The sequence below is a fragment of the Paraplanobispora takensis genome (assembly GCF_016863195.1).
GTDB lineage: Bacteria > Actinomycetota > Actinomycetes > Streptosporangiales > Streptosporangiaceae > Planobispora > Planobispora takensis.
The window spans coordinates 1-115,343 of sequence record NZ_BOOK01000020.1 but is presented as its reverse complement, the minus strand read 5'-3'; the positions used below and the strand labels follow the sequence as shown (position 1 = coordinate 115,343).

At 72.1% G+C, this 115,343-nt stretch carries 95 protein-coding genes, 1 other RNA gene and 1 pseudogene; 42 read left to right on the top strand and 55 right to left on the bottom strand.

Annotated elements, in window-relative coordinates:
- Nucleotides 1–157: 157 nt before the first annotated feature.
- The 3 genes from Pta02_RS14895 (at nt 158) to Pta02_RS14885 (ending at nt 3,485) form a co-directional block, all read left to right on the top strand.
- On the top strand, nt 158–1,639 hold the full coding sequence (locus tag Pta02_RS14895) for an AMP-binding protein (RefSeq protein WP_203875396.1): 1,482 nt from the start codon (nt 158–160) through the stop codon (nt 1,637–1,639).
- 19 nt (nt 1,640–1,658) lie between these two features.
- Nucleotides 1,659–2,732, top strand: a complete 1,074-nt coding sequence (locus tag Pta02_RS14890; protein WP_203875395.1) for a S1C family serine protease — start codon at nt 1,659–1,661, stop codon at nt 2,730–2,732.
- 69 nt (nt 2,733–2,801) lie between these two features.
- Nucleotides 2,802–3,485: an aquaporin gene (locus Pta02_RS14885; RefSeq protein ID WP_203875394.1), complete on the top strand. Its 684-nt coding sequence runs from the start codon at nt 2,802–2,804 to the stop codon at nt 3,483–3,485.
- 9 nt (nt 3,486–3,494) lie between these two features.
- On the opposite strand, the gene Pta02_RS14880 is transcribed toward Pta02_RS14885, so the two are convergent.
- The 3 genes from Pta02_RS14880 to Pta02_RS14870 form a co-directional block, all read right to left on the bottom strand.
- Nucleotides 3,495–4,628, bottom strand: coding sequence for a C45 family peptidase (locus tag Pta02_RS14880; protein WP_203875393.1), 1,134 nt, complete (start codon nt 4,626–4,628; stop codon nt 3,495–3,497).
- A 118-nt stretch (nt 4,629–4,746) separates the two neighbouring features.
- Nucleotides 4,747–5,583: an isocitrate lyase/PEP mutase family protein gene (locus Pta02_RS14875; RefSeq protein ID WP_203875392.1), complete on the bottom strand. Its 837-nt coding sequence runs from the start codon at nt 5,581–5,583 to the stop codon at nt 4,747–4,749.
- Between the two features lie 134 nt (nt 5,584–5,717).
- Entirely contained in the window at nt 5,718–8,348 is a 2,631-nt protein-coding gene (locus Pta02_RS14870) for a CHAT domain-containing protein (protein ID WP_203875391.1), read from the bottom strand.
- Between the two features lie 116 nt (nt 8,349–8,464).
- Between Pta02_RS14870 and Pta02_RS14865 the strand changes: the two genes are divergently transcribed.
- From Pta02_RS14865 to Pta02_RS14855, 3 genes are all read left to right on the top strand, one after another.
- The gene (locus Pta02_RS14865; RefSeq protein WP_203875390.1) at nt 8,465–9,697 is read left to right on the top strand and encodes a S8 family peptidase; all 1,233 of its coding nucleotides are present in this window, start codon (nt 8,465–8,467) and stop codon (nt 9,695–9,697) included.
- 91 nt (nt 9,698–9,788) lie between these two features.
- Complete coding sequence (locus Pta02_RS14860; RefSeq protein WP_203875389.1) at nt 9,789–10,379, top strand: RNA polymerase sigma factor; 591 nt, start codon at nt 9,789–9,791, stop codon at nt 10,377–10,379.
- Nucleotides 10,372–10,827 carry a hypothetical protein gene (locus Pta02_RS14855; RefSeq protein ID WP_203875388.1) on the top strand — a complete coding sequence of 152 codons (456 nt, stop codon included), beginning with the start codon at nt 10,372–10,374 and terminating at the stop codon, nt 10,825–10,827. Before Pta02_RS14860 ends, Pta02_RS14855 begins: the two co-directional genes overlap by 8 nt.
- 177 nt (nt 10,828–11,004) lie before the next feature.
- Here Pta02_RS14855 and ssrA read toward each other — a convergent pair.
- The 5 genes from ssrA to ftsE all read right to left on the bottom strand — a co-directional run bounded on the left by ssrA (nt 11,005) and on the right by ftsE (nt 15,786).
- Nucleotides 11,005–11,389, bottom strand: a transfer-messenger RNA (tmRNA) gene (gene ssrA / locus Pta02_RS14850).
- A gap of 391 nt (nt 11,390–11,780) precedes the next feature.
- Entirely contained in the window at nt 11,781–13,661 is a 1,881-nt protein-coding gene (locus Pta02_RS14845) for a penicillin-binding transpeptidase domain-containing protein (RefSeq protein ID WP_239130568.1), read from the bottom strand.
- 5 nt (nt 13,662–13,666) lie between these two features.
- Nucleotides 13,667–14,134 (bottom strand): SsrA-binding protein SmpB, encoded by a 468-nt coding sequence (gene smpB, locus Pta02_RS14840; RefSeq protein ID WP_203875386.1) that lies wholly within the window; start codon nt 14,132–14,134, stop codon nt 13,667–13,669.
- Nucleotides 14,135–14,157: 23 nt separating this feature from the next.
- Nucleotides 14,158–15,066: a permease-like cell division protein FtsX gene (gene ftsX / locus Pta02_RS14835; protein WP_203875385.1), complete on the bottom strand. Its 909-nt coding sequence runs from the start codon at nt 15,064–15,066 to the stop codon at nt 14,158–14,160.
- Nucleotides 15,067–15,096: 30 nt separating this feature from the next.
- Entirely contained in the window at nt 15,097–15,786 is a 690-nt protein-coding gene (gene ftsE / locus Pta02_RS14830) for a cell division ATP-binding protein FtsE (protein ID WP_043620538.1), read from the bottom strand.
- 234 nt (nt 15,787–16,020) lie between these two features.
- Here ftsE and Pta02_RS14825 point away from each other — a divergent pair, with 234 nt between their 5' ends.
- The gene (locus tag Pta02_RS14825) at nt 16,021–16,212 is read left to right on the top strand and encodes a hypothetical protein (protein ID WP_203875384.1); all 192 of its coding nucleotides are present in this window, start codon (nt 16,021–16,023) and stop codon (nt 16,210–16,212) included.
- 75 nt (nt 16,213–16,287) lie between these two features.
- Here Pta02_RS14825 and prfB read toward each other — a convergent pair whose 3' ends face one another.
- Complete coding sequence (gene prfB, locus Pta02_RS14820; RefSeq protein WP_203875383.1) at nt 16,288–17,406, bottom strand: peptide chain release factor 2; 1,119 nt, start codon at nt 17,404–17,406, stop codon at nt 16,288–16,290.
- Between the two features lie 56 nt (nt 17,407–17,462).
- On the opposite strand from prfB, the gene Pta02_RS14815 reads away from it, so the two are divergent.
- Nucleotides 17,463–18,566 carry a DUF8094 domain-containing protein gene (locus Pta02_RS14815; RefSeq protein ID WP_203875382.1) on the top strand — a complete coding sequence of 368 codons (1,104 nt, stop codon included), beginning with the start codon at nt 17,463–17,465 and terminating at the stop codon, nt 18,564–18,566.
- A 218-nt stretch (nt 18,567–18,784) separates the two neighbouring features.
- On the top strand, nt 18,785–20,278 hold the full coding sequence (gene arfA, locus Pta02_RS14810) for an arabinosylfuranosidase ArfA (RefSeq protein ID WP_203875381.1): 1,494 nt from the start codon (nt 18,785–18,787) through the stop codon (nt 20,276–20,278).
- A 71-nt stretch (nt 20,279–20,349) separates the two neighbouring features.
- Here the strand turns inward: arfA and Pta02_RS14805 are convergent, their stop codons facing one another.
- The 7 genes from Pta02_RS14805 to Pta02_RS14775 form a co-directional block, all read right to left on the bottom strand.
- Entirely contained in the window at nt 20,350–23,055 is a 2,706-nt protein-coding gene (locus Pta02_RS14805; RefSeq protein ID WP_239130566.1) for an exo-rhamnogalacturonan lyase family protein, read from the bottom strand.
- Nucleotides 23,052–23,927 (bottom strand): carbohydrate ABC transporter permease, encoded by an 876-nt coding sequence (locus tag Pta02_RS14800; protein ID WP_203875380.1) that lies wholly within the window; start codon nt 23,925–23,927, stop codon nt 23,052–23,054. The genes Pta02_RS14805 and Pta02_RS14800 overlap by 4 nt, the downstream gene beginning before the upstream one ends.
- A gap of 12 nt (nt 23,928–23,939) precedes the next feature.
- Entirely contained in the window at nt 23,940–24,911 is a 972-nt protein-coding gene (locus Pta02_RS14795) for an ABC transporter permease (protein ID WP_203875379.1), read from the bottom strand.
- A 57-nt stretch (nt 24,912–24,968) separates the two neighbouring features.
- Nucleotides 24,969–26,522, bottom strand: a complete 1,554-nt coding sequence (locus Pta02_RS14790) for an extracellular solute-binding protein (protein WP_239130565.1) — start codon at nt 26,520–26,522, stop codon at nt 24,969–24,971.
- A complete protein-coding gene (locus Pta02_RS14785; protein WP_203875378.1) occupies nt 26,522–27,142 on the bottom strand; it encodes a YesL family protein in 621 nt (206 codons plus the stop codon). The genes Pta02_RS14790 and Pta02_RS14785 overlap by 1 nt, the downstream gene beginning before the upstream one ends.
- Nucleotides 27,139–27,777 (bottom strand): DUF1961 family protein, encoded by a 639-nt coding sequence (locus Pta02_RS14780; RefSeq protein WP_203875377.1) that lies wholly within the window; start codon nt 27,775–27,777, stop codon nt 27,139–27,141. The genes Pta02_RS14785 and Pta02_RS14780 overlap by 4 nt, the downstream gene beginning before the upstream one ends.
- Nucleotides 27,778–28,216: 439 nt before the next feature.
- Entirely contained in the window at nt 28,217–29,260 is a 1,044-nt protein-coding gene (locus tag Pta02_RS14775) for a Gfo/Idh/MocA family protein (protein WP_203875376.1), read from the bottom strand.
- Nucleotides 29,261–29,394: 134 nt separating this feature from the next.
- Between Pta02_RS14775 and Pta02_RS14770 the strand changes: the two genes are divergently transcribed.
- Entirely contained in the window at nt 29,395–30,396 is a 1,002-nt protein-coding gene (locus Pta02_RS14770; RefSeq protein WP_203875375.1) for a LacI family DNA-binding transcriptional regulator, read from the top strand.
- A 98-nt stretch (nt 30,397–30,494) separates the two neighbouring features.
- Here the strand turns inward: Pta02_RS14770 and Pta02_RS14765 are convergent, their stop codons facing one another.
- Entirely contained in the window at nt 30,495–35,405 is a 4,911-nt protein-coding gene (locus Pta02_RS14765; RefSeq protein ID WP_203875374.1) for an NAD-glutamate dehydrogenase, read from the bottom strand.
- A gap of 880 nt (nt 35,406–36,285) precedes the next feature.
- Here Pta02_RS14765 and Pta02_RS14760 point away from each other — a divergent pair.
- The 7 genes and pseudogenes from Pta02_RS14760 to Pta02_RS14730 all read left to right on the top strand — a co-directional run.
- Nucleotides 36,286–37,797, top strand: a complete 1,512-nt coding sequence (locus Pta02_RS14760) for a sugar transferase (protein WP_203875373.1) — start codon at nt 36,286–36,288, stop codon at nt 37,795–37,797.
- Nucleotides 37,787–39,115, top strand: a complete 1,329-nt coding sequence (locus tag Pta02_RS14755; protein WP_203875372.1) for an O-antigen ligase family protein — start codon at nt 37,787–37,789, stop codon at nt 39,113–39,115. Before Pta02_RS14760 ends, Pta02_RS14755 begins: the two co-directional genes overlap by 11 nt.
- A complete protein-coding gene (gene murJ, locus Pta02_RS14750) occupies nt 39,112–40,686 on the top strand; it encodes a murein biosynthesis integral membrane protein MurJ (protein ID WP_203875371.1) in 1,575 nt (524 codons plus the stop codon). Before Pta02_RS14755 ends, murJ begins: the two co-directional genes overlap by 4 nt.
- Complete coding sequence (locus Pta02_RS14745; protein ID WP_239130562.1) at nt 40,683–41,402, top strand: polysaccharide deacetylase family protein; 720 nt, start codon at nt 40,683–40,685, stop codon at nt 41,400–41,402. The genes murJ and Pta02_RS14745 overlap by 4 nt, the downstream gene beginning before the upstream one ends.
- On the top strand, nt 41,399–42,526 hold the full coding sequence (locus tag Pta02_RS14740) for a glycosyltransferase (protein WP_203875370.1): 1,128 nt from the start codon (nt 41,399–41,401) through the stop codon (nt 42,524–42,526). Before Pta02_RS14745 ends, Pta02_RS14740 begins: the two co-directional genes overlap by 4 nt.
- Nucleotides 42,523–43,143: a YveK family protein gene (locus Pta02_RS14735; protein WP_203875369.1), complete on the top strand. Its 621-nt coding sequence runs from the start codon at nt 42,523–42,525 to the stop codon at nt 43,141–43,143. The genes Pta02_RS14740 and Pta02_RS14735 overlap by 4 nt, the downstream gene beginning before the upstream one ends.
- Nucleotides 43,144–43,148: 5 nt before the next feature.
- Nucleotides 43,149–44,288 (top strand): annotated as a pseudogene (locus tag Pta02_RS14730) (glycosyltransferase); the annotation flags it as partial.
- 23 nt (nt 44,289–44,311) lie between these two features.
- On the opposite strand, the gene Pta02_RS41195 reads toward Pta02_RS14730, so the two are convergent.
- Nucleotides 44,312–45,601, bottom strand: coding sequence for a glycoside hydrolase family 26 protein (locus Pta02_RS41195; RefSeq protein WP_239130560.1), 1,290 nt, complete (start codon nt 45,599–45,601; stop codon nt 44,312–44,314).
- A 286-nt stretch (nt 45,602–45,887) separates the two neighbouring features.
- Between Pta02_RS41195 and Pta02_RS14725 the strand changes: the two genes are divergently transcribed.
- The 5 genes from Pta02_RS14725 to Pta02_RS14705 all read left to right on the top strand — a co-directional run bounded on the left by Pta02_RS14725 (nt 45,888) and on the right by Pta02_RS14705 (nt 53,160).
- Nucleotides 45,888–47,171, top strand: coding sequence for a carboxylate--amine ligase (locus Pta02_RS14725; RefSeq protein ID WP_203875367.1), 1,284 nt, complete (start codon nt 45,888–45,890; stop codon nt 47,169–47,171).
- A gap of 84 nt (nt 47,172–47,255) precedes the next feature.
- Nucleotides 47,256–48,518, top strand: a complete 1,263-nt coding sequence (locus Pta02_RS14720) for an NAD(P)-binding domain-containing protein (RefSeq protein WP_203875366.1) — start codon at nt 47,256–47,258, stop codon at nt 48,516–48,518.
- A 94-nt stretch (nt 48,519–48,612) separates the two neighbouring features.
- Complete coding sequence (locus Pta02_RS14715; RefSeq protein ID WP_203875365.1) at nt 48,613–50,136, top strand: FAD-binding oxidoreductase; 1,524 nt, start codon at nt 48,613–48,615, stop codon at nt 50,134–50,136.
- A 133-nt stretch (nt 50,137–50,269) separates the two neighbouring features.
- Nucleotides 50,270–52,525 (top strand): sensor histidine kinase, encoded by a 2,256-nt coding sequence (locus Pta02_RS14710; RefSeq protein ID WP_203875364.1) that lies wholly within the window; start codon nt 50,270–50,272, stop codon nt 52,523–52,525.
- On the top strand, nt 52,522–53,160 hold the full coding sequence (locus Pta02_RS14705; RefSeq protein WP_203875363.1) for a response regulator: 639 nt from the start codon (nt 52,522–52,524) through the stop codon (nt 53,158–53,160). The genes Pta02_RS14710 and Pta02_RS14705 overlap by 4 nt, the downstream gene beginning before the upstream one ends.
- On the opposite strand, the gene Pta02_RS14700 is transcribed toward Pta02_RS14705, so the two are convergent.
- Nucleotides 53,132–53,806: a hypothetical protein gene (locus tag Pta02_RS14700; protein WP_203875362.1), complete on the bottom strand. Its 675-nt coding sequence runs from the start codon at nt 53,804–53,806 to the stop codon at nt 53,132–53,134. The two genes, Pta02_RS14705 and Pta02_RS14700, sit on opposite strands and share 29 nt — an antisense overlap.
- 232 nt (nt 53,807–54,038) lie before the next feature.
- Here Pta02_RS14700 and Pta02_RS14695 point away from each other — a divergent pair, with 232 nt between their 5' ends.
- Nucleotides 54,039–54,686: a GNAT family N-acetyltransferase gene (locus Pta02_RS14695; protein ID WP_203875361.1), complete on the top strand. Its 648-nt coding sequence runs from the start codon at nt 54,039–54,041 to the stop codon at nt 54,684–54,686.
- Between the two features lie 59 nt (nt 54,687–54,745).
- On the opposite strand, the gene Pta02_RS14690 is transcribed toward Pta02_RS14695, so the two are convergent.
- Nucleotides 54,746–55,735 carry an NAD(P)H-binding protein gene (locus Pta02_RS14690; RefSeq protein ID WP_203875360.1) on the bottom strand — a complete coding sequence of 330 codons (990 nt, stop codon included), beginning with the start codon at nt 55,733–55,735 and terminating at the stop codon, nt 54,746–54,748.
- A gap of 86 nt (nt 55,736–55,821) precedes the next feature.
- On the opposite strand from Pta02_RS14690, the gene Pta02_RS14685 reads away from it, so the two are divergent.
- Nucleotides 55,822–56,178 carry a winged helix-turn-helix transcriptional regulator gene (locus Pta02_RS14685; RefSeq protein WP_203875359.1) on the top strand — a complete coding sequence of 119 codons (357 nt, stop codon included), beginning with the start codon at nt 55,822–55,824 and terminating at the stop codon, nt 56,176–56,178.
- 35 nt (nt 56,179–56,213) lie between these two features.
- Here the strand turns inward: Pta02_RS14685 and Pta02_RS14680 are convergent, their stop codons facing one another.
- The 4 genes from Pta02_RS14680 to Pta02_RS14665 all read right to left on the bottom strand — a co-directional run bounded on the left by Pta02_RS14680 (nt 56,214) and on the right by Pta02_RS14665 (nt 61,702).
- On the bottom strand, nt 56,214–57,677 hold the full coding sequence (locus Pta02_RS14680; protein ID WP_239130559.1) for an AAA family ATPase: 1,464 nt from the start codon (nt 57,675–57,677) through the stop codon (nt 56,214–56,216).
- A gap of 65 nt (nt 57,678–57,742) precedes the next feature.
- On the bottom strand, nt 57,743–59,770 hold the full coding sequence (locus tag Pta02_RS14675) for an acetoacetate--CoA ligase (RefSeq protein ID WP_203875358.1): 2,028 nt from the start codon (nt 59,768–59,770) through the stop codon (nt 57,743–57,745).
- Nucleotides 59,771–59,876: 106 nt separating this feature from the next.
- Complete coding sequence (locus tag Pta02_RS14670; protein WP_203875357.1) at nt 59,877–60,785, bottom strand: serine hydrolase; 909 nt, start codon at nt 60,783–60,785, stop codon at nt 59,877–59,879.
- Nucleotides 60,782–61,702 (bottom strand): LysR family transcriptional regulator, encoded by a 921-nt coding sequence (locus Pta02_RS14665; protein ID WP_203875356.1) that lies wholly within the window; start codon nt 61,700–61,702, stop codon nt 60,782–60,784. Before Pta02_RS14665 ends, Pta02_RS14670 begins: the two co-directional genes overlap by 4 nt.
- 134 nt (nt 61,703–61,836) lie before the next feature.
- On the opposite strand from Pta02_RS14665, the gene Pta02_RS14660 reads away from it, so the two are divergent.
- Nucleotides 61,837–63,399: a penicillin-binding transpeptidase domain-containing protein gene (locus Pta02_RS14660; RefSeq protein WP_203875355.1), complete on the top strand. Its 1,563-nt coding sequence runs from the start codon at nt 61,837–61,839 to the stop codon at nt 63,397–63,399.
- Between the two features lie 117 nt (nt 63,400–63,516).
- Here Pta02_RS14660 and Pta02_RS14655 read toward each other — a convergent pair whose 3' ends face one another.
- The 4 genes from Pta02_RS14655 to Pta02_RS14640 form a co-directional block, all read right to left on the bottom strand.
- On the bottom strand, nt 63,517–64,278 hold the full coding sequence (locus tag Pta02_RS14655; protein WP_239130557.1) for an HAD family hydrolase: 762 nt from the start codon (nt 64,276–64,278) through the stop codon (nt 63,517–63,519).
- Nucleotides 64,279–64,318: 40 nt separating this feature from the next.
- The gene (locus Pta02_RS14650) at nt 64,319–64,954 is read right to left on the bottom strand and encodes an HAD family hydrolase (RefSeq protein WP_203875354.1); all 636 of its coding nucleotides are present in this window, start codon (nt 64,952–64,954) and stop codon (nt 64,319–64,321) included.
- A 49-nt stretch (nt 64,955–65,003) separates the two neighbouring features.
- Nucleotides 65,004–65,510 carry a DUF6912 family protein gene (locus Pta02_RS14645; RefSeq protein ID WP_203875353.1) on the bottom strand — a complete coding sequence of 169 codons (507 nt, stop codon included), beginning with the start codon at nt 65,508–65,510 and terminating at the stop codon, nt 65,004–65,006.
- A gap of 122 nt (nt 65,511–65,632) precedes the next feature.
- Complete coding sequence (locus tag Pta02_RS14640) at nt 65,633–66,277, bottom strand: HAD family hydrolase (protein ID WP_203875352.1); 645 nt, start codon at nt 66,275–66,277, stop codon at nt 65,633–65,635.
- An 82-nt stretch (nt 66,278–66,359) separates the two neighbouring features.
- On the opposite strand from Pta02_RS14640, the gene Pta02_RS14635 reads away from it, so the two are divergent.
- Nucleotides 66,360–67,562: an acyl-CoA dehydrogenase family protein gene (locus Pta02_RS14635; RefSeq protein WP_203875351.1), complete on the top strand. Its 1,203-nt coding sequence runs from the start codon at nt 66,360–66,362 to the stop codon at nt 67,560–67,562.
- A 12-nt stretch (nt 67,563–67,574) separates the two neighbouring features.
- On the opposite strand, the gene Pta02_RS14630 is transcribed toward Pta02_RS14635, so the two are convergent.
- The 10 genes from Pta02_RS14630 to Pta02_RS14585 all read right to left on the bottom strand — a co-directional run bounded on the left by Pta02_RS14630 (nt 67,575) and on the right by Pta02_RS14585 (nt 77,605).
- The gene (locus tag Pta02_RS14630; RefSeq protein ID WP_203875350.1) at nt 67,575–69,251 is read right to left on the bottom strand and encodes an AMP-binding protein; all 1,677 of its coding nucleotides are present in this window, start codon (nt 69,249–69,251) and stop codon (nt 67,575–67,577) included.
- A gap of 273 nt (nt 69,252–69,524) precedes the next feature.
- Nucleotides 69,525–69,959 carry a hypothetical protein gene (locus Pta02_RS14625; RefSeq protein ID WP_203875349.1) on the bottom strand — a complete coding sequence of 145 codons (435 nt, stop codon included), beginning with the start codon at nt 69,957–69,959 and terminating at the stop codon, nt 69,525–69,527.
- Nucleotides 69,960–69,975: 16 nt separating this feature from the next.
- Nucleotides 69,976–70,617: a response regulator transcription factor gene (locus Pta02_RS14620; RefSeq protein ID WP_203875348.1), complete on the bottom strand. Its 642-nt coding sequence runs from the start codon at nt 70,615–70,617 to the stop codon at nt 69,976–69,978.
- Nucleotides 70,618–70,703: 86 nt separating this feature from the next.
- Nucleotides 70,704–71,975, bottom strand: coding sequence for a sensor histidine kinase (locus Pta02_RS14615; RefSeq protein WP_203875347.1), 1,272 nt, complete (start codon nt 71,973–71,975; stop codon nt 70,704–70,706).
- Nucleotides 71,976–72,212: 237 nt separating this feature from the next.
- A complete protein-coding gene (locus tag Pta02_RS14610; RefSeq protein ID WP_239130549.1) occupies nt 72,213–73,544 on the bottom strand; it encodes a glycoside hydrolase family 3 protein in 1,332 nt (443 codons plus the stop codon).
- 107 nt (nt 73,545–73,651) lie between these two features.
- Nucleotides 73,652–75,334, bottom strand: coding sequence for a phosphoenolpyruvate--protein phosphotransferase (gene ptsP / locus Pta02_RS14605; protein WP_203875346.1), 1,683 nt, complete (start codon nt 75,332–75,334; stop codon nt 73,652–73,654).
- Nucleotides 75,331–75,588 (bottom strand): HPr family phosphocarrier protein, encoded by a 258-nt coding sequence (locus Pta02_RS14600; RefSeq protein ID WP_203875345.1) that lies wholly within the window; start codon nt 75,586–75,588, stop codon nt 75,331–75,333. Before Pta02_RS14600 ends, ptsP begins: the two co-directional genes overlap by 4 nt.
- A gap of 173 nt (nt 75,589–75,761) precedes the next feature.
- Nucleotides 75,762–76,208 carry a PTS sugar transporter subunit IIA gene (locus tag Pta02_RS14595; protein ID WP_203875344.1) on the bottom strand — a complete coding sequence of 149 codons (447 nt, stop codon included), beginning with the start codon at nt 76,206–76,208 and terminating at the stop codon, nt 75,762–75,764.
- Between the two features lie 48 nt (nt 76,209–76,256).
- On the bottom strand, nt 76,257–76,493 hold the full coding sequence (locus tag Pta02_RS14590; protein WP_203875343.1) for a PTS sugar transporter subunit IIB: 237 nt from the start codon (nt 76,491–76,493) through the stop codon (nt 76,257–76,259).
- A 77-nt stretch (nt 76,494–76,570) separates the two neighbouring features.
- Entirely contained in the window at nt 76,571–77,605 is a 1,035-nt protein-coding gene (locus Pta02_RS14585; protein ID WP_203875342.1) for an SIS domain-containing protein, read from the bottom strand.
- Nucleotides 77,606–77,786: 181 nt separating this feature from the next.
- Here Pta02_RS14585 and Pta02_RS14580 point away from each other — a divergent pair, with 181 nt between their 5' ends.
- The 3 genes from Pta02_RS14580 (at nt 77,787) to Pta02_RS14570 (ending at nt 80,659) form a co-directional block, all read left to right on the top strand.
- The gene (locus Pta02_RS14580) at nt 77,787–78,527 is read left to right on the top strand and encodes a GntR family transcriptional regulator (protein ID WP_203875341.1); all 741 of its coding nucleotides are present in this window, start codon (nt 77,787–77,789) and stop codon (nt 78,525–78,527) included.
- A 95-nt stretch (nt 78,528–78,622) separates the two neighbouring features.
- Nucleotides 78,623–79,903 (top strand): PTS transporter subunit EIIC, encoded by a 1,281-nt coding sequence (locus Pta02_RS14575; RefSeq protein WP_239130548.1) that lies wholly within the window; start codon nt 78,623–78,625, stop codon nt 79,901–79,903.
- Between the two features lie 249 nt (nt 79,904–80,152).
- Complete coding sequence (locus Pta02_RS14570; protein WP_203875339.1) at nt 80,153–80,659, top strand: Rv3235 family protein; 507 nt, start codon at nt 80,153–80,155, stop codon at nt 80,657–80,659.
- Between the two features lie 201 nt (nt 80,660–80,860).
- Here Pta02_RS14570 and secA read toward each other — a convergent pair whose 3' ends face one another.
- Nucleotides 80,861–83,647, bottom strand: a complete 2,787-nt coding sequence (gene secA, locus Pta02_RS14565; protein ID WP_203875338.1) for a preprotein translocase subunit SecA — start codon at nt 83,645–83,647, stop codon at nt 80,861–80,863.
- A 289-nt stretch (nt 83,648–83,936) separates the two neighbouring features.
- On the opposite strand from secA, the gene Pta02_RS14560 reads away from it, so the two are divergent.
- Nucleotides 83,937–84,188 carry an HGxxPAAW family protein gene (locus Pta02_RS14560; RefSeq protein WP_203875337.1) on the top strand — a complete coding sequence of 84 codons (252 nt, stop codon included), beginning with the start codon at nt 83,937–83,939 and terminating at the stop codon, nt 84,186–84,188.
- Nucleotides 84,189–84,308: 120 nt separating this feature from the next.
- Complete coding sequence (locus Pta02_RS14555; RefSeq protein ID WP_203875336.1) at nt 84,309–85,487, top strand: winged helix-turn-helix domain-containing protein; 1,179 nt, start codon at nt 84,309–84,311, stop codon at nt 85,485–85,487.
- A 536-nt stretch (nt 85,488–86,023) separates the two neighbouring features.
- Here the strand turns inward: Pta02_RS14555 and Pta02_RS14550 are convergent.
- The 6 genes from Pta02_RS14550 to mtrA form a co-directional block, all read right to left on the bottom strand.
- Entirely contained in the window at nt 86,024–86,728 is a 705-nt protein-coding gene (locus Pta02_RS14550; RefSeq protein WP_203875335.1) for a response regulator, read from the bottom strand.
- Nucleotides 86,729–86,823: 95 nt separating this feature from the next.
- Nucleotides 86,824–87,483 carry a ribosome hibernation-promoting factor, HPF/YfiA family gene (hpf, locus tag Pta02_RS14545; RefSeq protein WP_203875334.1) on the bottom strand — a complete coding sequence of 220 codons (660 nt, stop codon included), beginning with the start codon at nt 87,481–87,483 and terminating at the stop codon, nt 86,824–86,826.
- Nucleotides 87,484–88,001: 518 nt separating this feature from the next.
- Entirely contained in the window at nt 88,002–88,709 is a 708-nt protein-coding gene (locus Pta02_RS14540; RefSeq protein WP_203875333.1) for a ComF family protein, read from the bottom strand.
- A 103-nt stretch (nt 88,710–88,812) separates the two neighbouring features.
- Nucleotides 88,813–90,624: an LpqB family beta-propeller domain-containing protein gene (locus Pta02_RS14535; RefSeq protein WP_203875332.1), complete on the bottom strand. Its 1,812-nt coding sequence runs from the start codon at nt 90,622–90,624 to the stop codon at nt 88,813–88,815.
- Nucleotides 90,621–92,381 (bottom strand): MtrAB system histidine kinase MtrB, encoded by a 1,761-nt coding sequence (gene mtrB, locus Pta02_RS14530; protein ID WP_203875331.1) that lies wholly within the window; start codon nt 92,379–92,381, stop codon nt 90,621–90,623. Before mtrB ends, Pta02_RS14535 begins: the two co-directional genes overlap by 4 nt.
- Before the next feature lie 33 nt (nt 92,382–92,414).
- The gene (gene mtrA, locus Pta02_RS14525) at nt 92,415–93,092 is read right to left on the bottom strand and encodes an MtrAB system response regulator MtrA (RefSeq protein WP_012888151.1); all 678 of its coding nucleotides are present in this window, start codon (nt 93,090–93,092) and stop codon (nt 92,415–92,417) included.
- Nucleotides 93,093–93,446: 354 nt separating this feature from the next.
- Here mtrA and Pta02_RS14520 point away from each other — a divergent pair, with 354 nt between their 5' ends.
- From Pta02_RS14520 to Pta02_RS14500, 5 genes are all read left to right on the top strand, one after another.
- Entirely contained in the window at nt 93,447–94,889 is a 1,443-nt protein-coding gene (locus Pta02_RS14520; RefSeq protein WP_203875330.1) for a DUF7847 domain-containing protein, read from the top strand.
- Complete coding sequence (locus tag Pta02_RS14515) at nt 94,886–95,512, top strand: DUF4129 domain-containing protein (RefSeq protein WP_239130546.1); 627 nt, start codon at nt 94,886–94,888, stop codon at nt 95,510–95,512. Before Pta02_RS14520 ends, Pta02_RS14515 begins: the two co-directional genes overlap by 4 nt.
- A complete protein-coding gene (locus Pta02_RS14510; protein ID WP_239130538.1) occupies nt 95,509–96,774 on the top strand; it encodes a DUF4350 domain-containing protein in 1,266 nt (421 codons plus the stop codon). The genes Pta02_RS14515 and Pta02_RS14510 overlap by 4 nt, the downstream gene beginning before the upstream one ends.
- 94 nt (nt 96,775–96,868) lie before the next feature.
- Nucleotides 96,869–97,843, top strand: coding sequence for an AAA family ATPase (locus Pta02_RS14505; RefSeq protein ID WP_203875468.1), 975 nt, complete (start codon nt 96,869–96,871; stop codon nt 97,841–97,843).
- A complete protein-coding gene (locus Pta02_RS14500; RefSeq protein WP_203875329.1) occupies nt 97,843–99,165 on the top strand; it encodes a DUF58 domain-containing protein in 1,323 nt (440 codons plus the stop codon). Before Pta02_RS14505 ends, Pta02_RS14500 begins: the two co-directional genes overlap by 1 nt.
- Nucleotides 99,166–99,276: 111 nt before the next feature.
- Here Pta02_RS14500 and Pta02_RS14495 read toward each other — a convergent pair whose 3' ends face one another.
- Both Pta02_RS14495 and Pta02_RS14490 read right to left on the bottom strand, forming a co-directional pair.
- Nucleotides 99,277–100,761: a M48 family metallopeptidase gene (locus Pta02_RS14495; RefSeq protein WP_203875328.1), complete on the bottom strand. Its 1,485-nt coding sequence runs from the start codon at nt 100,759–100,761 to the stop codon at nt 99,277–99,279.
- A gap of 81 nt (nt 100,762–100,842) precedes the next feature.
- Complete coding sequence (locus Pta02_RS14490; protein ID WP_203875327.1) at nt 100,843–101,835, bottom strand: stage II sporulation protein M; 993 nt, start codon at nt 101,833–101,835, stop codon at nt 100,843–100,845.
- A 79-nt stretch (nt 101,836–101,914) separates the two neighbouring features.
- Here Pta02_RS14490 and Pta02_RS14485 point away from each other — a divergent pair, with 79 nt between their 5' ends.
- Nucleotides 101,915–102,820, top strand: a complete 906-nt coding sequence (locus tag Pta02_RS14485) for an RDD family protein (RefSeq protein WP_239130537.1) — start codon at nt 101,915–101,917, stop codon at nt 102,818–102,820.
- Nucleotides 102,821–102,929: 109 nt separating this feature from the next.
- On the opposite strand, the gene Pta02_RS14480 is transcribed toward Pta02_RS14485, so the two are convergent.
- Nucleotides 102,930–104,318: an LVIVD repeat-containing protein gene (locus tag Pta02_RS14480; protein WP_203875325.1), complete on the bottom strand. Its 1,389-nt coding sequence runs from the start codon at nt 104,316–104,318 to the stop codon at nt 102,930–102,932.
- A gap of 265 nt (nt 104,319–104,583) precedes the next feature.
- On the opposite strand from Pta02_RS14480, the gene Pta02_RS14475 reads away from it, so the two are divergent.
- Entirely contained in the window at nt 104,584–105,228 is a 645-nt protein-coding gene (locus Pta02_RS14475) for a DUF305 domain-containing protein (protein WP_203875324.1), read from the top strand.
- Nucleotides 105,229–105,290: 62 nt separating this feature from the next.
- On the opposite strand, the gene Pta02_RS14470 is transcribed toward Pta02_RS14475, so the two are convergent.
- Nucleotides 105,291–106,538: an adenosylhomocysteinase gene (locus tag Pta02_RS14470; protein ID WP_203875323.1), complete on the bottom strand. Its 1,248-nt coding sequence runs from the start codon at nt 106,536–106,538 to the stop codon at nt 105,291–105,293.
- Between the two features lie 92 nt (nt 106,539–106,630).
- A complete protein-coding gene (ahcY, locus tag Pta02_RS14465) occupies nt 106,631–108,058 on the bottom strand; it encodes an adenosylhomocysteinase (RefSeq protein WP_203875322.1) in 1,428 nt (475 codons plus the stop codon).
- A 100-nt stretch (nt 108,059–108,158) separates the two neighbouring features.
- On the opposite strand from ahcY, the gene Pta02_RS14460 reads away from it, so the two are divergent.
- From Pta02_RS14460 to Pta02_RS14450, 3 genes are read left to right on the top strand one after another with little or no spacing between them, the layout of a single operon-like run.
- Nucleotides 108,159–108,590: a MerR family transcriptional regulator gene (locus Pta02_RS14460; RefSeq protein ID WP_239130534.1), complete on the top strand. Its 432-nt coding sequence runs from the start codon at nt 108,159–108,161 to the stop codon at nt 108,588–108,590.
- 35 nt (nt 108,591–108,625) lie between these two features.
- Nucleotides 108,626–109,795, top strand: coding sequence for a sensor histidine kinase (locus Pta02_RS14455; RefSeq protein WP_203875321.1), 1,170 nt, complete (start codon nt 108,626–108,628; stop codon nt 109,793–109,795).
- A complete protein-coding gene (locus Pta02_RS14450) occupies nt 109,792–110,493 on the top strand; it encodes a response regulator (protein WP_203875320.1) in 702 nt (233 codons plus the stop codon). The genes Pta02_RS14455 and Pta02_RS14450 overlap by 4 nt, the downstream gene beginning before the upstream one ends.
- Before the next feature lie 104 nt (nt 110,494–110,597).
- On the opposite strand, the gene Pta02_RS14445 is transcribed toward Pta02_RS14450, so the two are convergent.
- From Pta02_RS14445 to Pta02_RS14425, 5 genes are read right to left on the bottom strand one after another with little or no spacing between them, the layout of a single operon-like run.
- Entirely contained in the window at nt 110,598–111,539 is a 942-nt protein-coding gene (locus Pta02_RS14445; RefSeq protein ID WP_203875319.1) for a cation diffusion facilitator family transporter, read from the bottom strand.
- A gap of 42 nt (nt 111,540–111,581) precedes the next feature.
- A complete protein-coding gene (locus tag Pta02_RS14440) occupies nt 111,582–112,688 on the bottom strand; it encodes an SIS domain-containing protein (RefSeq protein ID WP_203875318.1) in 1,107 nt (368 codons plus the stop codon).
- Nucleotides 112,685–112,858, bottom strand: coding sequence for a Trm112 family protein (locus Pta02_RS14435; protein ID WP_203875317.1), 174 nt, complete (start codon nt 112,856–112,858; stop codon nt 112,685–112,687). Before Pta02_RS14435 ends, Pta02_RS14440 begins: the two co-directional genes overlap by 4 nt.
- Nucleotides 112,859–112,862: 4 nt before the next feature.
- Nucleotides 112,863–114,215: a phosphomannomutase/phosphoglucomutase gene (locus tag Pta02_RS14430; RefSeq protein WP_203875316.1), complete on the bottom strand. Its 1,353-nt coding sequence runs from the start codon at nt 114,213–114,215 to the stop codon at nt 112,863–112,865.
- A gap of 49 nt (nt 114,216–114,264) precedes the next feature.
- A complete protein-coding gene (locus tag Pta02_RS14425; protein WP_203875315.1) occupies nt 114,265–114,633 on the bottom strand; it encodes a DUF3499 domain-containing protein in 369 nt (122 codons plus the stop codon).
- Between the two features lie 292 nt (nt 114,634–114,925).
- Between Pta02_RS14425 and Pta02_RS14420 the strand changes: the two genes are divergently transcribed.
- Complete coding sequence (locus Pta02_RS14420) at nt 114,926–115,321, top strand: metallopeptidase family protein (RefSeq protein ID WP_203875314.1); 396 nt, start codon at nt 114,926–114,928, stop codon at nt 115,319–115,321.
- Nucleotides 115,322–115,343 lie beyond the last annotated feature (22 nt).

Below are 115,343 nucleotides of genomic sequence, written 5' to 3'. Positions count from 1 at the left end.
GGGGGGACCGCCGACGTCCGCCATGGCTGCCAGGCTATGCCACATGACGTGATCGATACACCGCATCTCCCTATTGATCTGCCATGTCACCCACATACCTGCAGGTGACGACATTTCCCCTTCCCTGAACAGAATGTCGTTCTGTATGGTCGCGCTCATGAGGGGCTTCTACGAGATCGCCGCCGCCGACCCCGGCCGGGTCGCCGTCATCGAGAGCGGCACCGCCGGGGACGGCGCCACCGTGACGTACGGCGAGCTGCACGACAGGGTCAACCGGGTCTCCAACGGCCTGATCGCCCGCGGCGTCGTCCCCGGTGAGGCCGTGGTCACGGTCCTGCCCAACGGCATCGACGCCGTCACCATGATGCTCGCGACCTACCAGATCGGCGCCTACCACGTCCCGGTGAACTGGCACTACACCGCCGAGGAGATCGGCTACATCGTCACCGACTGCGCGGCGCGCGCGGTGGCCGGCTGCGAGCGGTACGCCGAGGCCGTGCCCGGCGGGTTCGAGGAGGTGGAGGCGATCGCCGCGGGACAGCCGGCCGACCCGCCCGCCGCCCGCCGCGCCGGATCGATGATGCTCTACACCTCGGGCACCACCGGCAAGCCCAAGGGCGTGCGCAGGCGGCTGATCGAGCTCGGCCCCGAGGACCTCTATCCCATCCTGATGCGCAAGAGCTGGCGGCACTTCGGGCTGCCGGCCGACGGCGTGCACCTGGTGCTGTCCCAGCTCTACCACTCCGCCCCGTACGGCCAGGCCATGATGGCGCTGCAGTACGGGCACACGGTGGTGGTGACCGAGCGCTTCGACGCCGAGGAGGTCCTGCGGCTGGTCGAGCGCCACCGGGTGACCAACGCGTTCATGGTCCCGACGATGTTCCACCGGCTGCTCGCGCTGCCCGCCGAGATCAGGGACCCCTACGACCTGTCGTCCCTCACGCACCTGTACCACGGCGCCGCGCCCTGCCCGCCCGCCACCAAGAAGGCGATGATCGACTGGCTCGGCCCGGTGGTGTGGGAGTACTACGGCTCGACCGAGGCCGCCGTGGCCACGATGGTCTCCTCCGAGGAGTGGCTGGCCAGGCCCGGCACCGTGGGCCGGGCGATCGACGGCATGCGGTTCGTCATCGTCGGCGACGACGGGCAGGAGCTGCCCGCAGGCGAGCCCGGCATGGTCTACATCGGCGGCGTCAACCGCTTCGAGTATCACGGTGACCCGTCCAAGACCGCCTCGTCGATGCTCGGGCACCTCTACACCCCCGGCGACATCGGCTATCTCGACGAGGACGGCTATCTGTTCCTGTGCGACCGGCGCACCGATCTGATCATCTCGGGCGGGGTCAACATCTATCCCGCCGAGATCGAGGCCGTGCTCCAGGAGCATCCCGCGGTCGCGGACGTGGCGGTGATCGGCGTGCCGGACCCCGAGTGGGGGCACCGGGTCGTCGCCCTGGTCCAGCCCGCGCCCGGCGCGGAACCCGGCCCGGACCTCACCGCGGACCTGCTGGACCACTGCGCAGGCAGGCTCGCCCGGCTCAAGCATCCCAGGGTCGTCGAGTACCGCGAGCAGCTCCCGCGAACGCCCACCGGGAAGCTCAGCCGCACCTCGCTCCGGGAGGCGTATCTTTCGTCATAAGCGGGGAATGGTAGGCCGCATGGGAAGACCATCGGCACCACTGGCGCTCCTCGCCGCCGCGGCCGTCACGCTCACGGGATGCAGTGCGGACACGCAGTCTCCCCGCCCGGTCGCCGCCACCACCGCTGCCGGCTCCCCCGCCGTGACCGACCCCGTCGCCCTGGAGTCGGCCTACGAGAAGGTCATCGCGGGCGTGCTGCCGTCCATCGTGCAGATCAACACCGAGAGCGGCCTGGGTTCGGGGGTCGTCTACGACACCTCAGGCCACATCGTGACCAACGCCCACGTGGTGGGCGACGCCCGGCGCTTCCAGGTGTCCCTCGCCAGCGGCGGCGCCCCCCGCCAGGCGCGGCTGGTCGCGTCCTTCCCGCTCGGCGACCTGGCCGTGATCAAGGTGGACGATCCCAGCGGGCTCAGGCCCGCCACCTTCGGCGACTCCTCCAAGCTCCGGGTCGGCCAGATCGTGCTGGCCATGGGCAACCCGCTCGGCCTGGGCAGCAGCGTGACCGACGGCATCGTCTCCGCGCTGGGCCGTACGGTGACCGAGCCCTCGGAGGCCGGCTCCCCCGGCGCCACGATCACCAACGCCATCCAGACCTCCGCCGCGATCAACCCGGGCAACAGCGGCGGCGCGCTGGTCAACCTCGCGGGCGAGGTCATCGGCATCCCGACCCTCGCGGCCACCGTCCCCGAGCTCGGCGGCGGGGCGGCCCCGGGCATCGGCTTCGCGATCCCGTCCAACACCGCGACCGACATCGCCGGGCAGATCGTCAAGAGCGGCGAGGTCACCAACACCCGCCGGGCCGCCCTCGGCGTCACGGTGCGGACCCTGGCCGGTCCCGACGGCAGGCCCTCCGGCGTCGGCGTCGTGGAGGTGTCCCCGGACGGCGGCGCGGCGCGCGCGGGCATCCAGCCCGGTGACGTGATCGTCTCGATCAACGGCACCGAGGTCCCGACCACCCAGGCCCTGTCCGAGCTGCTGGCCACCCTCGACCCCGGAGACGAGGCCAAGGTGGAGGTCCTGCGCTCCGACGGCTCCACCACCACCGTCACCGTCACTCTGGGAGAACTCTCCACCGATCCTCCGGGGTGAGGCTCCCGGCCTCTCCCACGTCAGCCCCCCGGCGACCGATCGACACGATTCGTCCCATGGGGGCAGCACATGAAGCGATACGTGGCCGAGCTGGCCGGTACGTTCGTCCTGGTCTACTTCGCCGTCGGCAGCGCCGTCTTCGCCATCGACAAGATCGGCGCCGTGGGGGTGGCCCTCGCCTTCGGGCTGGTCCTGGCCGCCCTCGCCCACGGCATCGGGCCCGTCTCCGGCTGTCACCTCAACCCGGCCGTGACCCTGGGCGTGTTCGTGTCCGGGCGCATGCGGGCGGCGGAGGCGGCGGGCTACGTCGGCGCCCAGCTGGCCGGCGGGGTCGTGGGGGCGGCGCTGCTCAAGCTGACGCTGAGCGTCGGCGAGATCACCGACCGGACCAAGGCCCTGGGTTCCAACGGCTTCGGCTCGGCGGTGAACGGCACCGGCGCCTTCCTGCTGGAGGCGCTGCTCACCATGCTCGTCGTGCTGACCTATCTGCTGGTCACCGACCACGTCGCCCTCGGGCACGCCGCGGCGCCCGCGGTCGGCACCGCGCTGGCGGCGGCCTGCCTGGCCGGCCTGCCGCTCACCGGCGCCTCGGTCAACCCCGCCCGTTCCGTCGGTCCCGCCCTCTTCGCCGGAGGAGAGCGGCTCGAACAGCTCTGGCTGTTCGTCGCCGCCCCGCTGTCCGGTGCCGTCGTGGCGGCGGCCGTCGCGGCCGGGATCCACCACTCCCGCACCGCCGGGGAGAACGCCGAGTGACGGGACGGGTCAGCGGCCCGCGCTGAAGACGATCTCGTCGCTGTGGCGGATCCCGTCCCGCGGGTCCTCCCCGAGATAGAACCGGACCGACATCGTCCGCTCCTCCGGTTCGAAGACGCTCCGCCAGAGCGTCCGCCACGGCTCGCCCTCCCGGGTGAACGCGACCGCGTCCAGGACGTCGCGCAGCCCCGTCCCCGAGACGCCGTCCCTGGTCAGACCGGCCAGCGTCCGCGCCCGCTCGTACGTCCGGAAGGAGTGCTCGGTGTCCTGCGGCAGGGCGGAGACGTCGGGGTGGCGGTGCAGGGGATAGTTCGTCACGCACATCGCCCCTTTCCCCGGTTCGACGACGTGCCGCGAGCCGTCGTCACCCCGTTCCCAGACGAACGCCCGCCCCGAGGCGTCGGCGATCAGATAGTGGCAGGCCACGCCGGTGACGTACTGCTCCGCGGCGAGCAGGGCCCGCTCGGCCTCCTCGACGTCCGCGCAGGTGTCGAGGACGAAGCGGGGAAGCTGCACCTCGTTCACCCCGGCGGCGGGCGGCGCCATGACCGGCCCGCCGGCGGTGGCCTCGGCGTCGGCGATCAGCAGGGCCACGGTGAGGCCGGCCGAGTTGATGCCCTCCATGCATCCGTCCAGCTCGTTCATGGTGACCGCGGTGGAGGACAGCCCCTCGTCCGGGATCATCGCGATCACGTAGGGCCGCGAGGCCATGGGAGGCTCGTCCGAGGGCCCCGTCTCCTGCCCGGTCATCGACCGGATGAGCCGGGTCATGCTCATGGTGAAGAAGTCGTAGTTGCGTCCGATCCGGATGCGGCCGTCGGGACCCGCCGCGGCGGGGGACCAGACGACCGAGCACCCCGACCCGCCGGGGAACCCGGGAAGACCCTCCACGTAGGAGGTCAGCGGGTCCACCCCGAACACCTCGGCGATGCCGAGGATCCGCTCGTGGTGCTGCGGCCAGTGCCTCTCGAACCAGGCCATCCGATCGGCGTTCACCGCCGGGTCCGCGGGCGCCGGTCTCCAGCGGGAGACCGCCCGCGCCTCCTCGGCCAGCGCCCGGCCGATCTCCCGCTGGCCGCCGCGCACCGTCAGGTACCGCACCGCCATGAACGCGTCCGGGCCGCCGGCGACGATGTTCTCCATCTCGTCCTCCCTCTCGAAGCCGTCGACCAGAGCTTCGGGGAGCGCGCTGACGAACTGCGCACCGTCGGCTGACGGCGGCGCCCGGAACGCCGGCCGGCGGCGGCGTCCCGGGGCGGTCTCAGTCCCGGCCGCTCAGGAGCGCGTTGATGTCGCGGTAGCCGATGTCCGAGGCCAGGGACTCGTAGGTGCCCGCGCCCAGCACCTCCTGGGCCGCCCTCCGGGCGAACGCGTAGGAGGCCACGGCGATGGAGGAGCCGACGCTGACCCGGGCCACGCCGAGGGCCGACAGCTCCCCGATGCTCGGGGCGCCCGGTCCCGCCAGGACGTTCAGCGGCCCGTCCACGCCCTCGACCAGGGCCGACACCGTCTGCGGGTCGATGACGGCGGGGACGAAGACGCCGCTGGCCCCGGCCGCGAGGTAGGCGGCGGCGCGGTCGAGGGCCGTCCGGAGCCGGTCGGCGGGGTCGCCGACCGCGCGGATGAAGACGTCCACCCGGGCGTTGACGTACAGCGGCACGTTCATGGCGTCGGCGGCCTCGCGGGCCGCGGAGAGCCGGGCGGCCTGCTCCTCGACCGGCCGCAGCGGCACGGACGGGTCGTCGGTCGAGTCCTCGATGTTCACCCCCACGGCGCCGGCCTCCAGCACACCCCTGACGGTCTCGGCGACCCCCTCGGGCTTGTCGGCGAAGCCGCTCTCGATGTCGGCGGTGACGGGGACCTCCACCGCCGAGGCGACGCGCGCGATGAGATCGATCGCCCGGTCCCGGTCGAGCTTGTTGCCGTCGGGGGCGCCCAGCGCCCAGGCGACGCCGGCGCTGGTGGTGGCGATCGCCTTCGCCCCCGCCTCCTCGATCAGCCGGGCGCTGACCACGTCCCAGGCGTTGGCGAGGACGAGTGCGTTCCCGCTCCGGTGAAGCGAGTCGAAGAGCACGGCCTTGTCATGAAGAGTCGTCATATCGGCCAGTAAATCAGCCGATATCCCCGACAGGCTCGCGGTTTTCAGACGCGTACGGCGGGCCCGGTCAGACGCCGGACCCGATCAGACGGCGGATCCGGTCAGAGGGCGGCCCTGATCAGACGGCGGCCTGATCAGACGCCGGACAGCGTGCAGTCCGCCCCCATCGACACGAACCCGGCGGACGCCGCGGCCATCGCCTGGGTGTCCTCGGCCGCCACCTGCCGCTGGGCCCGTGCCAGGGCCTCGGCGGCGGAATGCCCGGTGGCCAGGAACTCGTGCAGAGTGATCATGAGGGTGGCCGTCTCGGTGTCCGGGATGGGGACCACCGAGGCGATGATGTTGCGGGCGCCGCGGGCCAGCAGGCTCGCGCTGAGCCCGAGGAGCTCGTCCCCCGCCCGGATCACCGACCGCCCGCTGTCGCACGCCGCCAGGATGACGATCTGCGGTGAGTTCCGCAGCTGCTCCAGGTCGTAGACGGTCAGCGGGCCGTCGGCGAACCGCAGCGAGGAGAACAGCGGGTTGGTGGGGTGGAGGTGCCCGTGCGCCGCCAGGTGGGCCAGGCGCGCGCCGTCGACCGCCTTGATGACCGCCTCGACGGTCGCGGCCGACTCCACCAGGGCCGAGGCGGAGTGGATCCCGGCCACCGCCTCGGCCTCGCTCCGGGCGCCCGACAGGGCCGGACCGGCGGCGGCGACCACCGGCCCCTCCGGCGACCGCCTGCGGCCGGCCAGGTGCCACAGGGTCGCCGACGGCGACAGGCTGAGCGGACGCCCCGCACAGGAGGGCAGGACGGACCAGGCCAGCGACTGGAGCGGGCCGGTGGGGACGAGCACCAGCGGCCGGTCGGCCAGGTCGGCGGCGAGCGGGCCGAACAGGATCGCGTCCAGCTCGGCCGCGGCGTGCCGGAGCATCGCCACCGCGGCCGCCCGGCTGTCCGGGCTGGCGTGACGGCGGGCCAGCCGGTGCAGGGCGAAGGGCACCCGCTCGACGAGGTCGGTGATCGGCGACAGCGCTCCCAGGCTCCTCAGCCGGACGCGGCCGTCGACGACGGTGATGGCGTGCAGCCTCCCGTCGAGGCTGACGAACTCCACCAGGACGGCGTCCCCGAGGGCCTGCGCCAGCCGGTCGGCCGGCACCGGCTCGGTCGGCTCCAGAGAGGACACCGAGCTCTGCCGGCAGTAGTCCCGGATGTCCTCCTCAAGGGTGATCTGACGGTGCAGGAGCCGTCCGGCGCCCTGTCCCGCGGCCCGCCGTGCCTGGATCCGCCGGACCGTGGCGCGCAGCTCGGCCAGGGCGTCGGCCAGCCGGGGATCGTCCGGCGGGCGCGCCGGCGGTATCAGCAGATGACTCGCCCGGCCCTGCTCGGCCCAGCTCAGCACGCGCGCCGCCGAGCCCTCCTCGAAGGCCATGCGCAGTCCCAGCTCCGCCAGGTCCACCCGGTACTCGGAGAAGTGCGCGCGCAGGTCGGTCGCGCCGAACGTGGCCCGGTGCTCGTCCAGGACGCGCAGGGCCGTACGGATCGCGCTCCTGGCCCCGCGGCGGTTGCCCTGCGTGAGCCGCAGCAGCGCCGCGGCGTGCCAGGCCCTCGCCCGGGTCAGGGCCGGCCCGCGACGGCGGGCCCGGGCGGCCTCCCCCAGCAGGACGCACGCGCGATCCGACCAGCCCCGTTCGAGGGCGTCCTGCGCGACCAGCAGGCGGGCCTCCAACGCGGCGGCGGGCCACCCGGCGTCGAGCAGCGCGGCGGCGCACCGCTCCAGGGCGTGCAGCGTCGCCGGTGAGCGCTGCCCCCGGTTCACGCTCGATCGCAGCACCACGAAGTGGGCCAGGGTCGCCCACCCCGCCCGGTTCTGCCGGGCGAACTCGCGCTCCGCGCTCTGCGCCTCCAGCCGGGCCCGCGCGTCGTCGCCCTGCATGACGGCCGCGCGGGCCAGCAGCAACCGCGCCTCGGGCAGCCCGAGCTGCCGGTGCTCGCGCTCGAAGAGCCGTACGGCCTCCTCGGCGGCCTCCCCCGCCTCCGACACCAGCCCGACGGAGAGCAGGAGCTGGCTGCGGTCGGTGAACAGCTCGCCCAGCGGCGCCCCCAGCCTGCGGAAGCAGCGCTCGGCGAGGCTGAGATAGTGCAGGGCCTCGGGCACGTCGCCGCGCATGGCGTTCACCCAGCCCAGGTTCTGCTGGACGAATCCCAGCGACAACGTCAGGTCCAGCAGCTGGCACAGCCGTTCCGCCTCGCGCAGGTCCGCCTCCGCCGCGCCGAACTCGTTCCGGTAGCCGTGGATCACCCCGCGGTTGGACAGCACCCGCTGCAGCCACACGCGGTCCCCGTCGCGGCGCAGGACGGGCATCACCGCCCGGAAACCGGCGAACGCCTCGTCGTGGTGGCCGAGCTGGGCCATGATCGCCGCGCGCTGCGCCTCCCCCCGGGCCCGCCCCGCGCCGCGCAGGTCGCCCATCGCCGCTTCGATCTCCCGCATCGCCCGGCGGGGCCGGCCGCGGACGTTCATCACCAGGGCGAGCCGGATCCGCGCCTCCGCGGCGAGTTCGGCCGAGCCCGCCCGCTCGGCGAGCCGCATCGCGGCGCGCAGGTGCCGCATCGCGCTGTCGGGACCGTCCAGGTACAGCATCGCGGCGCCCAGGGCGCGCTCGGCGGTCGACTCCAGCACGAGATCGCCCTCGGCCCGCGCCCGGCTCACGGTCTCGGTCACCAGCGATGCCAGCCGTGCGGGGTCGGCCTCCGCCAGCCGCAGCAGCTCCGTCGCGTCCACCCACCGGAGTGTGCCGGAGAAAGTTTCGCTTGTGATGTATCAGCCGGGCGACAAAGCGCCTCCGTACCGATGTGAGCTCCCCGTTCTGGAGACGTTCCGGAGAGAGGCAGGGTTACATGTCGCTACAAGACAGCGGTCAGCAGAGCGTGGTCTCGGCCTTCCAAGACGACGAGATCGTGGTGGACCTGAACGACGTCGGCTTCGTCGACCGGGAGTTGCAGTCACTCGGTGTGGGGGTGAGCGAGAGGAGCGAGAGCCAGGCGCTCGGCCTCCAGCGGCTCAAGTTGAGCGGCCTCGCCGAAGCGATCGACGCCTACGGGCGAGAGGGCCTTGAGAGCTCCATGCAGAGGCCGGAGCCGACGGATCTGGACCTGCTCCTGTTCTATCTGCGTGAGAGGGCCAAGGAGGAGACCACCTACAGGACACGGAAACCGATCTTCGGCAAGAACCGTTTCCTGGGCGGTGTGTGGGGTTCACCCCACATCGGCGGAGACGAGATAGATCCGGTACGGGTAGCCAGGATCGATCTTCCCGAGCGCGGAGAGCCTCATCCGAACCGGAAGCGGATCGGTGTCCTGGACACCATGCTGTTCCCCCACGAGGATCTGGACGGCAGGTACCTGACCGCCGGGGACTCGCTCTTCCGCCGCAACGCGACGGGCCTGCCCTCCACGACGGCACACGCCACCTTCGTCACCGGGGTCATCGTCCGGCAGGCTCCGAACGCGGAGATCGTCGTCCGGTCGGTGCTGGACGAGAGCGGTACCGCCTCCTCCTGGGACGTCGCCAACGAGATGGTGGCGTTCCGGGACGCCGGGGTGGACATCCTCAACATGTCGTTCGCCTCCGTCACCGACGACGACGATCCTCCTCTCGTCCTGCAGCGGGCGGTCGAGCGTCTCTCCTCCGACATCCTGCTCATCGCCGCCGCGGGCAACCACGGGAACATCGAAAAGCCGTTGCCGTACCCGAAGATGACAGCTCGGACACCGGTCTGGCCGGCCGCCCTCGACGACGTGGTCGCCGTCGGAGCCACCGACGCCAACGGAGAACGAGCGTCGTTCAGTCCCCGGTTGCCCTGGGTGAAGAGGCAGGCACGCGGTGTCGGCGTGGAAAGCACCTTCCTGTCCGACGATGTCGACATCTCGCACCGGAACGCCGACGGAGTGCTCGTCTCGCACGGCATACAGTCGTTCGGTGATCCCGGCTACGCCAGATGGAGCGGGACTTCCTTCGCAACCGCCCAGTACAGCGGGGACGTGGCCGCGCTCGCCGAACGCGAGGGCATCTCGGTCCGGGAAGCGAACGATCGGTTCCCCAGGCCCCCGTGGCAGACGGCGGCACCGTAGCCCGCGTGACCTGAGGACCCGCGCTCCATAGATTGACTGATGGCGCCGGTCGCCCCGGCGCCATCCCCACGACAGGTGGGAGGAGGCGTCAATGACGGACGCTCCCGCGGTCACCGCCCTGGTCATCCGTGCCCGCGAGGGTGACCAGGACGCGTGGAACGAACTGGTCGATCGGTACGCGCCACTCGTCTGGTCGATCTGCCGCCGTTACGGGCTGGCCCGCTCCGACATCGACGACGTGGCGCAGAACGTGTGGTTGCGCGCCGTGGGGCAGCTGAAGGCCCTGCGCGAGCCGGCGGCCCTGCCCGGCTGGCTCGCCACGACCACCAAGCACGAATGCTCTCGCGTATTCCGGGCAAGACGCAGACAAGAGGGCACCGAGCAACCCCTGGACTTCGAGATGACCCCGGACGACGAGTCCAAGCTGATCGAGCAGGAGCTGGAGGCCGCCGAGCGGAACGCGACCCTGCGCGCCGCGTTCGCGGAGCTCTCCTCCACGTGCCAGCGGATCCTGCTCCTTCGCATCGAGGGCGTGCCGTACGAGGAGATCAGCACCCGGCTGGGGATGTCGATCGGCAGCATCGGCCCGACACGCGCCCGCTGCCTGGAGAAACTACGAGCCAATCCCGCTCTGGTCGCGTTGATGACCACCGAGAGCTCCAGGAGTGAGCAATATGGCTGAGGTCTGGAGCGACGAGGAACTGCTGGCCCGGCTGGCGGTGGCGCTGGCCGCCGCCAAGGACGTACCGCCCGAGTTCGTCGCGGCGGCCCGGGCGGCGTTCACGATGGACGACATCGACATCGAGCTCGCCCAGCTCGTGCACGACTCCCACCTCAGCGCGGAGCCCCAGTCCCTGACGCGGGCCGAGCCGGCCTCACTGCGCACTCTCACCTTCGTCTCCGCGGGGCTGACCATCGAGCTCGAGGTGACCGGGCTGCAGTTGCTGGGGCAGCTGGTCCCCCCGCAGGAGGCGGAGGTCCACGTCCAGGAGAGGTCGGGCCAGGACGCCGTGAGGACCACCGACAAGGTGGGCTTCTTCACCATCCAGCCCATTCCCGCCGAGCCCTTCCGCCTGCACTGCCGCACCCCCGGCGGCCTGAACGTGCTGACCACCTGGATCACGCTTTGAACCCGAGGGAGGGGCGAGCGGCGGACGGCGCCGCCTGAGCCACCGGCTCCGGCACGTGCTCGCACGTCCACGGGGCCGCAGACGACAACGGCGGTGCCTTGACAGGCACCGCCGTTCACAGGGGGTGCGCGCTCCTCGGCACCGCTCTCGGTGAGCGGTGTCCGAGTGACGCGACTTGGGTGGAGGTGGCGGGAATCGAACCCGCGTCCTTCAACTCCAAACCAGGGCTTCTCCGGGTGCAGCCTGCTGTGCTTTTCTCAGCCCCGGCGATCACACAGGCAAGACGCCGACGGGCTCAGCCACTGTTAGATTTCCCGCTCGACCCCGTGGCCGGGTCTCGCGGTTGAGCCTCCTAGCGATGCCGGATCCGGGCCGGAGGCGCTCCCGGGCCGGCAGAGGTTCCTCGCTGCTTAGGCGGCGAGGGCCAGGGAACCCTGGCTAACCTCGGAGTGCTTCTTATTGGCACTTATTGGTCGCGGTCACAGTGTTGACGGGGTTATGTCCGCAGTCCCCGACCCGCTTCCCCTGACTTGCAAAGCCAAAGTCGAAACCAGTCACCCCCCTGTTGAGTTGTCAACCCGCCCCCGAAGGGCCGGGCGATCCGAAGATACCGGTTACAACGACTCCGGCGCCAACTCAATTCCCGCCCGGCGGGCCGGGAGGTGAGGAAACCCGGAACTCCCGCGGTCCTGCGGACCCCGGGCCCCGCAGCTCCGCGGGCCCGGAAGCTCCGCGGAAACGCCGAAGCCCCGGGGGCGCGGCGTCACGCACGCGTCCCCCGGGGCCGACCGGCAGGGTCGAGCCGGTCCGGACGGCAGGGCTTCCCCCGAGATGAAGCCCTGATCTCATCACGGCGACTGAGCCCGCAACCCCCCGAGCGGTGCTCAGTCACTTAGGAAGACGCCGATCAGGTGCCCGATGGTTGCTCGGAGTCATGAAAATTTCTCACGAGGTCACATCCCGTCACGCAGGTTCTGGAAGAACCGGCCGGCGACGGTCGCTCCGGCGGTGGAGTCGGAGCCGTCCACGAGCACGGCCACCGCCACGTCCCCCTGCCAGCCCACGAACCAGGCCAGCGGCTTGCGGTCCCGCGACGCGGCGGCGGTGATGCCGTGCACCGGGTCGCCCGGGGCGGCCGCGGTCCGGGCGGAGCCCGAGGTCACCCCGGTGCGCATGAGGGCGCGCAGGGTGGTCACGGTCTTCTCGTCGAGCTCGACCGGGGGCACGACCTTGGGCGGCTCGGCCTCGGCCGACAGGTCCGAGAGCTTGGGGGCGGTGACCAGGACCGGCGGCCGCCAGGTGCCCGAGGCGACCGCCCCGGCCACCAGGGCCATCGACAGCGGGCTGACCGAGACGTTCTGCCCGGCGAGCGCGCGGGCCACGGCCGCGTCGTTCTTCAGCGGCTGCATCGAGCCGCTGAAGGACTTCAGCGGCAGGGTCCACCCCGAGCCGATGCCGAACTCGGTGGCGCCGGCCTGCAGCACGGCCGGGTCGATCCGGCGGGCGAGCGAGGCCAGCGCGGTCACGCAGCCGTTGGCGAAGTTGCCCTGGAGGGTGGGCGCGCTGCCGGCCGGCGGGCCGGAGTGGTGGAACCTGGCCCCGCCCACGGTCCGGTCCTGCGGGCAGGCGAGCTTCTGCTTGAGGTCCACCTGCGCCTTGAGCAGCGCCTCGACGGAGATGATCGAGAAGGCGGTCCCGGCGGGGAACTGCCCGGCGAGGGCGTCCGTCTCCTGGTTGTACTCCTTGGTGCTGCCCACGGCCAGCACGTTTCCGGTCGAGGCCTGCACCGCGACCAGCATGCCGCGGTAGCCCCCGGCCAGCGCCGAGTCGGCGGCCTTCTGGGCGTGCCGGTCGAGCGTGGTCTGCACCGGCGCGGCGGCGCGGCCGGGCCGCCAGGTGGCGAGTTCCTCGGCCTCCTCCAGCGTCTTGAGATCCACGGTGATCACGCTGGTCTTGGTCGAGCCCGTCAGGTACTCCTGGTAGGCCCGCTGCAGGCCGTCGTTGCCCACCGTGTCACCGGCGCGCTGCGGGCCGCCGAGCTGCTGCTCGGTCTTCGGCGTGACGGCGGTGACCGTGCCGACGATCTGCTCGGGCGAGGCGGGCGCGACCGCCTGCTTCTGCGGCGAGAACTGCAGACCCTCGATGGCCTCCAGCTGCGGGCGGAGCTTGGCGAACCTGGCGGGCCCGAAGGTGACCAGCGGCACCTGCTTGCTGGGACTGGCCGACAGGATCCGGCTCAGCAGCCGGTCCTTGGGGAAGCCCGTCACCTTGGACAGCTGCTCGCAGAGCCTGGCCGGATCCTCCAGCTTGGCCGGGATGACGCTGGCCACGTGCAGGCTGGCGAGCTCCTGCAGCGCGTCACCGGTGTAGTCGACGATCGGGTGGCGGCTCTCAGGGTCGACGTCCACCGCGAAGCGCTGGCCCTCGCGCAGCCGGGGGTGGAGCACGCTGGGCGACCAGCGCACCTTCCAGCGCCCGTCCACCAGGTGGAGGGGGAGCTTGCCGTCGTACTCCCACAGGGGGTTGTTCTCCCCCAGGTCGACCTCGGCCGCGAAGTCGGCCTGGGCCTCCCCGCCCTCGCTCTTGATCCCCTTGACCGCGAACCGGAACGAGGCCGCGTCGAGCTGGATCCTGGCGTCCTCCAGCGCCTTGCTCACCGTCTTCTCGTCGCCGTCGGTGCGCCGGGCCGCCGTGACGTAGTCACCGGTCTGCCAGCCGACCAGGAAGTCGCGGACCGCCTCGTGGGCCGAGGGCTCCTCGAAGCACGCGGAGAGCGTGGGGACCATCACCGCCAGCGCGAGGGCGGCGGAGACGGTCCTGCGGGGTCTGCCCATCACGGTCATCTGTTCCGGTGCCTGATTTCGCGGGCGATCTCCCGCTTGGCCTGCTTCTCGGCCAGGCTCTGCCGCTTGTCCCAGTCTTTCTTACCCTTGGCCAGGGCGATTTCCACCTTGGCCTTGCCGTCCTTGAAGTAGAGCGACAGCGGGACCAGGGTGAGGCCGCCCTCCTTCGTCTTGGCGGCCAGCTTCTCGATCTCCTTGCGGTGCAGGAGCAGCTTGCGCGTGCGCCGCGCCGCGTGGTTGGTCCACGTCCCCATGGTGTACTCGGGGATGTGGATGTTGATCAACCACGCCTCGCCGTCCTTGAGCGTGGCGTACCCGTCGACGAGGGAGGCGCGGCCGAGGCGCAGTGACTTGACTTCGGTGCCCTGCAGCACGAGGCCGGCCTCGTAGGTGTCCTCGATGTGATAGTCGTGCCGGGCACGCTTGTTCTGGGCGACGACCTTCCGCCCGGTCTCACGTGGCATGCCTTGGAGCCTACCGGGACGCCTCACACACGCAGGTAACGGCGGAGCGTGACGAACGAGGCGAGCACACAGATCAGGACGCCGACGACCATGGTGAGGCTGATCACCGAGGCGACGGTCTCCCAGCTGAGCTGACTGTTGTTGGCGAGGTAGATCTGCACGCCGTCGAAGAGGAAGACCTTGGTGACGATCAGCAGGACCGCCGCCACCACACCGCCGATCAGACCGGCGATGACGCCCTCCATCACGAACGGCAGCTGGATGTAGAGGTTGGAGGCGCCGACCAGGCGCATGATGCCCGTCTCGCGCCGGCGGTTGTACGCCGACAGCCGGACCGTGTTGCCGATCAGCAGGGTGGCCGCGATGACCAGGAAGCCGGCGATCATGAGGGCGAACCAGCGGAGCTTCTCCAGCAGCCCGAAGAACTTCTCCAGGATCTCCTTCTGGTTGATCACGTTGGAGACCCCGGGGGCGCCCTTGAGCTCCTCGATCACCGACCCGTAGCTGTTGGGGTCCTTGAGCTTGACCCGGAAGGACTCGGGCATGTCCTCGACCTGGATCGCCGAGAGCAGCACGGTGTTGTTGGCGTTCTGCACCTTGAAGTTCTCATAGGCGCTGGCCGCGTCCTCGAACTCCACCTGCTGGACCTCGGGCATCGCCTCGATGGTCGCCCTGAGTGCCGCCTGCTCCTGCTCGTTGACGCCGCCGGTGCCCTTGCACTGCGGGAACGGGTCGTTCTTCTTGCACAGGAAGACCGAGACCTCGACCTTGTCCGCCCAGTAGTCCTTCATGCCGGAGATCTGAGAGTTGATCATCAGACCGATACCCAGCAACGCCATGCCGATCGCCACCGTCACGATGACCGCGATGGTCATCGTGAGGTTACGGCGGAGGCCGATCCAGACCTCGGAGAAGATGAAGTTTGCCCGCATGCTCTTCCTGTCGCTTTTGCCGGTCCTGGTTCAGTACGCCTGGCCGTAGACGCCACGCGACTGGTCTCGGACGATCTTTCCGTCCTCCAGTTCCACTACGCGCTTGCGCATGGAGTCGACGATGGCCGCGTCATGCGTGGCCATGACGACGGTGGTGCCCGTCCGGTTGATGCGGTCGAGCACCTTCATGATGCCGATGCTCGTCGCCGGGTCGATGTTCCCGGTCGGCTCGTCGGCGAGGAGGATCATCGGCCGGTTGACGAAGGCGCGGGCCATCGCGACCCGCTGCTGCTCACCGCCCGACAGCTCGTCGGGCATCCGGTGGGCCTTGCCCTCCAGGCCGACGAGCTCGACGACCTCGGGGACGACCTTGCGGATGAACCGCCGCGGCTTTCCGATGACCTCAAGGGCGAACGCGACGTTCTCGTACACGTTCTTGTTCGGCAGGAGCCGGAAGTCCTGGAACACGCAGCCGATCCGGCGGCGCAGGTGCGGCACCTTGAAGTTGGACAGTCGGGCGAGATCCTTGCCGGCCACGTGGATCGCCCCGGAGTTGGGACGCTCCTCCTTGAGGATCAGGCGGAGAAAGGTCGACTTCCCGGACCCCGAAGGGCCGACGAGGAACACGAACTCGCCCTTGTCGACGTCAACGCTGACGTGGTCCAACGCGGGCCGGTTCTGGTTCGCGTAGACCTTGGTGACATTATCAAAATGGATCACGGGCGCATCACGGCATGTCAGTCTAGGGGTTAGGACGGTCGCGGTGGTGGCAGAGGACCACTTCCCGCCTCTCTCCGGCCGGAGGGCTCCGATCTTTACCCTGATCGAGGCCCCCGTTGGCCGGAGCCCAGTCTAGGGGGAAGACTGGCATGGAAGGTCCATAACGGAAACAAAACGATTCGGCGCCCGGTAACGACCGCATAAAGTGGTCACGTCTCCGAAGGCGAGGACATCATGAGCTGTGACGATCTGGTCTGCGCGCGGTGCGCACACCCCGTCGCCGAGGGCCGCTGCCCCCTGTGCCGGGCCAACCGCGACCGCATGCACCAGGGCGGTCTGGGCGGGATGACCCCCGCCCTGGTCTCCCTGGCGCTGATCGTGCTCTTCTTCCTCACCCTGGCCCTGAAGCACCTCACGGGGGCCTGAGCGGCCCCCGTGGCTCCCGGCCGCGGGTCCGGGAACCCACCGCCCGGTTCCCGGCCGAGGGCCCCGGCGGGGGTCCTAGGACTCGCCGCCCGATTCCTGACGGCGGGTCCAGCGGATCTCCGCCTCGATGAACTCGTCGAGGTCGCCGTCCAGCACCGCGCCCGGGTTGCCCGCCTCGGTGCCCGTCCGCAGGTCCTTCACGATCTGGTACGGGTGCAGCACGTAGTTGCGGATCTGGGTGCCCCACGAGGTGGTGGTCTCACCCCGGATCTCGCTCAGCGCCGCCGCCTCCTCCTGCCGCTTGCGCTCCAGCAGCTTGGCCTGCAGGACCGCCATGGCGGTCGCCTTGTTCTGCAGCTGGGAGCGCTCGTTCTGGCAGGACACCACGATGCCGGTGGGCAGGTGGGTCAGGCGCACCGCCGAGTCGGTGGTGTTGACGCCCTGGCCGCCCGGGCCCGAGGACCGGTAGACGTCGACCCGCAGGTCGTCCTCGTTGATGTCGATGTGGTCGGTCGTCTCGACGACGGGGACCACGTCCACGCCCGCGAAGGAGGTCTGGCGGCGGCCCTGGTTGTCGAACGGGCTGATCCGGACCAGCCGGTGGGTGCCGTGCTCGCCGCGCAGGGTGCCGTAGGCGTAGGGGGCCTTGACCGTGAAGGTCGCCGACTTGATGCCGGCCTCCTCGGCGTAGGAGGTCTCGTAGACCTCCGTCGGATAGCCCTTGCGCTCGGCCCAGCGCATGTACATCCGCAGGAGCATCTGGGCCCAGTCGGCGGCGTCCACGCCTCCGGCCTGGGAGTTGATCGTGACGACCGCCTCGCGCGCGTCGTACTCGCCCGACAGGAGGGTGCGGACCTCCAGCGCGCCGACGTCGCTCTTGAGCGCCTCCAGCTCGCGGTCGGCCTCCTCCCGGGTGTCCGGGTCGTCCTCGGCGTCGGCGAGTTCGTACAGGACGGTGAGGTCCTCCAACCGCTGACCGAGCGCGTCGATCCTGTTGATCTCACCCTGCAGATAGGAGAGCTTGCTGGTGACCTTCTGGGCCCGCTCCTGGTCGTTCCACAGGTCGGGCGCGGCGGCCTGATCCTCCAGCTCCTCGATCTGCTTGCGCATCGCGTCGAGGTCCAGCACGTCCTGAATGCTGTTCAGCGTGCCGGTAAGCTCGTTGATCTCTTCTGTCGGATCGTTGAGTGCCACGTCTGTAAAGGGTACGCGACCTCCGCCCCCCGTTGTGTACGGCTCGGGCCCGGGTCGTGGCTAGGCTGGTCGCCGCGACGGGCACCAGCGGGAGGCGCCATCGGGAGGCGAGCGTGCGGGGACAAGGGCGACGGGGTCTGCTCGCGCTCTCGCTCGCCCTGGTCACCGCGGCCGCGGTGACGACGGCCTGCTCCGCCGGGGAGGCGGCCCCCGCCGGGAGCCCGGCGGCGAGCGGCGCGACCACCGCCCCCGCTTCCGCCGCCCGCCCGCAGGTCACGACGGCCGAGGCGACCAGGGCGCTGAAGGACATCCTCGCCGCCGACGCGGTCCTGGGCGCGGCCGACCCGCAGCGGCTCGCCGACCAGAACAACCTGCTCAAGCAGGCCCGCGACGGTTACCTCGCGCTGACCCAGGCCGCCTTCGCCAGCGCCGCGCGCATGAAGCAGGACGTCCCCCGCCACACCTGGGGCGAGCCGCGGCTGCTGGTCCCCCGGCTGAGCCAGGGGCCCGCCTGGTTCGCCGCGGTCGTCGACCGCCGCGACGCCGAGGGGCGGGCCCGCCCCGCCCTGCTGACGGTGGTGCGGGCCGGGCAGGGGTGGCAGATCTCCTCGATGTCCCTGCTCGACACGGCGCCGCCGGAGATCGCCCAGGACGCCGAGGGTTACGCCACCGCCCTGGGCGAGGACGACTCCGCCGTGCAGATCAGCCCGCGGCTGATGGCCCCGCTGCACGCGACCACCGCCGAGGAGGGACAGGCCGGCTTCGCCACCGGGCTGATCGCCGACGGCCCGCACACCACCGCGCACGCGAAGGAGATCATCTCCGTGCGCGAGGTGGAGAAGGGCAACGGCCTCGGCTACGACTCGATCTTCGCCGCGTCCGGCTACCCGGTGCACGCGCTGCGCACCGCGGACGGCGGGGCACTGATCATGTACTCGCTGATCAGGACGACGACCTGGTCGGCCAAGATCTATCCCTCCGCGGATCTCATGGCGAAGGTGCCCGAGGACCAGCGCGCGGAGCACCGCAAGACCCTCAAGAAGGAGGTGCGCATTGTGGAGACGCAGCAGTACGCCGGCACGGTGCCGCCCAAGAGCAGTCACGACCTCGCCCGCGTCATCGGCTACGCCGGCGGCATCACCAGGGTCACCAGTTCCTAGGGACGCCGGCTCTCAGGGGCACCGGTTCTCGAAACTCACCGCTTCCCGGCCTCACCGAGCCGATCCCCCAGCAAAACGTTTTAGCAATATTCCAGGGGAACCGGCGCCGTCACGCCACGCCTGCTCCGAAATTCCCAGATAAATCCGGTCAAGCATGGCGTACGGCGGCCTGACACGTTTTAATCTTCCGTGACCTGGCAGAGATCGGAAGGGCATCAATGCACCGCGCCTCCTTCACCCTCGACCCCTCCTTCTCCATCGGCTCCGCCGACCCCCGGCTGTTCGGCTCCTTCGTCGAGCACCTGGGCCGATGCGTCTACACCGGCATCCACGAGCCCGGCCATCCCACCGCCGACGAGCACGGCCTGCGCCGTGACGTGCTCGACCTGGTCCGCGAGCTGGGCGTCACCGTCGTGCGCTACCCGGGCGGCAACTTCGTCTCGGGCCACCGCTGGGAGGACGGCGTCGGCCCCGATCGCCGGGTACGGCTGGAGCCCGCGTGGCGGTCGATCGAGACCAACGCGTTCGGCCTGGGCGAGTTCGCCGCCTGGGCGCGCGCGGCCGGGGTCGAGCCGATGATGGCGGTCAACCTCGGCACGCGGGGCGTCCAGGAGGCCTGCGACCTGCTGGAGTACGCCAACCACCCGGGCGGCACGTACCTGTCCGACCTGCGGGCCGAGCACGGCGCGGCGGAGCCGTACGGCATCCGGATGTGGTGCCTGGGCAACGAGATGGACGGCTCCTGGCAGATCGGGCACCGGCCCGCCGCCGACTACGGGACGCTCGCCACGGCGGCCGCCCGGGCCATGCGGATGATCGACCCGGGCCTCGAACTGGTGATCTGCGGCAGCTCCCACCATGACATGCCGACCTTCGGCGCCTGGGAGGAGGAGATCCTGACGGCCGCCTACGACGACGTCGACCACGTGTCGCTGCACGCCTACTACCGGGAGGAGGACGACGACCCGGCCAGTTTCCTGGCCTCCGGCTCGGCGATGGAGGGCTTCATCGAGGACGTGGTGGCCACCTGCGACCACGTGCGGGCCAAGCTCAAGCGGCGCAAGCGGATCACCCTGTCGTTCGACGAGTGGAACGTCTGGTACATGAAGCCGCTGGAGGAGGAGGCCCGGCCCTGGGAGCGGGCGCCCCGGCTGCTGGAGAACACCTACTCGCTCACCGACGCCGTCGCCGTGGGGGGCATGCTGATCGCCCTGCTCCGGCACGCGGACCGGGTGAAGATCGCCTGCCAGGCCCAGCTGGTCAACGTGATCGCCCCCATCATGACCGAGCCCGGCGGACCGGCCTGGCGTCAGACGATCTTCCACCCGTTCGCCCAGGCCGCCCGGTACGGCCGCGGCGAGGTGCTGCGCGTCGAGCCCGTCTCCCCCGTCGTCGAGACCGCCAAGTACGGCGAGGCGCCGCTGCTGCACGCCACCGCCGTGCGCGACGGGGACGACGGCACCGTCACGGTCTTCGCCGTCAACCGCGCGCTGGACGGGCCGATGGAGCTGACCGTGGACCTGCGGACGCTGGACGGGCTCCGCGTGCTCTCCCACGAGACGCTCGCCGACGACGACCGGCACGCCAGGAACACCCGCGAGGACCCCGACCGGGTACGGCCCCGCCCGCTGGAGGGCGCCGCGGTCGAGGACGGCCGGCTGCGCGCGACGCTGCCCCCGCTGTCCTGGAACGTCATCCGCCTCGGCCCGTGACGGGTCCCCGGCCCCCGGCGGGAACCGGGGGCCGGGCTCCGATCGACGAGGACGGCTCAGAGGGCGACGGCTCAGGGAGCGGTGATCCGGTCCCCGATGAGCGCCAGGTTCTGGATGGCGGCCAGGCCGTACTGGGCGGCGTCGTTGGTGGAGACGAACGGCGCCTCGGTGACCGGCATGAGCACGGCCGGGCCGCGCACCTCGGTCAGCCGCCAGTCGTCCTGCCGCTGCAGCGGGTTGACGTTGAGCTGGTCGCCCTCGTCCACGAAGAATGCCCGCCAGGCGAGCCGGGCGAGCTCCGCGTCGCCGGTGCGGGCCGCGGCGTAGGCGGCGAGCCTGCTGTGCGCCTGGATCATCGAGATGCCCGACAGCGCCCGGCCGACCTCGGCGGCCTGCCGCTCGGCGGGGGCGAGGTAGAGCCGGCAGTAGTCCAGCCAGGCCCGCTCGAAGCCGGGCACGCCCAGCTCCAGGTCGATCAGCTCGGCGCAGATCTCCGGGAGCCCGAACAGCGCCGACAGGTGGGAGACGTCGATGACCTCCCGGGTGGTGTCGAACCGGCCGGTGGCCAGGTCCAGGCGGGCCTCGCCGGTGAGGAAGCCGTACGGCAGCGCCCCGATGTCGGCCATCGTGCCCAGCAGCCGGTCCCGGGCCCGCTCGTCGCCGTGCCGCTCCCATCGGGTGAGCCAGGCGGCGGCCAGCGCCCCCCAGTCCACGCCGAGCCCGACCGAGAGCGCGACGGGATCGGGGGTGTAGACGTCGCGGCGGACCTTGCGCAGCGGGTCGACGGCCAGGAACGTCTCCTCGGGCGCGGCCAGCTCGTCGAGCAGGTCCCCGGTGCGCTCGTCGGCGGTCAGATAGTAGAGGAAGCGCCGGTAGGCGGCGTTGGAGACGCGCAGCTGCTTGCAGCTGCACCCCCAGTGCTGCACGTTGTGCCGGGACCCCAGCCCCTTCCACCGGCCCAGGTGATAGACGTCCACCTCGCCGGTGTGCCGGGTCATCGCCTCGGCCAGGCGGAAGACGTCGGCCCGGCCGGTGCGCAGGTACTGGTACCACAGCCACAGGTCCGGTGAGAGCTCGGAGTTGTCCCAGGCGTAGCCGCCCACGTCGTAGCGCCAGGTGTGCCGGTCGGGGTCGTAGGCGTGCATGACGTCGCCGTAGTCCCAGAACCCGTACCACCGGCGCTCCTCGCGCTGACGCGCGTAGAAGTCCGCCAGGAAGTCCAGCCGGTCCTCGATCGCCGCGGCGGCCGGGGCGGAGCGGTCGGGCGGCGACCAGGTGCCGAACACGCCCGCCGCCCGCGTCCGCCCGGGGGTGACGGTCAGCAGTCCGGGACTCTCCAGCAACGCGGCGTACTCGGCCAGCTCGGCGGCGGCCGGGGTGGCCGGGCAGGCCCGCAGGCTCAGCTCGTGGGTGCGGGCGACGCCGTGCGGGTCGCCGAAGCCGGGCTCGTGGTCCTCGTAGGTGATCTCCAGCCCTTCGAGCTGCCCGGCGTGGGTGTCCTGGCCCATCCCGTCGTGCCAGAAGCGCAGGTCCATGGGCGGGGCGCCGGGCGACCAGAGCCAGACGGTGGCGGCGGCCAGGCCGGTCGCGGCGCCGCGGACGTCGAGCCGGGTGGGGTGCAGCCGCCAGAAGTCGCGCAGCCCGAAGCCCAGGCCGCCGGTGACGCCCCCGACGTAGCCGTACCCCCGCGACCTCGTGCCCGCCGGGACGGTGACCCAGGCGTGGCCGGGCGCGGTGCGCTTGCGCAGGGTGAAGCCGTCGGCGCTCGCCTGGTCGAGGATGTAGTCGTTCCAGGCCGGGATCAGGTGGAGGCGATCGGCCACCTCCGGGTCGCCGATCCCACCGGCCGGACGGCCCCCGACCTGCGCGCGCCGTACGGCCTCGCCCGGATCGCGGCGCAGGCCGGTCAGGCCGCGGACGGCCTCGGTGAGGAAGCCCTCCGCACCGGCCAGCCGGACGTGCCGGTCGTGCAGCGCGTCGCGCATGACCACCCGCGCCCGCAGGCCCAGACCGGCCAGGAAGTCCCGGGAGGCGTCGCCGTCCCAGACGAAGCTGTGCACGACGCGCACGTCCGCCGCCCCGGCGTAGAAGTACAGGCGCACGGTGAACGGCAGCCAAGAACCGTCCTCCGCGGTGCCCTCCCCGGGGCCGTTCCCGGCGCCCTCCGCAGTGCCTCCCCCGGCGCCCCCGTCGGGGACGTGCCGGCCCTCCAGCCGCACGACCGCGCGCACCGGGCCGTCCTGCTCGACGACGACCCGCGTGACCCTCCCGGTGTACGGCGCGCGGACGCGCGAGCCGTCCTCGTCGGGGGTGTCCTGGCGCAGGCTGACCAGGCGCACCTCACGCGCGATCTCGGCGCCGCCGTACGTGATGGACGTGATCAGGTCGGTCCCGTCCCTGCCCGGCAGCGCCCAGGCGACCGGCCCGGCGGCCACCCGCAGCGCGTCGCCCTCGCGGGTGACCGTCACCGGCTCCTGCGGCGCGGCGGGCTCGGTGCCCGGGACCAGCTCGTAGGAGGCGGCGGGCACGGCCTGCGGGCCGACGGCGTGGGCCGACCACTTGACCGAGCCGTCGGGCCAGGTGGCGGTGGTCCAGCTCTGCACGGGCGTGCCGCCGGCGAGCGCGAAGGGGGTGCCGGGCCGTACGGCGCCGCGCGGCCAGGGCACCCCCCAGCTCACGCCCTGCCGGCACGGGCCCTCCAGCCAGCGCAGCGCCGTCGCCCCGCCCGCCGTCGCCCCGGCCGTCGCCGTCGCGGGCACCGTCCCCTCGGCCCTCACTCCTTCACCGACCCGATCAGCACGCCCTTGGCGAAGTACTTCTGCAGGAACGGATAGAAGAACAGGATCGGCAGCGTCGCGATGACGATGACCGCGAACTTCAGGCCCTGCGCCGGGAAGAAGACCGAGTCGAGCTGGGCCAGGGCGTTCTCGGCGTCGGCGCTGGTGAGCTGGCGGACCAGCACCTGCAGCGTCCACTTGCCGGAGTCGTCGATGTACAGCAGCGGTGAGACGTAGTCGTTCCAGATGCCCACCGCGTAGAACAGCGAGAACGTGGCGATGATCGGCTTGGAGAGCGGCAGCACGATCTTGAAGAAGACGCCCATCTCGTTGCAGCCGTCGATGCGCGCCGCCTCCTCCAGCGCCTGCGGCAGCTCCTGGAAGAAGCTCTTGACGATGATCAGGTAGAACGGGTTGATCGCCAGCGGCAGGATCAGCGCCCAGTAGCTGTCGAGCAGTCCCAGGTCGCGCACCACCAGGTAGGTGGGGACCATGCCGCCGCTGAACACCAGCGTGAAGATGACCAGGTTCAGCACGAGCGCGCGTCCCGGCAGGTACCGCTTGGCCAGCGGGTAGGCCATGGTGAAGGTCAGCATGACCTGGACCACCGTGCCGGCCGCCGTCACGCAGATCGTGGTGATCAGGGCGCGGACGAAGGTGCCGGTGCCGAAGATGTACTCGTAGGTGTCGGTGACGAACTTCTCCGGCCACAGGAAGAACGGCCGGGTGGCGATCTCCGACTCGGTGGCGAACGACCCGGCCAGCACGTAGAGCAGCGGCAGCACCGTGACCAGGGCCAGGGCGGTGAGCAGCGCGATGTTGAGCGCGTCGAAGACGCGGCTGCCGAGGGACTTGTAGTGGTTGACCGACATGCCGGGCGCTCCCTAGAACAGTCCGCGCTGGCCCAGGCGCTTGGCCAGCCAGTTGGAGCCGAAGATCAGGACGACGCCGGCCAGGCCCTTGAACAGGCCGACGGCGGTGGAGTAGCTGAAGGCGCCCTGGGTGATGCCGATGTAGTAGACGTAGCTGTCGAAGACGTCGGCGACCGATCGGTTCAGCGAGTTGGTCATCAGCCAGATCTGCTCGAAGCTGGCGTCGAGCAGGTTGCCCGAGGTGAGGATGGCCATGACCACGATCGTGGGGCGGATGGCGGGCAGCGTGATGTGCCAGAACTGCCGCCGGCGCCCGGCGCCGTCCATGCGGGCCGCCTCGTAGAGGTTCGGGTCCACGCTCGCCAGCGCGGCCAGATAGATGATCGTGCCCCAGCCGGTCGACTTCCACAGCGTCTGCATGATGATGATCGGCCGGAACCAGTCCGCCTGCGCGACGTAGTCGGTCCGGGGACCGCCGAACACCTCGTGGATGAAGTTCGCGATCACCCCGAAGTCCACCGCGAACAGCAGGTACGTCAGGGAGGCGACGATCGTCCAGGACAGGAAGTGCGGGATGTAGATCAAAGACTGGATCGAGCGCTTGAGCACGCTGACCCGCAGCTCGTTCAGCATCAGCGCGACGATGATCGGCGCCGGGAAGACGAAGATCACCGTCAGCAGCGCGAGGATCAGCGTGTTGGACAGCAGGCGGCCGAAGTCGGGGCCGGTGAACAGCTCCTCGAAGTGCTTGAAGCCGACCCACTCGCTGCCCGAGTAGCCCAGGAACGGCACGAAGTCCTGGAAGGCGATCGTCAGGCCGTACATCGGCAGGTACTTGAAGACCACGAAGTAGGCCAGGCCCGGGACGAGCATCAGGTACAGCCAGCGGTACCGCAGCAGCGCGGTGCGGATCGGCACCCTCGCGGGGCCGCGCTCCGGGTCGGGGACCGCCTTCACCGGAGGCGGCGCCAGGTCGGTGGCCACAGCGGCCTCCTTTCACCGGGAGGGGCCCGGCCGCGCCGGGCCCCCCGTCAGGTCGGGTCAGCTGCCGCCGAGCTTGGCGTGCAGGTCGTTGATCTCGGCGATCACCTGGTCGCCGCCGCTCTCGTGCCAGCGCTCGACCTCGGCCCGGAGCTGCTCCTCGGTGATCTCGCCGGCCAGGTACTTCACCCGGGCGTCGGAGACGATCGGGTCGAGGGTCGCGCCCTTGCTGACGTAGGTGGGCGAGACGATCGGCAGCGTCGGGTTGTTCACGGCCGTCTGCAGGTCGAGCTCGACCAGTTCCTTGCGGAGCTTCAGGTTCTCCTGCTCGGCCTCGCTGGCCGGCATGGCGTCGTAGACGCCCATGCCGATGGTGGCCCAGGTGCCGAGCTGGATGAAGGCGAAGTCGACGTCGTTGTTGATGGTCTTGACCGCCGGGTCGTCGTCGCCGATCGGGACGTCGAAGCCGTTCTCCAGCTTGAAGTTGCGGCCCTCGATGCCGTTGGCCAGCAGGGTCTGGCCCTCCTCGGTGGCCAGCCTGTCCAGGGCCTTGAGCACCTCGTCCAGCTCGGCCTCGGTGCGCACGCTCTGCTTGGAGACGGCCAGGAAGCCGTTGTAGCCGTCGAAGGGGTAGGAGAACTTCTGGCCGTCGGAGCGCTTGAGGTTGCCGCCCATGGCGAGCTTGTCACCGTACTTCTCCGGGTCCTGCTCCTTGAGCAGGCCGTACATCTGAGTGGCCCGGACGTTGACGTCGATGATGATGCCGCCCTTGCCCTGGACGAACGGGTCGTTCCACTTGCCCGAGTCGAGGGTGGCGAAGTCCGGGTTGACCAGGCCCTCCCCGACCATCTTCTTCAGCCACCGGTTGGCGGTGTAGAACTCCTCGGTGTCGAAGGTGGGCACGAGCTTGCCGCCGCGGTCTCCGTAGCAGTTCGGGGCGCCGAACCAGGTCTCGACCACGTTGTACGGGCTTGAGCTGCAGAAGACCGGCGTGGGCCACTTGGGGATGATCAGCCCGTAGGTGTCCTTCTTGCCGTTGCCGTCCGGGTCCTTCTCGGTGAAGGCCTTGGCGACCTCGTAGAGCTCGTCGACGGTCTCGGGGACCTTCAGGTCCAGCTTGTCCAGCCAGTCCTTGCGGTACAGCACGGCCGAGCGCAGCAGCGGGCGGACCCGGTAGATGCCGTAGACCTTGCCGTTGATCGAGGCGTTGCGCTCGGCCTGCTCGGACTTGGCCTTGAGGTTCGGATACTTGTCCAGCTTGTCGGTGAGCTCCCAGAACGCCCCGGCCTGCGCGGCCTGGACGAACGAGGGGATCTTGCCCTGGATGACCATGACCTGCGGGATCGTGTCCGAGGCGAGCGTGACGTTGGTCTTGTCCTGGTATTCGGCGTTGGGCACCCAGGTGATCTTGAGCTTCTTGCCGACGACCTTCTCGACCGCCTTGTGCACCTCGCCGCCGGGGTCGGGGGCGGTGCCGAACAGCGGGACCATCATGGTCAGCTCGTTGCCCGCGGACTGCCCTCCTCCTCCGTCGTCACTGCCGCAGGCGGAGGCGAGGAGGGCGGTGGCCAGCGCGACCGTTCCGGCGAGCAGCCGGCGGGGGGTGGTGTTCATCAGATGCCTTTCGGGTGCAGGTGTGCCTCGTTCTCGGCGAAGAAGCGCAGGCAGAGCCAGGTGTCGAGCTGGATCCAGGCGCCGCCGGCCAGCGCGAGCGCCAGGAACGGGAAGGTCGTGGCGGCGAACGCCACCGCCGTGAAGACGAACAGCAGCAGGACCGTGGACGCGGGGCGGGCCAGGACCAGCCGCGAGGCTTTGGGCAGGCAGGCCAGGGGCCGCAGGTCGTAGTGGACGTACATGGGCAGCAGGTAGGCCGTGACGGCGGCCACCACGAGCAACCCCGCGAAGGTGATCAGCCCGGGCGGGGCCGTTGCCAGCCCGAGGGCCGAGAAGTACAGGTGGTTGCCGTACAGCACGCCCGCCACCGCCAGCGGCGGGAGCACCAGCAGCGAGCCGCGCACGAACTCCCGGCGGTAGACGGCCGCGAACTCCGGCCAGAGCCGCGAGGTCCCGGACCGGGCGTGCCGCCGGGCCAGCGTGTACGCCGCGACGGTCGCGGGCCCGATCCCCAGCACCACTCCGCCGGCGAGGGTGAACACGATCCAGGCGAGGTTGAGCCGGAGCGCCCACACCAGCTCGTCGCAGGCCGCGTAGAGCCGGACCGGCCAGGCGGTCATCGGTCACCCCCCGGGGTGACCCGCAGGTTCGCGTACTCCCCGATCATCGGGGCCATCTGCCGGAACCCGATCTTCCCGCCGGGCAGCGGGCTCTCGTCCCGCCAGCGGAAGGAGACCAGCTCGCCGATCCGGAAGGTGATCTCTCCCCGGTGGACGGTCAGGCGCACCGGATAGGGGCCCTGGGCGTCCAGCACCGCCGGGAGCGGGTCCGCTCCCCGGGCGACGAGGTGGAAGCCGTGGCTCTTGCGCAGGTTGCAGGTGTGCAGGCGGCGCTCGGAGGGCCACATGCGGCGGAAGTAGGACACGTGGTAGGCGTCCAGGTCGCCGTGGTGGTACTGCTCGTAGGGACCGGTCCGGGGCGCGAGGTCGAAGAGGTCCTCGCCCTTCCTGCCCCTGGCGTGGAAGAACAGGATGCACAGGCCCGGCTCGTGGACGGGCCAGAAGTCCCACTCGACGGTGACGTCCGGGGGGAAGTCCTCCGGGCACCACAGGACGATGTTGGCGTCCTGCCCGTCCTCGGGGGGCCGCAGGCTCTCCAGGCGCATCCTGCCCCGGGGGAACGAGATCGCCCCCTCCCCCTCCAGCCGGAATCCGTCGAGGTCCGCGGATGAGGCGAGGGGATTGCGGTACGGCATGCCGTCGCCTTTCCTGTGTGATCGCTCCTCTAGGTAAGCGCTTTCCAAACCGTCGTGAAGCGCCCCTCTGCGGGGAGGGGATGGCCCGTGCCGCCGGTCGCCGTGCGCGCCGGAGCACCACGTTGTGATCGCTCACAGACGTGTTACGTCTGCTTTACCGGGGATTAAAACGTTCCCCTAGCGGACGCACAAGACCTGATCGCCGCCGAATCACGCGGGCGGCCCGCCCCGGGGGCCGATCCGGGCAGGTCGGACGAGGGTTTCCGCAGGTGGAAAGCGCATACCGAGATCCGTACGGCGCGCCCCCGTTCCGGGTGGGTTACCTGAACGTTACAGATCGACCAACCCCTGGAACACCGGACGCGGCCGGTACGTGGCCGATCAAGAAGAACGTTTCAATTGGGATTTTCCTTATAGAAGATGATTTTTCCGGCATCTCCTACCAGGCGATGCCCCCGTCGAGCCGGTGGTAGAAGGGGCTGGCCGGATCGATCTCCCCTCTCCGCACGGGGCGTCCGGTCAGGGCCGAGGCGTACAGCGCCGTGACGAACTCCATCGCGCGCCGGCCGTCGGCCCCGCTCGCCGCAGGCCGCCGCCCGCGCTCGAAGGCGTCCAGCAGCGGGCCCAGCTGCGCCGCGTGACCGCTCGGCACGTCCCGCGGCGGGTTCCACAGCGGCGAGGTGGAGGTCCAGTCCTCGTTGCGGTAGCCGTACAGATGGCGCAGCTCGACCGTGCCGCCGGCGAAGTCGAAGCGCAGATAGCTCTCCTCGCGCGGGGACAGCACGCTGTTGACCACGCTCGCCATCGCGCCGCCGTCGAAGCGCACCGCGGCCATCGACACGTCCTCTGTCTCGATCGGCCGCTCCAGCCGCCCGGCCATCGCCCGGATCTCCGCCCAGTCGCCGAGCACCGACAGCATCAGGTCGATCTGGTGGATGCCGTGCAGCACGGTGGTGCCGCCGCCCTCGGTCTCCCACCTGCCGCGGTACGGCACCGCGTAGTAGTCCGCGTCCCGGTACCAGGTGGTGTGGCACAGTCCCACCAGCGGGCGGCCGAGCGCCCCGGCCGCCGTCAGCTCGCGCAGGTGCTCGGCTCCGGAGCCGAAGCGCTGCTGGTAGACGACCGCGACGTGGGGCCCGGCGGCGCCCTCGGCCGCCTGGATCCTGTCGTACTCGGCCAGCGACCTGCACAGCGGCTTCTCGCACCACACCCAGGCCCCGGCCCGCAGGCACTCGATCACCTGCTCGGCGTGCAGGTGGGGCGGGGTGCACACGAACACCACGTCGGGCCGCTCGGCGGCGAGCATCCCGGCCAGATCGGTGTGGACGGCCGGAACGCCGTGCTCGGCCGCGAACGCCGCGGCCCTGGCCTCGTCCACGTCGACGACGGCCACGAGTTCGATGCGGGTACGGTGGGCCCGTACGGCGGGCACGTGGCCGTGGGCGGCGACGGCGCCCGCGCCCACGATGGCGGCTCGTATCATGGAATGCCTCACCAGTAGAACGTTTTACCTTCTCCGGCGACGCTAGGGCGACCTTTTCCCCGGTGTCAACGCTGATCCACATCTCGCGGGGGCGGATTGGCGCTTGTGAGGTTGTTACGTTTTAATCTAGATCCATGGCCACGGTCAGCATCAAGGAGGTCGCCGCTCGCGCGGGCGTCTCCCCCGGCACGGTCTCGAACGTGCTCAACCGGCCCGCGAAGGTCGCCCCCGGCACCCGGGAGCGGGTGCGGCGGGCGATCCACGAACTCGGCTTCGTCCGGCACGGCTCGGCCTCGACGCTGCGCGCCGGGCACAGCAGGACCGTCGGCCTGAGCGTCATCGACATCGGCAACCCCTTCTTCACCGAGATCGCGGCCGGGGTCGAGGAGATGGCCAGCGAGCGCGGCTACGCCGTGATCCTCGGCAACTCCGCGGGCTCGCGGACCAAGGAGGAGCGCAACCTGCGCGTGCTCGCCGAGCAGCGGGTGCGGGGCGTGCTGATCACCCCGTCGGACCAGGACCTCGCGCGGCTGGACCGGCTGCGCGAGCGCGGGATCAGCGTCGTGCTGGTCGACCACCCGGGCCACCGGCCCGACCAGTGCGCGGTGGCGGTCGACGACGTGGCGGGCGGCCGGGCGGCCGTGGCGCATCTGCTGGCCGGGGGCGCCCGGCACGTCGCCTACGTGACGGGGCCGCTGACGATCCGCCAGTGCGCCGAGCGCCGGCAGGGCGCGCTGGCGGCGCTGGAGGCGGCCGGCCTGGACCCGGACCGGCTGGAGATCGTCGAGACGGCGGCCATGACGGCGCGGGCCGGCGAGCGGGCGGCCGGCGACCTGCTGCGGGACGGCCTGCCCGAGGCGATCTTCTGCGCCAACGACCTGCTCGCCCTCGGCGTGCTGCGCACACTCCTGCAGGCCGGGGTGCGGGTGCCCGACGACGTGGCGCTGATGGGCTACGACGACATCGACTTCGCCGCGGCCTCGGCCGTGTCGCTCAGCTCGATGCGCCAGCCCACCCACCAGCTCGGGCGCACCGCCACCGAGCTGCTGCTCGACGAGTGCGACAACCCCGGCACCCACGCCCACCAGCACATCATGTTCCAGGCCGAGCTGGTGGCCCGGGAGTCCACCCGCTGAGCATGCCGTCCCACCCGCTGAGCGCGGGGGGCTCGGGGCCCGCCCGCCGTCCCGCCCGCCCGGCGGTGCGCGCCGGGCGGGACGGGGCGATCGGCGGGTCAGCTCGCCGCGTGCGGCAGGCTGCTGGAGGCCACCAGCGTCCGGATCGCGCGCAGCGCCACCGACAGCGTCGCGAGGTCGAAGTTGTCGCTCTCCCAGATCTCCGACAGCGTCTGCCGGGCCCGGGCGACCGCCGCCCAGTTGGTCTCGGCCCAGCGCGCGAGCCGCTCCTCCGGGGACAGCCCCGGCTCGCTGTGCACCAGGACGTCGCGGGTGAGCGAGGCGTGCGCGGCGTAGAGGTCGTCGCGGAGGGCGGCCCTGGCCATCGAGTTCCACCGGTTGTCCCGGGGCAGCGCGATGACCCGCTCCCGCAGCGCGGACAGCTGGAGCCGGTCGGCCAGGTCGAAGTAGACCTCGGCCGCCTCGTTCACCGGCCGGCCGGTGGTGGCCGCGATCTCCACCAGGTCGAAGGTCGAGTAGGCCGGGACCATCGCGGCGACCCGCTCGGCCAGGTCCTCGGGCACCCCGCGGGCGATGAAGACGTCGCGGCGCTCCTCGAAGGCCAGCAGGTCCGACCCGGTCAGCAGCTTGGGCAGGTGCGGCAGCAGGCCGTTCATGCCCTTGGCGAAGTAGCCCACCGTGGAGGCCAGGTCCAGCGGCGGCCGGCGGTTGCCCAGCAGCCAGCGGGCCCCGCGCTCGCACAGCTTGCGCGCCTCCAGCTCCATGGCGATCTGGGTGGCGGTGTCCACCTTGTTGTCCAGCTCCTCGACCGCCCGCCAGAAGCTGGGCATGTCGAAGACCTCGCGGGCCACGAGGTAGGCGCGGGCGATGTCCGGGGTGGAGGCCCCGCTCTCCTCGCCGAAGCGGAACATGAAGGTGGTGCCGCTGGAGTTGACCAGGTCGTTCACCACGCAGGTGGTGATGATCTCCCGGCGGAGCGGGTGCTCGTCCATGGAGGAGCGGAAGCGCTCGCGCAGCGCCGAGGGGAAGTACGACACCAGCCAGGAGGCCAGGTAGGGGTCGTCGGGCAGGTCGGAGGCGAGGATCTCGGCGTCCATCACCAGTTTGGTGTAGGCCAGCAGCACCGAGAACTCCGGCGCGGTCAGCCCGAGCCCGGCCTGGCGCCGCTCGGCGAGGGTCTTGTCCGAGGGCAGGAACTCCAGCTCCCGGTTGACCAGCCCGGCCCGCTCCAGCCGGCGCAGATAGCGGGAGTGGATGTGCAGCATCTCGGGCGCCTGCGCGCGGGCGGCGGCCAGCACCACGTTCTGGTCGTAGTTGTCGCGCAGGACCAGCTGGGCCACCTCGTCGGTCATGTCGAGGAAGAGCTGGTTGCGCTGCTTGTCGGTGAGCTCTCCGTCGCGGACCATCCGGTCCAGCAGGATCTTGATGTTCACCTCGTGGTCGGAGGTGTCCACGCCCGCGGAGTTGTCGATGAAGTCGGTGTTGGCCAGGCCGCCGTTCAGGGCGAACTCGATGCGGGCGAGCTGGGTCAGGCCCAGGTTGCCGCCCTCGCCGATCACCTTGCAGCGCAGCTGGGAGCCGTTGACCCGCAGCCCGTCGTTGGCCTTGTCGCCGACGTCGGCGTGCGACTCGACCGACGCCTTGACGTAGGTGCCGATGCCGCCGTTCCACAGCAGGTCCACCGGCGCCTTCAGGATGGCGCTGATCAGGTCGTTCGGGGCCAGGGCGGTCGCCCCGTCGGAGATGCCGAGGACGGAGCGCATCTGCGGGGAGATCGGGATCGACTTGGCCGTGCGCGGCCACACGCCGCCGCCGGCGGAGATCAGGTCGGCCGAGTAGTCCGCCCACGAGCTGCGCGGCAGCGCGAACAGCCGGGCCCGCTCGGCGTAGCTGCGCGCGGCGTCGGGATCGGGGTCGACGAAGATGTGCCGGTGGTCGAAGGCCGCCACCAGCCGGATGTGCTGGGACAGCAGCATGCCGTTGCCGAACACGTCACCTGACATGTCGCCGATGCCGACCACGGTGAAGTCGGTGCTCTGGATGTCCACGCCCGTCGTGCGGAAGTGGTACTTGACCGACTCCCAGGCGCCGCGGGCGGTGATGCCCATGGCCTTGTGGTCGTAGCCGATCGAGCCGCCGGAGGCGAAGGCGTCGCCCAGCCAGAAGCCGTACTCCTTGGCCACCCCGTTGGCGATGTCGGAGAACGTCGCGGTGCCCTTGTCGGCGGCGACCACCAGGTAGGTGTCGTCCTCGTCGTGCCTGACCACGTCCGCGGGCGGGACCACCTTGCCGTCGACCAGGTTGTCGGTGACGTCGAGCAGTCCGGAGATGAACATCCGGTAGCAGGCGACGCCCTCGGCCAGCAGGTCCTCCCGGGTGCCCGAGCGCGGCGGGTTCTTCACCACGAAGCCGCCCTTGGAGCCGGTGGGCACGATGACGGTGTTCTTGACCATCTGCGCCTTGACCAGGCCCAGGATCTCGGTCCTGAAGTCCTCCATCCGGTCCGACCAGCGCAGGCCGCCCCGGGCCACCTTGCCGAAGCGCAGGTGGACGCCCTCGACCCGCGGCGAGTAGACGAAGATCTCGAATCTGGGCCGCGGCAGCGGCAGCACGCTGATCGACGGCGAGTCGAGCTTCAGCGAGATGTACGGCTTGCGCGTCCCTCCCGTCTTGCCGTCCCCTCCCGTCTTGCCGTCCCCGGTCGTCTGGAAGTAGTTGGTGCGCAGCGTGGCCCGGATCATCTCCAGGTAGGCGCGCAGGATGCGGTCCTCGTCCAGGGAGGCGACGTCGTCCAGCGCGCCGAGGATCTCCTCGTTCAGCGCGTCGGCCAGCTCCTCGCGGACCTCCTGCGGACGGCGCGGGTCGAGCCTGGCCTCGAACAGCCGCACCAGCAGCCGCGCGAGCCGTACGTTGCCGAGCAGCACGCGCTCGATGTAGTCCTGGCTGAAGGTGGTCCCGGCCTGACGCAGATACTTGGCGTAGACCCGCAGGATCTCGGCCTGCTCCCAAGTGAGCCCGGCGGCCAGGACGAGCGCGTTGAAGCCGTCGCTCTCCACCCGGCCGCGCCACAGCGCGTCGAAGGCGTCCTGGAAGAGCCGCTTGAACTCGTCCCTGTCCACCTCGCCCGAGGGGGTGTAGCGCAGGCCGAAGTCGTAGATCCAGGCGTCCTTGGTGCCCGGGTCGTCGTCGCGGTCGATCTCGTAGGGACGCTCGTCGACGACCTCGACGCCCATCCGCTGCAGCAGCGGCAGCACGTGCGACAGCGAGATCGGCGCGCCGATCCGGTAGAGCTTGAAGCGGCGCTCGCCCTCCGCGGCGTCGAAGGGCTCGTAGAGGTTCATCCCGATCTCGTCGGAGGACTTGGCGACCGCCTCCAGCCGGCGCAGGTCGGCCACCGCCATCCGGGGCGGGAAGTCGGCCTTGTAGCCCTCGGGGAAGGCCGTGGCGTACCGGCGGATGAGCCGGGGCGCCTCCTCCTCAGAGCTCAGCTCCGTGATGGCCGCCGCGAGGTCGTCCTCCCACGAGCGGGTGGTGGCGGCCAGCCTGGCCTCCAGCTCCTCCAGGTCCACCCCGTCGGCCGTCAGCGGCCTGCCCCGCTCACCGCGCACGACCACCTGCAGCCTGGCCAGCGCCGACTCGCCGATCATCGTCCTGTAGTCGGAGGACCTGCCGCCCAGGGCCTTGACCAGGATGTCCTGCATCCTCATGCGGATCTTGGTGGTGTAGCGGTCACGCGGCAGATAGATCAGGCACGAGATGTAGCGCCCGTAGTCGTCGGGGCGCAGGAAGGCCTTGACCTGCTTGCGCTCGCGGAGCCTGAGCACGCCGAGCGCGATGGGCAGCAGCTGCTCCACCGAGGTCTGGAAGAGCTCGTCCCGCGGGAAGGTCTCCAGTATCTCCACGAGGTCCTTGCCGTCGTGGCTGTCGGGGGCGATCCCCGCCCGGTCGAGGACCTCGGCCAGCTTGCGGCGCAGGACGGGGATGCGGGAGATCGACTCGTTGTAGGCGGCGTGGGTGAACAGTCCCAGGAAACGCCGCTCGCCGACGACCTCCCCTGCCTCGTCGAACAGCTTCACGCCCACGTAGTCCAGGTAGGCGGGCCGGTGCACGGTGGCGCGGCTGTTGGCCTTGGTGATGATCAGCATGTTCTGCTTCTCGCGGGCCTTGGCGCGCACCTCCGGCGGGAGCGCGGCGAAGCTGCCCGAGCCCACCTTGTCGTGGCGCAGGATGCCCAGCCCGGTCCCGGGCACCGCGTGCAGCTCGTCGCCCTTCTCGCCCCGCTCCAGGCGGTACTCCCGGTAGCCGATGAAGGTGAAGTGCCCGTCGGCCAGCCAGCGCATCAGCTCCAGGCTGTCCTCGACCCCGGCCAGGTCGAGCGGGGGCGGGTTGACCGACACGTCCTCGGCGGTCCGCACGGCCAGGGCCCGCATCTTGGTGAAGTCCTCGACGGCGTAGCGCACGTCCGCCAGGATCCGCTGGAGGTCGGCCTCCAGCTGCCGCAGCACGGCGGGGTCGGCCTGGCGGTCGATCTCGAAGTGCATCCAGGACTCGGTGATCACCTGCCCGGTGACGTCCTCCTGGTCCCGGCCGAGCAGCTTGCCGGTCATGTCCCGGCGCACCCGCATCTGGGGGTGGATCACCAGGTGGATGCCGATCTGGTGGCGGTCGAGCTCCATCGTCACCGAGTCGACCAGGAAGGGCATGTCGTCGGTGACCACCTCGACGACCGAGGCCCCGGGGTCCCAGCCCTGCTCCTCCAGGGTCGGCGTGTAGGCCCGCACCAGGGCCCGGCCCTGGGGGCGGTTCTCGGCGAGCTGGCGGTGGGCCGTGGCCGGGCCGTACAGGTTGACCGGGTCACGGTCCAGCAGGTCCTCCGGCGCGACATGCCTGTAGTAGAGCCTGAGGAAGGCGAGCACCTCCTCAACGCTCCTGTGGTCGCTGCCGGGAGTGTGCGCGCACATCTGGGCGGCGCTCCTCAGCAGCTCGTCTTTGGCCTCGTCGAGCGGCATGTCGCTCTCACTCCTTTGTGAGGGGTTTTGCTCATTTTGTCCGGCACCACATCAGCTTGTAGTGCCCTCGGGAAGGAAGGTGATACCCGGTCTCCGGATGCCGGGCATCCGCGACGGCGCGGCGGACCCGTCGCCGGTGAGCAAATCTTCGGCAAGCCGACCCGGGTCGTCGTGTGACCCGTGATTCGTCGCCGTCACCATCGGTGGACCGGAGATCTCATGGTCACGTACGGTGAGTCCTCGCCTGGAGGGGGCGGTGGGACAAGCATCCCACACAGAGGGTTCGCGGCCGTCGGACAGACGCACCCCCTCGTCACCGAAACTCCGCCCCTCAGGCAGGCCTCGCGGCACGGCACCTCCAGTGGCCGTCCGCTCGGTCCCCGTTGACCGAGATAAGCCACCGCTCCTGATACCACCCGAAAAGCTGTGGAACGTCAACGTGACGGCCTGTCACCGCCGACGGTGTCACAACCGCCGCGCGCCGTACGGCCCGGCGCCCCCGCCCCGGCCGTCCCCGGCGCAGCGGCGGAAGAAGGAAAACATGGCCCCGCCGGAACCGCCCTTTGATCGGCGGCCGGTCCGGTATGCAAGCGCAAAAAACCGGGTCATCCAGAACTTGCGACCTCCGGGCAACCTGCACGCCTTCAGGTGCGGGATCGATGAGGCCCGCATCGCTAGCATCTGGAAACCAAAGGACGGCTGTTTCGCATTATGCGGATGGCCTGAGCGCATTCAGTGGAAATGCCACAAGGAAAGTAAGCGGAGAATCCATCGCTTGATTCGCGGCGATTCTCCACTCTAAACGGAATTTCCGATACAGGGGGAAAGTTGACCGCACTCCGGTTGATCGCGGAAAGAACGTCGGCCCACGGAGACTCCGATGACCGCGGTCGTCGATCTTAACCGCCCGCCCGGAACGGCCGGGCAGGAGAGCCCCGGCGGCGTCGCCACCGCGACCGTGCCGGCCATGCGCAGGGGATCCGGCCGCCGCGTGCCGGTCCCGCCCCGGACGGGCGCGGGGCGCGGGACCCCCCGCCGCCTGTCCGCCCCTCTGGTGTGCCTGCTCGGCGCCGACCTCGTCTGCATGGCCGCCGCCGTCACCGCCGCCGGCGGCGGCCCGGCCGCCGTCGCGACCGCCACGGTCCTGGTGGCCGCCCTGAACGCCGCGCTGCGGCTGTACCGCCCGCGGATGGCGCCCTCGCTCCTGGACGACTGCATGACGCTCGCGGCGGGCGGGCTGGGCGCCACGGCGCTCGCCGCGGCCCTCGGCGCGGCGGTGCCGCCGGTGGACGGGCTGCGGGGCTGGGCCTGGGCCGGCCTGCTGTACACCGTCCTGGCCTGGTGCTGCCGGGGCACCGGATACGCCGCCCTGCGAAGACCGGGCGTGTGGCCCGGCACCCGCGACAGGCCCGTCCTCCTGGTCGGCGCCGGCGGCCACGGACGCCGGCTGGCCCGGGCCATGCTCGCCCATCCGGAGTACGGGTTGTCGCCGGTCGGGTTCCTCGACGACCGCCCGCCGGACACCGAGCTTCTGAACCCGGCCCCTCCCGACGCCGAGCCGCCGGTCCCGGTGCTCGGCCGGACCGACCGGATGGCCGAGACGCTGCGGGCCCACGGCGTCCGCGTCGTGATCGTCACTCCCGCCCTCTCCTCGGGGGTGCAGGTCCGCCGGCTGGTCCGCGTCGCCGGCGAACTCGGGTGCACGGTCTTCTTCGCCCCGGACCCCGGTGACTTCCTCGTGGACTTCCTGCCTCCGCGCGACCGCATCAGGGGCTTTCCCCTCCTGCGGATGCGCGCGCGTCCGCAGGAGCGGGCCACCTGGCCGCTGAAGCGGCTGCTGGACGTCGTCCTGGCCCTGGCCGGCCTGGTGGTCGGCGTGCCGGTCCTGGCGGTCTGCGCGCTGGCGCTGCGCCGCGAGGGCGGGCCGGACGTGCTGTTCCGCCAGAGCAGGGTCGGGCTGCGCGGGCGCCGCTTCGAGCTGCTCAAGCTGCGCACGATGAGGCCCGCCGACCCGCACGAGTCCGCCACCCGCTGGAGCATCGCCGACGACCGGCGGGTCGGGCCGGTCGGCAGGACGCTGCGCCGGACCTCGCTCGACGAGCTGCCCCAGCTGTGGAACATCCTGCGGGGGGACATGAGTATCGTCGGGCCCCGGCCCGAGCGGCCCTTCTTCGTCGAGCGCTTCTCCGCCTCCGTGCCGGGCTACGGCGAGCGCCACCGCGTCCCCGTCGGGCTCACCGGCTGGGCCCAGGTCCACGGGCTGCGCGGGGACACCTCCATCGAGGACCGCGCCCGGTTCGACAACCACTACATCGACGACTGGTCGCTCTGGTCGGACGTCAAGATCATGATCCGCACCGCCGGATCCGTGCTCCGTCCCGGTGGGAGCTGACCGTGCGGGCGTCGCGGTGAGCCGGCGGGGGCCGCTGCGGAGGCCGAGCCTCCTGGCGGCCGCGGCCGTGCTCCTCGTCTGCGTCCCGCAGGAGCGCGACGACCTGAGCGTCGCGATCGACGTGACGCCCGCCGACGTCGCCTCGGTCCTCCTGGTCGCGGTGGCCGCCGCGGCCCTCCTGTCCGGCGGCCGCCGGCTGCCGGGACGGGCGCTGGTGGCCGCCGCGCCGGTGGTCGCCGTGGGCGCGGCCACCGTCGCCTCGCAGGACGTCATGGCGAGCCTGCCCGGACTGGCCCGCTATCTGCAGGTGTTCGTGCTGGTCCCGCTGGCGGTGGCCGTGGTGCTGCGGGACCGGGTGGACCTGTGGGTGGTGGGCGGCGCGGTCTGCGGGGCCGCCCTCGTGCAGGGAGGGGTCGGGACCTGGCAGGCGCTGACCGGGACCGGCGCCTCCTACGCGGGCGAGAACGTCCGGGCGGTGGGGACCTTCGGCGCCACCGACGTCATGGGCATGGCCACGATCGTCGGCTACGGGCTGGTCGTCGCGCTGGCGCTCGCCCTGGCCCTGCGCGGCCGGGCGCGCGCGGCGGCCCTGGCGACGGCGGCGGCGCTGGTGGCGCCGCTGGTTCTGTCGCTGAGCCGGGGTACGTGGCTGGCGGTGCTGTGCGCCGCGGCGGTCATGCTCGTCCTGTACGGCCTGCGGCCCGCGGGCCGCGTCCTGCTGTTCGCCGCGGCCGCCGGGATGCTGCTGCTGCCGGCCGTACCGGACTCCGATCCGGGCACGATCGGCCGGCGGCTCTCCTCGATCGGCTCGTCGGTCACCCAGCCGGACCGCTCGGTGAGCGACCGCTACGACCTGTGGGACACCGCCACCGGGATCTGGCGGGACAGCCCCGTCACCGGCGTGGGACCCAAGGGGTTCGCCGCCGCCCGCGACTCCCGCGCCCCGCTCGCCCTGTCGTCGGGCAGCGACACCGCCGACCCGGTGCGGGGCTTCCAGCGTCAGCCGCTGCTGTCCCCGCACAACATGTACCTCCTCGTGCTCAGCGAGCAGGGGCTCGTGGGGATCACGGCCTTCTGCCTCCTGTTCGGATGCGTGGCCGTCTGGTCCGTCCGGCGCGCCCGCCGCGCCCGGTCCCGGGGCGAGCGCGCCGCCGGACTGGCCGTGACGGGCTTCCTGACCTGGCAGCTCGTCGACTTCACCTACTCCGACATCGGCGGCCCGCCGACCGTGGTGATGTCCGTGCTGCTGGGCGTCGCCCTGTGGTGGGCCGTCGCCGACGGCCCGCCCCTCCCTCCCGGACCAGGAGAGCACCGATGACCCTGACGGAGTCGCCCCGGAGCCGGGCGGAGAACCGGACCGCGAGCCGGGCCGCGGAGACCGCGCGCCGCAACCCGTTCCTGCGCGCCGTCACCGTCACCGCGGTGCTCGTCGCCCTCGGCTCCGCCCTCGGGTCCGCCCGCGACCTCCTGATGGCCCGGTTCTTCGGCGCGACCAGCGACACCGACGCCTTCCTGGTCGCCTGGACGGTCCCGGAGACCGTGGCGCCCCTGCTCATCGAGGGGGCGATGGCGTTCCTGCTGGTCCCGGTGTTCAGCCGGGCGATGGAGCGCGACGGCGGCCTGCGGCAGGCGGTCTCCGACACGCTGCCCCGCATCCTGACCGGTCTCGTCCTGGCCGCCGGGGCGACGGCGCTGGCCGCGCCGCTGCTCGTCGCGGCGCTGGCGCCCGGGCTCGACGACCCCGATCTCGCCGTACGGTGCACGCGGGTCACCTCGGCCACGGTCCTGATGTTCGGCGTGGCGGGATACCTGAGCGCGGCGCTGCGCGCCCAGCAGGTGTTCGGTCCCCCGGCGGCGATCTACGTCGCCTACAACACCGGCATCCTCGCCTTCCTGATCGCCTTCCACGACCGGCTGGGCGTGCTCGGCGCCGCCCTGGGGGTGGCGTGCGGCAGCGTCCTCATGGCGGCGGTGCAGGCCCCCCGCTTCCTGCGGCACGTCGGGCCGCCGCGCCGGCCGGCGCTCCGGGAGCCGATCTGGCTGGGGGCGTTCGTCCCGATCGCCACGTTCACCCTGCTGCGCCAGGGTCAGGTCTTCGTCGAGCGGTTCTTCGGCTCCGCCCTGCCGGCCGGCTCCATCTCCCACCTGAACTACGCGCAGAAGATCGCGCAGGTGCCGATGACGCTCTCGCTCATCATCGCCACGGTGACGTTCCCGGTCCTCGCGCGGAGCATCGCCGCGGGGGACGCCGTCACGACCCGCCGGCGTCTGACCACCGACCTCGGGCTGGCCGGGGCGATCATCCTGTCCTCCTCGGCCTTCCTCACCGTGTTCGCGCCGGAGATCGTCGCGCTGCTGCTGCAGCACGGGGCCTTCACAGAGGCGGACACGGCCGCCACCGCCCTGATCGTGCGCGTCTACTCTCTGGGCCTGCTCGGTCAGACGGTCGTCGGGGTCGTGTGCCGGGTGTTCTTCTGCGCGGAGCGGCCGACCTGGTATCCGGCGGTCGCGATGGCCGCCGGCCTGGCCCTCACCGCCGTCCTGGCCGCGCTCACCGCGCCGCGCTGGGGGACGGCGGGGATCACCGCGGCCAACGCGGCGGGCATCACGCTCACCGCGTCGGCGCTGCTGGCGGGGGTGCGCGGGCCGGTTCCCTCCCTCCTCCTGCGCGCCGTCCTGCCGGTCGCCGGTCGCCTCGCCCTCGCGGCCGGGGCGGCGGCCGGGGCCGGACTGCTCGCCCGTCCCGTCCTGGCGGGGCTTCCCGTCGTCCTCACCCTGCTGCTCGGCGCGGTCGCGGTCGGGCTCGTGTTCATCGTCGTGGCGACAGCCACCGGATCCAAGGAGATCGCAGAAATGATCGGTTTCGCGCCAGGAAGGGGACGCCCGTGAGCGGACGGCCGGGGTCCATGCCGTACGTGCTGATGTACCACTCGGTACAGGAGTACGACAACGACCCCTTCTTCATCACCGTCTCCCCCCGCCGCTTCTCGGCGCAGATGGCCTGGCTGCGGCGGTGCGGGCTGCGCGGGGTGTCGGTACGGGAGCTGCTCCTGGCCGAGGCCTCCGGGCAGGCGCGGGGGATGGTCGGGCTGACCTTCGACGACGGGTACACCGACTTCGCCGCCGTCGCGGTCCCCGTGCTCGCGCGGTACGGCTTCACCGCGACCGTGTTCGCCGTCGCCGGGCACCTGGGCGGGCACAACAGCTGGGACGAGAACGGCCCGGACAAGACGCTGATGACCGTGCAGGAGCTGCGCGAGGTGGCGGACGCCGGCATGGAGGTCGCCTCGCACACCCTCACCCACGCGTTCCTGGAGATGGCCGACGACGCCATGCTGGCCGCGGAGCTCAAGGAGAGCCGCACGGTCCTGGAGGGGGCGCTGGACCGCGAGGTGACCGGCTTCGCCTACCCGTACGGGCTCGCCGGCGCCCGCGAGGTGGACGCGGTCCGCGCGGCCGGCTACGCATACGCCTGCGCCATCTGGCCCTCCGAGAACAGCGGGCGCTACGCCCTGGCGCGGACCTACGTCGGGGACAGGGACGGGCGCCTGCGGCTGCGCGCCAAGCGCGTGCGCCACCACATGCGGTGGGGCAGAGTCCGATGAAGGTCCTGCACGTCATCACCGGCCTGGCCGCCGGGGGCGCCGAGCAGCAGCTGCGGGCGCTGCTGCCGCACCTGGGCGCGCACTGCGAGGTCGCCACGCTGACCAACCCCGGCGGTGTCGCACGCGCCATCGCGGACGGGGGCACCCCCGTCCACCACCTCGGCATGGGGGGCAACCGCGACCTGCGCGCCGTGGGCCGGCTGGCCCGCCTGATGCGGGCCGGCCGCTACGACGTGGTCCACACGCACCTGTACCGCGCCTGCGTGTACGGCAGGGTGGCGGCGCGCCTGGCGGGCGTCCCCGCGATCGTCGCGACCGAGCACTCGCTCGGGGAGGAACGCATCGAGGGACGGCGCGCGACCGCGGGGGTGCGGGCGCTGTACCGGGCCACCGAGGCCATGGGCGACCTGACCGTCGCGGTCTCCAGGGCCGTGGCGGAGCGCCTGGCCCGCTGGGGGGTGCCGCGTTCGCGGATCGAGGTCGTCCACAACGGCGTCGACGGCCGGGCCTTCGCCCACGACCCCCGCCTCGGCCGGGAGACCCGGGCGCGGCTGGGCATCGCGCCCGGGGCGTTCGTGGTGGGCGGCGTGGGACGGCTCGAACCCGGCAAGCGCTTCGACGTCCTCGTGGAGGCCGTCACGGGCTTCGAGGGGGCCGTGCTCCTGCTGGCCGGAGAGGGGTCCGCCCGGCGGGACCTGGAGGAGCTCGCCCGCACACTGGGCGTCGCGGACCGGGTGCGGTTCACCGGCGAGTCGGCGGAGGTGCCCGCGCTGCTGTCGGCCATGGACGTGCTCGCCTCCCCCTCGCAGGAGGAGACGTTCGGCCTGGCCGTCATCGAGGGCCTCGCGGCCGGGCTGCCCGTCCTGTACGCGGCCTGCCCCGCCCTGGACGAACTGCCCTCCGACGCCGCGCCCGGGGCCAGGCGCATCCTGCCCGACCCCGACCACCTGCGGGCCGAGTTGCACACCTTCGCCGCCGGCGCCGTACGGCTGCCGCCGCCCCGCGCCGTCGCGCACTACGACATCCGGCGCCACGCCGCCCGGATGGAGGCGCTGTACGACCGCGTGCTCGGCTCCCCCCTGGCGGGGGCCGACCTCCACGCGACCCAGAAGGAGTACCGATGAACGAGCCCGCGACGGCCGCGACACACCCGTGGAGATGGTGGCCGATGGCCGCCGCCGTCTTCCTGGGGACGCTGGGAGGCCTGGCCTTCTCCCTGGTCAAGGGGCCGGTGTACACCTCCGACGCCTACGTGGTGGTGGTCCCGGGCACCCCGGCGGGCACCGCCCAGGCGGTGAACTTCGCCCAGGTCTACTCCCGGATCGCCACGCAGCCCGCGGTCCTCGGCCTGGCCCTGGCCGGCGGCTCCCCCGCCGACGGGGAGCGGCTGCGGCGCGCGGTGCGGGCCTCCGCCTCGGCGGACGCGCCCATGGTGGGGCTGAGCGCCTCCGCCGCCGGCCCGCAGGAGTCCGCGGACCGGGCCAACGCCGTGGCCACCGCCCTGATCACCTACGCCAACCACCGCGCGACCGCCACCGGGGTGCGCCTGGTGGGCTTCGCCCCGGCGCTCGCCCCCGTCTCACCGTCCTCCCCGCCGCCCGCGCTCAGCGCCGCGGTCGGCGCGGCGGCCGGCGTCCTGGTCGGCGGCCTGGCCTGCCTGGCGTCGCCGATCCCGCTGCCCACCCGGCAGCGCCGGCGGATCGAGCCGTGGCCCGCCGCCTCCGGCCAGGGCGCGCTGTGAGCGGCATGACGCCTCAGGCGGGGCGCGCTGTGAGCGGTACGACGCCCCGGACGGAGCACGCTGTGAGCGGTACGACGCCCCGGACGGGGCGCGGAACCGTCCTCGTCCCCGCCGCCGGGGACGAAGGGACCACCCTCCTCACCGCCGGGGACGGGGGGACCGCCCTCCTCGCCGCCGGGGAGACGGCCGCGGGCGTCCCCTCGGTGCTGCACGTCGCGCAGCCGGTCGACGGCGGCGTGGCGGTCTACGTGGCCGCCGTCGCCGCCGACCAGGCGCGGCGCGGCTGGAACGTGGCCGTCGCCTGCCCCGGGCGCGGGCGGCTGCCCGCCGAGCTGGCCGCGCTGGGCGTGCGGTGGCTGGAGTGGGAGGCGGGCCGGTCCCCCGGCCCCTGCTGCCCGGGCGAGGCGCGGCGGCTGCGCCGCCTGGCCGACGGGTTCGGCCCGCACGTCGTCCACCTGCACTCCTCGAAGGCCGGGCTGGCCGGGCGCGCGGCGATCCGCGGCGCCGTACCCACGTTCTTCCAGCCGCACGGCTGGTCGTGGCTGGCCTCGCGCGGGGCGATGGCGGGGGCCGCCCTGGCGTGGGAGCGCACGGCCGCGCGCTGGACCGGCCTGACGGTGTGCGTCAGCGAGGGGGAGGCGGCGCTGGCCCGGGACGGCGGCCTGCGGGGGAACCTCACGGTCGTCCGCAACGGAGTGGACCTCGACAGGTTCCGTCCCGCCGACGCCGCCGGGAAGGCGCGGGCCCGCGAGATGCTCGGCGTGCCCGCGGACGACCCCCTGGTGGTGTGCGTCGGCAGGGTCACCCGGCAGAAGGGCCAGGACGTCCTGGCCGCCGCGTGGGAGCCGGTGGTGCGGCGGTGCCCGCGGGCCCGCCTGGCGATCGTCGGCGACGGCGACCTGCGGCCCGCCCTGCGGACCGGGCCGGGGATGCTGTTCACCGGCGCCGTCGACGACGCCCGGCCCTGGTACGCGGCGGCCGACGTGGTCGTCCTGCCCTCCCGCTGGGAGGGGCTGCCGCTCACCGCGCTGGAGGCGATGGCCTGCGGCCGCTCACTGGTCGCCTCCGGCATCCCCGGCCTGCGCGAGGTGGTCACCGGCGAGACCGGCGCCCTCGTCCCGCCGGAGGACGACCTCGCCCTCGCCGAGGCCGTCCTCCTGCGGCTCCTTCATCCGGAGCTCGCCCGCCTGGAGGGGGAGGCGGGGGCCCTCAGGGCGGCCGGCTTCGGCCTGCGGGACGCACTGGATCGCCTGGCGGCGCTGACCTCGCGCGCCGCGGGGATCGGCGGCACCCCGGGGCCGGGGGTCGGGTGCGGCGGCTCGCCGGGCGTCGGCGACTTCTCCGGTGCCTTCTCCGGCGATTCCTCCGGTGATTCCTCCGGTGACGGGGCCGCCGAGTCCCCGGACGACGGGAGCGGAGAGCCCTCCCCGGTGACCGGCGCGGGGGACCCCTCCGGGGACATCATGGCGGGCAGCAGCCTCCGGAAGACCCGGGAGGACCTCGGGTTGGCCGGGCACTGCCAGACCCCGTGCGGGCAGTAGTCGGAGATCGAGTGGTACACGACGTCGTGGGCGGAGATCCATTCGAGCATCCGGCGCATGTACCGGGGCCGGTCCCCCCGGCGGAACAGCCCCCACTCGGGGAACGAGATGGGCTTGCCGCGCGCCCTGGCGAACTCCGCCTGGAAGGCCATGCCGTACGGCTGGCCCACGTAGTCGGCGAACGTCTTTCCGTCCGGCTGGTCGTAGGTGTCCATGCCGACGATGTCGACCACGTCGTCGCCCGGGTAGCACTCGGTCCACGGGATGGCGTCACGGCCGCGGCTCGGCGCGAAGTCGAAACGCAGGCGCTGCCCCTCCACCGAGCGCATGGCCGTGACGATCCGCCGCCAGTAGGCCTTCCACGCCTCGGGGTCGGGCGCGCACCGGCTGGAGTAGGTCGTCCCGTTCATCTCCCAGCCGAGGACGATGATCGTGTCGGCCGCCCCGCCGGCGACCAGCCGGGAGGCCAGCCTGCGGAAGCCGGGGTCGAAGGCGCCCATCGCCCCCGCGTTGAGGAGCGCCGCCACGGCGCCGTCGGGCATGTCCACCTCGTTCGGCGCGACCATGGGGACGTTGACCGCCAGGATGCGGCCCGGCTCGGCCGCGCGCCAGCGCATCCAGGGCTCGAGGATGAAGTCCGGTCCCTGGAGGGCGAGCCAGTTCTCGCCGGGCAGGTAGGTCCGCCCGACGGTCGTCTTCACGCCGAGCCAGGACTCGAAGGCGGGCAGCCGCTCGACGCCGCGCTCGTCCGAGGCGAGGAAGACCCCGAAGCCGGCCTCCCCGGGGCCGTGCGAGTTCTCCGCGGGCCGGTCTGGACCGTCGTCCGTCCCTGCGGTCATGACGGGCAGGCTCCATATCACCGCGGAGACGACCAGTGCGGCGAGCGATCCGCAGACGTACGCCTTTCTGAATTTCATTGTCCTCATCCCCGTGCTGCCCGTTTCCGGCCCGGTGTACCCATTCGCCGGGCATATCATCCGGACCGGCCCCCGTTCCCGAGCCAAAGATACGCACAAAATCCGGTTCCGTGCCGCGCACGCAGAGGGAAAGTCGCTATCGGGGAGAATCCACCGATAGTTCGTACGGCGGTGCCGGAATTCCACCAATGGCCCGGCATGGCGGGCCCTCCGGCGACGAAAGGACTCCTGGAATGAGCGGCCGACGCAATGTCGAGACACCGAGCGTATATGGCGGAAATGTTCGATGAATGCCATCAATCCGGCGCAGGACGCCCGGCCGCACACGGGCCGCCCCATCCGGCTGGACCCGGACACCCCCGCCCTGGTGCTCCGCACGGACGACAACATCTTCCACCACGGCACGCTCGCGGCCATCCGCTCGCTGGGCCGGGCCGGGATCGAGGTGCACGCCGTACTGGAGGGCCGGCACGCCCCGGCCTCCCGGTCCCGCCACCTGGCCCGGATGCACCACTGGCCGGACACGCCGCGGACGCCCGAGGCCATGGTGGCCGCCCTGGAGTCGATCGCCGCGCTCATCGGGCGCCGCGCGCTGCTCATCCCGATGGACGACGCCGGTGCGATCTTCCTGGCCGAGCACGCGGCCGAGCTCCTGCCCCGGTTCCTCCTGCCCCGCCAGGTCCCGGCGCTGCCGCGCAGGCTCGCCGACAAGGCCGAACTGCACGCGGTGTGCGAGAACCTGGGCGTCGCCCAGCCCGAGACCCATGTGATCGCGACAGAGGACGACCTGGTGGCGGCCGTCTCCCGGCTCGGGCTGCCGCTGATCGGCAAGTGGGCCAGCCCGTGGCTGCTGCAGCCCGGCGCCGGGCTGCGCAGCACCACGACGGTCCGCACTCCCGAGGAGGCGGTGCGGCTGTTCGGGCGGACCTGCGGGCACGGCAGCCGGCTGCTGTTCCAGCGCCTGATACCCGCCGCCCCGGGGTCCGACTGGTTCTTCCAGGGCTACTTCGACCGGGAGTCGAGGTGCCTGCTCGGCGGGGCCGGCAGGAAGGAACGGGCCTACCCGCCCGGGGCCGGCCTGACGACGCTCGGCCGGTGGCTGCCCAACCCCCGCGTCGAGGCCGCGGCGCACCACGTCGCCGCCACCCTGGGCTACCGGGGGATCCTCGACCTCGACTTCCGCTACGACGCCGCCGCCGACGTCTATCACCTGCTGGACTTCAACCCCCGGCTGGGCGCCCAGTTCCGCCTGTTCACCGACGGCGCCGGCCTGGACCTGGTGCGCGTCATGCACCTCGACCTCACCGGCGAGCCCGTGCCCCCGGCCGGGGCCGCGCACGGGCGCACATATCTGGTCGAGAATTATGATGCTTTTCCCGCTTTTCATGAACGACGTGAAGGGGAACTCACCTGTCGCGGCTGGCTGCGCTCCCTGCGCGAGGCCGACGAGTTCGCCTGGTTCTCCGCCGACGATCCCAAACCCTTCGCGTCGATGACGCGGCAGATTCTGAAACGAGGCTTTACCCGCATCGCACGTCACCGCCGGAATCCCGCCTCTCCGTCGCGTTAGTATTCGGCGGTATTTCCAACCGGGGAATTCACCGGCAGGGCGATTTCCCTTTTTCAGGAAGCCGGCACCGACCGAGGAGAAACCATGCGTGCGCCGATGATCGACGTCGCCGTCATCGGAGCGGGGCCGTACGGCCTCTCCGTGGCGGCCCATGCCACCGCGGCGGGACTGGACACGCGCGTCTACGGCCGCCCCATGGAGGCCTGGGCGCGGCACATGCCGCGCGGGATGCTGCTGAAGTCGGAACCCTCCGCCTCGAACCTGTCCGACCCGGGCGGCGCCTACGGGCTGGCGGCCTACTGCCGGCCGCGGGACCTGTCGTGCTCCTACGGCGAGCCCATCCCCGTGGAGACGTTCGTCGACTACGGCCGGTGGTTCGGGTCCCAGGCCGTCGGCGACGCGCTCGACGCCACGCCCGTGGCCGCGATCAGCACCGACGGCGAGCTGTTCACCGTCGAGCTGGCCACGGGGCAGCCCGTCCTGACCCGGACGGTCGTCCTGGCCCTGGGCTTCCTGCCCTTCGCCCACCGGCCCGCCGCGCTCTGCGGCCTGCCCGCCGAGCTGGCCACGCACAGCTCCGAGCACCACGACCTGTCGGGCTTCGCCGACCGCGACGTCACCGTGGTGGGCGCCGGCCAGTCCGCGCTGGAGACGGCGGCGCTGCTGCTGGAGGCCGGAGCCCGGCCGCGGGTGGTGGCCAGGACCGGCGAGCTGGCCTGGAACACCGTGCCCTCCGCCGGTCGTTCGGCGATCGAGCGGATCCTGATGCCGCAGTCGGGGCTCGGCACCGGCTGGCGGTCGTGGGTCTGGTCCGAGCTGCCCGGCACGGTGCGCCACCTGCCGGCGGCGACCCGCCGCCACATCGTCCGCACGACCCTGGGCCCGGCGGGCTCGTGGTGGCTGAGGGACCGCTTCGACGGCCGGGTCCCGGTGCTCCTGGGCCGGACGGTGGCCGGGTCGACGCACCGCGACGAGGTGATCCTGACCCTGCGGGACGCGCAGGGCGGCCTCGACACGATCCGCACCGACCACGTGATCGCGGCCACCGGCTATCTGGTGGACGTCGAGCGGATGGGCGTCCTCGACCAGGACCTCACGCGCGCGATCCGGCGCACCGGGACCGCCCCGGCGCTGTCGAAGCACTTCGAGACCTCCGTCAGCGGCCTGTTCGTCGTCGGTCTGGCCGCCGCCGCCACCTTCGGGCCGGTGATGAGGTTCGTCCACGGCGCGCGGTTCGCCGCCGGCCGGGTCACCGACGGTCTGCTGTCCTCGTTGAAGTCCCGGCCGTCGTGCGCGGGCGCCCTCGCGCCGGAGGGGGACCTGCCCCGGCAGTACGCCGGCGGCTGAGCCCCGTACCTGCGAAGTGATGCGAATGTGACCAACCGGATGACCTGCGCGGGCGTCTCACCAGGAAGTCGTACGAACCCTGGGAGAGAAGATCATGAGGCCCGCTCCGGACGCGCCGGCACTGAACAGGCGCACGCTGCTGCGCATCGGCGGCATGGCCGCCCTGACCGCGGGGACCGCCCTGGCGGCGGGCACCGCGGCGCCGGCGCGGGCGGGAACGGCCGGGACGGCCGCGCGGACCGGTCCCCGGCCCGCGGACTGGAAGGCCCTGGGCCGCGGGCTGGAGGGCCGGCTCATCCGGCCCGGTGACGCCGCCTACGACACCGCCCGCCGGCTGTTCGACCCCGCCTACGACGGGGTCCGGCCTGCGGGCGTGGCCTACTGCGAGAACCCCTCCGACGTGGCCGAGTGCGTGAACTTCGCCCGCAGGCTGGACGTGCCGCTGGCCGTACGGTCCGGCGGCCACTCCTACGCGGGCTGGTCCACCCGCACCGGCCTGATCGTCGACGTCTCCCCCATGCGCGCGGTCTCCCACCGCTCCGGCCGGGCGACCGTGGGAGCGGGGGCCAAGCTCATCGACGTCTACGACCGGCTGGCGGCGCAGGGCGTGAGCATCCCCGCCGGATCCTGCCCGACGGTCGGGGTCAGCGGGCTCGCGCTGGGCGGCGGGATCGGGGTGGTGGCCAGGAAGTACGGCCTGACCTGCGACGTGATGGAGTCGGTCCAGATCGTCACCGCCGACGGCCGGCTGCTGGCCTGCGACGCCGACCACCACCCCGACCTGTTCTGGGCCAGCCGCGGAGGGGGCGGCGGCAACCTCGGGGTGGCGGTCTCCTTCGGCTTCCGGACCCACCCCGCGCGCGAGGTCACGGTGTTCTTCCTGCAGTGGCCGTGGCGGCGGGCCGTCAAGGCGGTGCAGGCCTGGCAGGCGTGGGCGCCGTCGGTCCCGGACGAGCTGTGGTCGACCCTGCACCTGAGCCGCGAGGGCGGGACGCAGGTGCAGGTCGCCGGGGTGTACCTGGGCGGCAGGGCCGACTGCGAGCGGCTGCTCGACCGCCTGGCCGACCGGATCGGCGCGACCTCCTCCAGCTCGGTCCGGCGCGTGTCCTACCGGCAGGCCATGATGATCATGGCGGGCTGCTCGAACCTGTCGGTCTCCCAGTGCCATCAGGGCGGCTCCCTGCCGGGGCGCACCGCCGACGGCCGGCTGCCGCGCGACCGTTTCTCCGCGAAGTCCCACCTGGCCTACCGGCCGATCCCCGAGGCCGGGGCGCGGACGCTGGTCGCCGAGGTGGACCGGCCCGGCAGCCACAGCGTGCTGCTGGACGCCCTCGGCGGCGCGGTCGGCCGGGTCCGCCCCGACGCCACCGCCTTCCCCCACCGGGCCGCCCTGTACAGCGTGCAGTACTACGCCCACCGCACCGGGGCGACGGCCTGGACCCGCCGGGCGCACGCCGCCATGCGGCCCCACTTCGGCGACCACGCCTACGTCAACTACGTCGACCCGGAGCTGAAGGGGTGGCGCAGCGCCTACTACGGCGCCAACGCCGGCCGCCTGGCCCGCGTCAAGGCCGCCTACGACCCCGGCCGCCTGTTCCGCCTCCCCCAGGGCGTCTGAGAGCGGACCGTGCGGGCGGGCCCGCGGAGGAGAGTCGCCCCTCTCCCTGCTCGCCGGGTTGTCCCGGGACACCGTCCCGGGACAACCGGGACCGGTGCGCGGGTACCGTGTGGCGACCGGACCCGGAGGAACAGTGATCACAGCGCCGCGCGTCGCGTGGGCGGCATGCGCCCTGACGACGCTCCTGATCGTCCTGTCCGTGGTCCTGTCCTCGCTCAACGGCTATCACCCGATCGTGCAGAGCCACCTGCTGCTGGTGGCGGCGTGCGCGCTGGCGGGCGGGCTGATCGGGGCGCACCGTCCCGGGCATCCGGTGGGCCGGCTGCTGGCGCTCAGCGCGTTCTGCTTCGCGCTCTACGAGGCCTGCGGCCGGTACGCGATCTACGGCGTGCCCGCGCCTGCCGGCGCCCCCGGGCAGGGCGCGCCGCTGCCCCTGGCCGAGGCCATGGCCTGGCCGCAGACCTGGTTGTGGATCCCGGCCAACATCTCCCTCGTCCTGGTCCCCCTGTTCTTCCCCGGCGGACTGCCCTCACCCCGCTGGCGCCGGTTCGTCCGGGTCGCGATCGCGGTGACCGTGCCGGCCGCGGCGGTGAGCGCGCTGCGGCCCGGCGTCAACGAGCAGGTGGGCGTGGGCCCTGGCGTGCCGAACCCGCTCGGGCTGGCGGCGATGGCGGGACCCGCCGAGATCGCGGAGACGACGGTGCTGGTCGTGCAGGCGGGACTCTTCATCGTGGGAGGGCTCAACCTGCTGGCGCGGGCGTGGCGCAGCACCGGCAGGGAGCGCGAGCAGATCAAGTGGCTGGCCTACGCGGTCGGGCTCGCCGTGCTGATCGCCAGCACGCGGCTGGCGGCGGGGCTGGCCGACGACGATCCCGGGCGCGTCTACCCGTCGGTCCACTCGGGCTGGGAGCTGGTCGGCGCGCTGGGCGGGACGCTCATCCCCGCCGGCATCTGCATCGCGATCCTGCGGCACCGGTTGTTCGACATCGACCTGGTGATCAACAGGACGCTGGTCTACGGACTGCTGTCGGGCTGCGTGACCGGCGGCTACGTGCTGGTGGTCGGCTATCTGGGCGCGCTCCTGCCCTCGGCGGACCTGCCGGCCTCCGTGCTGGCCGCCGGGCTCGTCGCCCTCGCCTTCGCCCCGCTGCGGCAGCGCCTGCAGACCTGGGTCAACCTGCTGATGTACGGCGAGCGGGACGACCCGTACGCGGTGCTCACCCGGCTCGGCCGCCGCCTGGAGGCCAGCGAGGAGCCGGACGCGGTGCTGTCCGGGGTCGCCCGGTCGGTGGCCGAGGCCCTGCGCCTGCCGTACGCCGCGGTGGAGACGGCCGCGGGCCTGCGGCACTCCTCCGGACCGGCCCCGGAGGAGCGCCGGGGACCGGCCCCCGGGGAGGAGGAGGGCCGGGGCGAAGGGCCGGCGGGCCGTCCCGCCGGCGGTCTGCTCCGGCTGCCGCTGGTCTACGACGGCGAGCGGGTCGGCGACCTCGTCCTCGCTCCCCGGCCGGGCGAGAGCAGGTTCGGCCGGCGCGACCTGGCGGTGCTGACCGACCTGACCCGGCAGGTCGCCGTGGCCGTGCACGCCGCCCGCCTCTCCGCCGACCTGCGGCGTTCCCGGGAGCGGCTGGTGATGGCCCGCGAGGAGGAGCGCCGCCGCATCCGGCGCGACCTGCACGACGGCCTGGGCCCCACGCTGGCCGCGCTCACCATGCGCGCCGAGACCGCCCACGACCTGGCCGAGGACGGCAAGGTACGGCGGCTGCTGGCCGACATCGTCGACGACGCCGAGGCGGCGATGACCGACGTGCGGACACTCGTGGACGGGCTGCGGCCTCCGGCGCTGGACTCCCTCGGGCTGCTCGGCGCCCTGCGCGCCCACGCGATCCGGCAGGCGCCCAGCCTGCGCGTCGCCGTGCGGGCACCGGACGAGTTGCCCGCCCTGCCCGCCGCCACCGAGGCGGCGGCCTACCGCATCGTGGCCGAGGCCCTGGCCAACGTGCGCAGGCACGCGGGGACGGCGGAGGCCGAGTTGCGCATCGAGGTGGCCGGGACGGCTCTCGTGCTGGAGATCCTCGACGACGGAACGGGAGCCGGCGCGGCCCCCGCCCGCGAGGCCGGCGGCGGCCGGGAGGGGGTCGGGCTGGTGTCGATGCGCGAGCGGGCCGCCGAGCTGGGAGGATCGTGCACGGTCGAGGAGCGGCCGGAGGGCGGGACCCGGGTGCGGGTGATGCTCCCGACGCGCATGGAGGGCAACGCCGGTGACCGGGACGCCGTTCCCGGCGGGGCAGGGGAGACGACGCCGGCGTCCGGCGTCGCTTCCGGCGGGGAAGACGAGGGGGCGCCGGTGAACGCCGCCGCCTCCGGCGAGGAGATCGGGGGGCACGGGTGATCAGGGTTCTGCTGGTCGACGACCACGCCGGGTTCCGCACCGGGCTGCGGGCCCTGCTGTCGGCGGTCGAGGACATCGAGGTCGCCGACGAGGCGGCCAGCGGGGAGCAGGCGCTGGCCCTCGTCGGGCGGGCGCAGCCGGACGTGGTCCTGATGGACCTGACGATGCCGGGCATGGGCGGGATCGCCGCGACCGAACGGCTGGTCCGCGACCATCCGCACGTCCGGGTGATCGTGCTCAGCATGGCCGACGACGACGACTCGGTCTTCGCGGCCATGCGGGCCGGGGCCCGCGGCTACGTCCTCAAGGGCGCGCGCAAGGCGGAGCTGGTGCGGTCCGTGCACGCGGTCGCCGACGGCGAGGCCATCTTCGGCCCCGCGATCGCCGCCCGGATGGCCGACTACTTCGCCGCGCGCGAGCGGAGCGGGCCCGACGCCCAGGCGCTGCCCGAGCTGACCAGGCGGGAACGGGAGATCCTCGCCCTGGTCGCCGGGCATCTCACCAACCCCCAGATCGCGGCCAGGCTCGGGCTGAGCCAGAAGACTGTGCGCAACCACGTCTCCTCGGTCTTCACCAAGCTGCAGGTGGCCGACCGGGCCCAGGCGATCACACGCGCTCGAGAGGCCGGTCTGTAGCGGCCGTCTGCGTCCACTGCGCCTGCGGCATCCGCAGCAGGCTCAGCGCGATCCAGCCGTAGGCCGCCAGGTGCAGCAGCGACCCGGTGGACTGCACGGCGGGCGACTGCTCCACGGTCAGGAACGGCACGAGCGTCCCTGCGATCGCCACGACCGGCACCCACCACGGGGCCAGGCGCGTCGCGGCCAGCCCGGCCAGCAGCGTGATCAGCCCGATGTGCAGCAGGAAGCCGGGCAGCAGCATGCCGTACAGGAATCCCCACAGCTCGCCGGCGCGCGCGGTCACCTGCTCCGCCTGGGCGTCGGGCAGGGACTGGGCCAGGGCCAGGTCGTAGAAGTCGGTGGTGAACAGGGTCAGCCCGTGCCCGGCGCCGATCAGCCCGAGCGCGGCGCCGATGATCCCGGTCCGGGGCGCGCGGTACTTCAGCAGGTGGGCCATGCCCAGCACGGCGGGGATGAGGCTGAGCGTCGCCCAGATGTAGAGCAGGGCGCTCACCTGTACGGCGTTCGCCTGCTCCCGGAAGATCGCGGGGTCGTGCTCGGCCCCGGGCGGGGCGGTGAAGAAGGCGAGGAACTCGAAGGCGGGCCAGGCGAGGAGGGCGATACCGGCCACCCACCGGCGGACCGAATCCGGATTTTTCATCATGTGGTCACTCAATCGGCACCATGTCCCAGGCCACATGGGCCGATGTCCGTTCCGACCGGGAGAAATGTCCCGGGCGGGAGATGAATGACCTCCGCGCGAAACTCGCGACTCCCCGGTGAAAGGGACGCGTCCGGTTCGAAAGGAACGTTCCCGGATTCACACCCGCGCGGGAAGAACACCCCGGCCGAAATCCATTGGACTCCCGCGCCCCGTCACCACAGGATCGAGGGGTATGCGGAACTTTCCAATCCTCCGGCTCCGGGTGACCACCCCGCGCCTCGAACTGCGCCTGCCCTCGCTCGACGACCTCGACGCCCTCGCGGATCTGGCCGCCGACGGAGTGCACGACCCGCAGGACATGCCGTTCACCTTCCCCTGGACCGACGCGGAGCCCGCCGAGCGGGCCCGGAGCACGGTCCGGTTCCACTTCCGCCAGTGGTCGGCCTGGACTCCGGAGAAGTGGAGCTGCCTCTTCGTCACGGTCTTCGAGGGGCAGGTGGCCGGGACCCAGGAGATCTCGGGCACCGACTTCGCGATCACCCGGGAGGCCGGCACCGGCTCCTGGCTGGGACGACGCTTCCACGGCCGCGGAATCGGCACCGAGATGCGCGCCGCCGTACTCCACCTGGCCTTCGACGGCCTGGGCGCCCGCACGGCGACCTCGGCGGCCTTCACCGACAACCACGCCTCCCTCGCGGTCTCCCGCAAGCTCGGCTACCGCGACGACGGCATCGACGTCCACAGCCGCCGGGGCGAGCGCGCCGAGACCCGGCGGCTGCGCCTGTCCCGGGAGGACTGGAGCACCCCGCCCGGCTTCGGGATCCACGACCTCGAACCCTGCCTGCCCCTGTTCGGCCTCGCAGGCACGGAGAAGGCGTGACCGCGCGGACGGCCTGATCGGCCCCCGCACGGCCACGCCGCCCGCTCAGGCGCCCTCCGTCACAGCAGGACGGTGTCCTGGGCGACCTGCTGCCCGACGTCCCAGTGCTCGGCGATCCGGCCGCGGTCGATCCGCCAGATGTCCACCGAGACCGAGGCGGGCAGGTCCGGCCCGAGCGTGACCAGGCCGTAGGTCCAGACGTGGTCCTCCTCGGCCACCAGCCTGCGGATCTCCAGCCGGAAGGCCGGGAAGCGGTCGGCGGCCTGCTCCCGGAAGCTCTTGACCGTGGCCTCCGGCCCCGTCCCGGCGCCCGGGTGGTGGTTGGCGAAGTCGTCGGTCAGCAGCGTCCGGGCGCGGTCGAAGTCCTTGTCGTTGTAGAAGGCCCGGCAGAACTCCTCCACCAGCGCCTTGTTCGAGGCGAGGTCGGCGCGGGCGACGGTGATGCGGCGGCCGGTGGAGCGGCCCGTCTCCAGTTCGTCGACCAGGGCGACGGCGTAGTCCTCGGCGCTGATGGCGCTCCCGCCGCCGGCGTCGGTGAGCAGCCGGTCACCGCCCAGGCGGTAGTCCCCCGTGCGCTCGCCCGGCAGGATCTCGGCCGGCGGCGAGACGTAGGTCCAGTCCAGGTCGCCGGCCTGCTCCCGGACGAAGTCCAGCAGCGCGGCCTGGGACAGGGCCTCGGCCCTGTAGAGATCGGGGAACCCGGGGGTGTCGACGAGCCGCACGCCCGGCGCCGCCTCCAGGCTGCCGGCTCCCCCGACGATCACCAGCCGCCGCACCCCCGCCTCGCGCATCCCCTCCAGCACGCCGCGCCCGGCCGCCAGCAGCCGGCCGGACGGCTCCGAACCGTCACGCGGCGGCGCGATCGCCAGAATCACGGCGTCGTGGCCGGCGGCGAGCGCGGCCACGGCCGGGGCGTCGGCCGCGTCCGCGACCCGCGTCCCACCGGCGCCGCTGCGGGTCGCCCCGGTGACCTCGTGCCCCCGTTCCCCGGCCTCGGCCGCGATCCGGCTGCCGATCATTCCGCTCGCCCCGATCAGCAGAATCCTCATGCCACACCTCCTGGGAAGTCGTTGCGGCCGAAGGTATCCATTGGATACTGGTTACTTCAACGTGCCCTTGGTACCCTCTGGAAACTATGATGGACGGAGACGCGTTCAACCCCGAGTGCCCCACCCGCCTGGTCCTCGACCGCATCGGCGACAAGTGGTCGGTGCTGGTCGTGCTGAGCCTGCGCAAGGGCCCCCGCCGCTTCACCGAACTCCGCGACACGATCGGCGGCGTCACCCCCAAGGTCCTCACCCAGACCCTGCGCGCCATGGCCGCCGACGGCCTGCTGACCCGCCACGTCTTCGCCGAGGTCCCCCCTCGCGTGGAATACGAGCTCACCCCCCTCGGCCAGTCCCTGCAGGCCCCCATCCGGGCCGTCACCGACTGGGCCGAGCAACACGTCAACGAGGTCATGGCCGCCCGCGAGTCCACCCTCAGCGGCTGACTCCCACCGGGAACTCCCCGGAGCCCCGGCCCGCGTCAGCCGTACAGGGTGGGCAGGTCCGCCAGGAGAACCCGGGAGTCCTTGCGCGCCTCCGCCTGAAGCTGCTCGTCGAACCCGGCACCGCTGTAGCAGGCCAGGACCGTGCGGGAGGTGTCGTATCCCTTCGCGGCGAGCAGATCACATGCGCGCCGCAGGCGTTGGAGATGCCTGACTCCCATGACCTTGTCCCACTTCGCCTCGCCGAGTGATCTGACCCCGCGCGCCTCGTTCGGATAGGCGGGGCCGAGGACGGCGACGTCCACCTGGATCTGCTTGCGGGTGGCCGGGTCCACGACCGTGCCCGCCGCGACCTCGCCCACGCCTCCCGGGAACACCTCGCGCGCGTGGCGCAGTGCGAACTCCCGGCACAGGGTCTCGAAGTGCGGGCCCATCACCTTGGACAGGAAGCGCTGCCGGGACCGGTCCCACACCTCCTGGGCATGGCCGATGCCGAGATCGGTCCACTCGGGACGCATGATCGCCTGATAGAAGGAGATCAGGGGTTCGGTGATCCGATACTGCGAGGCGGACTTGAAGGCGTCCTTCTCCTTGACCAGAAGCCCGCAGTCCTCCAGCACGTTGATCGGATGGGCGATGTCGGAGGACTTGTAGCCGATGTGACCTGCGATCCCGCCCCAGGTGCTGTTCCCCTCGGCGACCGCGGCCAGCACCGAGTGATAGAGCGCGGGGTCCCGGATGTCGCTCTCCTCGGCGAGGAGGTGACGCCCCTCACGGAAGATGGAGGTGCGGCGGTTGAGGACCGTACGGACCACCCAGCCGTCGAAATCCTCCAGCGAAGCCGGGAGGTCACCGGCAGTGAACTCGTCCCGATAGGCGGGTGTCCCGCCCACCACGGCGTGCACCAGCGCGGCCAGCCGCGGGTCGGAGATCCCCCAGAATCGCGCGGCCTCGCGGAACCCCAGCGGCTGGACCAGGAGTTCCAGCCGGGCCCGCCCGCGGAGCGGCGCCTGGCCGGACAGGATCTTTCCCATCACGGAGAGAGCGGACCCGCAGATCAGGACCCGTGCGAGGCTGCTTCCCCGGTGGGTCCGCCCGCGCAGGTCGATCTCCTGTTTGAGGATCGAGGGCAGAGCCGGTTCAGCCTTCATCAGGTACGGGAACTCATCGAGGATCAGCGGGAGCGGCCGGTCCTTCGGGAGCGAGAAGAAGAACTCCAGCGCGTCCCGCCAGTCCGCGAATGGATAGCCCACCGGGGAGCCCTGGTGCCGAGCCATGGCCATGCCGAACAACCGGAGCGACTCGATGCTCGTTCCCTCTGTCGCCTCGAAGTAGAAGCCGCCCGTCGCCTCGGCCAGCGCCTTGAGCAGGAACGTCTTGCCCTGCCTGCGCCGACCGCTGACCACCCCGAACGCCACCTCGGCCTGCGTCCCCTCGGCGAAGGAGGACAGCGCCTCCCACTCCCAGTCACGGTCGAAGATGTAATCGGGTTTTGCGACCACGGGTTACCTCGCAGATCACTGAAGTACAGTCCACTGGACTGTACTTCAGTGATCCGCGGGCGGTCTCAGGATTTAGGGGTGAAGTGGGACAGCACCTCGGGGTTGGCCATGGCGTCGAGGTTGGCGGCCATCGCAGGGGGCGTCCCGAGGAGGATCTTGCGGACCGGGACCTCCAGCTTCTTGCCGCTCAGGGTGCGCGGGATGCCGGGGACCTCGGTGATCTCGTTGGGGACGTGGCGGGGGGACAGCTCGTCGCGCAGGGTCGTACGCAGGCGCTCGACCAGGTCGTCGGTGAGCTCGGCGCCCTCGGCCATGGTGACGTAGAGCAGCAGGCGCCCCTCCTGGCCGAGCTGGCCGGTGTCGATCACCAGGCTGTCGGCGATCTCCTCGAAGCGCTCGACCACCCGGTAGAACTCGCTGGTGCCCATCCGCACGCCGCCGCGGTTCAGCGTCGAGTCGGAGCGGCCGTAGATCACGCAGCCGCCGTCGGGGAGGATCTTGATCCAGTCGCCGTGCCGCCAGATGCCGGAGTAGTCGGCGAAGTAGCTCTCCCGGTAGCGCGAGCCGTCGGGGTCGTTCCAGAACATGACCGGCATGGACGGCATCGGCTGGGTCAGCACCAGCTCGCCCACCTCGCCGATCACGGGCTCGCCCGAGGGGTCGAACGACTCCACCTTCGCGCCCAGGCAGCGGCACGGGATGACCCCGGCGTCCACCGGCAGCAGCGGGACCGCGCCGACGAAGCCGGTGCACACGTCGGTGCCGCCGGAGAACGAGCCGAGCTGCACCTCCGGCAGCGTGTCGTGCACCCAGGCGAAGCCCTCGGGCGGGAGCGGAGAGCCGGTCGAGCCCAGGCCGCGCAGCCGCTCCAGCCCCTCGGGCTTCACGCCCGCCTTCATCGAGGCGATGATGTACGGCGCGCCGGTGCCGAAGTAGGTGACGCCCTCCTCGGCGGCCAGCCGCCACAGGGCGTCGGTGCCGGGGTGGGTCGCCGAGCCGTCGTAGAGCACCACCGTCGCGCCGACCAGCAGGCCGCCGATGAGGTAGTTCCACATCATCCAGCCGGTCGTGGTGTACCAGAAGAAGACGTCCTCGGGACCGAGGTCCTGGTGGAAGGAGAGCGCCTTGAGGTGCTCCAGGACCACGCCGCCGTGGCCGTGCACGATCGGCTTGGGCAGGCCGGTGGTGCCGGAGGAGTAGACGATCCACAGCGGGTGGCCGAACGGCACCGGCTCGAAGGCCAGGGGCTCCTCGGCGGAGCGCAGCTCGTCCCAGCTCACGACCGGGTGAGCGGCGGCCCCGGCCACGGGACCGGCCGCCGACGCCCCGGCCGTGCCCGCCGTACCGACCTGTCCCTCCGAAACCGCCGTACCCGTCGACACGTCGGCGGTGCCCGCCGGAGCCGCGGCGCCCCCGGCGGGCATGCGCACCCGGGCGACGAGGGAGGGCAGCCGGGCGGCGATGTCGTCGGCCACCGCGGCGCGGTCGAAGCGCCTGCCGTTGTAGTCGTAGCCGTCCACCGCGATGAGCACCTTGGGCTCGATCTGGGTGAAGCGGTCGATCACGCTGGGCGCGCCGAAGTCCGGGGAGCAGGAGGACCAGATCGCGCCCAGGGACGCGGTGGCGAGGAAGGCGACGAGCGTCTCGGGCACGTTCGGCGCGTAGGCCGCGACCCGGTCGCCCCTGCCGACCCCCAGCCGGGCCAGTCCGGCGCGGACCCGGGCGACCTCACCGGCCAGCTCGCCGAGAGTGAGCGCGCGCCGGGCCCCGGACTCGTCGCGGAAGACCACCGCGGGCCCGTCGGGCTCCGACGCGGCGCGACGCAGCGCGTTCTCCGCGTAGTTCAGCGTCGATCCCGTGAACCATTCGGCACCCGGCATCGTCCCAGATATGACGGGCCCGTCACCACGCGCTCCGGCGACCTCGAAATAGTCCCAGACCGACGTCCAGAACTCGGCCGGAGCGTCCACCGACCACTGCCAGAGAGCCTGATAGTCGACCGGGCGGCCGAGCCACTCCATGTAGCGGGTGACCTTGGCGTCCCGCACGATCTCCGGCGTGGGTTCCCAGAGTCGCGTACCTTCCTCAACCATGCCCCCATCCTCGCGGTGGCCCGGCCGGATGTCATCCCCGGGTGGTCCCATACGGCGGCGCTACGGGTGTGGGCCCTCCACATAACCGGGCACGCGGCCGGGCGGGTCAGGAGCGGGCGCGCAGCCGCTCCACCGCGACCCTGGCCGAGGTGCCGATCACCGCGTCGGCGCGCGGCTGGTTCTGCGCCGTGCCGTACGAACGGGTGAAGACGGCGACCGCGTACCGTCCGCCGTCGGGATACTCCACCACGCCGGCCTCGTTGCGCACCGTGGGCAGCGTGCCGGTCTTGCCGCTGACCGCGACGTCGTCGTAGGGGAAGCCCGCGGCCAGCCGGTGCGGCCAGACCTGCAGGCCCATCAGCCTGCGGATCCAGGCGCAGGACTCCGGCGAGGCGGCCTCGTCGCGCCAGATCGCGGCCAGCAGCCGGGTCGTCTCGCGCGGCGTGCTGCGGTTGGTCCTGGCCGGGTCCAGGACCCGCAGCCGGGAGACCGCCGCCGGGTCGGTCGGCATCTCCTGCTGCCCGGTGTCCTGCACGATGCTGGCGAACAGCTCGGCGCAGTCGTGCTCCACCCGCGTCCCGGTGAGGCCGGAGGAGGCGAGCATGGTGTTGACCGCCTCCAGTCCGACCCGGCCGATCAGGGTGTCGGCGGCGGTGTTGTCGCTCACCGCGATCATCAGATAGGCCAGGTCGCGCAGGGACATCGTCACGTCGTCGGCCATCGCCGCCACTCCGGTGGGCCCGGGTGTGTGGCGGTCCGCCATGATGGTGACCCGCTCGGCCGGGTCCAGCAGGCCGCGGTCCGCCTGACGGAAGAACTCCACCAGCAGCGCCACCTTGAACACCGAGGCGGTGACCACGGACTCGTCCGCGCCGTAGGCGACCTCGGCCCCGGTGTCCACGTCCACGGCGTGCAGGAACCCGGTCACGCCCGCCGCGCGGAACAGACCGTCGAACTCCCCGTCGCCCGCGGTGTCCCCGGCGGACCGGCCCGCGAGGCGTTCCGGGCGCGTCATGCCAGGAACCCCGAGGCCGGCCTGGCCCGCACCTGGCGCACCGGTGCCGCGCCGTCGTCCGTCATCCCGGCATTCTCCCGCAGGACCCGTACGGCCACCGCCCCGAACGTCCGGGCGGCCGGTCCCGCCTCGCCCCGCCAGGCGGTCGAGATCCGCCAGGCCAGCGGGTCGCCCAGCAGCGGCCGCCAGCACAGGCCCGGCAGCTCCACCCGGGGCCCGAAGGCGACGGCCGTACCGGCCATGACCAGGCCGAGGGTCTGCGCCTCGTGCACCTCCTGCGGGACGAACCCGTGGCGGCGGCACTCGGCGAGCGTCTCCTCCTGCAGCCCCGGCTCTCCGGGGAACAGGACGAGCCGCCGCCCGGCCAGGTCGGCCAGGTGCACCGAGGCCGTCCCGGCGAGCGGGTCGGAGCCGGCCAGCACCACGCCCGGGCGCTGCACGAGCATCGGCCCGAAGCTCAGCCCGGGGGCCGCGATCGGGTGGCGGATCACCCCCACGTCCAGGGCGCCGTCGGTGATCCCGGTGACCTGGTCGGCGCTCCACATCTCGGCGGGCTCCAGCCGTACTCCGCGTTCGGCCTCGCGGAAGCCGGCGATCAGCGCCGCGATCACCGCCGAACCCAGGTCGGGCGGGACCCCGACCCGCAGGACTGTCCCCTCCCCCCGCTCGGCCAGGGTGCGGAGCCGGTCGACCCGGGCGACGATCTCCGCGGCCTCGGCCAGCAGCGCCCGGCCCGCCTCGGTGAGACGCACCTGGCGGCTGGAGCGGTCGAACAGCCGCACGCCCAGCTCCTCCTCCAGGCGCCGGATGCGCTGGCTGAGGGGCGGCTGCGCCATGCCGAGCCGGATCGCCGCGTTGCCGAAGTGCAGTTCCTCGGCCACGACGATGAAGTAGCGCAGGTGCTTCACCAGGTCCATGAACAGGAAGGATATCAATTTCCATATCATCTCGACATCCATATCAATATTGGACATCAGCCGCGCTCCTCTGGTCTCCTCGGCTCGCGACGAGGGCTCGCACCGAGAGCTCGCGACGACGAGGGGGACCGAGGATGAGGCTGAGGAACCTGGTGGCGGCGGCGGTGCTGGTCCCGGCCACCGCGATCGGCGGGGCGGTGTGGGCGCTGCGCACCCAGGGCTCGCCGGAGGAGACGGCCCGGCTGTTCCTGGCCGCGTGGGACCGGCAGGACTACGCCGCGATGCGCGCGCTCACCGTCGATCCGCCGGAGGGGTTCGACGGCTGGTACGAACGCTTCCGGACCGACCTGAAGCTGTCGGGGGCCGGCTTCGAGGTCGTCGGGACCGCCGGCCCGGAGGCAGACGGCGCCTCCGAGGAGGGGGACGGTACGGCGGTGCGCTTCCGGGCCCGGCTGGAAGGGCCCGTGGACTGGACCTACGACGGCTCGCTGAGCCTGGTCGAGCACGAGCGGACCTGGCGGGTGCGGTGGTCCCCGGCCGCCGTCCATCCCCGCCTCCGCGAGGGGATGCGCATCAAGGCCGTGACCGTCGAGGCCGAGCGGGCGCCCGTCCTCGCCGCCGACGGCACCCGGATCGACACGCCCTCCACTCCCGGCTCGGTGCAGCAGCTGGTGGAGGAGCTGACGAAGACCTACCGCGACCGCCTCACCGGCACCTCCTCGGCCCGGATCGACCTGGTGAGGGGGAACGCGAAGGTGGCCACCCTCGCCACCGCCGACGCCCGGCCGGGCCGGGAGCTGAGGACGACCGTCGACCTGGAGGTCCACCGGGCCGCGGCGGACGCCCTGGCCGGGGTGGACAGGCCCGCCTCGCTGGTCGCGCTCCGCCCCTCGACCGGCGAGATCCTGGCGGCTGCCAACAAGCCGGGCGGGTTCAACCGGGCCCTGCTGGGCCACTACCCGCCGGGGTCGACGTTCAAGGTGATCACCGCCTCGGCGCTGGTCGCCGACGGCATGACCGCCGGGGAGCGGGTGGCCTGCCCGGCCGAGCAGAACATCGGCGGCTTCCCGTTCCACAACGCCGGGTTCAAGGACTACGGCACGCCCTCGCTGCGCGAGGCGTTCGCGCACTCGTGCAACACCACGTTCGGGCGGCTGAGCGTCGACCGGCTCGGCGGGCGGCGGATGGCCGAGGTCGCGCGGGACTTCGGGTTCGAGGCGCCGGTCCGGCCGGGCGTGCCCGCCGTACGGGCGCTCTTCCCCGCGCCCGGGGACGACACCGACCTCGCCTCGGCCTCGATCGGCCAGGGCCGGGTGCTGACCAGCCCGCTGAACATGGCCACCGTGGCGGCGGCCATCGCCGACGGCTCCTGGCGGCCGCCCCGGCTGGTGGAGGCCGGGCTGCTCCCCGCGGCCGAGCCGAGGAGGCTGGAGCCGGAGGTGGTAGGCGCCCTGCGCACGCTGATGCCCGCCGTGGTGGTGGAGGGCACCGCGAGCGGCGTCTCCTTCCCCTCCGGTACGGCGGGCAAGACCGGGACCGCCGAGTACGGCTCGGGCGAGGAGCCGCCCTCGCACGCCTGGTTCATCGGCTACCGGGGGGACCTGGCCTTCTCGGTGATCGTCGAGGGCGGCGGCGCGGGCTCCGAGACCGCCGCCCCGATCGCGGCCCGGTTCCTGGCGGAGCTCGGCGACCGGTGAGCGGGAAGGCGGTGAGCGGGAAGGCGGTGAGCGGGGAAGCGGTGAGCGGGGAGGCGGGGAGCCGTCCGCCGGGCAGGAAGGGGACCCGGCGCGGCCGACGGGCGGGGAGCCGGCCGGTTATCCGGCGCGGCCGACGGGCGGGGTGAGCCGGGCCACGGCCGCGACGACCTCCGCCGGGTTGTACAGGTCGCCCAGCACCACGTCGGCGCCCGCCTCGTGGAGTTCGGCCGGGAGGGACCGCCCGGTGGCCACCGCGACCACCGACGCCCCGGCGATCTTGGCCGCCTGCACGTCCCGGACCGAGTCGCCGATCAGCACGGTGTTGCCCCCGTCGAAGGCCATGCCGTACTTCGCCTTGGCCCTGCCCTGCGCCACCTGCAGCAGCGTGGCCTTGGGGTAGACCTCCTCGCCGTAGCCGCCGACCTCGAAGTCCACGTGCTTGTGGAGCCCGAACGCGGTCAGCTTGAGCACGGCGTTGCTCTTGATCGTGCCGGTGAGCACCGACTGGACGGTGCCGGTGAGCCGGGAGACCGCCCGCAGCGCGTCACCGGCCCCGGGCATCGCCCTGCCCTCCCCGGCCAGCCGCCCGCGGCGCGCCGCGAAGGCGTCGGCCAGCGCGTCCAGGAACTTCGGCAGGTGCTCGTCCTCGGCGATGATCCCGTTGATCGCCAGCGTCTCGAAGACGATCTCCGAGTCCGGACGGCCGTTGTGCTGGGTCAGCTTGACCAGGGGCCGCCCGGTGACCCGCCGGAAGGCGTCGGCGTAGGCGTCGCGCGTGACGATGGAGACGTCGACCAGGGTGAGGTCGACGTTCCAGAGAACGAGGCGGGTGATCGTGACCTCCGAAAGACACTCGGCGGGATGCCAGAGTACGGCCACCGGCCGCACTCTGGCCGCCACTGATACGGAAATCGTCCGGTTATGCGTAGTCGATGGCGTTCGCGAGGGTGTCCACGACCGGCACGCCGAACGCCTCCAGGTCCCCGCGGCCGGTCATCCCGCCGGTGTAGAGGACCGCGCGGGCCCCGACGTGCTGCGCGGCGTGCGCGTCGTCCACGCTGTCGCCGATCACGAGGACGTCGCCGGGGTCGACGTCCAGCGCCTTCAGGTGGGCCACCATGCACTCGGCCTTGTGCCCGCCCGGCTCGGTGTGCAGCAGCCCGTCGACCCGGGTGAAGTGCCGGTCGATGCCGTACTCGGCGACCTTGGCGACCAGCCGCTCGTGCCACCACATGGACAGCAGCGACTGGGTGCCGCCCTCCCGCTCCCAGCTCCGCAGGGTGGACAGCGCGTCGGCCGCGAGGCCGCACTCCAGCATCAGCCGGTGGTAGTGGTCGTGGAAGCCCTGGTCGAGCCGGGCCCACTCGCCGTCCTCCAGCGGACGGCCGAGCATGCGCTCGTAGGTCGTCCAGATCGGCCGGGTGTAGACCGCGCGGAAGCCCTCGACGTCGTAGGAGCCGAGCCCGTAGGGCTCGAAGACCGCGTTGGTCGCCCCGACGACGGCGTCGATGTCGTGGAAGAGCGTGCCGTTCCAGTCCCAAACAATGTGTCTCATATTGCGTGAATTCTACCGAGAACGCGCAGGTGAGGCACATGAATAACCGTCAGTCGACGAGGTCGGACATCTCCTGGGTGGCGTACCACATGAGCTCGTGGGCCTCGGCGCCGTCCACGGTGAACCGGGCGTCGTCGTCGCCCTTGTCGGCGGCCGGCAGCGCGGCGACGGCGGCCTCGATGTCGTCGACCGCCGAGGGGTCGTCGACGTGCACCGCGGCGATCTCCTCCATCGGGATGGACCGCGCGAGCCGTACCCGCGCGCGCTCCCGCAGGTCGGTGCCCGTGCTCACGTCGTCGTCCGCCACCTCGGCGGCGATCACCACCCGGCGGGCGGGCACGTCGACGCCGTCGACGCGGTCGGCGGCCAGCATCCGCAGCGACCCCCTGGCCGCCTCCGTCAGGGCGACGTACTCCAGTTCCTCGGTGTCCCCCGAGGCGTACCACTCGGTCAGCGCGGGGGTCACCGCGTAACCGATCAGCGGGGCCGGGCCGAGCTCCTTGGCCGTGACCACGCGGGCCAGCAAGGGGAGCGTGCACGGCAGATAGACGCGCATCAGTGCCTCGATCTGTGTTCTGCGGCGGCGCCCGACCGGCGCCGATCGTCCAACGAGTGTGCCAGGCCCGGCGCCCCCGCCGCGAGACGCGGCGCCGCGGCGGCGCGCCGGAACCGGGGCGGTCAGCGCAGCGGGACGCTGAGCAGGGTCTCCATCTCTGCGATGGTCGCCGCGGCGTCCCGGTGGTGCACGCCGACGATGCCCAGCTCACGGGCTGCCACGATGTTGGCCTCGATGTCGTCGATGAACACGCACTCGGGACCGGACAGCCCGACCCGCTCCAGGGCGTACTCGAAGATCCGGGGCTCCGGCTTGCGCATGCCGATCTCGCCGGAGATGACGATCTCGTCGAAGATCCCGTCCCAGCTGTCGCGGGGGTAGTCGTTGGCCCAGGAGTTGGACAGCAGGCAGGTCTTCAGCCCCGCCTCCCGGACGGCCGCCAGCATGTCGTACATCGGCTGGACCGGCTGGAAGCCGGCGAACATCCTGGTCAGCAGCCCTTCGGCGGCCGGCTGCACGCCGTCGGTGGTCAGCAGCCTGGCCGCCAGGTCACGCTCGAACTCCAGGGCGGAGATCTCGCCCCGCTCCAGGGCGTGGATCGGGTTCTCCGCGCCGGACTCGCCCTCGTAGGCGTGCATCACCAGCTCGCGCATCACGTCGCGGTAGTGCGCGGCGTCGATCCGCTCGGTGACGATCCAGGCCTCGATCGCCTCGTGCAGGCCGGTGGTCAGCACCCCGCCCCAGTCGACCAGCACACCCTTGATCATTCCGCCTCCTCGTCTAGAACCGGTTACAGCGTAGGCGTAGCCGCCGGGAGACCGGAAAAGGGGTGCTGCCAGACTGACCGGTATGGACTTCGCGCTCAGCCCGAAGGCGGAGGAATACCTCGCCGATCTGACCGACTTCATGACCACCCACGTCTATCCGGCGGAGCCGGTCTACCACCAGTGGCGGGCCGCCCGCGGCCACGACGACCACACCCTGCCCCCGGTGGTGGAGGAGCTCAAGGCCGAGGCCCGCTCCCGCGGCCTGTGGAACCTGTTCCTGCCCGCCGAGTCGGGCCTGTCCGTCCTCGACTACGCGAGCCTGGCCGAGGTCACCGGCCGCTCCCCCGACCTCGCCCCCGAGGCGCTGAACTGCGCCGCCCCGGACACCGGGAACATGGAGGTCCTGCACATGTTCGGCACGCCCGGACAGCGGGAGCGCTGGCTGCGCCCCCTGCTCGACGGCGAGATCCGCTCGGCGTTCGCGATGACCGAGCCCGCGGTGGCCTCCAGCGACGCCACCAACATCACCACCTCGATCAGGCTCGACGGCTCCGAATACGTGATCAACGGCCGCAAGTGGTTCATCACCGGCGCGGCCGACCCGCGCTGCTCGATCATGATCGTGATGGGCAAGACCGATCCGGACGGCCCCTCCCACCGCCGGCAGTCGATGGTGCTGGTCCCGACGGACACGCCCGGCGTCGAGATCGTCCGCCACCTGCCGCTCTTCGGCTACCAGGAGCAGCACGGCCACTCCGAGATCGTCTTCACCGACGTCCGCGTGCCCGCCGGGAACCTGATCGGCGCGGAGGGGGACGGCTTCAGGATCGCCCAGGCCCGCCTGGGGCCCGGCCGCATCCACCACTGCATGCGGGCCATCGGCATGGCCGAGCGCGCGATGGAGCTGATGTGCGCCCGCGCGGCCGGCCGCGTGGCCTTCGGCCAGACCCTCGCCCAGCAGGGCGTCGTCCAGCAGCAGATCGCCGAGTCCCGCCTGGCGATCGAGCAGGCCCGGCTGCTCACCCTGAAGGCGGCCTGGATGATCGACACCGTGGGCGCGCAGGCCGCCGCCTCCGAGATCTCCGCCATCAAGGTCGTCGCCCCCCGGATGGCCTGCCAGGTCATCGACCGGGCCATCCAGGTCCACGGCGGGATGGGGGTCAGCGACGACGTCCCGCTCGCCCTGATGTACGCCCAGGCCCGCGCGATGCGCATCTTCGACGGACCCGACGAGGTCCATCTGCGCACCGTCGCCCGCCGCGAGCTCAAGCCGTACCTGTCGTAGGCGGCCCGCCCATCAGGTGGCGGGGAGGTCCTCCTCCCGGTACTCCGTGCCCCGCAGCTGCGGGTCCGCGGCCCGGGCACGGAGTTCGACCCTGCGGATCTTGCCCGAGATGGTCTTGGGCAGCTCGGCGAACTCCAGGCGGCGCACCCGCTTGTAGGGCGCCAGGTGCTCGCGGGCGTGGCGGAGGATGTCGGCGGCGGTCTTCTCGTCGGGGGTCCAGCCCGGGGCGAGGATGACGTACGCCTTGGGTACGGCCAGCCGTACCGGATCCGGGGCGGGCACGACCGCCGCCTCGGCCACCGCGTCGTGTTCGAGCAGGACGCTCTCCAGCTCGAACGGCGAGATCCGGTAGTCGGAGGCCTTGAAGACGTCGTCGGCCCGGCCCACGTAGGTCAGGTAGCCGTCCTCGTCCCGCGCGGCGATGTCGCCGGTGTGGTAGTAGCCGTCGTCCGCCGCGCGGCCGGGATCGCCGCGGTAACCGGCCATCAGGCCCAGCGGCCGGTGGGCCAGGTCGAGGCAGATCTCCCCCTCCGGAGCGGGCTCGCCGGTGACCGGGTCGATCAGCTCGACCACGTATCCGGGGGCGGGACGGCCCATGGAGCCCGGCTTGACCGGCTGGCCGGGGGTGTTGGCCACCTGGACGGTCGTCTCCGTCTGCCCGAAGCCGTCCCGGACGGTCACGCCCCAGGCGTCGCGCACCTGCTGGATGACCTCGGGGTTGAGCGGCTCGCCCGCGCCGACCACCTTGACCGGCGGGGTCGTCAGCCGGCCGAGGTCGGCCTGGATCAGCATCCGCCACACGGTCGGCGGGGCGCAGAAGGCGGTCACGCCGCACCGCGCCATCTCGTCGAGGAGGCGCTCGGCGTCGAAGCGGGTGTAGTTGTGGACGAACACCGTGGCCTCGGCGTTCCACGGGGCGAAGACGTTGCTCCAGGCGTGCTTGGCCCAGCCCGGCGAGGAGATGTTCAGGTGCACGTCACCGGGTTCGAGCCCGATCCAGTACATCGTGGACAGGTGCCCGACCGGGTAGGAGACGTGGGTGTGCTCGACCAGCTTGGGTCGCGCCGTGGTGCCCGAGGTGAAGTACAGCAGCAGCGGGTCGTCGGCCTTCGTCGGCGCGTCGGGCCGGTAGTCGGGGTCCGCGCCGTAGGCGTCGGCGTAGGAGTGCCAGCCCGGAACCGGCTCCCCCACGGCGATCCGCGTGTAGTCGCCGGGGAGGTCGCCGAACTTGCCGGTCTGCGCCCCGGCGGCCACCACGTGGCGGACGGCGCCCCGGTCGAGCCGGTCGCGCAGGTCCGCCGGGGTGAGCAGCGTGGTCGCCGGGATCACCACGGCGCCGAGCTTGGCCGCGGCCAGCGTGGTCTCCCACAGCTCGAGCTGGTTGCCCAGCATCAGGACGACGCGGTCGCCGCGCCCGACCCCCAGCGTCCGCAGCCAGTTCGCCACCCGGTTGGAGCGGTCTGACAGCTCGGCGAACGACCGGCGTTCCTCCGTGCCGTCCTCCTCGACGATCCACAGCGCCGGCCGGGCGTTGTCGCGCGCGATCACGTCGAACCAGTCCAGCGCCCAGTTGAACTCCTCCAGCCGGGGCCAGGAGAACTCCCGGTAGGCGGTCGCGTAGTCCTCCCGGCAGGTCAGCAGGAAGTCCCGGGCGGCGCGGAACTCACGGTAGGCGGACCCCTCCCCCATCGCACTCTCCTTCTGTGTCCCTGTGCTTCCGTGCTCCTGTGCTTATGCGCACGCACGTGTGCTTATGTGCACGCACGCCCCGTGGCCGCCGGCCGCGGGGTCCCCTCAGTCGCCGGGGCGGCGGCACGGGACGGCGAAACGCCGATCACGGCCCTGCGCCGTCCCCACCACCTCACCGTCACCCCGGCGCGTCGTCAAGGTACGGCGCGCGGGCCGGATCACCCGGCCGCCGGGCAGAGGACGGCATGCGGCCCGGATCACCCGGCCATCGGACTAGGAGGGACCGAGGCCCTCGACCCGGGTGCCGTCGGGCACCCTGAGGGTGTAGCGGGCCCCGCAGCCCGGGTCCGGGGGACGGCCGAACCGGGCGCAGGAGAGCTCGGCCTGCAGCGTCACGCCGTCCCACCCCTCGAACAGGTCGGGCCGGTCGTGGGACCAGGCGAGCGTCCGTTCGATGGTCAGGCGCCCCACCTCACCCCGGACCACCCGGACCTCCACCTCCTCGGAGGCCAGCACCACGACCACCGGTGAGGTGAGCCGGTAGACCCGGACGAAGCTCTCGGACCCCGTGGAGGACAGCAGAGAGGTGCCGTAGGAGGATCCGGGCCGTCTCATCTCGGTCCACGCCGTCACGGGCAGGACCAGGACGGCCAGCGCCGTGAGCGCCCCGCCGACGGCGATCCAGGCGGTCCTGACGTTGCGTCGCATCGGCGTTCCTCTCCCTTCAGACCTTCAGGAAGCGCAGGACGGCCAGGACCCGGCGGTGGTCCCCGTCCGCGCCGGACAGGCCGAGTTTGGTGAAGATGTTGTTGATGTGCTTGCCGACCGCGCCCTCCGAGATCGTCAGCGCCTCGGAGATGCCGCCGTTGGAGCGGCCCTCCGCGATCAGGGCCAGCACCTCGTACTCCCGGGGGGTCAGCAGGTCGAGCGGGTCGCTGTGCCGGCGGATCAGGAGCTGGGCGACCACCTCCGGGTCCAGGGCCGTGCCGCCTTCGGAGACCCGGCGCAGGGCGCCCAGGAACTCGGTGACGTCGGCCACCCGGTCCTTGAGCAGATAGCCGATGCCGCTGGTCTCGGTGGACAGCAGCCGGGTGGCGTAACGCTCCTCGACGTACTGGGAGAGCACGACGATGGGCAGACCCGGATGGGAGCGCCGCAGCACCAGCGCCGCGCGCAGGCCCTCGTCGGTGTGCGAGGGCGGCATCCGCACGTCGGTGACGACCAGGTCCGGCAGGTGCTCGTCCACGGCGCGCAGCAGCCCCTCGGCGTCGGCCACCGCGGCGACGACCTCCATCCCCGCGGACCCGAGCATCCAGACCAGCCCCTCCCTGAGCAGGACGGAGTCCTCCGCGAGCACGACACGCATGGCAGGCCTTCCTTCTCCCGGACCGCGCTCGGACCCTGGACGCGTCGCGGCCTCTCCACCGGAGTCCCGGACGACAGGTGCATATGTCACGATCTCTCCCCGGCCATCCGATGTGGTTCCCGCGCGTACGGCAGTTCCGCCCTGATCACCGTCGGGCCGCCCGGCGGGCTGTCGATGTGCAGCCTCCCGTCCACGGAGCCGACCCGCTGGGTCAGGCCGCGCAGTCCCGTGCCCCCGGCGGCGTCCGCGCCACCGCGGCCGTCGTCGCGGACGGCCACCCGGAGCAGGCCGTCGTGACCGTCGACCGCGACCTCGGCGCCGGAGGCGCGGGCGTGCTTGGCGATGTTGGTCAGCGCCTCGGAGACGACGAAGAACGCCACGGCCTCCACCGTGGCGGACACACGCACCGGCAGGTCCACGCGCAGCCGTACCGGGAAGGGGGCCTGGGCGGCCAGGCCCGACAGCGCCGCGTCCAGCCCCTGGTCGTTGAGCACGGCCGGGTGCAGCCCGCGCACGAAGTCGCGCAGCTCCCGCAGGGCGTGCTTGGCCTCCTCGTGGGCCTGCGCGATCGCCTCCCTGGCGGGCTCGGGGACGTCGGTGAGGGTGGCGCGGGCCATGCCGAGCTTCATCGCCAGCGACACCAGCCGCTGCTGGGTGCCGTCGTGCAGGTCCCGCTCGATGCGGCGGCGCTCGGCGTCGGCGGCGTCGATGACCTCGGCGCGGCTCTCCGTGAGGGTCTCCACCCGCTGGACCAGCTCCTCGCTGCGGCTGGGACCGAGCAGCGCCCCGGCGGCCATCACGTCCAGGGCGGACATCCCGCGCGCCGCCCACGGTCCGGCCGTGAGCAGGACCGCCGCGAGGAGGGCGAGGGCGATGACGGCCCAGCCGTCGGCCCACTCCCGGATCCGCACGGCGGCGGTGCCCGCCACCAGCCCGCCCGTCCAGATCCCGGCCACCACGACGAACCCGGCCCCGCTGATCAGCGGGGCGAGCAGATGGTAGGCGAACTGACGCCAGGTGCTCCGTGCCCGCACCGCGCCCAGCAGCCACTTCAGCGGCCGGCGGCCGACGGGCGGGCGCGGCGACGGGGGGATCTCCACCTCCAGGAAGGCGGCGAACCGGGCCCGCTGCACCCGTGTGAGCGCCGGCACCACGGTGAACAGCAGGGGGATGCCCACCACCGGCGCCACCACGGTCCAGACGAACACCACCGAGAGCGCGGTCAGGACCACGATCGCCAGCGCGCCCAGCAGCGCGATCGGCAGGCCGGTGACCACGTGGAAGGTGCGCAGCCAGGTCTGCGCCGACCAGTGGGCCCGGATCCGGTCCCATGGGGTGGTCAGCTCCGAGGGGGTCATAGGACCACCGTAGAGAATCGCGATCACCCGGGAACATGGGCGAGGGTCCACCAAAGATGGTGGGGAGAGCACTACCCCCCGGCTAGTCCGGCCGCGAGGGTCTCACCGGGGCGGGGCGGCCCGGATGGCCGTGGTCCCGTGGTCCCCGTGATCCCCACGGTCTCCGCGGTCACCCGCGTCCCGCGCGTCCGCCGTTCCGGTAGGCCCGTCCGGCGGGCCCGCCTCAGCCGATCCGTCTCAGCGGGCCTTGGCGGTGATGAGTGAGGCGACCTTGCGGTGCTCGGCCGAGCGCAGCACCTTCTCCGCCTTCGCCGGGTCGGCGACCGGGGCCCGCTGCAGGATGCCCCGGGCGGCCTTCAGCTTCAGCATCCGCCGTACGGACTCATCGAGCCGCTCCTGGGAGATCCGGCCGGACCTCACCGCCGACAGGACCGCCTCGTAGGCCTTCGGATAGTCCGGCGGCATGAGCAGCAGGTCGGCCCCGGCCAGGACGGCCCGCACGGCCACCTCCCCGTCGCCGTACTTCTTGCGCACGCCCTCCATGTCCAGCGCGTCGGTGGAGACGACCCCGTCGAAGCCGAGCTTCTGACGGAGCAGGCCGGTCAGGATCGGCTTGGAGAGCGTGGCCGGGTCACCGGAGGGGTCGAGGCGGGGCATGACCACGTGGGCGCTCATGACCATGTCGACCTTCTCCCCGACGGCCGCGGCGAACGGCGGCGCGTCCAGCCGCTCCCACTGGGACCGGGAGTGCTTGATCACCGGCAGGCCGGAGTGGCTGTCCACCGTGGTGTCGCCGTGCCCGGGGAAGTGCTTGGCCGCGGCCCCGACCCCGGCGTCGTGGAAGCCCTTCACCGCCGCGGCGACCATCGGCGCGACCTTGCGCGGGTCGGATCCGTAGGCGCGCGGGCCGATCACCGGGTTGCGCGGGTTGAGGTTCACGTCCGCGACCGGGGCGAAGTCGAGGGTGATGCCCAGCGCGCGCAGCTCGGCCCCGGTCACCTTCGCGGCCTTGCGGGCCAGCGACGGGTCGCCGGTGGAGCCGATAACCGAGGCGCCGGGCATCTTGGTGACCAGGGGCGCGAGCCGGGAGACCCGGCCGTTCTCCTGGTCGGCGCCGATCAGCAGCGGGATCCGCGGGGAGGCCTTCTGCAGGCCGTTGGTCAGGGCGACGACCTGCCGGACGTCCTTGACGTTCTGCGCCCAGGGGAACAGGATCACCCCGCCGGGCCGGTATTTGGCGATCATCTTGGCGGGCGTGCCCACACCGAAGCGCGCCTGGTTCTCCCCCGAGACCGTGTCGGCCGCCTGGCCGTACAGGACCGGCATGAAGAGCTGGCCGACCTTCTCCTCGACGCTCATCTTCGCCAGCGTCTCCTCCACCCCGGCGGGCGCGGTGCTGCCGGTGGTGGTGCCGGCCGTGCTCTCGGCGGTCCCCGCCGTGCTCTCGGCGACCGAGGAGGAGGCGGGGGAGGCGGCGCTCGCCCGGTTCCCGGCGGGCACGCTCGCCGCTCCGGAACCGGCGCATCCGGCCACCATCGTCACGATCACTGCAAGACCAGCCGTACGCACGCACCGAACCATGCCGTCCACGCTATCCGGGCGGGCGAGCGGACGCTCCGTTTCCCGTCGTGTCGCACGGCGTGGCGCGGATGCGGATCCCGCCGTACGAGCCCGGCTCACAGTCCCAGCCCGCCCAGTCCCGGCAGGTGGGAACGGGCTGCGGCGCGCGCCGACTCGGCCGACTCCGCGGCCCGCGCGGCCTGCGCGGCCCGCACGCACTCCTCCCGGGTGTGCAGGGCCAGCGCGGCCCGTACGGCGGGCAGCGAGGCGGCGGCCATCGACAACGACGTGACGCCGAGGCCGACCAGCACGCAGGCGAGGACCGGGTCCCCGGCGGCCTCCCCGCACACCCCGCACGGCCTGTCCCGCACGGCGGCCCCGGCGACGGCCAGGGCGACCAGGTCGAGCAGCGCGGGCTGCCAGGGGTCCTGGAGCGCGGTCAGCGCGCCCACCTGGCGGTCGGCGGCGAAGGCGTACTGGGCCAGGTCGTTGGTGCCGATCGAGAAGAAGTCGGCTCCGGCCGCCAGGTCGGCGGTGCGCAGGGCGGCCGACGGGACCTCGATCATGACGCCCGCCGAGGGCAGCCCGGCCTCCCGGCAGGCGGCGGCGAACCGCACCGCCTCCTCGGCGGTGGCGACCATCGGGGCCATCACCCCGACCCGGGCCGAGGCCTGGGAGGCGGCCCGCGCCAGGGCCGCCAGCTGGTCGGCCAGCACCTCCGGGTGGACCTGGAAGAGCCGTGTCCCGCGCATCCCCAGCGCCGGGTTCGGCTCGCCGTCCGACGAGGCCAGGAAGGGCAGGGGTTTGTCGGCCCCCGCGTCCAGCGTGCGCACCACGACCCGCTCCCCGGGGAAGGCCTTCAGCACCTCGAGGTAGGCCGCCTCCTGCTCCTGCGGGGACGGCGCCTTGCGCCGGCCCAGGAAGAGGAACTCGGTCCGGTAGAGCCCGACGCCCTGCGCGCCGTACTTCAGCGCGTCCGGCACGTCGCGGGGCCCGCCGATGTTGGCCTGCAGCGTCACGGGGTGGCCGTCGGCGGTCGCGCCGGGACCCCCCACGGCCGCCAGCGCGGACCTGCGGGCCGCGGCGGCCTCGCGGGCGGCCTCCACCTCCCGCGCCGAGGGCGTGAGCCGTACCAGGCCCGAGGCGCCGTCGACGAGCATCGGCGTGCCCGCGGCCACGGCGGTGGCGCCCCGGCAGGCCACGACGGCCGGCACGCCCATCGCCCGCGCGATGATCGCGGTGTGGCTCGTCGGGCCGCCCTCCTCGGTGACGAAGGCGGCGACGGCGTCCGGGGACAGCAGGGCGGTGTCGGCCGGGGCCAGGTCGCGGGCGACGAGAACGTACGGCTCGGCGGCCCGGGAGGGCACGTCGAGGGCGGGCAGCCCCTCCAGGACGGCGATCGCCCTGTCCCTGACGTCGTCCAGGTCGACGACCCGCGCGCCCAGGTATCCCCCGGCCTCCGCGAGCGCCTCCCGGTAGCGCCCGAACCCCTCGTACACCGCGCGCGAGGCGCTCGTGCCCGCCTCGACGAGGCCGGCCACCTCCGCCGCCAGACCGGGGTCGCGGGCCATCAGCGCCTGGGCCTCCAGCACCTTCTGGCTCTCGCCGCCCGCCAGCGTCCCCCGCCGCTCCAGGTCCTGCGCGACCTGTTCCAGCGCCCTGCCGGCCCGCTCCCGCTCGGCGGCGGCGTCCCCGCCGTGCCTGGAGCCGGGCGGGGGCACCGGGATCTCCCGGGCGAAGACGTAACCGGTCCCGAACCCGATGCCCGGGCTCACCCCCACGCCCGTGAGCGTGCTCACGGCGCCGATGCGATGTCCGCGAGCCGGTCGAGGAGTTCCTCGGCGCCCTCCCCCTCCGCGCTGATCACCACGGTGTCGCCCTGCCGGACGTCGAGCGACAGGACCCCCAGGATGCTCTTGGCGTTCACCGGCTGCCCGCCTGCCTTGGCGACGGTGACCTCCAGCGTCGCCTTGGCCGCTGTCTGCACGAACGTCGCGGCGGGACGGGCGTGCAGGCCGACCTCGGCCTTGACGGTGACCTGACGTTCGGGCATGCATCCTCCTGAAGGTCGGCCGGGCGGTCTAGACCAGCCGGCTCGTCTTATGGTCGGCCGGGCCGTCCGACCCGTACCGGGCTCGCCGCCTGACCGCGCGAGTGTGGACGGCCACGACGCCATCGCACCTCATACCCGCTGCCGCTGCGGCAATCCCGGAGGCCATCGGCACCCTATCCCCAGCGGAACAACTCGTCCCCGGCGCATACCCTTCCTTCGGCGAGGGCGCTGACGGTCCCCTCCTCCGCGTCCAGCGCCACCACCGGGCAGACCGGGGAGCGCCCGCCCGCCTCGATCTCGGCGGGGTTCCAGGCGACCACGGGCTGCCCCGCGCTGACCCGGTCGCCCTCCGCGGCCAGCAGCTCGAACCCCTCGCCCCGCAGCTGCACGGTGTCGATGCCCAGGTGGACCAGGATCCCCCGGCCGTCGTCGCCCACGACGACGAAGGCGTGGGGGTGCAGTTTGACGATCTTCCCCGCGATGGGCGCGACCACCCTGCCCGGCTCCCTCGCCGGGTCGATCGCGGCCCCCGCGCCCACCAGCCCTCCGGAGAACACCGGGTCCGGCACCGCCTCCAGACCCACGGCCGCCCCCGCGACCGGGGCCAGAACTGTGGTCATCACACCCCCTCGACGGTCCCCTCCCGGACGGGGACCGCCCGGCGTCCCTCAGCCGATGATGTCCTCGATGTCGTCGGCGATCGTGTCGGCCTCGGGGCCCACGACCACCTGGACCACGTTGCCCGCGGCCATGACGCCGTGGGCTCCGGCGGCCCGCAGGGCCGCCTGGTCGACCCTGGAGGCGTCGCGCACCTCGGTGCGGAGCCTCGTGATGCACGGCTCGATCTCGATGATGTTGTCCGCACCGCCGAGGCCCGCGATGATCGCGTTCGCGTCTGCCGCCATGTCGTCCTCCTGATGTTCTCGGTCACCCTCCTGGGGCCGTGACCGGAGCCCTGACCAGGCTAGACGACCCGGTGATCTCAGTCGGTCTGGGTGACCTTGTTGAGACCCCGCGGCGCGTCGGGGTCGATGCCCAGCCTGCGCGCGAGGGCCTCGGTCAGCAACTGGCCGGGGACGACCAGGCCGAGGGGCGCCACCCACTCCGGCAGGTCCGGGCCGTTCAGAGCGGCCGTCGCGGCCCCCGCGAGCGCGGCGCCGCCGCCGACGGTGAAGGCCGCGGCGCCGGCGCCGGTGACCCGCTCGGCCAGCGCCACGGTGCCCGCCAGGGTGGGGCCCTCGCCGGCCGCGACCAGGATGGCCGGGGTGTCCTCGTCGACCACGGCGATCGGGCCGTGCAGCAGGTCGGCGTAGGACAGGCCCATGGCGTGCAGGTAGCAGGCCTCCTTGAGCTTGAGGGCCGTCTCCAGCGCGGTGGAGAAGGCCAGGCCGCGGCCGGAGACCACGACGCCGGGCTTGTCGGCCAGGCCCTCGACGACCGCCTCCAGGTCTCCCGGATCGCCGATCAGCTTGTCCACGGCCTCGGGGACGCGCTGCAGGTCGGCGGGGTCGACGTCGGCGCCCAGACCGAGGGCGAGCACGGCCAGCGCGGCGAGCTGGGTGGTGTAGGTCTTGGTGGCCGGAACGGCCTTCTCCTCGCCCGCGAGCGTGCACAGGGCCAGGTCGGCGGCCTGGGCCAGCGGGCTCTGCTCGCCGCCGTTGGTGATCGCCACGGTCTTGGCGCCGCACTCCTTGGCCCAGGCCAGGGTCTCGACGATCTCCTCGGTCCTGCCGGACTGGGACAGGCCCACGGCCAGCACGCCGTCGAGGTCCAGCTTGCGGCGGTAGGTGGTCGCGATCGAGGGCGCGGCGAGGGTGGACAGACGGCCCGTGTGTGCCTCGGCGAGGTAACGGCCGTAGACTGCGGCGTTGTCGGAGGTGCCACGGGCGATGAACAGCAGCTGACGAGTCTGCCCCGCGAGCCGTTCCACCTCCCCGACCCTGGGGAGGAGGGCGTCCAGCGTGGCCTGCAACGCAGCGGGCTGCTCGGCGATCTCGCTGCGCATCTTGGTCGTCATAACTCGCTCATCCTTCGGTGGGGGCAGGCGTCCTTCGGCGGGGCAGGCGAGATCGGGCCGTTATCGATCCGTCGCCGGTCCGTACGTTGACACCCTTTTCCGGCCTGTGGTCTAGTCCGGACTAGACCAGTGCAAACCATAACCCATTGGACATCTCGGAATCGAGAGGGGGAAGGATCCCGTGGCTCAGATCGATCCGGACAGCCCCGTACCCAAGTACTTCCAGCTCCGTGAGATCCTGCTCGATCTCATCGAGAGCCACGAGCTGGCCATCGGCACGGCGATCCCGTCGGAGCGCGAGCTCTGCCAGCGCTTCGGGCTGTCGCGGATGACCGTGCGGCAGGCGGTCGACCATCTGGTCTCCGAGGGCAGGCTGCAGCGCGTGGCGGGCAAGGGCACCTTCGTGGCCCGGCCCAAGATAGAGATGGCGCTGCGGCTGACCTCGTTCAGCGACGAGATGCGCTCCCGCGGCATGGAGCCCGGCTCGCGCGACCTGGACCGCCGGGTGGTCCGGGCCAGTGCGCACCTCGCCCGCGAGCTCGGCATCCAGCCGGGCGACGAGGTGCACTTCATCGAACGGCTGCGCACCGCGGCCGGCGAGCCCATGTGCATCGAGCGGTCCCACATCCCGGTCGCCCTCGCGCCGGACCTCGACTCCCACGACCTGACCGGCCGCTCGCTGTACGAACTGCTGGAGGCCCACTACGGTCTGATGCTCGACGCGGGTGAGCTCACCATCGACGCCGGCATCGCCGACCCCGACGACGCCGACCTGCTGAAGCTGCCGCGCGGCGGGGCCGTGCTGCTGCTGCAACAGCGCTCGTTCGCCGGGGGCGTCTGCGCCGAACTGGGGATCTCCACCTATCGCGCCGACCGCTACCAGCTCCGTACGATCCTGGAGACCCCGGCACGCCGCACCTGACCTCCTCCCGTTCCCGTCCCATGGAGGAAAGTCCGATGAGTTCCGCCTCAGCGGACGCGGGCCTCCCGGCCCCGTCCACGTCCGGATCAGCCGTGATGAGCGTGCTCCAGCGCCTGGGCCGCTCCCTCATGCTCCCGATCGCGGTCCTGCCGGCCGCCGGTCTGCTGCTCCGGCTCGGCCAGGACGACCTTCTCGGCCGGACGGACAACGCTTTCCTCGACGACGTCGCCCGCGTCCTGGGCACCGCGGGCGGCACGCTCTTCGACAACCTGCCGATCCTGTTCGCGATCGGCGTGGCCATCGGGTTCGCCCGCAAGGCCGACGGTTCCACCGCGCTGGCCGCGCTGGTCGGCTATCTGGTCTTCCACGCCGTCAGCATGAACATGTTCTTCATCATGTTCGACGAGACGCTGAAGGGGTCGATCACCACCCGGGTCTTCGACGACGCCGACCCGGCCGTCCCGCAGGTGGTGCTCAACCTCGGCGCGCAGAACCCCACCCGGGTGCTCGGCGGCATCGTGATGGGCGTCGTCTCCGCCCTGCTCTGGCAGCGCTTCTACCGCACCAAGCTGCCCACCGCCCTGGCCTTCTTCAGCGGCCGCCGCCTGGTGCCGATCCTCACCGCCTTCGCCGGACTGGTGATCGGGGTGTTCTTCGGCTTCGTCTGGCCGGTCGTGGGCGGCTGGGTGCGCGCCTTCGGCACCTGGCTCGCCGAGAACAGCACCCTCGGCGCCGGGATCTACGGCATGGTCAACCGCACCCTGATCCCCCTGGGCCTGCACCACATCGTCAACAACGTCGTGTGGACCCAGGTCCCCGAGTGCGTGACGACGGCCGGCAAACATCTCGCCGGCGACCTGGTCTGCTTCAACAACGGCGTCCAGGGCTACGGCGGCTTCGAGGCCGGGTTCTATCCCATCCTGATGTTCGGCCTGCCCGCCGCGGCGATCGCCATCTGGCGGGCCGCCCCCGCGCACCGCCGTACCGCGGTCGGCTCCATCATGATCTCCGCCGCGCTCACCGCGTTCCTCACCGGGATCACCGAGCCCATCGAGTTCGCCTTCATCTTCGTGGCGCCGGTCCTGTTCGTGGTGCACATCGTCCTGACCGGCGTCTCCCTCGCGGTGGCCTCGGCCCTGGGCGTCAAGCTCGCCTTCAGTTTCTCCTCCGGCCTGATCGACCTCGGCCTGTACGGCACCGCCGCCAACGCGCGGGGGATCCCGGTCCTCATCGTGATGGGGCTGGTCTACGCGGTGATCTACTACGTCGTCTTCAGTTTCCTGATCAGGCGGCTGAACATCATGACCCCGGGCCGGGAGCCCGAGCCCGACGCGGAGAGCGGAGAGACGGGCACCACCACCGCCAGGCGCCCCTGAGGGACGCTCCGGCGGGCGTCCCCTCAGCCGGGGTTTCCGGCCGGGTGGTGTTTCGGCTATCCGCCGGAGACCGGGAACCGCGCCGCAACCCCGTCCCGGGCGGGCCCGCACCACTCCAGCTTCACAGGATCTTCTCCTCGCCAGGGGGCGAAACGGCGCCGATCTCCGGGAAGTTGGAGCCGCAGGTATCTGCGCGGGGGACCGCAAACTCCTAGATGCGTCAGGTCTCCCGACGAGAATCGAGTCGCCATGTCACGCCCTCCACGACCGGCGTCCCTCCCCAGGATCGTCTCCTCCCCCTCCGCCGAGCCGCCCTACGACGACGAGCGCCCCTCGGGAGCCGCCCGGCCGGCCGCTCCGCCGTACGTGCAGGGGACGCTCGCCCTGAACGGCGAGCCCGCCGAGCCGCGGGCCGGGCGCCCGCTGGTGTGGGGACCGGCGGGGGCCGTCCCGGACGAGCGGCGGCTGCGGGCCCTCGGGCAGGCCTTCGCCGAGATCCTGGCAGGCAGGCGGCCGCCCTCCAGCGTCTTCCGCCATACCACCGCCCGCACCCGGACCGAGCTGGTCCGCGCCGGCAGGGTCTTCGACTGCGCGTGCCCGCCGCGGATCGGCCGGCTCCACCTGTCCCAGCCGGGCGACGGGGTGGTGGAGATGTGCGTGCTGGTCCGCTGCGGCGAACGCCACCGCGGCCTGGCCCTGCGGCTGGAGCGCAGGGGCGTGCAGTGGCTGTGCACGGAGTTCGAGACGACTCCCTGACCACACCCCCCGACCGCACACCCGGACCGCATGTCTTGAGCGCGCGGCCTGACCGCGCGCTCTGAGCGCCTCCTGTCCGACGCCGCGCGCCGCACCCGGGAAGGCGGAGAGGTCCCGGCCGGAAGCGGCAGGACTCCGGCCGGAACGCGAAAGGGCCCGCACCCCTGCGGGGTGCGGGCCCTCCTGTCGTCTCTCGACGGATCAGGCGGCGTTCTTCGGGTCGCCGTGGCAGCGCTTGTACTTCTTGCCGGAGCCGCAGGGGCACGGCGCGTTGCGCTCGACGTTGCCGTAGGCGTCGCGCTGCTCGCGGGTGCTGACCCGCGTGTGCTCCACCTCGCCGGTCTCGCCGGGCGCGGTGTACTGCAGCTCGGAGGGCCGCTCGGGACCGCGCAGGCCGCGGGCGATGATCGAGCGGGTCTCCGCGAGGTCGGCGTCCTCGGCCTCCTCGACGATCGGGCTGGTCTGCACCTCGATCTCGAGGTTGAACAGATAGCCGGCCGACTCCTCCTTGATGCCGTCGAGCATCTGGGAGAACATGTCGAAGCCCTCGCGCTGGTACTCGATCAGCGGGTCCTTCTGGGCGTAGGCCCGCATGCCGATGCCCTCCTGGAGATAGTCCATCTCGTAGAGGTGCTCGCGCCACTTGCGGTCCAGGACGGCCAGGATGACCCGGCGCTCGACCTCGCGCATGGTCTCGGGGCCGAGCTCCTCCTCGCGACGGTCGTAGGCGGCCAGGGCGTCGGCCTCGATCTTCTCCTTGAGGAAGGCGGCGGAGAGCTCCTCGCGGCCGCCCGCCTCCTCGGTGAGCTCGTCGACGGTGAGGCTGATCGGGTACAGCTGGCCCAGCGCCTTCCACAGCTTGTCGAGGTCCCACTCCTCGGCGAAGCCCTCGGCGGTGGCGCCGGAGACGTAGTCGTCGACGACGTCCTTGATGAAGCCGCGGACCTGCTCGTGCAGGTCGGCGCCCTCGAGCACCCGCTGACGCTCGGCGTAGATCACCTTGCGCTGGCGGTTCATGACCTCGTCGTACTTCAGGACGTTCTTACGCGTCTCGAAGTGCTGCTGCTCCACCTGGTGCTGGGCCGAGGCGATGGCCTTGGAGACGATGCCCGACTCGATCGGCACGTCGTCCGGGATGTTCAGCCGCGTCATGATCATCTCGACCCGGGCCGAGTTGAACAGGCGCATGAGGTCGTCCTCGAGCGAGAGGTAGAACCGCGACTCACCCGGGTCTCCCTGACGGCCGGAACGACCGCGGAGCTGGTTGTCGATGCGGCGCGACTCGTGCCGCTCGGTGCCCAGGACGTACAGGCCGCCGAGGTCGACGACCTCCTCGTGCTCGGTCTTGACGGCGTCCTTGGCCTTCTCCAGCGCCTCGGGCCAGGCCTTCTCGTACTCCTCCGGGGTCTCGACCGGGTCGAGGCCGCGGTTGCGCAGCTCCACGTCGGCGCGGAACTCGGTGCTGCCGCCGAGCTTGATGTCGGTGCCGCGGCCGGCCATGTTCGTGGCCACGGTGACCGCGTGCTTGCGGCCCGCCTCGGCGATGATCGCGGCCTCGCGAGCGTGGTTCTTGGCGTTGAGCACCTCGTGCTTGACGCCCTTGCGCTTGAGCTCCTTGGACAGGCGCTCGGACTTCTCCACGCTGGTGGTGCCGACCAGGACCGGCTGGCCCCTGTCGTAGCGCTCCTTGATGTCCTCCACGACCGCCATGAACTTGGCGTCCTCGGTCTTGTAGACCACGTCCGCCTGGTCCTTGCGGATCATCGGCTTGTTGGTCGGGATCGGGACGACGCCGAGCTTGTAGGTCTGGTGGAACTCGTTGGCCTCGGTGGCCGCGGTTCCGGTCATGCCCGAGAGCCTGGCGTAGAGGCGGAAGTAGTTCTGCAGCGTGATCGTGGCGAGAGTCTGGTTCTCGTCCTTGATCTTGACGCCTTCCTTGGCCTCGATGGCCTGGTGCATGCCCTCGTTGTAGCGGCGCCCGTGCAGGACACGGCCGGTGAACTCGTCGACGATCAGGACCTCGCCGTCGACGACGATGTAGTCCTTGTCCTTCTTGTAGAGCTCCTTGGCCTTCAGCGCGTTGTTGAGGAAGCCGACCAGGTGGGTGTGCTCGGGCTTGTAGAGGTTGTCGATGCCGAGCCAGTCCTCGACCTTCTCGACGCCGGACTCGAAGATGCCGATCGTGCGCTTCTTCTCGTCGACGGAGTAGTCGCCGGTGCTCTCCTCGCCGTCCTTGCCCTCGGCGCCCTTGCGGAGCCGGGGAGCGATCTTGGCGAACTCGCCGTACCACTTGCCGGACTGCTCGCCCGGACCCGAGATGATCAGCGGGGTCCTGGCCTCGTCGATGAGGATCGAGTCGACCTCGTCGACGATGGCGAAGTTGTGGCCGCGCTGCACGCACTCGTCCAGCGACTGCGCCATGTTGTCGCGCAGGTAGTCGAAGCCGAACTCGTTGTTCGTGCCGTAGGTGATGTCCGCGGCGTACTGCTTGCGGCGCTCGTCCGGCGGCATGTTGGCCAGGATCACGCCGACCTTGAGGCCCAGGAAGCGGTGGATCCGGCCCATCTCCTCGGCGTCGCGCTTGGCCAGGTAGTCGTTCGTCGTGATGACGTGGACGCCCTTGTCCGCGATGGCGTTGAGGTAGGACGGGAGCGTACAGGTCAGGGTCTTGCCCTCACCGGTGCGCATCTCGGAGATGTTGCCCATGTGCAGGTTGGCCCCGCCCATGATCTGCACGTCGAAGTGGCGCATGCCCAGCACGCGCCGGGAGGCCTCACGGACGGTGGCGAAGGCTTCGGGAAGCAGATCGTCGAGGGATTCGCCGTCGGCGTGGCGCTGCTTGTATTCGTCGGTGAGCGCGCGCAGCTCGGCGTCGGTCAGGCTCTTGAAGTCGTCCTCAATGGAGTTGACCTGGTCGGCGATCCGCTTGAGCTTGCGCAGAAGCTTGCCTTCGCCTGCGCGAAGAATCTTGTCGAGAAAGGCTGGCACTTTAGGTAAAGCTCCTCGCAGGTCTTCCGCGGCCTTCAGGGGCCCGGATGAGGACGAGACATGGTTCTCCGCTGCCATCGTAGGCGGTTCCACCACCAGACACAGCCACCATGGACGACGCTCTTACCGCCCGCACAGTTCCCCGTGCCCTTTTTATGGGAGTACGGCCTGCGTGAGGGGGTATGGCGCCGACTATCACACCTCACACCTGAAACAGCCCCGGAAGCACGTCCGGAAAATCCCTCCGGCGCGTCCGGAAGCACAGCCCGCTGCGCGAGGAGAAACGATCATGGCGGAGACTCCACCCGGCGCCTCCCACGCAGGCAGGGCCCTTTCCTGGCTGGCCGTCACCGTGAGTCTGCTGGGCTTCGCCATCGGCGGGATCGCGCTGACCGCCGGACCCAACTGGCTCGTGTTCTGGATGGGCGTCGCGGTCTGCATGATGGGCGGCGCCCTGCTCCTGTTCTTCGGCGCGTTCAAGGACGTCGTCCTCGACTCCCCCCGCGCGCCCTTCGAGCACTCCGACGGCGTCCTCGACTGATCTCCACGCGGGTTCCGCCTCGTCCGACACCGGCATAGCAATTTCGTCGGTGTGAAGCGCTAACCTCGGCGTCATGCAGACGTGCCGCGGAACGACGCCCCGCCTCCCCCTGGAGCGGTCATGACTCTGAGCCTCTCGGCCGACGAGGCCCGCCGGATCATCCTGCGCGCCCAGGGGTTCCTGGGCGCCGACACCCGCCGCGGCGGCGCGACGGCGACCCTGCGCCGCCTGGGAGCCGTGCAGCTCGACACGATCTCCGTGCTGGCGCGCTCCCACGAGCTCGTCGCCTACGCGCGGCTCGGCGCCGTCGGCAGGCAGAAGGTCGAGCGGGCCTACTGGGACGAGCCCGCCCGCGCCTTCGAATACTGGTGTCACGCCGCGTGCGTGCTGCCCATCGAGGACTGGCCCCTCTACGCCTTCCGCCGCCGCGCGTTCCGGGCCAGGAAGTTCCGCTGGCACGAGGTCCCGCCGACCGTGGACAAGGTGCTGGAGAAGGTCCGGGAGAGTGGCCCCGTCACGACCACCGACATCGGCGGCGCCAAGAACGGCGGCCCCTGGTGGGACTGGTCCGACTCGAAGATCGCCATCGAGTGGCTGCTGGACACCGGCGAGGTCGTCTGCACCCGCCGGGTGGGCTGGCGCCGCGTCTACGACCTGGCCGAGCGCGCCGTGCCCGCGCACCTGCTGGGCGAGGACCCCTCCGACACCGAATGCGTCGTCCGCCTCGCCCGCATCGCCGGCCGCGCCCTCGGCGTCGCCACCCGCGCCGACCTGGTCGACTTCCTGCGGCTGAGGGCCACACACGCCGCGATCCTGGACACCGCCCTGCTCGACGGCGCCACCGGCCTCGTCCCCGTCCAGGTCGCTGGCTGGACCGGCCGCTCGGCGACCGCCTGGGCCGACCCCGCGGCCCTGGAGGTCCCTCCGCGGGGCCGCCACCGCACCACCCTGCTGTCCCCGTTCGACTCCCTCATCTGGGACCGCGCCCGGACCGCCCGCGTGTTCGGCTTCAACCACCGTCTGGAGGCCTACGTCCCCAAGGACAAACGCGTCCACGGCTACTTCACGATGCCCGTCCTCACCGGCGGCCGGCTGATCGCCCGCGTCGACCCCGCCCGCGAGGGCTCCACCTTGATCGCCCGCCAGATCGGCCTCGAACCCGGCATCGACCCCCGCAAAGCAGTGGAACCCCTGGCCACCGCCCTCCGCGAGGCCGCCACCTGGGTCGGCTGCGACACCATCCACATCGACCGCGCCGACCCCGCCCTCCGGGAGGCCGTCCTGACCGCGATCACCTGATCCCGGCCCGGCGCCGGTACGGCGCGGACTCAAGCCAGAGCCCGGCGCCGGTACGGCGAGGCGTCGGACGGCGGCGGCCGGCGCCGTTCGTACGGCGGGCGGCTCCGGTCTGTTGTGGTGGGGGACATGGTCGCGCTGTGCGGGTGGCTGTTCCGGCCGGCCGTCTCAGTCACTGCCTCGTTCATCAGGCCGGAGGCCTGAATGCACCAGAGGCCGGCTGAGACGGCCGGCCGGAACACCTGCCCGCACAGCACGACCATGCACCTCGGCCTGGCCGCCGTACACCCGGCGCCGATCACCTCCGTACCCCGTCTCGCCGTACCGGCGCCGATGGGCGGGGCACCCGGGGTCGAGCGTGTGGGGAGACGCTGCCGCCGTACAGGGGCGTCGGTCACGGCGTCTCGCCGTACCGGCACCGGGCCCTGGCTTGAATCCGCGCCGCATCCGGCGCCGACCTCGCCGTACCGGCTTCATCGTCTTTGGGGGGTGCGTGGCTCGGGATGGGGATGCGGTGGCCGGGGACCGGCCACCGCGGGTCAGGTGATCTCGAGCATGCGCTCGCGGACCGCGTAGACCACGGCTTCCATCCGGGAGTGGAGCTGGAGCTTGTCCAGGATGTTGCGCACGTGGTTCTTGACGGTGTTCTCGGAGATGAACAGCTGCTTGGCGATCTCGCGGTTGTTCATTCCCTTGGCCACCAGGCGGAGCACCTCCATCTCCCGGTCGGTCAACCGGGGGACGGGTAACTGCGGAGGGCGCTCGGCCTCCTTACGGCTCATGTTCGCGAACTCGTTGATCAGTTTTGCGGCCATCGCCGGATTGATCAGCGACTGCCCTTCGTGGACGCCTCGCACGACCTCGGGGACCTCGTCGAGCTGGACGTTCTTCAGCAGGTAGCCGGTGGCGCCTGCCTTGATCGCATCGAAGAGGTCCTCCTCCTCGTCGCTCACCGTCAGCATGATGATCCGGACACTCGGTGCCGAGGCCTTGATCTCTCGTGTGGCCTCGATTCCGCTGCGCCGGGGCATGCGGACGTCCATGAGCACGACGTCCGGTGTCAGGCGGTCGGCGAGCTCGACGGCCTCCTGACCGTCACTGGCCTCGCCGACCACCTCGATATCCGCCTCCGCGGCCAGCGCCATCTCCAGGCTGCGGCGGATCAGCGCATGATCGTCGACGATCAGCACGCGGATCGGTTCGCCGCGCCCGGTGGTGCGGGTCGCCTCGTCGGGTTCCGTCACGCCTCCTCCTCGGGGGGCCAGAGCCGTTGGACCGCCATGATTACACGGCTTTCCGGGTCCTCGGGTTGGTCGGAGAGGGTCTTCGGCCAGGGCGGTCAGGGCTCGATGAGCCGCAACACGCCGTAGTTGTATCCTCGCCGCAGGTAGACGACACTGGGCTGTCCGCTCTCCTTGTCTCGGAAGAGATAGAAGTCGTGGCCGACCAGCTCCATCTCCAGGAGCGCCTGGTCGATGGTCATCGGTTCGGCTTTGTGGAACTTCTCCCGGACCACGAGGGGCCCGTCACCGTCCATCTCGATGGGGACGATGGTCTTGTCCTCGGGAAGGTCGAAGTCGACGTCCATCTCCGGTTCGGCCGGCTCCACGCGGACCCGCAAGGGCTCCGCCTCGAGAGACTGGGCCAGCGCGGAAGCGGTCAGTTCGGCGACCGACGGGGGGCAGTGGTTGCCGTGGTGGACCTTGCGCCGGTCGGCGATGCGCCGGAGCCTTCCTTCGAGCTTGCCGAGTGCTATGTCGAGTGCGGCGAAGCGGTCGTCGGCCGAGGCCTCGGCCCGTACCGCGGGGCCACGTGAGTGAATCGTGAGTTCCACCCGCTCCCGCTGGTCGGGAATGCGCGGGTTGCGCTCCTTGGACACCTCCACGTCAACACGGATGAGCTTGTGGTCCAGACGCTCAATCCTGGCCAGCTTGGTCGTCACATGGTCGCGGAATCGGTCACTCACTCCGGTGTGCCGACCCTTGACGATGATGTCCATGCACAGCCCCCCTTCGGCTCTCGACGGTGGAACAGCGACACCCGCTCGGCCGACCTGGTCTTCGTCCCCACATCCGCCTGCTGAGGGTCTCGCAGCTCTGTGCCACTAATGCCCTTCTCTTCTGGCGAGGAACATCTGGCTCCCCGGGAAGGCAGGACTTACCTCTAAGCCGCACCGTGATCGATCGACAAAGAGTCGTCTTACGTGGACCGTTTCGCCTGCGGCTGGCATCGGCTAGCCAGACCGATCCCCTCAGGGGAGTCGGTCCGGTGCAACCACGGACCCGAGCGGGTGCCATGGTCTGACGCTATCCGCATCGCGGCGGAATGTCAGCCTGCCGATCGACCGAAGGATCACTTTGTGTGATTTTCTCCGGAGATGTGCAGTGTCGGAGATGACCGCTTTGGCGATGCGCTGCCCCTTATGTGAAGGCTTCTCGCGTCCCCAGAGCCACTTCAGGCCGTCAATTGGGACGCCTGGATGAGGCGGTGAAGTGAGACCGATAACTTAAGCGCCCTTTACCCTCCGTCACCGAGTTGCATTCGATCTCTTCGGCGTGTCGCGGCGACCGTCACGGCGAGCGGCGCCTGCGCTCCCGCCGCGCGCAGAGCCCGGGCGGCCTCGGCCAGAGTGGCGCCGGTGGTGATGACGTCGTCGACGAGGACGACGACGACCTGCGAGGCGTCCCAGGAGGCCGTCAGAGAGCCGTTCCTCCCGCTGACAACCCGAAATGCCGACGACAGGTTCGCAGCCCGCTGGAGCGAGCTCAGCCCCGCCTGGTCGGCCGCCCGGCGCCGGTGGGCCAGCGCCCTGGAGACTGTCGCCGGCCACCCCGCCGCGCGGAGGTACCCGGCGGCCAGCTCCGCCAGCCGGGCCACCGGGTCGTGCCCGCGCCGCCGCAGAGCCGGGCGGGTGCTGGGCACCGGGACGAGGATCACGGGATGGCCGCCCACCGCGATGCCGGCCGTCAGCGCGAGCGCCCCGGCCAGCGGCCGGGCCAGGGCCGTACGGCCGTGCTCCTTGTAGGAGATGACGGCCCGGCGCGTGGCTCCGGCGTAGTCGGAGGCCGACCAGCATTCGGGCAGGCCCTCCGGGCAGGGGCTCGGCATCCGGCAGGCGGGGTCGGCGCGGAGCTCGGCCGCGCAGGGAGGGCAGACGAGCGCCCCGGGTGCGTCGCATCCGGCGCAGCGGGGCGGCAGGACCAGGTCGAGCAGAGCGGTCGTCACGCGTCCAAAGTGCCAGGTCCCACCGACAAATCCGCTGGATGTACGGCCCGCAGCGGGTCCCGGCGAGAGCCGTACGCTCCCGGAGGCGGGCTGGAGGGAGGGCTCAGCCCAGGGGGAAGACCGGGGACGACGGGCCGTCGGGGACGAAGCCGGTGGAGCCGTTCTCGTCCTTGACCCACGGCTCCCAGCCGGGCACGTTGCGGTAGACGACCTGCCGGTTGCCGTCGTCGTCCTTGACCCCCGCCAGCAGGACGTCGTCCAGGGCGGTGACGCTCTCCATGCGGGGATAGGACACCAGGGGCTTGGGCCCGGCGGTCAGCGAGGCCTCCAGCAGCTCGGACTTGCCGGTGAGCACGTAGAGGCTCTTGCCGTCCTTCCAGGCGATGTCCTTGATCGTCTGCTTGTCGCCGGCGTTCACCACCGTCCGCAGGTTGGCGATGCGGCTGGCGGCCCCCTCGCCGATGACGGTGCCGATCTTGACTTCGTCCTCGCCCATCGCGTTCCTGACCACCACCGCCACGTGCACGCCGTCCCTGGCGACCTTGAGCGCGGTGACCTCGACCGTGTCCAGGTCGGAGGCGGCCACGCGGTACGGCCTGACCTGCTGCTTCTCCTCGTCGTAGTAGTGCCGCAGCACGATCGAGGACTGCGGTCCCGGCCGGTCCACCGTCCACAGCGAGCCGTACCGGTCCCAGTTCGGGGTGATGAGGTCGTTGCCGGTGACCCATTCCCGCCACTGGCCGTCCGGGGTCAGCGGCGCGACGGAGATGCTCCGGCGGTCGTCGGAGAGCACCGCCGCCTGCCGCAGCGTGTGCCCGCTGACGGCCGGGCGGGCGAGCGCGCCGATCCGGCCCTCGGCCTTGGCCGGGTCGCCCGCGGCGCCCGCCACCGGCTGTCCGACGTTGTCCTTGTCGAGCTGCCGCAGGGCGCCGCCCTGCATGTAGAACAGCTGCATCCCCCGGGGGGTCATCCACGGGTCGAACTTGAGCTGCGCCTGGGCGTCGACCACCAGGGCGGAGTCGCCGTAGTACGGCTCGCCGTTGACGCGCACCTCGACGCTCGATCCCCCGGCGAGCTCGGAGAGCGTCCCCGCGAGCTGGGCGGACATGGCGGCGATGTTGTCGGAGCCGCTCACGCCCTTGTCCAGGTTGACGACGACGCGGCTGTTCTCGGTGGTGACGTCGATGAGGTCGACGTCCTGCGGGAAGGCGGTCTGGGCCGCGCCCGACAGCGAGCTGCTCGGCCCCTCCAGCAGCCGCTCGACCGTCGCCTTCGCGCGGGTCGAGAGGGGGTTGACCGGGAGCTGGACCTGGTCGATCACCAGGCCCGTGCGCTTGGAGTCCAGGAAGTACAGGTCCACCAGCCGGTAGGCGCGCCTGACGTCGGCCTCCGACAGCATCAGCCCCTCGTGCCCGCCGGCGATCCGCCAGCCGGCGCTCTCCTTGACCAGGGTGAAGGGCTCGTTCAGCTCGTCGTCCCCGGGGCGGTACAGGCCGTCCTGCCCGATGGTGCCGGTGACGGTGCCCTTGAGGGTGACCCGCGTCTCCTTGGTGTCCTCCTCGTTCTCCCCGCCGTCCAGCGCGCTCTGCCTGTAGACCATGACCTCGCCCGACGGGTCCCACTTCTTGAGGAAGGAGGCGGTGAGGTACTGGCGCGCGACGGCGTGGCCGGAGTCGCCCGTGCTCGCCATGGCGGCCTGGAAGCCGGCGACGACCTCCTTGGGCGTCCAGTCGGGGTTCGGCGGCATGGCGATCACCCGCGCGTACGGCGGGTCGAGCGGGTCGCCGCTGCCCGCGTCGTCGACGGCGACGTCGCCGGGACCGGTGGGGATGACGGAACAGGCCGCCGTCGCCATGACCATGGCCGCCAGCAGTCCTGCGACCCCCGGCCACCGTCCCGTTCTCGCACGCATCATGTCCCCCGCCCGCCGCCGGTCACGGCACCGGCGTCATGTCCCCCGTCCGCCGCCGCCGGCGACAGCACCGGCGTCATCTGCCCCCGCCACGTCCGGCGCATCTCCACCTCCGGCGGCACCAGCGGCAGCGGCGAGCCCCGCAGGGCCGTCCCCGCCACCCGGGGCAGCGAGAGCCTGAACTGCGAGCCCTCACCCGGCGCCCCCCACGCCTGCAGCCAGCCCCCGTGCAGAATCGCGTCCTCGCGGGAGATGGCCAGTCCCAGGCCGGTGCCCCCGATGGTCCGCGCCCGCGACGGGTCGGCGCGCCAGAACCGGTCGAAGACCATGTTCTCCTCGCCCGGCTTCAGGCCCACCCCGTGGTCGCGTACGGCCACCGCCACCGCGTCGCGGTCGGCTCCGACCGAGACGACGATGTCCTTGCCCTCGCCGTGCTCGATGGCGTTGAACAGCAGGTTGCGCAGGATGCGCTCGACGCGGCGGCTGTCCATCTCGGCCATGCAGGGCTCGCCCGGCAGCCGCAGGTCGAAGCGGGTGGAGTGGCGCTCGGCCAGCGCCTCGGAGTCGGCGACCGCCCGCAGCACCACGTCCCTGACGTCGACGGAGTCGACGTCGAGCGTCGCGGCGCCCGCGTCGTAGCGGCTGATCTCCAGCAGGTCGGCGAGCATCGACTCGAAGCGCTCCAGCTGGTTCTGCATCAGCTCCGCCGAGCGCGCGGCCATCGGGTCGAAGTCCTCGCGGGCGTCGTAGAGCAGGTCGGCGGCCATCCGGACGGTGGTCAGCGGGGTGCGCAGCTCGTGCGAGACGTCGGAGACGAACTGCCGCTGGACCTGGGAGAGCTCCTCCAGCTGGTGGATCTTCAGCGCCAGGTTGGCGGCCATCTCGTTGAAGGAGACGGCCAGGCGGGCGAGGTCGTCCTCGCCGCGCACCTTGAGCCGCTCGTCCAGGCGCCCCGCGGCCAGCCGCTCGGCCGCCTGCCGCGTCAGCCGTACCGGCGTGACCACCTGGCGGGTGACCAGGAAGGCGATCGCGGCCAGCAGGAGCACCAGGCCGACGCCGACGACGACGAGCATCTGCCGCACCGCGTTGAGGGTCTCCTCCTCCTTGTCGAGGGGGACCAGGTGGTAGATCTCGTAGCCGGTGTCGATCTGCGGGGCGCCCGTGGTGTCCAGGCGCGTGCCGATCACCAGCCCGCGGACCGGCTCGGTCCTGTCCTTGTAGTACAGCTCGCCGTACCAGGGGCTGTTCCTGCCCGGCTCCCCCTTGGTCACGGCGGTGCGCATCCGCTCGGTGATGCTGCGCTCGTCGACGTTCGTGGTGCCGAAGCACGCGCCCGGCAGCTTCCGGTTGCAGATGATCACCGAGTAGCGGCTGGCCGAACCGGCCCGGTTCGCCAGGGCCGTCGTCGCCTGGCCGAGCGGGCTGTCGTCGCCCTGGACCGTCTCGCCGGACCCGGAGCGCTTGGCGGGCTCGCCGTCCGGCTGGTTCAGGAAGCCGAGCACCGCGTTGCGGTCGGCCTGCGCCTCGCTCGTCGCGGCCCGCTCGCGGGCGTCCAGCACGGACGTGGTGATCTGCTGGTCCAGGAAGACGCCGAGCACCGCGACCACCGCGACGGAGATGACCATCGTGCTGGTGACCACGCGGAGCTGGAGGGATCGCCAGAAGACCCGGCGCAGCCGGCCGGCCGCGCGCCGCGCACGCCGCCGCACGCCCCGCACCAGCTGGCGCGGGGTACGGCGGCGCTTCTTCGGAGTGGCCATGTCGGGATCCGGGGGGAGCGGAGAGCGGGCGGGCTAGGCCGGCCCGGCCTTGTATCCCACGCCGCGGACCGTCACCACGATCTCCGGGTGCTCCGGATCCTTCTCGATCTTGGCACGGAGGCGCTGGACGTGGACGTTCACCAGGCGGGTGTCGGCCGCGTGGCGGTAGCCCCAGACCTGCTCCAGCAGGACCTCCCGGGTGAAGACCTGGCGAGGCTTGCGCGCCAGCGCGACCAGCAGGTCGAACTCCAGCGGAGTGAGGTTGATGGTCTCCTCGTCACGCTTGACCGAGTGCCCGGCGACGTCGATGGTGATGTCGCCGATCTGCAGGATCTCGGGCGTCGGCTCGTCGGTGCGGCGCAGCCTCGCGCGCACCCGCGCCACGAGCTCCTTGGGCTTGAACGGCTTGACGATGTAGTCGTCGGCCCCGGACTCCAGGCCGAGCACCACGTCGATGGTGTCGCTCTTGGCCGTCAGCATGACGATCGGCACCCCGGACTCGGCGCGGATCCTGCGGCACACGTCGATGCCGTCGGCGCCGGGCAGCATCAGGTCGAGCAGGACCAGATCCGGGCGGGTGTCGCGGAACGCGTCGAGTGCCTTGTCACCGTCGGAGACGAAGGAAGGTTCGAACCCCTCCCCGCGCAGCACGATGCCGAGCATCTCGGCGAGAGCGGCGTCGTCGTCGACGACCAGCACGCGTCCTTTCATGGCCCCTCATTCGTCTTACGCAGGTGGAGAATTTTTAGGTAAACCGTACGATTACCGAAGGTTACCCGTGCCCGACCACCGGATGACACAGCCTGGTGATCGGCGCCCGGGTGCCGAATTTTAGGCTTACGCAGCGCGAAACGCGCGGCGGCGCCCCCGGAGTGGCCGCTATCGGCCGCGGCGGACGAGCTCCGGACGCGAATGTGGCCACTGTCACAGTCTGCGGTAAGGAACGGCCTTTCGGCCATCCCCGCCCCCGCGCCGGGCCGGGCCGCGTCCGGAAAGCACGCCGTAATCCCTTGAACAATCACCCCGAACAGCCCGATGCGTGCGTCTCCATGCCAGGATTGGGATATGTCAGACGGACACGGTTCCCACCCCGACACACCACCCGGCTGGGCGTCCAACCAGCCGCCGCCGTACGGCGGCGAGGGTGCGGCACCGTGGGCCGCACCCGGCGCCGGTCAGACGCCTCCCCCGGGTCCGCCCCCCGGGCAGGACCCCGGCAATCCCTACGCTCAGCCGCCGCCCCAGCAGCCCCACGGCGGGCAGCCCTACGGGGGGCAGCCGTACAAAGGACAGCCCTACGGGGAGCAGCCGCACGGCGGGCAGCCCTACGGAGGGCAGCCGTACGGAGGACAGCCGTACGGCGGGACCGGCCCCTACGGCCAGCCCGCTCCGCCCTACGGCCAGGCGGGCGCGCCCTACGGGGGACCGCCCGCCCTCAAGCCCGGCATCATCCCCCTGCGTCCGCTGAACCTGAGCGACATCTACAACGGCGCGGTGCAGTTCATCCGGAGCAATCCGAAGGCCACCCTCGGCCTGTCCGCCCTGGTGACCATCCTCGCCGAGGTCGCCACGCTGGCCATCCAGATTCCGACGGCCAGCGCGTTCGTCGACGCCGCCGTCTCGGAGACGCCGACCGATCCCTCGGACATCCTGGGCATCGCCGGCGGTTTCCTGCTCGGCACCCTGCTCTCCGTCATCCTGCAGATGATCGCGATCGTGGTGCTCAGCGGCATGCTGACCAGCGTGCTGGGCCGCGCCGTGTTCGGCGAGTCCATCACGATCGGGGAGGCCTGGCGGCTGACGCGCGGCCGGGTGCTGCCGCTGTTCGGGCTGGCGCTGCTCCAGGTGCTCATGATCTTCGGCTTCATGATCGCGGCAGTCGTCCTGGTCGTGGTGCTGGCCGCGGCGAACGCGCCGGGGGCGCTGGTCGGCGTGGTGGGCTTCGTCCTCATCATCGGCGGCATCGTCGGCGGGGTCTTCCTCTACACCAAGCTGAGCCTGGCCGGTCCCGCGATCGTGCTGGAGCGCGCCGGGGTGTTCTCCGCCATCAGCCGGTCGTTCCGGCTGGTCAAGGGCGACTTCTGGCGGGTGTTCGGCATCCTCCTTCTCACCGCGATCATCGCGGGGCTGATCGGCGGCGCCGTGAGCGTGCCGTTCTCCTTCGCCGGCCAGATCGGCGCCGGAGCGGGCGGCGTCGAGGGGCTGCAGACCGGCCTCACGATCTCCCTCTTCCTGAGCGCGCTGGGCGCCGTCATCGCCGGGACGATCACCAACCCGTTCTCCGCCGCCGTCAGCGCGCTGCTGTACGCCGACCGGAGGATGCGCGCCGAGGCGTTCGACCTGGTGCTCCAGACGGCCGCCACGGACCGCCAGCGCGGCGTGCACGGCACGGCGCCCGAGGACCTGTGGCACCCGTCGCACTCGGCCGGCGGTCCCTACGGCTACGGGAACCCGCCCCACCAGGGTTACGGCTACCCGCCCCAGGACCCCGGAGCCTGGAACCGGTGATCATCGACGTCCCGGTCGACATCGCGAGGGACGCCGCCCGGGAGGCGGCGATCAACGAGCTGGCCAAGTCGATCTATCCGAAGGAGTCCTGGTGGGACCGGCTCCTGCGGGGCGTGCAGGAGTGGATCGCCGACCTGATCGACGCCGCCTCGGGGCTGCCCGGCGGGTGGTTCTCGATCGTCATGCTCGCGCTCCTCATCGTCGCCGTCGCGATCCCCGTCCTGTCCATGGCGCGCCGCGCCACCCGGTCACGGGCGGGGACCGCCGGCGAGCTGTTCGGCGCCCGGGCCCGCACCGCGGCCGAGCACCGCGCGGCCGCCGAGGCCTGCGCGGCGCAGGGCCGGTGGGCCGAGGCGATCAGGGAGCGGCTGCGCGCCATCGCGCGCGACCTGGAGGACCGGGCCCTGCTCGACCGCGTACCGGGCCGCACCGCGGACGAACTCGCCGCCGACGCCGGCCGGATGCTCCCCGACCTCGCCGACGAGCTGGCCGCCGCCGCCAGGCTCTTCGACGACGTCACCTACGGCGACCTGCCCGGCACTCCCGAGGGATACCGGAGCATGGCCGAGCTGGACGACCGCCTCCGCCGGGCCAGGCCGGTGCTGTCGGGAGCCCCCGCGTGAGCCTCGACCCGCCGGCACCGCAGCCCGCACCGGGCCCGGCCGCCGGCACTCTCGCCTCCCCGCCCGCCTCCGGCGCTCCCGGCGCCCCTCCCGGTGCTTCTGCGGCGGACGCCGGGCCCCCGCCGGCCGGCACGCCCGTGTCCCCGCGCGTACGGGACTCGTGGCGGCGCACCCGCGGGGTGTTCGGCGTACTGGCGATCATGGTGGTGCTCGCCGCGGTGACCGTGCTGATCGCCTCGCCGCGCCCCGGCGGCCGCCTCGACTCCGAGGCGACCACCCCGGTCGGGGCGCACGCCCTGGCCCAGCTCCTGCGCGACCAGGGCGTCGAGGTCCGCCCGGCCGGGACCGTCGAGAAGGCCCGGGAGCTGGCCACCCCGGACTCGCTGCTGCTGGTGGGCCGGACCGAGTTCCTCGCCGACAGCACGCTGATGGCGGAGCTCGCCGAGGTGCCCGGCGACCGGCTGCTGATCGAGCCGGTGACCCAGGCGCTGCAGGCCCTGGCACCCGGCGTCTCCGCGGGCGCGCTGACGGACGTGGAGTCCCGCGAGCCGGGCTGCGACCTGCCCGCGGCCCTGCGGGCGGGCACCGCCATGACGGGCGGCGTCTCCTACAACGGCCCCGCGGGCTCGCGCAGCTGCTACGGCGGCAGCGTGATCGCCTTCCACGCCGCCGGCCGGCAGATCACCGTCGTGGGCTCCGGCGATTTCATGACCAACGAGCGCCTGGCCGGGGACGGCAACGCCGCCCTGGCCATGAACCTGGCCGGCGCCCGGCCGGCGGTGGTCTGGCTGGTGCCCGGCCTGCCGCAGACGAGCGGGGCCCGGAGGGAGGGCGAGGCCACTCTGACCGACCTGATCCCGCCCGGGGTCAACTGGGCGTTCCTGCAGCTGTTCATCGCCGTCGCGCTGGTCGCGGTCTGGCGCGCCCGCAGGCTCGGCCCGGTGGTCGCCGAGCGGCTGCCGGTCGTCGTGCGCGCCGCCGAGACCGTGGAGGGGCGGGGACGTCTCTACCGCTCGCGCAGGGCCCGCGACCGGGCGGCGGCGGCCCTGCGGGCCGCGACCCTCGACCGGATCATCCCGCGCCTCGGACTGACGGGCGACGCCACTCCGGCGGGGGTGGTGGCGGCCGTCGCCATGCGAACCCCGCTAGATTCTCACCAGGCGGGGGCCCTGCTGTACGGCGCGGCGCCCGACGACGACGCGGGGCTCGTGGCCCTGGCCCGGCACCTCGACATCCTGGAAAGGCAGGTACGCGACTCGTGAGCGAGCACAGCACCCTCGGGCCCGGCATCGCCGGGCGCGGCACCGCCGGGGAGGGCGCCGCGTGATCCCGTCCGATCCGGGTTCCCAGCAGACCATCGCCTACTCCGGTGCGGCGTCCCCCGGCGACGACGCGGCCCGCGCCTCGCTCGGGTCGCTGCGCACCGAGGTCGGCAAGGCCGTCGTCGGCCAGGACGCCGTGGTCACCGGCCTGGTCATCGCCCTGCTGTGCCGGGGCCACGTGCTGCTCGAAGGCGTTCCCGGCGTCGCCAAGACCCTCCTGGTCCGGACGATGGCCGCGGCGCTGTCCATGGACTTCAAGCGCGTGCAGTTCACCCCGGATCTCATGCCGGGCGACGTGACCGGATCACTGGTCTACGACGCGAAGACCTCGGAGTTCGAGTTCCACGAGGGTCCGGTCTTCACCAACCTGCTGCTCGCCGACGAGATCAACCGCACGCCGCCCAAGACCCAGGCCGCCCTGCTGGAGGCCATGGAGGAGCGGCAGGTCAGCGTCGAGGGGACCGCCCGCAAGCTGCCCGACCCGTTCATCGTGGCCGCCACGCAGAACCCGATCGAGTACGAGGGCACCTACCAGCTCCCCGAGGCCCAGCTCGACCGGTTCCTGCTGAAGCTCACCGTCCCGCTCCCCTCGCGCGAGCAGGAGATCGCGGTGCTGGAGCGGCACGCGCTCGGCTTCGACCCCAGGGACCTGTCCCACATCAAGGCCGTGACCTCCGCCGAGGACCTGGCCGTGGGGCGCGCGGCCGTCGCCCGGGTGCACGTGGGCCCCGAGGTCCTCGGCTACGCCGTGGACATCGCGCGGGCCACCCGCCAGTCGCCGTCGCTGCGCATGGGCGTGTCGCCGCGAGGGGCCACCGCCCTGCTGGGCGCCGCCCGCGCCTGGGCCTGGCTCTCCGGCCGCGGTTACGTCACCCCCGACGACATCAAGGCCCTGGCCCTGCCCGCGCTCCGGCACCGGATCCAGCTGCGCCCCGAGGCCGAGCTGGAGGGCGCCACCCCCGACGGCATCCTCGACGGCATCCTCACCGCCGTCCCCGTACCCCGCTGATGGCGCTCACCGGGCGCACGGGGCTGCTGGCCGCCCTCGGCGCGATCGTGGTGCTGTTCGCCCCGCAGCCGGCAGTCGCGGTGCTCGGGGTGCTCGCGCTGCTGACGGCGCTGGTCGTGGCGGACCTGCTGCTGGCCGGGGGCGTCCGCCCGCTGCGCCTGGAGCGCTCGGGAGAGCGCAGGGTACGGCTCGGCGACGCCGTCGAGGTGACGCTGACCGTCACCAACCCGGGGCCGCGGCGGGTGCGCGGGCTCATCAGGGACGCCTGGTCGCCCAGCGCCCGCGCGCTTCCCCGGCAGCAGTCCCTGGACGTCCCCGCCGGAGAGCGCCGCCGGGTGGTCACCACGCTGACCCCGTCCCGGCGGGGCGAGCGCGAGTCCGCCGTGGTCACCGTCCGCTCCCTCGGCCCGCTGGGCCTGGCGGCCCGGCAGGGCTCGCACGCCGTGCCGTGGACGATCCGGGTGCTGCCGCCCTTCCTCAGCCGCAGCCACCTGCCCGCCAAGCTCTCCCGGCTGCGTGAGCTCGAAGGCCGCCACCCGGTGCTGATCCGCGGGCAGGGGACCGAGTTCGACTCCCTGCGGGAGTACGTGGCCGGCGACGACGTGCGCTCCATCGACTGGCGGGCCACGGCCAGGCGCAACGACGTGGTGGTGCGGACCTGGCGCCCGGAGCGGGACAGGCGCGTGCTGATCGTGCTCGACACCAGCCGCACCTCGGCCGGCCGCGTCGGCGTGGACCCGGCCTCGGGCGACCCCTCCGGCTGGCCCCGGCTCGACTGGTCGATGGACGCCGCGCTGCTGCTGGCCGCGCTGGCGGCCCGCGCCGGGGACCGGGTCGACTTCCTGGCCCACGACCGGACCGTCCGCGCCTGGGTGTCCGGCGCCTCCCGCACCGAGCTGCTGTCGGTCCTGGTGAACGCCATGGCGCCGATCGAGGCGGAGCTGGTCGAGGCCGACTCCGAGGGCATGGTCGCCGCCGTCATGGCCAGGGCCGCGCACCGCTGCCTGGTGGTGCTGCTCACCGACCTGAACCCGGCGGCCCTGGAGGAGGGCCTGCTGCCGGTGCTCCCCCAGCTCGCCTCCCGCCACCTGGTCCTGCTCGCCGCGGTGTCCGACCCGCGGGTCGCCGCCATGGCGGAGGGCAGGGACACCGCCGAGCAGGTCTACGACGCGGCCGCCGCCGAGCATCTGCGCGGCGCGCGCCGCCGGATGACGGCGAGGCTGCGCCGGCACGGCGTGGAGGTCGTCGACGCCCTGCCCGACCAGATCGCCCCGGCGCTCGCCGACGCCTACCTGGCCCTGAAGGCCGCCGGCCGGCTCTGACGGGACCTCGGGCCGTACCGCGCCGCCGGGCGGATGCGGAGGCCGTACGACGTCGCCGGGCGGGGACGGATCCGTACGGCGCGCCGGGCGGATGCGGGCCGTACGGCGCCGTCAGGCCGGGACGGGGACGTAGTCGGGGGCCACGCCCAGGCCGGCCAGCCACTGCCGCATGCCCGGCACGCCCATGGGATCGGCGACGACCTTGGCCGCGTACTCCCTCACCAGGACCTCCTCGCCGTCCTCGAACAGCAGCCGGGCCGGGCCGGACCAGGAGAGCGTCCACCGGGCCTGCCCGTGCTGGACCAGTACGGCCTCCAGCGCCTGTCCCAGCACGCCCGCCAGCAGCGTGTCCGAGGGGTTCCAGCCGAGCCGCAGCAGCTCGGCCTCCAGGTCGGCGCGCCGCCCGCGGGCCAGCGCCTCGAAGGCGGCGTCCAGGTAGGGCATCGGGGCCCCCGTGACCCGCCGGCCGGCGACGGCCAGGTCGTGCAGCGCCTCCTCGTTGCGCAGGGCGTACATCCCGCGCTCGACCAGTTCCTCCCAGGGCACCGGCCGCAGCCCGGACAGCGCCTCGGGGCTCCAGATGGTCTGCTCCACGGCGGCCGCGGCGCGCTCCGGATCGGCCAGGAGCGCGGTCGCCGGCCGCCGGTCGGGCCGGTGCCCCGGCTCCGGCAGCAGGGCGATCGCCGCGAGCCGTTCGGCCAGGCCGGGATGGGAGTCGTAGGGCGAGACCTCCTCGGGCCGCTCGCTCGCCCTGGCGACCTCGGCCCGCCGGGCCGGGTCGCCCAGCAGCGCGCGGAAGCCCTCCAGCACCCGGGCGGGGCGGTTGCCGCCGGCCCCGGTGAGCGTCAGGTAGTCCTCCGCGAACAGCTCCCAGGCCAGCGCCGTGGCGTGGACCTTGCGCAGCGCTCCGGCCGCCGCCTCCCGGCCCGCGATCGCCACCGCGAACTCGTCGGCCTCCAGCTCCTGGCGGCGTGAGACGGCCTGCGAGATGCGTAGGTAGAGCTTGGCGTACCAGGAGAACAGCCGCTGGACGATCGGGTGGTCGCCCAGCCCCCGGACGGTCGCGATCAGCGCCGCCCTGCCCCGGTAGACGGGCGCGCCCAGACGGGTGTGCGCACCGCTGTAGTGGCCCAGCTCGTGCCCCAGCACCGCGCGCATCTCGTCGACCGTGAGGGTCTCGACCAGCGGCAGGCCGATGTACATGCGGCGCCGGGTCGCCCTCAGCCCCAGGAACCGGGTGTCCTCGGAGACCGCGGCGTTCACCTCGGCGACGAGGCGGATCTCGTCGGGGGCGCCGGTCCGCACGCGCGCGGCGAGCTCCTCGACCGTCCGCCACAGCTCGGGCTCGTGCTCCCTGGCAACGGCCACGCCGGGCTCGTCGCCGTCCCTGTTCCTGCTGCGGGCCACCCACAGGGCCCGTACGAGCGCACCGGCCGCGAAGGTCAGCAGGACCGCGACCTTCAGCCCGCCGGCGTGGAAGTCGACGAAGAACAGCCAGAAGTCGAACAGGACGGCCGCCGCCAGGATGAGCCCCACCAGCACGTAGAAGCCGGCGAGCAGGGCGAAGGCGAGGGCGGCGCGCAGAGCTGTGGTCACGAGGGGCTCCACGGTCGGGGGGAGGCGTGGGACGACTTTAGCCGAGCGACCTCACGAAAAGAGACAAATCACCCGGGGTCGTCAGGCGGCCGGGACGACGTCCGGGGCGCGCTCGACGTCACCGGTCTCGCCTGCCGCGGCCGCCCTGCGGCCGAAGTACACGACGTAGGTCAGGAAGACGGCCTCGGCGAGCACTCCGATGCCGATCCGCGCCCAGGTCGGCAGCGGGGACGGGGTGACCAGCGCCTCTATCAGGCCGGAGACGAGCAGGACGACGACCAGGCCCAGCGCCACGCTGACGATCGCGCGCCCCTGCTCGGCCAGCGCCTGGCCGCGCGGGCGCGGTCCGGGGTCGATCACGGTCCAGCCCAGCTTCAGGCCGGCCCCCGCCGCGAGGAAGACCGCCGTGAGCTCCAGCAGCCCGTGCGGGGTGATCAGGCCGAAGAAGACGTCGCTCTTGCCCGCCGCGGCCATCAGGCCGCCCAGGACTCCGACGTTGAGCGCGTTCTGCAGCAGGACGTACAGGATCGGGAGGCCCAGCAGGATCGAGAACGCGATGCACTGCGCCGCGACCCAGGCGTTGTTCAGCCAGACGTGCGCGGCGAAGGAGCCCGCGGGGTTCTCGCTGTAGTAGTCGGCGAAGTCGTGCTCGACGAGCTGCCGGATCTCCTCGGGGGTGCCCAGGCTCGCCTGGACCTCCGGGCTGCCCGCCACCCACATCCCGGTGACCACGGCGATCGCCGCCGAGGCGAGGGTCGCGCCCAGCCACCAGCGCCAGGACCGGTAGGCGACGACCGGGAAGGAGACCGTCCAGAACCGGACGACCTCCCGCCAGAGGGGGGCGTGCGCCCCGGTGACGGCCGAGCGGGCCCGGGCGACCAGGGAGGCCAGCCGGCCGATCAGCAGCCCGTCACGGGACGACGAGCGCGCGATGGACAGGTGCGTGGCGACCCGCTCGTACAGCTCGACCAGTTCGTCGACCTCCGCCCCGCTGAGATGGCGGCGGCGCTTCACCAGCTGATCGAGACGGTCCCACGTCGGCTGGTGGGCGGTCACGAAGGCATCGATGTCCACATTCCGAGCCTATTGTCCGTGCCCCGGAAACCGCCACGCGGCATCCTGCCTGTCCGCACCGGACGGTAGGGTCGGTCATGTGTCCGATCTGGTAACCGGTGACGCGATCGTCGTCGACGTTCAGACCGCGCAGCTGCCGGTCCGGGCGGCCGCTTTCCTGATCGACTTCCTGGTGCAGGCACTGGCGATCATCGGCGTCCTCCTGCTGATCTCGAACACGACCACCGTGCTGGACTCCTCTCTGGCCGAGGCGTTCGTGATCCTGTTCATGGTGCTGGTGCTGGTGGCCTATCCCGTGCTGATGGAGACGCTGACCCGGGGCCGCACCCTGGGCAAGCTCGCCCTCGGGCTGCGGGTGGTGAGCGACGACGGCGGTCCCGAGCTGTTCCGGCAGGCGCTCTTCCGCGGCCTGACGGGCTTCGTCGAGATCTACGCGCTCAGCGGCGGCCCGGCCGTCATCTGCTCGCTCATCTCCCCCAAGGGCAAGCGCCTCGGCGACGTCTTCGCCGGGACGATGGTGATCTCCGAGCGCGGCCCGCGGAACGCGGGCCCGCCCCCGCAGATGCCTCCGCAGCTGGCCGGGTGGGCGGCGACGCTGGAGCTGTCCCAGCTGCCGGAGGAGCTCATCCACACCGCCCGGCAGTACCTCACCCGCCTGCACGACCTGTCCCCGGCCGTGCAGCAGGAGATGGGCAGGCGCATCGCGGCCCAGACCGCCTCCTACGTCTCCCCTCCCCCGCCGCCCGGCGTGCCGCCGTACGCCTATCTCTCGGCGGTCCTGGCCGAACGGCGCCGCCGCCACCTGGACCGGCTGATGCGCCGCGCCGCCGCCCGCCAGGCCGCCCACGCCTCGGGACACCCCCACCTGCCCGCGCAGCCGTACGGCGCCGCCCTCCAGCCCGCGCAGCCGTACGGAGGCCCCCCGGCCCCCGCCCAGCCGTACGGCACCGGTCCCACCCCCGGAGGCTTCGCCCCTCCGGTCTGAGGACCTCTTTCGGGCCGAGGCCCCGGCACCGCGGTTCCCCGGGCACGCGAAGGGGGCGGCGGGTGGGTTCCGCCGCCCCCTCCTGTCAGGGTCTACCGGTCGTCAGGGGTCACCAGCCGTGGTGGCCGTGGTAGGACTCCTGGGTCTGCACGTTCAGCCGGTCCACGCGGACGTGCCTGGCCGGGTCGGTGCGCCGGTCGTCGATCTTCACGACGTCGAATCCCTTGTGGAAGTCGCTGCCGTAGATGTAACCGTTGTAGTAGTAGGCCGACCAGATGCCGCCGCCGCCGGGCAGGCTCTCCGGGCCGCGCTCGAAGTAGCCGATCTCCTTCGGACGGGACGAGTCGGTGAAGTCCCAGATCGAGATGCCGCCCTGGTACCACGCCTGGACCATGATGTCCTTGCCCTTGACCGGGATCAGCGAGCCGTTGTGGGCCACGCAGTTCTCGTTGTCCGCCTGGTAGCGGGGGATCTTGAAGTAGCTCTTGAAGACGAGCTTGCCCTTGACGATGTCGTAGATCGCGTCGGCTCCCCGGTTCGGGCCGGTGGCCTCGTTGCAGGTGGCGCCGGAGCCACCGCCGAGCTCGTCGGTGAAGACGACCTTGGTGGCCGTGTTGTTGAACGTCGCCGAGTGCCAGAACGCGAAGTTCGGGTCGGTGACCCGGGCGGTCACCTTCGGGTTCAGGCGGTCGGAGATGTCGAAGAGCACGCCGTCGCCCATGCAGGCGCCCGCGGCGATGTTCTTCTCGGCGTAGACCGTGATGTCGTGGCAGCCGCTGGTGGGCAGCAGCAGGCCCGGCTGGGTCTCGTTGCCGCCGTCGGGGAAGATCACCGGGGTGGCCGCGACGGCCGCCTCCGCCGGGTTCCTCAGCGGGACCTTGATGACGGAGATCTTGTCATGCGGCGGCTGGCAGTCGGGGAAGGTCGCGTTCGGGTTGTAGGAGGAGACGTACAGGTAGACGTTGCGCCTGCGGTCCGAACCCTTGCCCGGGACCAGGGTCAGGGTGTGCGAACCGCAGTTGGTCTCGACGGACTTGATGTACCTCGGGTTGGCCTTGTCGCTGATGTCGAAGATCCGCACGCCCTCCCACGACTCCTTGACCGACGCGGGCTGCGCGGTGCTCGAACAGGAGTCGTTGTTGCGGGAGGAGTCCACGGCGCTGAACAGCAGGTTGCCGTAGACCGAGACGTCCATCTGCGAACCCGGGCAGACGACGGTGCCGACGACCTTGGCCTGCTTGGGGTTGCGGATGTCGTAGATGGCGAAGCCGCCGTAGTTGCCGACGTAGGCGTAGCCGTCCTGGAAGGCGATGTCGGTGTTGATGGTGGTCGTCAGCCCGTCGGGTTTGGCCACCGTGGTCACGTGGGAGACGTTCGGGCTGGTGACGATCTGGTCGTTCGGCGGGATGTCGGCGGCCTGGGCCGGGGTCACCGGCGCGAGCAGGGCCGCGGCAGCCGCCACTAATAAGGTCCGGCCGATTCTTCGGGGTGTGAGCACTCGGGACCTCCTGGCAGAGCAGATGAGGGCACACGGAAATGATCCAAATTGTCAGCCCGGACAGTCAGATCGGCCAGACGGCACCGTGTAAGGAGAAACATCTACTTTGACATCTTTACCCTGACAATTCGCAGTTGTACCGTGTAACGCCCTGCCGCCCGCCTCACCTCGGCCGCCGGGGAGGAGCGGGGGGTGCCGTCTTTACCCGGCGGATCACCGCGGGTTAGGTTGCCAGGCACGAACCCTTTGCCGTGAAGGAGGCCGGGTGCGCGCCGCGCCGATCCCCGTGGCCATCTCTGTCCTGTCCCTCGTCGCCTTCCTCGCGGCCTGCAGCGCCCAGGCCGAGGCGCCCCCCTCCGCCAGGTCGACGGCCCCGGTCATCGTGCCGGGCCGGCCCGGCGAGGCGGCCAGGACGATCAGTCCGAGCGAGGCCGCGACCATCGTGGCCGCCCCCTCCGCCAACGCCGTGGACGTCAAGTACGTCCAGGACATGGTCGTCCACCACCGGCAGGCCCTCGACATGGCGGTCCTGGCCCCCTCCCGCGCCCGGTCGGCCACGCTGAAGGGCCTCGCCTCGCGCATCCAGGACGCCCAGGGACCGGAGATCCAGTTCATGACCTCCTGGCTGCAGCGGCAGGGGCAGCGGGTGCCCGACCACCACGCCCGCCACGAGGGCATGCCCGGCATGGCCACGCCCGAGCAGATGGAGTCCCTGAAGGCCGCCTCGGGCGAGGAGTTCGACCGGCTCTTCCTCCAGCTGATGATCGCCCACCACCAGGGCGCGATCTCGATGTCCCAGCGGGTCTTCATCGGCGGGTCCCACATCACGATCCAGGAGCTCGCCGCCGACGTCACCGCGACCCAGAGCGCCGAGATCCGCCGCATGCTCGCCATGCAGGAGGAGATGTGACCTGCCGGACGTGACCCTCGGCCCGCCGTACGCCCGAACGCCCTCCGGGCCACGGGCCAGTGTCAGGAGCCCGCCCGCCAGGAGTGCAGATAGCGTTCCTGCTCGGGGGTCAGGTCGTCCACCTCGATCCCGGCCGCGGCCAGCTTCAGGCGGGCCACCTCGACGTCCACCTCCTCGGGGACGTCGTAGACCCCGGGTTCCAGTCCCGACGGCCGTTCCCGGACCAGCCACGCCACCGCGAGCGCCTGGGCGGAGAAGGACATGTCCATCACCGCCGCCGGATGCCCCTCGGCGGCCGTCAGGTTGACCAGACGACCCTCGGCCAGCAGCAGGATCCTGCGGCCGTCGGCCAGGACGTACTCGTCGGTGTTCGGGCGGACCCCGCGGTGCACCGCCTGCGCCAGCTCGTCCAGGGCGCGCACGTCGATCTCGACGTCGAAGTGGCCGGCGTTGGCCAGGATCGCGCCGTCCTTCATCACGGCCAGGTGCTCGCCCCTGATCACGTCGCGGTTCCCGGTGACCGTGACGAACACGTCCCCCTCCCGGGCCGCGCCGGCCATCGGCCGCACGTCGTAGCCCTGCAGCGAGGCGTCCAGCGCCTTGACCGGGTCGATCTCGGTGACCACCACCCGGGCGCCCAGGCCCCTGGCCCGCTCGGCAACGCCCCTGCCGCAGTAGCCGAACCCCGCGACCACCACCGTCTTGCCCGCCAGCAGGGTGTTGGTGGCGCGCATGATGCCGTCGACCGTGGACTGGCCGGTGCCGTACCGGTTGTCGAACATCCGCTTGGTCCTGGTGTCGTTGACCGCGACCATCGGGAAGCGCAGGGCCTCCTCGGCGGTCATCTGCCGCAGGCGGATGATGCCGGTCGTGGTCTCCTCGCAGCCCCCGAGGACCCCGTCGAGCAGCTCGGTCCGCTCGGTGTGCAGGATGTTCACCAGGTCGCAGCCGTCGTCCAGGACCACGGCCGGGGCGATGTCGAGCGCCTGGTGGATGTGCCGGTAGTAGGCGTCCCGGTCGACGCCGGCCCGGGCGTGGACCGCGATCCCGTAGTCGGCCAGCGCGGCGGCCACGTCGTCCTGGGTGGACAGCGGGTTGGAGGCGGCCAGCGCGATCTCGGCCCCGCCCGCCTTCAGCGTGCCCATGAGCACGGCGGTCTCGGCGGTGACGTGCAGGCACGCGGCCACGCGCAACCCCTCCAGCGGCCGCTCGGCCGCGAACCGGGCCCCGATCGCGGTGAGCACGGGCATCGCCCGCGCGGCCCAGCCGATCCGCCGTTCCCCGGACTCCACCAGCGCGCTGTCCAACATCTCCCCTTGATCCGCGAAGGCCCCCGCGCTCACGCGGGGGCCTTCAGGCTGAACGGTCCTGCCCGGTTGCCCGGCGGCGGTGACCCGGTGACTCAGTAGCGGTAGTGGTCGGGCTTGTAGGGGCCCTCGACCGGGACGCCGATGTAGTCGGCCTGGGCCTTGGTCAGCTCGGTGAGCTTCACGCCCAGGGCGTCGAGGTGCAGGCGGGCGACCTTCTCGTCCAGGTGCTTGGGCAGCACGTAGACGCCGATCGGGTACTCCTCGGTCTTGGTGAAGAGCTCGATCTGGGCGATCACCTGGTTGGTGAACGAGTTGGACATGACGAAGGAGGGGTGGCCGGTGGCGCAGCCCAGGTTCATCAGCCGGCCCTCGGCGAGCACGATGATGGAGTGGCCGTCGGGGAAGGTCCAGGTGTGGACCTGCGGCTTGACCTCGTCCTTCACGACGCCGGGGATCTTCGCCAGACCGGCCATGTCGATCTCGTTGTCGAAGTGGCCGATGTTGGACACGATCGCGTTGTGCTTCATCCGCGCCATGTGGTCGGCCGTGATGATGTCGAAGTTGCCGGTCGTGGTGACGAAGATGTCGGCGATCTCGACGACGTCCTCCAGGGTGGTGACCTGGAAGCCGTCCATGGCGGCCTGGAGGGCGCAGATCGGGTCGATCTCGGTGACGATGACGCGGGCGCCCTGGCCGCGTAGCGCGTCGGCGCAGCCCTTGCCGACGTCGCCGTAGCCGCACACGACCGCGACCTTGCCGCCGATCAGCACGTCGGTGGCGCGGTTGAGGCCGTCGATGACCGAGTGGCGGCAGCCGTACTTGTTGTCGAACTTCGACTTGGTCACCGAGTCGTTGACGTTGATCGCCGGGAAGAGCAGCGTGCCGGCCTTGAACATCTCGTACAGGCGGTGGACGCCGGTGGTGGTCTCCTCGGTGACGCCCTTGATGCGCGAGGCGATCTCGGTCCACTTCTTGTCGGCGGTGACCGTACGGCGGAGCAGATCGAGGATGATCTTCCACTCCTCCGGGTCGTCCTCGGCGGCGCTGGGGACGGCGCCGGCCTTCTCGTACTCGGCGCCCTTGTGGACGAGCAGGGTGGCGTCGCCGCCGTCGTCGAGGATCATGTTGGGGCCGTCACCGCCGGGCCAGTCGAGGGCCTGCTCGGTGCACCACCAGTACTCCTCCAGGGTCTCGCCCTTCCAGGCGAAGACCGGTACGCCCTTGGGGTCGTCGACGGTGCCCTCGGGGCCGACGACGACGGCCGCGGCCGCGTGGTCCTGGGTGGAGAAGATGTTGCAGCTCACCCAGCGGACCTCGGCGCCGAGCGCGACCAGCGTCTCGATGAGCACGGCGGTCTGGATGGTCATGTGCAGCGAGCCCATGATCTTCGCCCCGGCCAGCGGCTGCGCGGCGGCGTACTCCTTGCGGACGGCCATCAGACCGGGCATCTCGTGCTCGGCGAGCTGGATCTCCTTGCGCCCGAAGGCCGCAAGGGAAAGGTCGGCGACCTTGAAGTCCATGTGGTTACCCCTCTACCGGAAAGTCAACGCCTGTGAGTCTAAACGCGCCCGGAGGGCGGACGCACCGCGTGGAGGGGTAAAGTGACATAAGATTGTCAGAATGCGAATCACCGAGGCCGCCAAACGGCTGGGCATGTCTCCCAGAATGCTCCGTTACCGGGAATCGCTGGGCCTGCTGCCGCCGGTCCGGGAGCAGGGGGCGCACCGCCGGTTCGGGCCCGAGGAGCTGTCGGCCGTGGCCCAGGGCGTGGAGTTGGAGCGGCGCTTCGACATCTCCCCCGGTGAGCTGTCCTTCGCGTTGCGGGTGCTGAGCGAGCCCACGGTCGCGCAGGCCGTACGCGACCTCGGGCTGCGGATCGGCCGCCTGCAGGCTCCGCGCCGGGCGCTGGACTTCGAGAAGGAGAAGGCCCTGCGCCTGCTCCAGGGCCGCGGCGAGCCGGGGCGCGAGGGCCGCGGCGAGCCCGCCGGCGGAGGGCACGCGCATCGCGCCGGTCAGGCGGGCCGCCACCTGCGAGATCGCTCCCAGGAGTGACGACAGCCCCGCACCGGGGCCGGGAGGATCCCCTCATGAACTCCAAGCCGAACCTGGCCGGGGGACGGCCGGTCGACTTCGATATCGGGCGCGTCATCTCCTCACCGCTCGCCGACCTCGCCGTCGCCGCCGTCCTCGCGGTCACCGCGCTCATCCAGGTCTCCACGGAGAACCGCTCGCTCCCCGCCATGGCCGCCGCGCTCCTGGCCACCGCCCCGCTGGCGATCCGCCGCTCCCAGCCGTGGCTGGCCGTCACGCTGACCTTCCTGGGGGCCGTCGGGCTGGTGCTGGCGGAGGTGTACGTGGGCGATCCCCCCGTCGCCGTCGTCATCTCGGGCCTGATCTCCTTCTACACGATCCTGCGCCATCTCGGCCGCGGGGCGGCGTGGGCCCTGACGGCGGGCGTCGGCGTGCTCCTGCTCGCGGCCGTCGCGGCCGCCGCCTACTTCTGGTCGCTCTCCTATCTGCGCAGCGCGGGCACCCTGGCCGTCGCCCTGCTGGGCGTGCTCGTGGCGACGGCCCTGCTGGCGGACGTACGGCGGAGCCGTACGGAGATCGAGGAGGTGCGCGCCGACAACCTGGAGGCCCTGCGGGAGCAGGCGGCGATGGCCGAGCGGGCCAGGATCGCCCGGGAGATGCACGACATCGTGGCCCACTCGATCTCGATGGTCGCCGTACAGGCCGAGACCGCGCCCTACACGATCCCCGAGCTCAGCGATCGGGCGAAACAGGAGTTCGCCGACATCGCGACGAGCGCCAGGACCACCCTCACCGAGATGCGCCGCCTGCTCGGCGTGCTCCGCGCCGACATCCCGGACGCTCCGGAGACCGCGCCGCAACCGGGGCTGGCGCGGCTTCCCGAGCTGATCGGGCAGCACGACGGCGAGGTCGACCTGGACGTGGTGGGCGAGCCGGTCCGGCTGCCGCAGGCCGTGGACGTCTCGGCCTACCGGATCGTCCAGGAGGCGCTGACCAACGTCCGCGTCCACGCCCCGGGGGCCCGGGTCTCCATCGAGGTGGCCCACCGCCCCGGCATGCTGGTCCTGCGCATCGCCGACAACGGCCCCGGCCCCTCCGCAGAGGCCTCCGGCGGGCACGGGCTGGTCGGGATGCGCGAGCGGGCGCTCGCCCTCGGCGGCTGGTTCACCGCCGGACCGGGCCCCGGCGGCGGTTTCCTGATCCAGACGGGACTGCCGACGGAATGACCGCCGCGGACCCTTCCCCCGGGCCGCCCGCCGCGGGCCCCGGGACTCCGGACGGGCCGGTCCGCGTGCTCGTCGCCGACGACCAGCCGATCGTGCTGCGCGGCTTCGCGGCGGTGCTCGACGCCCAGCCCGACCTCACCGTGGTCGGCACCGCCCCGGACGGCGCGCAGGCCGTGCTGCTGGCCCGGGACACCCGTCCGGACGTCGCCCTGCTGGACATCCGGATGCCGGAGATGAACGGGATCGAGGCGGCCCGCCGGATCCTGGAGACCGAGACGACCAAGGTGATCATGATCACCACGTTCGACCTGGACGACTACGTGTACGACGCGCTCACCGCGGGGGCGAGCGGGTTCCTGCTCAAGGACGTCCGGGCGAACGAGCTGGCCGAGGCGGTGCGTACGGTGGCCCGGGGCGAGGCGCTGCTCGCCCCGAGGATCACCCGGCGGCTGATCGCCGAGTTCGCCCGGCAGCGGCGGCCCCGGCAGGACGACGGCCCGCTGACCCCCCGGGAGACCGAGGTGCTCCGCCTGATCGCCCAGGGCCTGTCCAACGGCGAGATAGCCGCCGCGCTCGTGGTCACCGAGCACACCGTGAAGACCCACGTCGCCCGGATCCTGGCCAAGCTGGGCCTGCGCGACCGCACCCAGGCGGTGATCCACGCCTACGAGACCGGTCTCGTCGTGCCGCGCCCCTGAACCGGCGCGCCCGGGCCTCCCGGGCGGGCGCGCCGGAGTGCCGGAACGCGGACGCCGTACCTCCCGGAGTTGCGGGGGTACGGCGTGCGGTCGTGGATCGGGGGTCAGGCGGAGCCGCTGGGGGCGGCGGCGCGCTCCTGACGGTAGAGGTCGGGCTCCAGATAGATGACCCGGGCGTCCGGGACCGCCTCGCGGACGCGGCGCTCGGCCTCGTCGATGCCGCGGGCCACGTCGGCGGCCGTGTCGTTGTGCTCCACCGCGATCTTGGCGGCGACCAGGATCTCCTCCGGGCCCAGGTGCAGCGTGCGCATGTGGATGATCCGGGTGATCTCGGGAGCGCTCTGCAGGGCGTCGCAGATCTTCTTCTCGACCTCGGGCCCGGCGCTCTCGCCGATGAGCAGCGACTTGGTCTCGATCGCCAGGATGATCGCGATGACGCCGAGCAGGGCGCCGATCATCAGGGTGCCGATGGCGTCCCAGACCGGGTCGCCGGTGACCACGGCCATGGTCACGCCGAACAGCGCGAAGACCAGGCCCAGGAGGGCGCCGAGGTCCTCCAGGACGATGACCGGCAGCTCGGGGGACTTCGAGCGGCGGATGAAGGCCACCCAGGACTGGTTGCCGCGGACCGCGTTCGACTCCTTGATCGCGGTACGGAAGGAGAAGGCCTCGGCGATGATCGCGAAGATCAGCACGCCGAACGCCCACTGCGGGTCCTCCAGCGGCTCTTCACTGCTGAGCTTGTGGATGCCCTCGTAGATGGAGAACGCCGCACCGATCGTGAACAGCACCACCGCCACGACGAAGGCGTAGAAGTAGCGCTCGCGGCCGTAGCCGAAGGGGTGCTCGGGGGTGCGCTCCCGGGCCGCCCGCTTGCCGCCGATCAGCAGCAGCGCCTGGTTTCCCGAGTCGGCCACCGAGTGGATGCCCTCGGCGAGCATCGCCGACGAGCCGGTGAAAGCGAACGCGACGAACTTCGCCGCCGCAATGGACAGGTTGGCGGCAAGTGCCGCAATGATCGCCTTTGTACCGCCGCCCGCGCTCACGGCAGCCTCCACTCATTAATCCAGAAAAGTCGCGACAGGATCCTATTGGGAAATTCTCGCCTTGAGTTCGTTGATCGCCGACACCGGGGTCGGATCGATGCCGTACCCCAGAGCGAGGTACGTACTCGCGTAATCTCCCAGCCCGATCAGCGTCGCCAGCCGTTCCAGCGGGTGCAGCCCCTCGGCGAGGACCTCGGTGACCGGGACGCCGCGATCCTGCGCCAGCCGTACCGACACCTCGCGCCGCCGGGCCTCCTGCGGGTGCTCGTCCACATCGCGCAGCATGACCAGCCGCAGCGTGCGACCGGCCTCGTCGGCGAAGATGTCGCGTTCGGCCAGCGGGCCGTCGAAGGTGACCACCTGGTTGTGGCCGACCTCCGGGATCTCGCCCCAGATCGCCGGATACTTGGCGTTCTCGTTGAGCTGGCAGGCCCACCGGTGGGCCGCCACCGCGGCCGGCCCCGACGCTCCCCAGATCATCGGCACGCTCTCGGCCAGTTCCATGGCCAGCGACTTGCCGGGGTTGATGAACGACTCGCTCGACGGGCGGCAGCGGTGCGCGATCTCCTCCAGCCGGCCGGCCACCGACTCGAACACCTCCTCCTCCACCCGGACCAGGCCCAGCGCGGACGCGGCGACGACCAGCGGGATCGAGAGCGCCCAGAGCCCGGCGCGCGGCTGGCCCTGCGAGACGACGGGGACGAACGGGGCGCCCGCCTGCCGGGCGATCGCCTCCAGCGGGGAGCCGGCGCCGCCCACGGCGAGCAGGCGGCAGCCGCGGCGCACCGCCTCGGTCGCCATGGCGAGCGTCTCCTCGCTGGCGCCCGAGTGCGACACCGCGACGACCAGGTCCGTCGCCCCCACCCAGCCCGGCAACCGGTAGGACCGCACGGTCACGATCGGCAGCGGGACGCCGTTGCCGCACACCGCTTCGAGGACGTCCCCGGCGATGGCGGAGCCGCCCATGCCCACCACCACGATGGCCCGGGGACGGCCGTCCCCGGCCAAGGACGGCACGCCCGCCTCGCGGGCGGCCCGGTAGGAGGTGCGCACCTGCGCGGCCGAGGCGGCCACCGCGCGCAGCATGCCCTCCGGGTCGCCCTCGTCCAGCAGCCGGGCGTCGTCGAGCCGGCCCGCCTCCCAGCTCACGGCTTGCGTGCCTCGTCCACCAGCAGCACCGGGATGTCGTCGCGGACGGGATAGACCAGCCCGCAGGCCTCGGAGGTGCACGACAGCTCGTCCGCCTCCGGCTCGGCGCGCAGCGGGGACTTGCAGTTCGGACAGGCCAGGATCTCCAGCAGCCAGTCGTCGATCTTCACGCGGTCAGCTCCTCACGACAGCCAGGACTTCGTCCCTGATCGCTGCCATCTGAATCTCGTCGGCCGCCTCGGCGTTCAGCCGGAGCAGCGGCTCGGTGTTGGACGGACGAAGATTGAACCACCATCCGGGACCGGACACGGTCAGTCCGTCCAGTTCGTCGAAGGTGACGCCCTCACGGGCGGCGAAGACCTCCCTGACCCGGGCCGTCGCGGCCGCCTGGTCGGCGACGGTGCTGTTGATCTCACCGGAGGCGGTGTAGCGGGCGTAGTCGGCCAGGATGTCCGACAGCGGCAGGTCCTGCTCGCCCAGCGCGGCCAGCACGTGCATGGCGGCCAGCATGCCGGAGTCGGCGAACCAGAAGTCCCTGAAGTAGTAGTGGGCGGAGTGCTCGCCGCCGAAGACCGCCCCGGTCGCGGCCATCTCGGCCTTGATGAAGGAGTGGCCCACCCGGGTGCGGACCGGCGTGCCGCCGCGCTCCGCGACGATCTCGGGGACGCCCCGGGAGGTGATCAGGTTGTGGATGATCACCGACCCCGGGTGCTTGACCAGCTCGCGCGAGGCCACCAGCGCGGTGATCGTCGAGGGGGAGACCGACTCGCCCCGCTCGTCGACGACCCAGCAGCGGTCGGCGTCGCCGTCGAAGGCGAGCCCGATGTCGGCGCCGGTGTCGATCACGGCCTTCTGCAGGTCGCGCAGGTTCTCCGGCTCGATCGGGTTGGCCTCGTGGTTGGGGAAGGTGCCGTCCAGCTCGAAGTAGAGCGGGACCGTCTCGATCGGCAGGCCCTCGAAGACCGCCGGGACGGTGTATCCCCCCATGCCGTTGCCGGCGTCCACCACGACCTTCAGCGGCCGGATGCCGGACAGGTCGACCAGTGTGCGCAGGTGGTCGGCGTAGCCCCGCAGCAGGTTCCGCTCGGTGACGCCCCCGGTGCCCTCTCCCGGGCCCCCCGCCGCCAGGATCGCCGCGGCCCGGTCGCGGATCTCGGTGAGCCCGGTGTCGCCGCCGACCGGCACGGCGCCCGCGCGGCACATCTTCATGCCGTTGTAGCGGGCCGGGTTGTGGCTGGCGGTGAACATCACGCCGGGCAGGCCGAGGCTGCCGCTGGCGTAGTAGAGCAGGTCGGTCGAGCCGAGACCGGCGTGCACGACGTCGGCGCCCCGGGCGGTGGCCCCCCGGGCGAACGCGGCGGCCAGCGGCCCGGAGGAGGTGCGCATGTCGTGGGCCGTCACGAGCCTGTCCGCTCCGGTCACCTCCACGAAGGCGGCGCCGACGGCCTCGGCGGTCTCCTCGTCGAGTTCACCCGGTACGACGCCCCGAACGTCGTACGCCTTGAAGATCTTGGCGAGGTCGCCCACTCCAGCTCCGCCCCCTGTGTCGTTTCTGCCGGACCCCAAGCCTAGGGGGTCAGCGGTCGCGCTGGGGCTGCGCCGAGCGCAGCACACGCAGGTGTCCGCGCCGGCCGACCTCGACCGCCTGGCCGACCGGCTCGGCGCCGCCGGCCGGGGTGGGCCGGGCCGCCTCGCGCACGGCGTTGGCGAGAGCCTCCAGGTCGTCCGTGCTCGGCGACACGCCGTCGGTGGGGAGGCGGACGACCTCCCAGCCGCGCGGTGCGGTCAGGCGCTCGGCGTGCTCGGCGCACAGGTCGTAGCAGTGCGGCTCGGCGTACGTCGCCAAGGGTCCCAGAACAGCGGTCGAATCGGCGTAGACGTACGTGAGCGTGAAAACGGCAGGCTGACTGCACGCGGTGCGGGAACAGCGGCGGACGGGGCTCACGGTGGTGACCGTATCCGGTAAGCGTCCGAGGCGCCACTATCTGAGCGCTCTTAACGAGCGTGTCGCCACAATTCGGACACCTCTTCTGACTCTCACGCCCCTCGTACGGCTCGCGGAGCCCTCATCCGGTGCGTCCCGGGAGCCCCGGCCCCCTACCCGCGCCGAGACCCCTCACACCGTCACGTGTCGTGATCCTTCACGTTTCGCCGGTGAGCATGTCTAAGCTTGGGCCGTGAGTTCGGCACCCGGAAGACCCCGCTCCCCCCGCAGGCGCGACCGTCACGGTCGGGGCATGCGCGGCCCTCTGGCGCCCTCCCACATCCCGATCGCCAAGTCCCGCAGCGAGCGCTTCGACGACCTCGTCCTGGACGCCGTGGACCGGCTCAGGCCCCGCTGGGGCCGGCAGCTGGCGTCGGTGGAGTTCGCGGTCGAGGAGGTGCCCCCGGCCGGCGATCTCGGCGACGGCCCCGGAGCGATCACCGGTGACCCGATCCCGTTCGGCCGGGTGGAGCCCGCCGCCTCCGGCCGCCCCGCCATCGTCATCGTCTACCGGCGCCCGCTGGAGGCCCGGGCCCAGGACCGCGACCAGCTCGGCGCGATGGTGCACGACACCGTGGTGGAGCAGGTGGCCGGCCTCCTCGGCCTGTCCCCCGAGTCCGTGGACCCCGGCTACGACGACCGCGACTGACCGGGAACCCCTCGTCAGGGCA

Bases quoted from the DNA above. Each gene is read 5' to 3' on its own strand.
- arfA (WP_203875381.1), top strand. From the start codon at position 18,785: ATGCACCGCGCCTCCTTCACCCTCGACCCCTCCTTCTCCATCGGCTCC.
- Pta02_RS14470 (WP_203875323.1), bottom strand. From the start codon at position 106,538: ATGTTGGACAGCGCGCTGGTGGAGTCCGGGGAACGGCGGATCGGCTGG.
- mtrA (WP_012888151.1), bottom strand. From the start codon at position 93,092: ATGAAAGGACGCGTGCTGGTCGTCGACGACGACGCCGCTCTCGCCGAG.
- Pta02_RS14585 (WP_203875342.1), bottom strand. From the start codon at position 77,605: ATGACGACCAAGATGCGCAGCGAGATCGCCGAGCAGCCCGCTGCGTTG.
- Pta02_RS14770 (WP_203875375.1), top strand. From the start codon at position 29,395: ATGGCCACGGTCAGCATCAAGGAGGTCGCCGCTCGCGCGGGCGTCTCC.
- ftsX (WP_203875385.1), bottom strand. From the start codon at position 15,066: ATGCGGGCAAACTTCATCTTCTCCGAGGTCTGGATCGGCCTCCGCCGT.
- Pta02_RS14535 (WP_203875332.1), bottom strand. From the start codon at position 90,624: ATGATGCGTGCGAGAACGGGACGGTGGCCGGGGGTCGCAGGACTGCTG.
- Pta02_RS14555 (WP_203875336.1), top strand. From the start codon at position 84,309: ATGACTCTGAGCCTCTCGGCCGACGAGGCCCGCCGGATCATCCTGCGC.
- Pta02_RS14865 (WP_203875390.1), top strand. From the start codon at position 8,465: ATGTCGCTACAAGACAGCGGTCAGCAGAGCGTGGTCTCGGCCTTCCAA.
- Pta02_RS14825 (WP_203875384.1), top strand. From the start codon at position 16,021: ATGAGCTGTGACGATCTGGTCTGCGCGCGGTGCGCACACCCCGTCGCC.
- Pta02_RS14780 (WP_203875377.1), bottom strand. From the start codon at position 27,777: ATGCCGTACCGCAATCCCCTCGCCTCATCCGCGGACCTCGACGGATTC.
- Pta02_RS14560 (WP_203875337.1), top strand. From the start codon at position 83,937: ATGGCGGAGACTCCACCCGGCGCCTCCCACGCAGGCAGGGCCCTTTCC.
- Pta02_RS14620 (WP_203875348.1), bottom strand. From the start codon at position 70,617: ATGCGTGTCGTGCTCGCGGAGGACTCCGTCCTGCTCAGGGAGGGGCTG.
- Pta02_RS14600 (WP_203875345.1), bottom strand. From the start codon at position 75,588: ATGCCCGAACGTCAGGTCACCGTCAAGGCCGAGGTCGGCCTGCACGCC.
- Pta02_RS14885 (WP_203875394.1), top strand. From the start codon at position 2,802: ATGAAGCGATACGTGGCCGAGCTGGCCGGTACGTTCGTCCTGGTCTAC.
- Pta02_RS14890 (WP_203875395.1), top strand. From the start codon at position 1,659: ATGGGAAGACCATCGGCACCACTGGCGCTCCTCGCCGCCGCGGCCGTC.
- Pta02_RS14675 (WP_203875358.1), bottom strand. From the start codon at position 59,770: ATGGTTGAGGAAGGTACGCGACTCTGGGAACCCACGCCGGAGATCGTG.
- Pta02_RS14635 (WP_203875351.1), top strand. From the start codon at position 66,360: ATGGACTTCGCGCTCAGCCCGAAGGCGGAGGAATACCTCGCCGATCTG.
- Pta02_RS14735 (WP_203875369.1), top strand. From the start codon at position 42,523: ATGAACGAGCCCGCGACGGCCGCGACACACCCGTGGAGATGGTGGCCG.
- Pta02_RS14860 (WP_203875389.1), top strand. From the start codon at position 9,789: ATGACGGACGCTCCCGCGGTCACCGCCCTGGTCATCCGTGCCCGCGAG.
- Pta02_RS14740 (WP_203875370.1), top strand. From the start codon at position 41,399: ATGAAGGTCCTGCACGTCATCACCGGCCTGGCCGCCGGGGGCGCCGAG.
- Pta02_RS14615 (WP_203875347.1), bottom strand. From the start codon at position 71,975: ATGACCCCCTCGGAGCTGACCACCCCATGGGACCGGATCCGGGCCCAC.
- Pta02_RS14895 (WP_203875396.1), top strand. From the start codon at position 158: ATGAGGGGCTTCTACGAGATCGCCGCCGCCGACCCCGGCCGGGTCGCC.
- Pta02_RS14785 (WP_203875378.1), bottom strand. From the start codon at position 27,142: ATGACCGCCTGGCCGGTCCGGCTCTACGCGGCCTGCGACGAGCTGGTG.
- Pta02_RS14570 (WP_203875339.1), top strand. From the start codon at position 80,153: ATGTCACGCCCTCCACGACCGGCGTCCCTCCCCAGGATCGTCTCCTCC.
- mtrB (WP_203875331.1), bottom strand. From the start codon at position 92,381: ATGGCCACTCCGAAGAAGCGCCGCCGTACCCCGCGCCAGCTGGTGCGG.
- Pta02_RS14500 (WP_203875329.1), top strand. From the start codon at position 97,843: ATGGCGCTCACCGGGCGCACGGGGCTGCTGGCCGCCCTCGGCGCGATC.
- Pta02_RS14800 (WP_203875380.1), bottom strand. From the start codon at position 23,927: ATGTCGGTCAACCACTACAAGTCCCTCGGCAGCCGCGTCTTCGACGCG.
- Pta02_RS14630 (WP_203875350.1), bottom strand. From the start codon at position 69,251: ATGGGGGAGGGGTCCGCCTACCGTGAGTTCCGCGCCGCCCGGGACTTC.
- Pta02_RS14725 (WP_203875367.1), top strand. From the start codon at position 45,888: ATGAATGCCATCAATCCGGCGCAGGACGCCCGGCCGCACACGGGCCGC.
- Pta02_RS14645 (WP_203875353.1), bottom strand. From the start codon at position 65,510: ATGCGCGTCTATCTGCCGTGCACGCTCCCCTTGCTGGCCCGCGTGGTC.
- Pta02_RS14575 (WP_239130548.1), top strand. From the start codon at position 78,623: ATGAGCGTGCTCCAGCGCCTGGGCCGCTCCCTCATGCTCCCGATCGCG.
- Pta02_RS14450 (WP_203875320.1), top strand. From the start codon at position 109,792: ATGACCGCCGCGGACCCTTCCCCCGGGCCGCCCGCCGCGGGCCCCGGG.
- Pta02_RS14520 (WP_203875330.1), top strand. From the start codon at position 93,447: ATGTCAGACGGACACGGTTCCCACCCCGACACACCACCCGGCTGGGCG.
- Pta02_RS14700 (WP_203875362.1), bottom strand. From the start codon at position 53,806: ATGATGAAAAATCCGGATTCGGTCCGCCGGTGGGTGGCCGGTATCGCC.
- Pta02_RS14670 (WP_203875357.1), bottom strand. From the start codon at position 60,785: ATGACGCGCCCGGAACGCCTCGCGGGCCGGTCCGCCGGGGACACCGCG.
- Pta02_RS14685 (WP_203875359.1), top strand. From the start codon at position 55,822: ATGATGGACGGAGACGCGTTCAACCCCGAGTGCCCCACCCGCCTGGTC.
- Pta02_RS14695 (WP_203875361.1), top strand. From the start codon at position 54,039: ATGCGGAACTTTCCAATCCTCCGGCTCCGGGTGACCACCCCGCGCCTC.
- Pta02_RS14720 (WP_203875366.1), top strand. From the start codon at position 47,256: ATGCGTGCGCCGATGATCGACGTCGCCGTCATCGGAGCGGGGCCGTAC.
- Pta02_RS14775 (WP_203875376.1), bottom strand. From the start codon at position 29,260: ATGATACGAGCCGCCATCGTGGGCGCGGGCGCCGTCGCCGCCCACGGC.
- murJ (WP_203875371.1), top strand. From the start codon at position 39,112: ATGACCCTGACGGAGTCGCCCCGGAGCCGGGCGGAGAACCGGACCGCG.
- ahcY (WP_203875322.1), bottom strand. From the start codon at position 108,058: ATGGACTTCAAGGTCGCCGACCTTTCCCTTGCGGCCTTCGGGCGCAAG.
- Pta02_RS14420 (WP_203875314.1), top strand. From the start codon at position 114,926: ATGCGCGGCCCTCTGGCGCCCTCCCACATCCCGATCGCCAAGTCCCGC.
- Pta02_RS14790 (WP_239130565.1), bottom strand. From the start codon at position 26,522: ATGAACACCACCCCCCGCCGGCTGCTCGCCGGAACGGTCGCGCTGGCC.
- Pta02_RS14660 (WP_203875355.1), top strand. From the start codon at position 61,837: ATGAGGCTGAGGAACCTGGTGGCGGCGGCGGTGCTGGTCCCGGCCACC.
- Pta02_RS14595 (WP_203875344.1), bottom strand. From the start codon at position 76,208: ATGACCACAGTTCTGGCCCCGGTCGCGGGGGCGGCCGTGGGTCTGGAG.
- Pta02_RS14650 (WP_203875354.1), bottom strand. From the start codon at position 64,954: ATGAGACACATTGTTTGGGACTGGAACGGCACGCTCTTCCACGACATC.
- smpB (WP_203875386.1), bottom strand. From the start codon at position 14,134: ATGCCACGTGAGACCGGGCGGAAGGTCGTCGCCCAGAACAAGCGTGCC.
- Pta02_RS14880 (WP_203875393.1), bottom strand. From the start codon at position 4,628: ATGGAGAACATCGTCGCCGGCGGCCCGGACGCGTTCATGGCGGTGCGG.
- Pta02_RS14665 (WP_203875356.1), bottom strand. From the start codon at position 61,702: ATGGACCTGGTGAAGCACCTGCGCTACTTCATCGTCGTGGCCGAGGAA.
- Pta02_RS14625 (WP_203875349.1), bottom strand. From the start codon at position 69,959: ATGCGACGCAACGTCAGGACCGCCTGGATCGCCGTCGGCGGGGCGCTC.
- Pta02_RS14875 (WP_203875392.1), bottom strand. From the start codon at position 5,583: ATGACGACTCTTCATGACAAGGCCGTGCTCTTCGACTCGCTTCACCGG.
- Pta02_RS14765 (WP_203875374.1), bottom strand. From the start codon at position 35,405: ATGCCGCTCGACGAGGCCAAAGACGAGCTGCTGAGGAGCGCCGCCCAG.
- Pta02_RS14760 (WP_203875373.1), top strand. From the start codon at position 36,286: ATGACCGCGGTCGTCGATCTTAACCGCCCGCCCGGAACGGCCGGGCAG.
- Pta02_RS14715 (WP_203875365.1), top strand. From the start codon at position 48,613: ATGAGGCCCGCTCCGGACGCGCCGGCACTGAACAGGCGCACGCTGCTG.
- Pta02_RS14845 (WP_239130568.1), bottom strand. From the start codon at position 13,661: ATGGGCAGACCCCGCAGGACCGTCTCCGCCGCCCTCGCGCTGGCGGTG.
- Pta02_RS14590 (WP_203875343.1), bottom strand. From the start codon at position 76,493: ATGGCGGCAGACGCGAACGCGATCATCGCGGGCCTCGGCGGTGCGGAC.
- Pta02_RS14455 (WP_203875321.1), top strand. From the start codon at position 108,626: ATGAACTCCAAGCCGAACCTGGCCGGGGGACGGCCGGTCGACTTCGAT.
- Pta02_RS14690 (WP_203875360.1), bottom strand. From the start codon at position 55,735: ATGAGGATTCTGCTGATCGGGGCGAGCGGAATGATCGGCAGCCGGATC.
- Pta02_RS14855 (WP_203875388.1), top strand. From the start codon at position 10,372: ATGGCTGAGGTCTGGAGCGACGAGGAACTGCTGGCCCGGCTGGCGGTG.
- hpf (WP_203875334.1), bottom strand. From the start codon at position 87,483: ATGGACATCATCGTCAAGGGTCGGCACACCGGAGTGAGTGACCGATTC.
- Pta02_RS14640 (WP_203875352.1), bottom strand. From the start codon at position 66,277: ATGATCAAGGGTGTGCTGGTCGACTGGGGCGGGGTGCTGACCACCGGC.
- Pta02_RS14460 (WP_239130534.1), top strand. From the start codon at position 108,159: ATGCGAATCACCGAGGCCGCCAAACGGCTGGGCATGTCTCCCAGAATG.
- Pta02_RS41195 (WP_239130560.1), bottom strand. From the start codon at position 45,601: ATGAAATTCAGAAAGGCGTACGTCTGCGGATCGCTCGCCGCACTGGTC.